A 114272-nucleotide genomic window follows, 5' to 3' on the forward strand; every position below is an offset into this window, starting at 1 on the left:
GGGTCCTTGTCGCATGGGACACGGAGCGTACTGGTCCGCATGCGCTGCGTACAAGGCGGGCCGGTTCCCGCCGCCCGGCGGGCGCGGCGCCCCGGAATTGCGGTACTGCGGCGGATCTCCGGCGCGATAGGGTCGGAGGACGACTTTTTCGCTTGGTGATCAATCTGTAGAGAGCGGTGTGAACGTGTCCGGTGGAGAGGTGGCCGGGATCCTGGTGGCCGTCTTCTGGGCCATCCTGGTCTCCTTCCTCGCCGTGGTGCTGGTGAGGCTGGCCCAGGTGCTCAAGGCGACCACCAAACTGGTGGCCGACGTGACCGAGCAGGCCGTCCCGCTGCTCGCGGACGCCTCCACCACCGTTCGCTCCGCCCGCACCCAGCTCGACCGGGTCGACGCCATCGCGAGCGACGTACAGGAAGTCACCTCCAACGCCTCCGCGCTGTCCTCCACCGTCGCGTCCACCTTCGGCGGCCCGCTCGTCAAGGTCGCGGCCTTCGGCTACGGCGTCCGCAAGGCGCTCGGCAAGGCCGGCGCGACCCCGCAGGACGCGCCGGCCAAGACCTCCCGACGGACCGTGATCGTCGGCCGTACGGTGCCGGCCGCCCGGCGCCGGAAGCAGAAGGGCTGAGATCTCCGATGTTCCGCCGAGCCTTCTGGTTCACCGCCGGCGCGGCCGCCGGCGTGTGGGCCACCACCAAGGTCAACCGGCAGCTCAAGAAGCTGACGCCGGAGAGCCTCGCCGCGCAGGCCGCCGACAAGGCGATCGAGGCGGGCCACCGCCTCAAGGACTTCGCCCTCGACGTCAAGTCGGGGATGTCGCAGCGCGAGGACGAGCTGAACGACGCACTGGGACTCCACCAGGATCCCGACCTGCCCGCCAACGTCACCGCCCTTCCCGGGCCGCGGCGGCTGCGGGCCATCGAGCACGACCAGAACACGAACCGTTCGACTGTTACGTACAACCGGAATGAGGACCACTGATGGAGTCGGCTGAAATCCGCCGCCGCTGGCTGAGCTTCTTCGAGGAGCGCGGTCACACCGTTGTCCCTTCGGCGTCGCTCATCGCGGACGACCCGACTCTGCTGCTGGTGCCCGCGGGCATGGTGCCGTTCAAGCCGTACTTCCTCGGCGAGGTCAAGCCGCCCGCGTCCACGCTCACCAGCGTGCAGAAGTGCGTCCGTACGCCGGACATCGAAGAGGTCGGCAAGACCACCCGCCACGGCACGTTCTTCCAGATGTGCGGCAACTTCTCCTTCGGCGACTACTTCAAGGAAGGCGCCATCAAGTACGCCTGGGAGCTGCTCACCAGCTCCGTGGCGGACGGTGGCTACGGCCTTGAGCCCGAGAAGCTCTGGATCACGGTCTACCTCGACGACGACGAGGCCGAGGCCATCTGGCGCGACAAGGTGGGCGTCCCGCAGGAGCGCATCCAGCGCCTGGGCAAGAAGGACAACTTCTGGTCCATGGGCGTCCCGGGCCCCTGCGGTCCCTGTTCGGAGATCAACTACGACCGCGGTCCCGAGTTCGGCGTCGAGGGCGGCCCCGCCGTCAACGACGAGCGCTACGTGGAGATCTGGAACCTGGTCTTCATGCAGTACGAGCGCGGCGCCGGCGACGGGAAGGAAGACTTCCCGATCCTGGGCGACCTGCCGTCGAAGAACATCGACACCGGTCTCGGCCTCGAACGCCTCGCCATGATCCTGCAGGGCGTGCAGAACATGTACGAGACCGACACCCTGCGCGTGGTCATGGACAAGGCCACCGAGCTGACCGGCGTGCAGTACGGCGCCGAAAAGGGCACGGACGTCTCGCTGCGCGTGGTCGCCGACCACATTCGCACCTCGACCATGCTCATCGGCGACGGCGTGTCCCCCGGCAACGAGGGCCGCGGCTACGTGCTGCGCCGCATCATGCGCCGAGCCATCCGCAACATGCGCCTCATGGGCGCCACCGGCCCGGTCGTCCAGGACCTGGTCAACGTGGTCATCGAGACGATGGGGCAGCAGTACCCGGAGCTCGTGACCGACCGCAAGCGCATCGAGACCGTCGCGCTCGCCGAAGAGGCCGCCTTCCTCAAGGCCATCAAGGGCGGCACCAACATCCTCGACACCGCCGTGTCCGAGACCAAGGCCGCCGGTGGCACGGTCCTGGCCGGCGACAAGGCGTTCCTGCTCCACGACACGTGGGGCTTCCCGATCGACCTCACCCTGGAGATGGCCGCCGAGCAGGGCCTCGCCGTGGACGAGCCCGGCTTCCGCCGCCTGATGCAGGAGCAGCGGGACCGCGCCAAGGCCGACGCCAAGGCCAAGAAGACCGGCCACGCGGACATGTCCGCCTACCGGGAGATCGCCGACGGCTCCGGCGCCACCGAGTTCACCGGCTACGCCACCAACCAGGGCGAGTCCACCATCGTCGGCCTCCTGGTCAACGGCGTCTCCGCGCCCGCCGCCTCCGAGGGCGACGAGGTCGAGGTCGTCCTGGACCGCACCCCCTTCTACGCCGAGGGCGGCGGCCAGCTCGCCGACCAGGGCCGCATCAAGCTCGACTCGGGCGCCGTCATCGTCGTCCGCGACGTGCAGCAGCCGGTCCCCGGCGTCTCCGTACACAAGGGCTCCGTCCAGGTCGGCGAGGTGACGGTGGGCGCCTCCGCGTACGCCGCCATCGACATCCAGCGCCGCCGGGCCATCGCCCGCGCCCACTCGGCCACGCACCTGACGCACCAGGCCCTGCGCGACGCGCTCGGCCCGACGGCCGCCCAGGCCGGTTCCGAGAACTCGCCCGGCCGCTTCCGCTTCGACTTCGGCTCGCCGAACGCGGTGCCCGGCTCGGTCCTCACCGACGTCGAGCACAAGATCAACGACGTGCTCTCGCGCGAGCTCGACGTCACCGCCGAGATCATGAGCATCGACGAGGCCAAGAAGCAGGGTGCCATCGCCGAGTTCGGCGAGAAGTACGGCGAGCGCGTGCGCGTCGTGACCATCGGCGACTTCTCCAAGGAGCTGTGCGGCGGCACGCACGTCGGCAACACCAGCCAGCTCGGCCTGGTGAAGCTGCTCGGCGAGTCCTCCATCGGCTCCGGCGTGCGCCGCGTCGAGGCCCTCGTGGGCGTGGACGCGTACAACTTCCTCGCCAAGGAGCACACGGTCGTCGCCCAGCTCCAGGAGCTGGTCAAGGGCCGTCCGGAGGAGCTGCCGGAGAAGATCGCCTCCATGCTCGGCAAGCTGAAGGACGCCGAGAAGGAGATCGAGAAGTTCCGCGCGGAGAAGGTCCTCCAGGCCGCCGCCGGTCTCGCCGCCGGCGCCCAGGACATCCGCGGCGTCGCGCTCGTCGTGGGCACCGTCCCGGACGGCACCGGCGCCGACGACCTGCGCAAGCTGGTCCTCGACGTCCGTGGCCGCATCCAAGGCGACCGCCCGACCGTCGTCGCCCTGTTCACCACGGCGAACGACCGCCCGCTGACCGTCATCGCCACCAACGAGGCCGCCCGCGAGCGCGGTCTCAAGGCCGGCGAGCTGGTCCGTACGGCCGCCAAGACCCTCGGTGGCGGCGGCGGCGGCAAGCCGGACGTGGCCCAGGGCGGTGGCCAGAACCCGGCCGCCATCCCCGAGGCCATCGCCGCGGTCGAGCGCCTCGTCGTAGAGACGGCCTGAAGATGACACTGCGCCGCGGCCGCCGTCTGGCCATCGATGTCGGTGACGCCCGGATCGGGGTCGCCTCGTGCGACCCCGATGGGGTGTTGGCCACACCGGTGGAAACCGTTCCGGGCCGGGACATTCCCTTCGCCCACCGGCGGCTGCGGCAGCTCGTCGCGGAGTACGAGCCCATCGAGGTGGTGGTCGGTCTGCCCCGCTCGCTCAGCGGGCGGGAAGGGCCGGCCGCGGCCAAGTGCCGCGCCTTCGCCACGGAACTCGCCAAGGGCATCAAGCCCGTGACGGTGCGTCTGGTGGACGAGCGGATGACGACGGTCACCGCCGCCCAGGGCCTGCGGGCCTCGGGGAAGAACGCGAAGAAGAGCCGTTCCGTCATCGATCAGGCGGCCGCCGTGGTGATCCTGCAGAACGCTCTTGAGACCGAACGGGTATCAGGTAATCCGCCCGGTGAGTGCGTCGAAGTGGTTGTCTGATCGCGATACGGTAACGTTCCGCGCGATGTGACGGCATTCGAACAGCCGTCGCCCATCAGAAGAGGCGGAACCGTGTGTCGCGGCAGACGGAGTCGCGGCCAACGCCCTGCGGCGCGCTAGGGGATCGATGACTGAGTATGGCCGGGGCCCTGGCCCCGAACCGTGGCACCCCGAGGACCCGCAGTACGGGGACCAGGGGTGGACCGGGCACGAGGCCCAGCAGGGTCAGATGCCCTATGTCGGAGGCCCGCAGCAGTACCAGCAGGAGCCTGCGCCTCAGCAGGCCTACTACGCGCAGCAGCAGGGCCAGGGCCAGTACCCCCAGGCCCAGCAGATGCCGTACCAGCAGCAACAGCAGCAGATGCCGTATCCGCAGCACCCCCAGCAGCACCCGCAGCACCCTCAGCACCAGCAGCAGCACCCGCAGCACCAGCAGTCGTACGGGGGCCAGGGCCAGGTCTGGGACACCGGGCAGGGCCAGTACGCCGCGGTCCCGCAGGCCGCCGACCCCTACGCCGGCGCGGATCCGTACGCGCAGCAGCAGGCGAGCAACTACCCCGGCGAGGCCCCCGACCTCTACGGCACCCCCGAGGCCTTTCCGCCTCCGCGGCCGCCGAGCATGAGGCACCTGCAGACCGAGGAGCCGTGGCAGGAAGAAGAGGACGCCGCGGCGGACTCCTTCCTCGCGGGCGGCGGCAGCGGTGACGACGACGGCGACGATGGTGACGGCGACGACGGCGGTCGCGGCGGCCGCCGTTCGGGCCGCTCCGGCGGCAAACCGAAGAAGCGCAGCGGCATGGCCTGCCTCATCGCGGCCGTGGTCATCGTCGGCGTGGTCGGAGGTGGCGGCTACTACGGCTACAGCTACCTGAAGGACAAGTTCTCCGCGGCCGAGGACTACGCGGGCGATGGCACGGGCTCGGTCTCCATCGACATCCCCAAGGGCGCGGGCACAGGGGAGATGGGCCGCATCCTCAAGGCGGCCGGCGTGGTCAAGAGTGCTGGTGCCTTCGTAGCCGCCGCCGCGGCCAACCCCAAGGGCAACTTCATCCAGGCCGGCTCGTACACGATGAAGGAGCACATGTCGGCCCAGGCCGCCGTGGCCCTCATGGTGAACGGGGCGGGAATGAACGCCCTCGACGTCATCCCGGGCTGGCGCAACGTCCAGGTCTACGAGGCGATCGACCAGCGGCTCAAGCTCGCCCCCGGCACGACCAAGACGGTCGCCGCCAAGGAAGCGAAGAACCTCGGGCTGCCGGACTGGGCCAACACCAACAAGGACATCAAGGACCCGCTGGAGGGCTTCCTCTACCCGGCGCGTTACGACCTGAGCAAGGACGCGACCCCCCAGGTGCTGCTGAAGCAGATGGTGGGCAAGGCCAACGAGGCCTACGGCAACGCGGACCTCAAGGGGCAGGCGGCCAAGCTGGGGCTGAGCAACCCGCTGCAGCTCGTCACTGTCGCGAGCCTCGTCCAAGCTGAGGGCAAGTACCAGCACGACTTCGACAAGATCTCGCGAGTGGTCTACAACCGCCTGAAGCCCGGCAACACCGAGACGTACGGTCTGCTCGACTTCGACTCCACCATCAACTACATGAAGGGCCAGAGCACGTTGGACGTCGGTTCGGTCGACGCCCTCCGAAAGCTGGATGACCCGTACAACACGTACAAGATCAAGGGTCTGCCCGCAGGTCCGATCGGTAACCCGGGCCCCGACGCGCTTAAGTCGGCGCTCAATCCGGAGCCGGGCCCCTGGTACTACTTCGTGTCGGTGAATGAGGACAAGACTCTATTCGCGGTGACAAACGACGAGCACAACCGAAACCGTGAAGAGTACGAGAAGCAGCGCGGGCGCTAGTGGGCCGGGCGCTTGAGAATGCCACTGACGGGCCCCCGCCCGGCCGCAAGGCCAGGTGGGGGCCCGCTCTAGTGCTGAATTCGGTCTATTTCGTAAATTTGACCTCAGTTGGGCCGGTTTGGGCTCGCTGGATATCCGTGCATCCGGTTCTTCGCTTGCGGGAATTGCGGGATCCGGTGCTGCGGTGGTTGGCAATACGTCCCAGCAGCAAGCCTCTAGGGTGCTCGGCTGGGTGCAACGCGTTGGATGCTAAAATTCCTTCCCGTGATGAGGGGAACCGGAAATCAATGCTTTAGGAGCGCGATGCACCGCAGGCGGGCCGCGGTGCTGGGTTCGCCCATCGAGCACTCCCTCTCGCCGGTGCTGCACCGCGCCGCGTACCAGGAGCTCGGCCTCGGCGAGTGGTCGTACGACCGCTTCGAGATCGACGAGGCCGCGCTCCCCGGTTTCATCGCGCAGCTCGGCCCCGAGTGGGCCGGGCTGTCGCTGACCATGCCGCTCAAGCGGGCGATCATCCCGCTGCTCGACGAGATCAGCGACACGGCCGCCTCCGTGGAGACGGTCAACACCGTCGTCTTCACCGAGGACGGCCGCAAGATCGGTGACAACACCGACATCCCCGGCCTGCTCGCCGCGCTGAGCGAGCAGGGTGTGGAGAAAGTGGAGTCCGCCGCGATCCTCGGCGCCGGCGCCACCGCCTCCTCGGCGCTCGCCGCGCTGGCCCGAGTCTGCACCGGCGAGGTGACCGTCTACGTACGCTCCGAGGCCCGGGCCGCGGAGATGCGCGCGTGGGGCGATCGCCTCGGCGTGGACGTCCGTACGGCCGACTGGTCGCGGGCGGCCGAGGGGCTGGCCGCGCCGCTGGTCATCGCCACCACCCCGGCCGGTGCCACGGACGAACTGGCCGCCTCCGTTCCCGCCGCCGCGGGCACCCTCTTCGACGTCCTGTACGACCCCTGGCCCACGCCCCTGGCCGCGGCCTGGACGCAGCGCGGGGGCAAGCTCCTCGGTGGCCTCGACCTCCTGGTCCACCAGGCGGTCCTCCAGGTCGAGCTGATGACCGGCTGTCCCACCGCTCCGCTCGGGGCCATGCGCGCCGCGGGCGAGGCGGCGCTGCGCGCCCGCCACTGAGCCGAAACGGAACCTTTCTAGATCCACATGTCGCCCCGGGCCCGGGTGTACCGCCGTCCGATAGCTGGACCGGAGGGCGGTGTACGGGCCCGGACATGGGAGGATCGGGTGAAGGCGGGTCAGGGCCGCGCACCCGATCGCGCCATCGATGAATCAGGCGCGAGCACGAGGAGCATCGTTGAGCAGGTTGCGTTGGCTGACGGCCGGGGAATCCCACGGCCCGGCTCTGGTAGCGACGCTGGAGGGGCTTCCCGCCGGCGTCCCGGTCACCACCGAGCTGGTGGCCGACCACCTCGCCCGGCGCCGGCTCGGCTACGGCCGCGGTGCCCGGATGAAGTTCGAGCAGGACGAGGTGACATTTCTCGGGGGTGTTCGCCACGGACTTTCCCTCGGCTCCCCGGTCGCCGTGATGGTGGGCAACAGCGAGTGGCCCAAGTGGGAAACGGTCATGTCGGCCGACCCGGTCGACCCCTCGCTCCTCAAGGACACCGGCCGCAACGCGCCGCTGACCCGGCCGCGCCCCGGCCACGCCGACCTCGCCGGCATGCAGAAGTACGGCTTCGACGAGGCCCGGCCGATCCTGGAGCGCGCCAGCGCCCGTGAGACCGCCGCCCGCGTGGCCCTCGGCGCCGTCGCCCGGTCCTTCCTCAAGGAGGTCGCGGGCATCGAGATCGTCTCCCACGTCGTGGAGCTGGCGGCCGCCAAGGCCCCGTACGGCGTCTACCCGACCCCCGCCGACGTCGAGAAGCTCGACGCCGACCCGGTGCGCTGCCTCGACGCCGACGCGTCGAAGGCGATGGTCGCGGAGATCGACCAGGCCCACAAGGACGGCGACACCCTCGGCGGCGTCGTCGAGGTCCTCGCCTACGGCGTGCCCGTCGGCCTCGGCTCGCACGTGCACTGGGACCGCCGCCTCGACGCGCGCCTCGCGGCCGCGCTCATGGGCATCCAGGCCATCAAGGGCGTGGAGGTCGGCGACGGCTTCGACCTGGCCCGCGTGCCCGGCTCGCAGGCCCACGACGAGATCGTCAACACCCCCGAGGGCATCAAGCGCACCTCCGGCCGCTCCGGCGGCACCGAGGGCGGTCTGACCACGGGTGAGCTGCTGCGCGTACGCGCCGCGATGAAGCCGATCGCGACCGTGCCGAAGGCCCTCGCCACCGTGGACGTCGCCACCGGCGAGGCCACCGTCGCGCACCACCAGCGCTCCGACGTCTGTGCGGTGCCCGCCGCGGGCATCGTCGCCGAGGCCATGGTCGCCCTGGTGCTGGCCGACGCCGTCGTGGAGAAGTTCGGTGGCGACTCCGTCCCGGAGACCCGCCGCAACGTCCGCTCCTACCTCGACAACCTGCAGATCCGGTGACGGGCACCAGCTCGACCGGACCCCTGGTGGTCCTCGTCGGCCCCATGGGGTCCGGCAAGTCCACCGTGGGCGAGCTGATCGCCCAGCGGCTCGGAGTCACCTACCGGGACACCGACGCCGACATCGTCGCGGCCCAGGGCCGGGAGATCTCCGACATCTTCGTGGACGCGGGCGAACCGTACTTCCGTGAGCTGGAGCGGGAAGCGGTCGCCGCGGCCATCGCCGGACACCAGGGCGTCCTCGCCCTCGGCGGCGGCGCCGTCCTCGACGACAAGACGCGCGAGCTGCTGACAGGGCTGCCCGTCGCCTACCTCTCGATGGACGTCGAGGAAGCCGTCAAGCGCGTGGGCCTCGGCGCCGCGCGCCCGCTGCTCGCCGTCAACCCGCGCCGCCAGTGGCGCGAAATGATGGACGCCCGGCGCCCCCTGTACACCGAAGTCGCGCGCGTCGTGGTGGCCACCGACGAGCGCACCCCCGAAGAGGTCGCCCAGGCGGTCCTCGACGCTCTGGAGTTGAAGAACGCATGACGGACAAGGTGACGCGGATCCAGGTCGGCGCGAGCGCCGGGCACGACGCGTACGAGGTGCGGGTCGGCCGGCAGCTGCTCGGCGAGCTGGGCTCCCTGATCGGTACGAAGGCCCAGCGGGTCGCCGTCATCCACCCCGAGGCCCTCGCCTCGACCGGTGAGGCGCTGCGGGACGACCTCGCCGCCCAGGGGTACGAGGCCGTCGCCATCCAGGTGCCGAACGCCGAGGAGGCCAAGACGGCCGAGGTGGCGGCGTACTGCTGGAAGGCGCTGGGCCAGTCCGGCTTCACCCGCAGCGACGTCATCGTCGGCGTCGGCGGGGGATCCACCACCGACCTCGCGGGCTTCGTCGCGGCCTCCTGGCTGCGCGGGGTGCGCTGGATCGCCGTCCCGACCACCATCCTGGCGATGGTGGACGCGGCCGTCGGCGGCAAGACCGGCATCAACACCGCCGAGGGCAAGAACCTCGTCGGCGCCTTCCACCCGCCGGCCGGCGTGCTCTGCGACCTGGCGGCGCTGGAATCGCTGCCGGTCAACGACTACGTCAGCGGTCTCGCCGAGATCATCAAGGCCGGATTCATCTCCGACCCGGTGATCCTCGACCTGATCGAGGCGGACCCCGAGGCGGCGCGCACGCCGGCGGGCCCCCACACGGCCGAGCTGATCTGCCGCTCCATCCAGGTCAAGGCCGACGTGGTCTCCAGCGACCTCAAGGAGGCGGGCCTGCGGGAGATCCTCAACTACGGGCACACCCTCGCGCACGCCATCGAGAAGAACGAGCGCTACAAGTGGCGCCACGGCGCCGCCGTCTCGGTCGGCATGGTCTTCGCCGCCGAACTCGGCCGGCTCGCGGGCCGGCTCGACGACGCGACGGCCGACCGGCACAAGGCCGTCCTGGCCTCGGTGGGTCTGCCGCTGACCTACCGCGGCGACCAGTGGCCCAAGCTGCTGGAGACCATGAAGCTCGACAAGAAGTCCCGGGGCGACCTGCTGCGCTTCATCGTCCTGGACGGGCTGGCGAAGCCGACCGTCCTGGAGGGCCCCGACCCGGCCGTCCTCGTGGCAGCATTCGGCGAGGTCACGGCCTGAGTCCACCAGGGCCGGTACGAACCTGCCCGAACCGGAGCGAAGTGTTCTGTGCCGGTGGGGGCAGTGCCGTCTCACGACCGCGTGACCCGGTGAGCCTCCGGGGTCATATAACGTTCTCGTATCAGTCGTGGTGGAACGAGACGGAGTGGCAGCGGATGCAGCAGGGAGTGGGAGGCGGGGGCTGGGAGCCGCCGGGGAGTCAGCACCCGGCGGCGCCCCCGCATCCGCCCGTACCGCCGGTGGCCGGCTGGCCCGCGCCTCCCGTGCCCTCCGGGCACGCCGCGCCCCTGGCCTCGCCGGGCCCGCCGGACGGCTTCACCGGGCACGTCCCGCTCCCGCCCGTGGCCCCCGGCACCGGCGGCGCCACCCTCGCGGTGCTGCTGATCGGCCCCGCGGGCGCCGGCAAGACCACGGTGGCCCGGCACTGGGCCGGCACCCGGCCCGTCCCGACCGCGCACATCAGCCTGGACGACGTACGGGAATGGGTCTGTTCGGGCTTCGCGGATCCGCAGGCCGGCTGGAACGACCACTCCGAGGCGCAGTACCGCCTCGCCCGCCGCACCTGCGGCTTCGCCGCCCGGAACTTCCTGGCCAACGGGATCTCCTGCATCCTCGACGACGCCGTGTTCCCCGACCGGCCGGTCGTGGGCCTCGGCGGGTGGAAGCGGCACGTCGGGCCCGCTCTGCTGCCGGTCGTCCTGCTGCCCGGCCTGGAGATCGTCCTGGAGCGCAACGCCGCCCGCTCCGGAAACCGGCGGCTCTCCGACGAGGAGGTCGCACGGATCCACGGCCGGATGGCCGGCTGGTACGGATCGGGGCTGCCGATCATCGACAACTCCCACCTGGACGTCGAGGGCACCGCCCGCGCCCTGGACGAGACCCTGGCCCGCGCCATCTCCCAGCCGGCCTACTGAACCGGCCTTCTGGACCTGCCTGCTGGACCGGCCTGCTGACCGGCCCGTCGTATCCCTGCCCGCGGCGCCCGCCGTGCCCGGCCCGGCCCCCGTACGGCCGCGCTCACCAGGCCGGATGCGCGCAGCACTCGTAGGCTCGGAAACATGTCAGACGTGTACGCGGCCCGCCGGGGCCTGCTTCGCGACCGCTGTGCGGCCGCCGGAAACGCCGCCGCACTCATCACGCGTCCGGCGAACGTCCGTTACCTCTCCGGGGCGTCGCCGCTGGGCGCCGTCCTGCTGCTCGGTCCGGGCGGCGAGGACATGTTGTTCTGCGCCGGGCAGCCCACCGGGGAGGCCGACGAGGGACGGCTCGACGAGAACCTGCGGCTCTCCGTGCTGGCCGGCCCCGGAGCGGATCCCGCCGTCGCGGCGGCCGACGCGGCCTTCGCGGCCCGCGCCGAATCCCTGGCCGTCGAGGAGCACCACCTCACCGTCGGCCGGCACCGGGCCCTCGGCTCGGTGGCGCCCGGGCTGCGCCTGGCCGATCTGGGGACCGCGGTGGAACAGCAGCGCCTCGTCAAGGACGAGGAGGAGATCGCCTGCCTGCGGATCGCCGCCGAGATCGCCGACCAGGCCCTCGGGGAGCTGCTGGAATCGATCCTGGTGGGCCGCACCGAACGGCACCTCGCGCTGGAGCTGGAACGCCGCCTGGTGGACCACGGGGCGGACGGCCCCGCCTTCCCGACCTCCGTCGGCACCGGCCCGCACTCCGGCCGCTCCAGGCACCGGCCCTCCGACCGCAGGGTCGAGGAGGGTGATTTCCTCTCCGTCTGCCTCGGCGCGAACTACCGGGGCTACCGCTGCGAGATCGGCCGCACCTTCGTGATCGGCACGACCCCCGCCGACTGGCAGATCGAGCTCTACGAGCTGGTGTTCGCCGCCCAGCGGGCGGGCCGGGAGGCCCTGCTGCCCGGGGCCGCGTACCGCGATGTGGATCACGCGGCCCGCTCCGTACTCGACTCCGCAGGTCACGGCGAGGCCCTCGCGGCGTGGACCGGACACGGTGTCGGTCTCGAAATCGACGAGGACCCGCAGCTTGCACCTACGGCCATGGGTAAACTGGACGCTTGCGTGCCGGTCACCGTCGAGCCGGGGGTTCACCTCCCTGGCCGGGGCGGCGTCCGGATCGATGACACGCTCGTCGTACGCCCCGAGGCGGACGGCGGTCCCGAGCTACTCACCATTACGACCAAGGAGCTGCTCGCGCTCTAGCCCGCGTCGCCGGGCTGTGCGCGCACCCGTGGTCCTCCAGTGCAGGAGATTCCCAAACCGTGGCTTCCACGAACGACCTCAAGAACGGCATGGTGCTCAAGCTCGACGGTGGCCAGCTCTGGTCCGTCGTCGAGTTCCAGCACGTCAAGCCCGGCAAGGGCCCGGCCTTCGTGCGCACCAAGCTGAAGAGCGTCATGTCCGGCAAGGTCGTCGACAAGACGTTCAACGCCGGCACCAAGGTCGAGACGGCCACCATCGACCGCCGCGACATGCAGTTCTCCTACATGGACGGCGAGTACTTTGTGTTCATGGACATGGAGGACTTCGACCAGCTGATGGTCGACAAGAAGGCCGTCGGCGACGCCGCCAACTTCCTGATCGAGGGCTTCACCGCCTCCGTGGCCCGCCACGAGGGCGAGGTGCTCTACGTCGAGCTCCCGGCCGCCGTCGAGCTGACCATCGAGCACACCGACCCGGGCGTCCAGGGCGACCGCTCCACCGGTGGCACCAAGCCGGCGACGCTGGAGACGGGCCACGAGATCCAGGTCCCGCTCTTCATCAACACCGGCGAGAAGATCAAGGTCGACACCCGCACCAGCGACTACCTCGGCCGGGTGAACAGCTAACCGTGGCTGCCCGGAGCAACGCGCGCAAGCGCGCTTTCCAGATCCTGTTCGAGGCCGACCAGCGCGGGGTCTCCGTGCGCGAGGTCCTCGCGGACTGGGTCCGCCACTCGCGGTCGGACACCGACCGCCAGCCCGCGGTGAACGAGTTCACCATGGAACTCGTCGAGGGGTACGCCGACAAGGTGGACCGCATCGACGATCTGATCGCCACCTACGCCGTGGACTGGGACCTCGACCGCATGCCGGTCGTGGACCGGAACATCGTGCGTCTCGGTGCCTACGAGCTGATCTGGGTCGACGGAACCCCGGACGCCGTGGCCATCGACGAGGCCGTCCAGCTGGCCAAGGAGTTCTCCACGGACGAGTCGCCCTCGTTCGTGAACGGACTGCTCGGCCGCTTCAAGGACCTCAAGCCGAAGCTGCGTCGCAGCGAGAGCTGACCGGCGCCGCCGGTACGGCGTGAACGGAGGGCCCGCAGCGCACGCGCGCTGCGGGCCCTCCGTCGTCTGCCCGGACTCGTGGCCGTGACGGCGCCGGAGCTGCCTCGGCGGCCCGGCCGCGGGCATGAAAAACCGGTGGGTGCCGGGAGCCTGTCGGCTCCCGGCACCCACCGGTAAACGTTTCTGCTGAGGCCTGGGGGACTAGATGTCCTCGTGCGCCACCGCGCGACGCGCGTCCGCGTCCAGCACGCCCCAGCTGATCAGCTGCTCGGTCAGGACCGAGGGCGACTGGTCGTAGATGACGGCGAGGGTGCGCAGGTCGTCCTGGCGGATCGAGAGCACCTTGCCGTTGTAGTCGCCGCGCTGGCTCTGGATGGTCGCCGCGTAACGCTGCAGCGGGCCGGCCTTCTCGGCGGGTACGTGGGCCAGGCGCTCCAGGTCCAGGCGCAGCTTCGGCGGCGGCTCGGCCGCTCCGCCGGGGGTCGTACCCGGCAGCAGTTCCTGCACCGGAACCCCGTAGAAGTCCGCCAGCTCGGCAAGACGCTGGACGGTCACGGCGCGGTCTCCGCGCTCGTAAGAACCGACCACCACGGCCTTCCACCGGCCCTGGGACTTCTCCTCGACACCATGGAGGGAAAGGCCCTGCTGGGTGCGGATGGCGCGGAGCTTGGCCCCGAGCTGTTTGGCGTATTCGCTGGACATAACGCTCCCGGACGCTGTGACGACATGACCACGTGCGGCTCCGCCGCGCGGCTGGTAACTCACTGTGAGGTTACGCAGCGTTACTTGGATGCGTCAAGCCGAATGGTCTCCAACGCCCACTTAAGAGGGGTCCTGGTCTGCCCCGATGTCCGGTCGCGGGGATCCCCCTGGTACCTTGGAACGCGTAGATCCGACGTCCTTTAAGGTCCGTCCCGTGAGGCGGAGAAGGAGGTCCTTTTCATGGACACTCAGCACGATCAGCAGGATCAGGAAACAGCCGCCGAAGTCATGCGCCCCGTTCTCGAAGCGCAGGACATCGCCCGTGTTCTGACCCGTATCGCCCACGAAATCGTCGAACGCGCCAAGGGCGCCGACGATGTGGTGCTCCTCGGCATTCCCACCCGCGGCGTGTTCCTCGCCCGCCGGCTGGCCGCCAAGCTCGAAGAGATCACCGGTGCCAAGATCCCGGTCGGCTCCCTCGACATCACCATGTACCGCGACGATCTGCGGATGAAGCCCGCCCGGGCGATCGGCCGCACCGAGATTCCCGGCGACGACATCGACGGCCGCCTGGTCGTCCTCGTCGACGACGTTCTCTTCTCCGGCCGCACCATCCGCGCCGCCCTCGACGCCCTCGGCGACCTCGGCCGCCCCCGCGCGGTGCAGCTCGCGGTCCTCGTCGACCGCGGCCACCGCGAACTGCCGATCCGCGCCGACTACGTCGGCAAGAACCTCCCCACGTCGCTGCGGGAGAACGTCCAGGTCCAGGTCCAGGAGGAGGACGGCCGTGACGCCGTGCTGCTCGGCCAGCGGACCGACCGGGCAGCCGGGCAGTAGCCCCTCGCCGACGGCCGGACCCCTCGGGTCCGCGCCGCAGGCTGCCCTGCCCGCACCCCCAGCCAGCCCGTCTGCCCTCCCCACGGCCTTGAATCCACCACGGCTTTGACCTCACCGACTTACGGAGCACCCGGATGAAGCGCCACCTCATCTCGGCCGCCGATCTCACGCGCGACGACGCCGTCCTGATCCTCGACACCGCCGAGGAGATGGCCCGTGTCGCGGACCGGCCGATCAAGAAGCTGCCCACCCTGCGCGGCCGCACGATCTGCAACCTCTTCTTCGAGGACTCGACCCGGACCCGGATCTCCTTCGAGGCCGCCGAGAAGCGCCTCTCCGCCGACGTCATTAACTTCGCGGCCAAGGGCTCCAGCGTCTCCAAGGGCGAGTCCCTCAAGGACACCGCCCAGACCCTGGAGGCCATGGGCGTCGACGCGGTCGTCATCCGCCACCACGCCTCCGGCGCCCCCTACCGCCTCGCCACCTCCGGCTGGATCGACGCCCCGGTGATCAACGCCGGCGACGGCACCCACGAGCACCCCACCCAGGCCCTGCTCGACGCCTTCACCATGCGCCGCCGCCTCGTCGGCAAGGACGCCGGGCTCGGCAAGGACCTGAACGGCCGCCGGATCACGATCGTCGGGGACGTCCTGCACAGCCGGGTCGCCCGCTCCAACGTCCAGCTGCTCCACACCCTCGGCGCCGAGGTCACCCTGGTGGCCCCGCCCACCCTGGTCCCGGTCGGCGTCGAGGCCTGGCCGTGCGAGATCTCGTACAGCCTGGACGAGGTGCTGCCGAAGTCCGACGCCGTGATGATGCTGCGCGTGCAGCGCGAGCGCATGAACGCCGCCTTCTTCCCGACCGAGCGCGAGTACTCCCGCCGCTACGGCCTGGACGGCGCCCGCATGGCGCGGATGCCCGAGCACGCCATCGTGATGCACCCCGGCCCGATGGTCCGCGGCATGGAGATCACCGCCGAGGTCGCCGACTCGGAGCGCTGCACGGTCATCGAGCAGGTCACCAACGGCGTCTCGATCCGCATGGCCGTCCTGTACCTGCTGCTCGGAGGCTCCGAGCCCGCCGTCACCACCACCAGCACGCCCCGCACCGAGGAGAGCAAGTAAAGATGAGCAAGATCCTTATCCGTGGCGCGAAGGTACTCGGTGGCGACGTCCAGGACGTCCTGATCGACGGCGAGACGATCGCCGCCGTGGGCACCGATCTCGACGCCGGCGACGCGACCGTCATCGAGGCCTCGGGCCAGGTCCTCCTCCCCGGCCTCGTCGACCTCCACACCCACCTGCGCGAGCCCGGCCGCGAGGACTCCGAGACCGTCCTCACCGGCACCCGCGCCGCCGCCTCCGGCGGCTACACCGCCGTCTTCGCCATGGCCAACACCTTCCCCGTCGCCGACACCGCCGGCGTCGTCGAGCAGGTGTGGCGCCTGGGCAAGGAGTCCGGCTACTGCGACGTACAGCCCATCGGCGCCGTCACCGTCGGCCTGGAGGGCAAGCAGCTCTCCGAGCTGGGCGCCATGCACGAGTCCGCCGCCCGCGTCACCGTCTTCTCCGACGACGGCAAGTGCGTGGACGACGCGGTCATCATGCGCCGCGCCCTGGAGTACGTGAAGGCCTTCGGCGGCGTCGTCGCCCAGCACGCCCAGGAGCCCCGCCTCACCGAGGGCGCCCAGATGAACGAGGGCATCGTCTCCGCCGAGCTCGGCCTCGGCGGCTGGCCGGCCGTCGCCGAGGAATCGGTCATCGCCCGCGACGTCCTGCTCGCCGAGCACGTCGGCTCCCGCGTCCACATCTGCCACCTCTCCACCGCCGGCTCCGTCGAGATCATCCGCTGGGCCAAGTCCCGCGGCATCGACGTCACCGCCGAGGTCACCCCGCACCACCTGCTCCTCACCGACGAGCTCGTGCGCTCGTACAACCCGGTCTACAAGGTCAACCCGCCGCTGCGCACCGAGGCCGACGTCCTGGCCCTGCGCGAGGCGCTCGCCGACGGCACGATCGACATCGTCGCCACCGACCACGCCCCGCACCCGCACGAGGACAAGGACTGCGAGTGGGCCGCCGCCGCCATGGGCATGGTGGGCCTGGAGACCGCGCTCTCCGTCGTCCAGCAGACGATGGTGGAGACCGGACTGCTCGACTGGGCGGGCGTCGCCGAGCGGATGTCCTTCGCCCCGGCGCGCATCGGCAGCCTTCCGAACCACGGACGCCCCGTCTCGGCAGGTGAACCCGCGAACCTGACCTTGGTCGATACCTCGTACCGTGGTGTCGTGGACCCCGCACACTTCGCCTCCCGCAGCCGCAACACGCCTTACGAGGGCCGTGAGCTGCCGGGGCGCGTCACTCACACCTTCCTGCGGGGCCGGGCAACGGTCGTGGACGGGACGCTGGCGTGACACCTGCAGTAATCCAACTGGCCGCCGAGGCCGCCGAGCGACAGTCGGCGGAGGTGACGGACTGGGGCGCCCGCATCGCGTGGGTGATCGGTCTGCTCGTCTTCATCGCCTTCGTGTACTGGCTGATGCGGCAGGGCTGGAAATGGCGCGGCACCCTGCAGAGCGATCTGCCGGAGCTGCCCGCCGCCCCCGGCGGCCTCCCCGAGCACCGGCTGGCCCTGACCGGCCGGTACCACGGGTCCACCACCGCCGGGCAGTGGCTCGACCGGATCGTCGCCCACGGACTGGGCGTCCGCAGCCGGGTCGAGCTCGCGCTCACCGACGCGGGCCTCGACGTGGTCCGTCCGGGTGCCACCGACTTCTTCGTACCGGCCGCGCAGCTGCGCGGCGCCCGCCTCGACAAGGGAATCGCGGGCAAGGTACTCACCGAGGGCGGTCTCCTCGTCGTCACATGGGCGCACGGCGACAGGCTGATCGACTCCGGATTCCGCTCCGACCGCGCGGCCGAACACGCCGCATGGGTCGAAGCGATCAACGACATGAACCACTCAATCACCACGACGGAAGGCGCCGAACGATGACGACCTCCACCAGGGGAGCAGCCAAAGCTCCCGCCGTACTCGTCCTGGAGGACGGTCGGATCTTCCGCGGCCGCGCCTACGGCGCTGTGGGGGAGACCTTCGGCGAGGCCGTGTTCTCCACCGGAATGACCGGCTACCAGGAGACCCTCACCGACCCGTCGTACCACCGGCAGGTCGTCGTGATGACCGCCCCGCACGTGGGCAACACCGGCGTCAACGACGAGGACCCCGAGTCCTCCCGCATCTGGGTCGCCGGGTACGTCGTACGCGACCCCGCCCGCGTCCCCTCCAACTGGCGCTCCGTGCGCTCGCTGGACGAGGAGCTCGTCAAGCAGGGCGTCGTCGGGATCTCCGGCATCGACACCCGCGCCCTGACCCGCCACCTGCGCGAGCGCGGCGCCATGCGCGTCGGCATCTTCTCGGGCGAGGCCTGGGACGGCGTCCGCGACGAGGCGCTGCTGGCCAAGGTCCAGGCCTCCCCGCAGATGAAGGGCGCCGACCTCTCCGCCGAGGTCGCCACCAAGGAGACGTACGTCGTCCCCGCGATCGGCGAGAAGAAGTACACGGTCGCCGCCGTGGACCTCGGCATCAAGGGCATGACCCCGCACCGGATGGCCGAGCGCGGCATCGAGGTGCACGTGCTCCCCGCCACCGCCACCGTCGAGGACCTGTACGCGGTCAACCCCGACGGCGTGTTCTTCTCCAACGGCCCGGGCGACCCGGCCACCGCCGACCACGCGGTCTCCGTCATGCAGGGCGTCCTCGCCCGCAAGACCCCGCTCTTCGGCATCTGCTTCGGCAACCAGATCCTGGGCCGCGCGCTCGGCTTCGGCACGTACAAGCTGAAGTACGGCCACCGCGGCATCAACCAGCCGGTGCAGGACCGCACCACCGGCAAGGTCGAGATCACCGCGCACAACCACGGCTTCGCCGTGGACGCGCCCCTCGACAAGGTCTCGGAGACCGCCTACGGCCGCGCCGAGGTCTCCCACGTCTGCCTGAACGACAACGTCGTGGAAGGCCTCCAGCTGCTCGACCAGCCGGCCTTCTCCGTCCAGTACCACCCCGAGGCGGCTGCCGGCCCGCACGACGCCGCGTACCTCTTCGACCGCTTCGTTAATCTGATGGAGGCCGAGCGTGCCTAAGCGCACCGATATCCAGTCCGTCCTGGTCATCGGCTCCGGCCCGATCGTCATCGGCCAGGCCGCCGAGTTCGACTACTCCGGGACCCAGGCCTGCCGCATCCTCAAGGCCGAGGGCCTGCGGGTGATCCTGGTGAACTCCAACCCCGCCACGATCATGACCGACCCGGAGATCGCCGACGCCACGTACGTCGAGCCGATCACCCCCGAGTTCGTCGAGAAGATCATCGCGAAGGAGCGCCCCGACGCGCTGCTCCCGACCCTCGGCGGCCAGACCGCGCTGAACACCGCCATCTCCATGCACGAGCAGGGTGTGCTGGCGAAGTACAACGTCGAGCTCATCGGCGCCAACGTCGAGGCGATCAACAAGGGCGAGGACCGCGACCTCTTCAAGGGCGTCGTCGAAGCCGTCCGCGCCAAGATCGGCTACGGCGAGTCCGCCCGCTCGGTCATCTGCCACACGATGGACGACATCATCCAGGGCGTCGACACCCTCGGCGGCTACCCCGTCGTCGTGCGCCCCTCCTTCACCATGGGCGGCGCCGGCTCCGGCTTCGCCCACGACGAGGACGAGCTGCGCCGCATCGCCGGCCAGGGCCTCATGCTCTCCCCGACCACCGAGGTGCTCCTGGAGGAGTCCATCCTCGGCTGGAAGGAGTACGAGCTGGAGCTGATGCGCGACACCAAGGACAACGTCGTCGTCGTCTGCTCCATCGAGAACTTCGACCCGATGGGCGTCCACACCGGCGACTCCATCACCGTCGCCCCGGCGATGACGCTCACCGACCGCGAGTACCAGCGGCTGCGCGACATCGGCATCGCGATCATCCGCGAGGTCGGCGTCGACACCGGCGGCTGCAACATCCAGTTCGCGATCGACCCGGTCGACGGCCGCGTCATCGTCATCGAGATGAACCCGCGCGTGTCGCGCTCCTCGGCGCTCGCGTCGAAGGCCACCGGCTTCCCGATCGCCAAGATCGCCGCCAAGCTGGCCATCGGCTACACGCTCGACGAGGTCCCCAACGACATCACCGAGAAGACGCCGGCCTCCTTCGAGCCGTCCCTCGACTACGTCGTCGTCAAGGCCCCGCGCTTCGCCTTCGAGAAGTTCCCGCTGGCCGACGCCACCCTCACCACCACCATGAAGTCGGTGGGCGAGGCCATGGCCATCGGCCGCAACTTCACCGAGGCCCTCCAGAAGGCCCTGCGCTCGCTGGAGAAGAAGGGCTCGCAGTTCACCTTCGTCGGCCCCACCGGCGACAAGGAAGAGCTCCTCGCCACCGCGGTCCGCCCCACCGACGGCCGCATCAACACCGTCATGCAGGCCATCCGCGCCGGCGCCACCCAGGAAGAGGTCTTCGAGTACACGAAGATCGACCCCTGGTTCGTCGACCAGCTCTTCCTCATCAAGGAGATCGCGGACGAGCTGGCCGCCGCCGACAAGCTCCACCCCGAGCTGCTCGCCGAGGCCAAGCGCCACGGCTTCTCGGACAGCCAGATCGCCGAGATCCGCGGCCTGCGCGAGGACGTCGTCCGCGAGGTCCGCCACGCGCTCGGCGTCCGCCCGGTCTACAAGACGGTCGACACCTGCGCCGCCGAGTTCGCCGCGAAGACCCCGTACTTCTACTCCTCGTACGACGAGGAGTCCGAGGTCGCCCCGCGCGAGAAGCCCGCGGTCATCATCCTGGGCTCCGGCCCGAACCGCATCGGCCAGGGCATCGAGTTCGACTACTCCTGCGTCCACGCCTCCTTCGCCCTCAGCGACGCCGGCTACGAGACCGTGATGGTCAACTGCAACCCGGAGACCGTCTCCACCGACTACGACACCTCCGACCGCCTGTACTTCGAGCCGCTCACGCTCGAAGACGTGCTGGAGATCGTCCACGCCGAATCGCTGGCCGGCCCCATCGCCGGTGTCATCGTCCAGCTCGGCGGCCAGACCCCCCTGGGCCTCGCCCAGGCGCTGAAGGACAACGGCGTCCCCGTCGTCGGCACCCCGCCGGAGGCCATCCACGCCGCCGAGGACCGCGGCGCCTTCGGCCAGGTCCTCGCCGAGGCCGGCCTGCCCGCCCCCAAGCACGGCACCGCCACCACCTTCGCCGGCGCCAAGGCCATCGCAGACGAGATCGGCTACCCCGTCCTCGTACGCCCGTCGTACGTGCTCGGCGGCCGCGGCATGGAGATCGTCTACGACGAGGACCGGCTGTCCTCGTACATCGCCGAGTCCACCGAGATCTCGCCGACCCGCCCCGTGCTGGTCGACCGCTTCCTCGACGACGCGATCGAGATCGACGTCGACGCCCTCTACGACGGCCACGAGCTCTACCTCGGCGGCGTCATGGAGCACATCGAGGAAGCCGGCATCCACTCCGGCGACTCGGCCTGCGCCCTGCCCCCGATCACCCTCGGCGGCTACGACATCAAGCGCCTGCGCGCCTCCACCGAGGCCATCGCCAAGGGCGTCGGCGTCCGCGGCCTGATCAACATCCAGTTCGCGATGGCGGGTGACATCCTCTACGTCCTGGAGGCCAACCCGCGCGCCTCCCGGACCGTCCCCTTCACCTCGAAGGCGACCGCCGTACCGCTCGCGAAGGCCGCCGCCCGCATCTCGCTCGGCACCACCATCGCCGAGCTCCGCGAAGAGGGCATGCTCCCGAAGACCGGCGACGGCGGCACCCTGCCGCTCGACGCGCCGATCTCCGTCAAGGAGGCCGTCATGCCGTGGTCGCGCTTCCGCGACATCCACGGCCGCGGCGTCGACACCGTCCTCGGCCCGGAGATGCGCTCCACCGGCGAGGTCATGGGCATCGACTCCGTCTTCGGCACGGCGTACGCCAAGTCGCAGGCCGGCGCCTACGGCCCGCTGCCCACCAAGGGCCGCGCCTTCATCTCCGTCGCCAACCGCGACAAGCGCACGATGATCTTCCCGGCGCGCGAGCTCGTCGCCCACGGCTTCGAGCTGATGGCCACCTCCGGCACCGCCGAGGTCCTGCGCCGCAACGGCATCAACGCCACCGTCGTGCGCAAGCTCAGCGAGGGCGAGGGCCCGGACGGCGAGAAGACCATCGTCCAGCTCATCCACGACGGCCAGGTCGACCTGATCGTCAACACCCCGTACGGCACCGGCGGCCGCCTCGACGGCTACGAGATCCGCACGGCAGCGGTGGCGCGCGGAGTCCCGTGCCTCACCACGGTCCAGGCGCTCGCCGCGGCCGTCCAGGGCATCGACGCGCTCAACCGCGGCGACGTGGGCGTGTGCTCGCTCCAGGAGCACGCGGAGCGGCTGACGGCGGCCCGCGACTAGGTCCTGCCAGGATCGATACGCCCGAACGGCCCGTAGAGGGGAGGGGGACACCGTCCAGCGCGATGCGCGACGGTCGTCCCCCTCTTCATGAGCTTCATGAGCGCACAAGGGAACCCCTGCACGATGTACAAACTCTTCTTCAGCCTGGTCTTCAAGCGGATGGACCCGGAGCAGGCCCACTACATGGCCTTCCGCTGGATCCGGCTCGCGGCCCGCACCCCGGTCCTGCGCACCTTCGTCGCCGCCTACCTGGCCCCCCGGTACGCGGCCCTGCGCACCGAGGCCCTCGGACTGCGGATGCACGGCCCCTTCGGGCTCGCCGCCGGCTTCGACAAGAACGCCGTCGCCATCGACGGAATGTCGATGCTCGGCTTCGACCACATCGAGATCGGCACCGTCACCGCCGAGCCCCAGCCCGGCAACCCGAAGAAGCGGCTGTTCCGGCTGGTCCCGGACCGCGCGCTGATCAACCGCATGGGCTTCAACAACGAGGGCTCCGCGGCCGTCGCCGAGCGCCTGGCCGCCCGTAACCCCGTCTTCAAGACGGTCGTCGGCGTCAACATCGGCAAGACGAAGGTCGTCCCCGAGGAGGAGGCCGTCGCGGACTACGTCGCCTCCACCGAGCGCCTCGCCCGGCACGCGGACTACCTCGTCGTCAACGTCTCCTCCCCGAACACCCCGGGCCTGCGCAACCTCCAGGCCACGGAGTCGCTGCGGCCCCTGCTGAGCGCCGTGCGCGAGGCGGCGGACCGCGTCGTGACCGACCGGCGGGTCCCGCTGCTCGTCAAGATCGCGCCGGACCTCGCGGACGAGGACGTGGACGCCGTCGCCGACCTGGCCCTGGAGCTGGGCCTGGACGGCATCATCGCGACGAACACGACCATCGCCCGCGAGGGCCTGGGCCTGAAGTCCGACCCCTCGCTGATCAAGGAGACCGGCGGCCTGTCCGGCGCCCCGGTCAAGGAGCGCTCCCTGGAGGTCCTGCGCCGGCTGTACGCCCGCGTCGGCGACCGCCTGGTCCTGGTCGGCGTCGGCGGCATCGAGAACGCCGAGGACGCCTGGCAGCGGATCCTGGCCGGCGCGAGCCTGGTCCAGGGCTACAGCGCCTTCATCTACGAGGGCCCCTGCTACGCCCGCGCCATCCACAAGGGCCTGGCCGCACGCCTGGCCGCCAGCCCGTACGCGACGCTCGCCGAAGCGGTGGGCGCGGAAACCCGAAAGGCCGCCCTGTGACCTCTGCGACTCCTGTGATCCCCTTCGGTACGCGGCTGCGCGCGGCGATGGACTCCCGCGGGCCGCTCTGCGTGGGCATCGACCCGCACGCGGCGCTGCTGGCCTCCTGGGGCCTGAACGACGACGTCGCGGGCCTGGAGAAGTTCTCCCGCACGGTGGTCGAGGCGCTGGCCGACTCGGTCGCGGTCTTCAAGCCGCAGGCGGCGTTCTTCGAGCGGTTCGGCTCGCGCGGGATCGCGGTACTGGAGCAGACGGTGGCCGACGCCCGTGCGGCGGGCACGCTGGTCCTCATGGACGCGAAGCGGGGTGACATCGGCTCGACGATGGCCGCGTACGCGGAGACCTTCCTCTCGCCCTCCTCGCCGCTGTTCTCCGACGCGCTGACGGTCTCCCCGTACCTCGGCTACGGCTCGCTGAAGCCGGCCGTCGACCTGGCGCGGGAGTCGGGGGCCGGTCTGTTCGTGCTGGCGCTGACCTCCAACCCGGAGGGTGCGGAGGTCCAGCGGGCGGTGCGTTCGGACGGCCGCACGATCGGGGCGACGATGCTGGCGCACCTGGCGGCGGAGAACGCGGGGGCCTCCCCGATGGGCTCCTTCGGAGCCGTGGTCGGGGCGACGCTGGGGGACCTGTCCTCCTTCGACCTGGACATCAACGGGCCGCTGCTGGCCCCCGGCATCGGGGCGCAGGGCGCTACCGCGGCGGACCTGCCGGCGGTGTTCGGCGCGGCCGTCCGCAATGTCGTCCCGAACGTGTCGCGGGGCGTGCTGAAGCACGGCCCCGACGCGGCCGCGCTCCGCGCCTCGGCGCACACCTTCGCGGAGGAGATCCGCGCGGCGGTCGCGGCGTAGCCGCCGGGGGCGGAGCCCTGCGGGGCCGTCCCCTACCCGCCCTTCCACCGTTCCCCGGGCTGCGCCCGGACCCCTCCTGGGGCTCCGCCCCGGACCCCGCGCCTCAAACGCCGGCGAGGCTGGGTTTATCCAGCCCCTCCGGCGTTTGAGCCCCGGGGAACGGGCGAAGGGCGGGTAGGGGACTGCGGCCCGCGCAGCGGGGAACCGGGGTGTGGGGCAGGGCGTAGGGCCCGGAGGGTCGGGGCTTCGGACCGGTGTGGTGCGGGTGGGCACCGGGCGATCATGGGGTGGGGGGTTACGCCCCCTACCCCCGGACGGAGCGCCCCGCGTGCCCCCAGTACAGACCGTCGCCACCATCCGGCGGATCACGCCCGTCGGGGCCTACCACCACCTCGTCCTCGACGCCCCCGGCGTCACCGGGGTGCGCCCCGGACATTTCGGCGCCCTCGCCATCGGCGGCCGGGACACGAGCACACTGCTCCGCCGCGCCTTCTCCATCCACCGCGCCGACCCCGGCACCGGCACCGTCGAGTTCGTCTTCGCCGAGGCGGGACGGGGCACCAGGGCGCTTGCGCGGCATCGCCCCGGCGACACCGTGGACCTCATCGCCCCCCTCGGCACCCCCTTCCCGCTCCCCGACGGCCCGGTCGGGGCGGTCCTCGTCGCCGGCGGCTACGGCAGCGCACCGATGTTCGCCCTCGCCGAGGAGATCCTCGGGCGCGGCGGCCGGGTCGCCTTCGTGCTCGGCGCGGCCACCGAGGACCGGCTGTTCGGCGTGGAGCGGGCCGAGGCCCTCGCCGAGCACGTGTACGTGGTCACCGACGACGGGTCGGCCGGACGGCGCGGCCGGGTGACCGACGCGCTTCCCGAGGCCATCACGGTGACCGGAGCCACCGAGGTCCACTCCTGCGGTCCGATGGGCATGCTCAAGGCCGTCACGGAGATCGCCACCGCCGCCGGAGCCGCCAGCCACACCGCCGTCGAGGAGGCCATGGCCTGCGGCATCGGGATCTGCATGAGCTGCGTCCTGCCCGTCACCGGCCCCGACGGCGTCACCCGTTTCCTTCGCTCCTGCACATCCGGCCCCGTTTTCGACGGCGCAACCGTCCGCTGGGACGACGCCGGATGCCTGCCCGAGGACCTCGAAGGCGCAGCCGCGATGACCCCGAAGGCGAGCGACCGGTGAATCCTCTGAACCCCGAAGACGTCGACATGTCGGCGCCCCTCGGTGCCCGCGTCACCCTCCCCAACCCCGTCTCCACCGCCTCCGGCTGCGCCGGCTACGGCCGCGAGCTGCACCGCTTCACCCCCCTGGGCGAGCTCGGCACCATCACCACCAAGACCGTGATGCCGTACGTCCGCTCCGGCCGCGCCACTCCGCGGATGGCCGAGACCCCCAGCGGGATGCTGAACTCCATCGGACTCCAGGGCTCCGGCATCGACCGCTTCGTCGAGCACGAGCTGCCCTGGCTGGCCGAGCGCGGGGCACGGGTCCTCGTATCGGTCGCGGGGGAGCGTACGGAGGAGTTCGCCGAGGCGGCCGCCCGGCTGACCGGGCAGCCCGCGGTGGTCGGCATCGAGGCCAACATCTCCTGTCCCAACGTCGCGAACCGCGGCCTCGTCTTCGCCTGTGACGCCGACGCCTCCTTCGAGGTGGTCAAGGCGGTCAAGGCGGCGGCAGACCCCGCACTGCCCGTCTACGCCAAGCTGACCCCCGACGTGACGCGGATCACCGACATCGCGGCCGCCTGTACGGAAGCGGGAGCCGACGGGCTCTCGATGATCAACACCGTCCTCGGGATGGCCATCGACACCGACACCATGCGCCCGGCCCTCGCCGGGGTCACCGGAGGCCTCTCCGGCCCCGCGATCCGGCCCGTCGCCGTCCGCTGCGTCTTCCAGGTCCACGGCGCGATGCTGGCGGGCGCCGTCCGGCGGGTCCCCATCCTCGGGATGGGCGGGATCGCCTCCGGCCGGGACGCGCTCGAATTCGTGCTCGCCGGCGCTTCGGGCGTGGCGGTGGGGACCGCACTGTTCAACGATCCGTCCGCGCCCCTGAGGATCCGTGACGACCTGCGCGCGGCACTCGCCGTACGCGGGATCGGGGCGTTCGAGGACGCCGTCGGACTGGCTCATCGAAGTTTCTGACGAGATTCGAACGTCCTTCACCGGACAAATCCGGGGTGTTTTGTCCGTGATGTACGGTTCAGTGGAGGCTGACCAGGACTTTTCGTCCGTTCTCGCTGACTGGAGCGGTCATGGCCGCTAGTCTCCGAGCAGAGTGAACGAGCAGCGATCGAGCACCACCGCTGTTCGGGCGCTCGCCTGGTGTGATGCCTTCCGGCATTCCACTGGTCCGTATCCGACAGTTCGACATCCGAGGTGACGTAGGCGTGGCTCTTCCGCCCCTTACCCCTGAACAGCGCGCAGCAGCGCTCGAAAAGGCCGCCGCGGCTCGCCGGGAGCGGGCCGAGGTGAAGAATCGACTCAAGCACTCCGGCGCCTCCTTGCACGACGTCATCAAGATGGGGCAGGAGAACGACGTCATCGGCAAGATGAAGGTTTCCGCTCTCCTGGAGTCCCTGCCCGGCGTCGGCAAGGTGCGCGCCAAGCAGCTGATGGAGCGCCTCGGCATCTCCGAGTCCCGGCGTGTCCGAGGTCTCGGTTCCAACCAGATCGCCTCTCTGGAGCGTGAGTTCGGCGGTAACGCCGCCTAAGGCGTCGTCCGAAGTTCTCCCGGCGTTCTCAGGCAGTCCCGAGAAGCTGGATAATCGCTCTATGGCAGCAGAGGTTCGTCCGCGGCTGACCGTGCTCTCCGGCCCTTCGGGGGTCGGCAAGAGCACGGTCGTCGCGCATATGCGCAAGGTTCACCCCGAGGTCTGGCTCTCGGTGTCGGCCACCACCCGCAAGCCGCGGCCCGGTGAGCGACACGGAGTCCACTACTTCTTCGTCAACGACGACGAGTTCGACAAGCTGATCGCCAATGGCGAGCTGCTGGAGTGGGCCGAATTCGCGGGCAACCGCTACGGCACACCGCGCGGCGCAGTGCTGGAACGCCTGGAGAACGGCGAGCCGGTCCTGCTGGAGATCGACCTCCAGGGCGCACGGCTCGTACGCGAGTCCATGTCCGAGGCACAGCTGGTCTTCCTGGCTCCTCCGAGCTGGGACGAGCTGGTCCGCCGGCTCACCGGCCGGGGCACCGAATCCGCGGAGGTCGTCGAGCGCAGGCTCGCCGCCGCCAAGATCGAACTGGCTGCCGAATCCGAGTTCGACACCACCTTGGTCAACACCTCGGTCGAGGACGTGGCGCGCGAGCTGCTAACGTTGATGAATGTCGTCTGATCGTTGACCGGTGTTCAGCCGGTCCGGACGGTCCGGATCCGACACTTCTAGGTCTTACCCCATCTTCGGAAGGTAGAGCGTGTCCTCTTCCATTACTGCGCCCGAGGGCATCATCAACCCGCCGATCGACGAGCTGCTCGAGGCCACGGACTCGAAGTACAGCCTCGTGATCTACGCGGCCAAGCGCGCGCGTCAGATCAACGCGTACTACTCGCAGCTCGGTGAGGGCCTGCTCGAGTACGTCGGCCCGCTGGTGGACACCCACGTCCACGAGAAGCCGCTTTCGATCGCGCTGCGCGAGATCAACGCGGGTCTGCTGACCTCCGAGGCCATCGAGGCCCCGCCTCAGTAAGGCACGAGATTCCTTTCACCACAGGCCCGGCAGAACATCTGCCGGGCCTGTGGTGTGTCATAGGTGTGTAGGCCGTAGGTGCCGTAGGTGTCATGCGGGTGTGATGGCGGTCGTCAGCCGAAAGGGCGTGTGTGGTGGGTAAGCCGAAGGTCGTGCTCGGAGTCAGCGGCGGGATCGCCGCTTACAAGGCGTGCGAGCTGCTGCGCCGGCTGACCGAGTCCGGGCACGACGTGCGCGTGGTGCCGACGGCGGCGTCGCTGAACTTCGTCGGGGAGGCCACCTGGGCCGCCCTCTCCGGGAACCCGGCCTCCACCGAGGTCTGGGAGAGCGTCCACGAGGTGCCGCACGTCCGCATCGGGCAGGGCGCCGACCTCGTCGTCGTGGCCCCGGCCACCGCCGACATGCTGGCCAAGGCCGCCCACGGGCTGGCCGACGACCTGCTGACCAACACCCTGCTCACCGCACGCTGCCCGGTGGTGTTCGCACCTGCGATGCACACCGAGATGTGGGAGCACCCGGCCACCCGGGAGAACGTGGCCACGCTGCGCCGGCGCGGCGCCGTGGTCATCGAGCCGGCCGTCGGCCGCCTCACCGGCAAGGACACCGGCAAGGGGCGGCTGCCCGACCCCGAGGAGATCTTCGAGGTGTGCGCCAGGGTCCTGGCCCGTGGGGTGGCCGAGCCGGACCTCGCCGGCCGGCACGTGGTGATCAGCGCGGGCGGCACCCGCGAACCGCTGGACCCGGTCCGCTTCCTCGGCAACCGCTCTTCCGGCAAGCAGGGCTACGCCCTCGCCCGCACCGCCGTCGCCCGCGGGGCCCGGGTCACCCTGGTCTCCGCCAACACCGCGCTCGCCGACCCGGCCGGGGTGGACCTCGTACGGGTCGGGACGGCCCTGCAGCTGCGCGAGGCCGTGCTCAAGGCCGCGGCGGACGCCGACGCGGTGGTGATGGCCGCGGCCGTGGCCGACTTCCGGCCCGCCGAGTACGCGGGCGGCAAGATCAAGAAGAAGGACGGGCAGGAGCCCGCGCCGGTGGCCCTCGTACGTAATCCGGACATTCTCGCGGAGATTTCCGCCGACAGGGCCCGGGAGGGTCAGGTCGTCGTGGGTTTCGCGGCCGAGACCGACGACGTACTCGCCAACGGGCGGAGCAAGCTCCTCCGCAAGGGGTGTGACCTTCTCGTCGTCAACGAGGTGGGCGAGGCGAAGACCTTTGGTTCCGAGGAGAACGAAGCGGTCATCCTGTCCTCCGACGGAAGCGAGCTCGCCGTCCCCTATGGACCGAAGGAAACGCTCGCGGACGTGATTTGGGATCAGGTGGCACCGCGCATCGGAGCGCGACGCGCCTGAGCGGAGGCCCTTTCCGCAGGGTCGTCCTTGGGTAAGAATGGAGTGTCGCAGGTCACATGGCTCCCATAGGGCGAGACAGGTGGTCCGGCGAACGGTGGCGACCGATAAACTGCAGCCGGAACGTGATCGGGCGCAGCCTCCGATGTGGTTCCACCAATATTTCAGCCAGCAGCCGCTGCAACCCCAGGGAGCGTTGTGTCCCGTCGCCTGTTCACCTCGGAGTCTGTGACCGAGGGTCACCCCGACAAGATCGCTGACCAGATCAGCGACACCATCCTCGACGCGCTCCTCACCGAGGACCCGACCTCGCGCGTCGCCGTGGAGACCCTCATCACCACCGGTCTCGTCCACATCGCGGGAGAGGTGACGACGAAGGCGTACGCGCCGATCGCGCAGCTCGTCCGCGACAAGATCCTCGAGATCGGCTACGACTCCTCGAAGAAGGGCTTCGACGGCGCCTCCTGTGGCGTGTCGGTGTCCATCGGCGCGCAGTCCCCGGACATCGCGCAGGGCGTCGACACCGCGTACGAGAAGCGGGTCGAGGGCGACGAGGACGAGCTCGACAAGCAGGGTGCCGGCGACCAGGGCCTGATGTTCGGGTACGCCTGCGACGAGACCCCCGAGCTCATGCCGCTCCCGATCCACATCGCGCACCGCCTCTCCAAGCGGCTGTCCGAGGTCCGCAAGAACGGGACCATCCCGTACCTGCGCCCCGACGGCAAGACCCAGGTCACCATCGAGTACGACGGCGACAAGGCCGTCCGCCTCGACACGGTCGTCGTGTCCTCGCAGCACGCGGCGGACATCGACCTGGACTCGCTGCTCGCTCCGGACATCCGCGAGTTCGTGGTCGAGCACGTGCTGAACCAGCTCGTCGAGGACGGCATCAAGCTCGACACCGAGGGCTACCGCCTGCTGGTCAACCCGACCGGCCGTTTCGAGATCGGCGGCCCGATGGGCGACGCCGGTCTGACCGGCCGCAAGATCATCATCGACACCTACGGCGGCATGGCCCGTCACGGTGGCGGCGCCTTCTCGGGCAAGGACCCGTCCAAGGTCGACCGCTCCGCCGCGTACGCCATGCGCTGGGTCGCCAAGAACGTGGTCGCCGCCGGTCTGGCCTCGCGCTGCGAGGTCCAGGTCGCGTACGCGATCGGCAAGGCCGAGCCCGTCGGCCTCTTCGTGGAGACCTTCGGCACGCACAAGGTCGACGTCGAGAAGATCGAGAACGCCATCGGCGTGGTCTTCGACCTCCGTCCGGCCGCGATCATCCGCGACCTCGACCTGCTGCGCCCGATCTACGCGCAGACCGCCGCCTACGGCCACTTCGGCCGCGAGCTGCCGGACTTCACCTGGGAGCGCACCGACCGCGTGGACGCCCTGCGCACCGCTGCCGGCCTGTAGGACCCCGCAGCACCCGCTGGACGGACGGCCCCGGACCCTTGTGGTCCGGGGCCGTCCGCGCGTGCGGGCCCGTCCGCCCGTTGTCGGTGGGGTTTGGTAAGAATGCGGGTGTGAGCAGCACCAATGACGCGGGGGAGCGGAGCGGACCGGGCGGTCCGCCGGAGCAGCTCGCGCTGATGCGGGAGATGGTCGCCGAGGCGAAGGCCAAGGCGCCCAAGGCCAAGCCGCGGACCTGGCGCGGGGCCTCCGTGGCCGAGGAACTGCCCGTGGCCCGGGTCCTGGTGAACAAGGGCGTGCTCCACCTGGACCGGCTCTTCGACTACGCCGTCCCCGCCGAACTCTCCGAGTCCGCCCAGCCCGGTGTCCGCGTCCGGGTCCGCTTCGGCGCGGGCTCCCACCGGGTCCACGGCGGCCGCCGCGAGGGCGGCGGGCTCATCGACGGCTTCGTCATCGAGCGCCGCGCCGAGTCCGACTACAACGGAGCCCTCGCGGCCCTCGCCCAGGTCGTCTCGCCCGAGGTCGTGCTCGGCCCCCGCATGCTCGCCCTCGCCCGCGCCGTCGCCGACCGGTACGCCGGCAGCCTCGCCGACGTGCTCCAGCTCGCGCTGCCCGCGCGCAGCGCCCGCGCCGAGGCCAAGCCGTCCCCCGAACCGCTGCCCCCGCCCGCCGCGCCCGAGCCCGCCGGCTGGGAGCGGTACGGAGCCGGGCCCGGCTTCCTGCGGGCCCTGGCGGGCGGCGGAACCCCGCGCGCCGTCTGGACGGCCCTGCCCGGGCCCGGCTGGGCCGACGAGCTGGCCCGCGCCATGGCCGCCACCCTCGCCTCCGGACGCGGCGCCCTCGCCGTGGTCCCCGACGGGCGCACCGCCGCCCGCGTGGACGCGGCGCTCACCGCCCTGCTCGGCGAGGGGCGGCACGCGCTGCTGACCGCCGAGTCCGGGCCGGAGAAGCGCTACCGCGAGTGGCTGGCCGTCAGCCGGGGCTCGGTGCGGGCCGTGGTCGGCACCCGGGCCGCGATGTTCGCCCCCGTCCGGGACCTCGGGCTCGTCGCCGTCTGGGACGACGGCGACTCCAGCCACAGCGACGACCGGGCCCCCTTCCCGCACGTGCGGGAGGTCCTGGAACTGCGCGCGGTCACCGACGGCTGCGGCTTCCTGGTGGGCAGCACCAGCTGCACGGTGGAGGCCGCGCAGCTCGTCGAGTCAGGCTGGGCCCGCCCGCTGGTCGCCGACCGCGAGACCGTGCGTACGTACGCGCCCCGGATCCGGACCGTCGGCGACGAGCTGCTGGCCCGGGACGGGGCCGCGCGGGCCGCCCGGCTGCCGAGCCTCGCGTGGGAGACCGTACGGGAGGGCCTGAAGACCGGGCCCGTGCTCGTACAGGTGCCCCGGCGCGGCTACGTGCCCCGGCTGGCCTGCGAGCGGTGCCGGACGCCGGCGCGGTGCACGGCCTGCGCGGGGCCGCTGGAGGCGCCCGACGCGCGGGACCTGCACTGCGGGTGGTGCGGGCGGGCCGAGCCGGCCTGGCACTGCGAGGAGTGCGGGTCGTTCCGGCTCCGGGCCCAGGTGGTGGGCGCGCGGCGGACCGCCGAGGAACTGGGGCGGGCCTTCCCGGCCGTGCCCGTACGGACCTCCGGGCGCGACCACATCCTGGACGAGGTGCCCGACCGGCCCGCGCTGGTGGTGTCCACCCCCGGCGCCGAGCCGGTCGCGGCGGGCGCCGGGTACGCGGCGGCGCTGCTGCTGGACGGCTGGGCCATGCTGAGCCGGCCCGACCTGCGGGCGAGCGAGGACGCGCTGCGGCGGTGGATCGCGGCGGCCTCCCTGGTACGGGGCGACGGGCAGGTGGTGGTCGTCGCCGAGCCGACGCTGCGGCCGGTCCAGGCGCTGGTGCGGTGGGATCCCGTGGGGCACGCGGTACGGGAGCTCGCGGAGCGGGCGCAGCTCGGGTTCCCGCCGGTCTCCCGGATGGCGGCGGTCGCCGCCGGCAGCGCCGAGGTCGTCGAAGCCTTCCTGGCGGGGGCCGGGCTGCCGCCGGACGCGGAGGTGCTCGGGCCGGTGCCGCTGCCCGGGCTCCGGGGGGAGCCGTCCGCGGGGGAGCGGGCGCTGGTGCGGGTCCCGCCGGGGAGCGGGGCCGCGCTGGCGGCTGCGCTGAAGGGGGCGCAGGCGGCCCGGATGGCGCGGGGGGTTCCGGCGGCGGAGGCGGTCCGGATCCGGATCGATCCGCTGGACATCGGCTGATCCGCCGGACATCGGCCGATGGGTGGGGCGGCCCTGCGGGGCGGATTCCCCTACCCGCCCTTCCACCGTTCCCCGGGCGCTGCCCGGACCCGGTCCTCAAACGCCGGACGGGCTGAACCGATCGCCTCACACGCCGGCGGGGCCGGATCCATCCGGCCCCGCCGGAAACGACGGAGCCCCCGGCGCAGTGGCCGGGGGCGGGTGTCGTCGGGGGTCGGCGTCCCGGCGCGGGTAGGTCAGCCGTTGCGGGGGCCGGGGAAGGCGCCGGGGCGGGACACGCCCGCCTCCTCGCGCACCGGCTGCGGCGGCACCGAGCGCGCCGCCGGGACGGTGGGCAGGGGCCCCAGGGTCCGGGTCGTCGTGCCCTCGGCCAGCGGCTCCCGCTCGGCGGATTCGGCGCTCTGCGCCCGCCGGGCACCGTAGCGCCGGTGGACGGCCTGCTTGGTGACTCCGAGCGCCGAGCCGACCGCGTCCCACGAGAAGCCGAGCGAGCGGTCGAAGTCCACCGCGGCGGTGACCAGCGTCTCGACGCTGTCCCGCAGTTCCTGCGCGAGGCGGACGGTGGGTGCGGGTGCCCGGCCGTAGACGACGAAGCCCGTGGAGGGGCCTGAGCGGCGCGGGCGGTAGACGTTGCCGAGCTGGGCGGTGAGCGTACGCAGAGCATCCACCTGCCGGCGAACCCGCTCGATGTCCCGCACCAGGAGGTGCAGGCTGGCCCGTGCTTGGGCGTCGTGGGTGGCGTGGTCGGCCATGAAGAAGCCTCTCGAACCGGTGCTGAAGAGCGGATAGGGCCGCAGACACCGTTCTGTTTCGCGGCCCGTTTCGGTCAATCTCTTTTGACCAACGCGCTACCCGGTGGGCAGGTCACGCTGTGGGGGCGTGTCGGCATATGCGAGGAGCGCGCGTGTGTGCGTACGCCCCCTCGGGCGGGCCGTACGACGCAGGTGGGACCGCGGGCGGACAGACCATAGACTGATGTGCTGCTGACAGCCGAGATAGCGAGGTAGACCCCAGTGAAGCTCGTCTTCGCAGGCACCCCCGAGGTCGCCGTGCCCGCCCTGGACGCTCTGATCGCCTCCGGGCGCCACGAGGTCGCCGCCGTCGTCACCCGGCCCGACGCGCCGGCCGGCCGAGGCCGTCGCCTCGTCGCCAGCCCCGTCGCCGAGCGCGCCGAGGAAGCCGGCATCGAGGTGCTCAAGCCGGCCCGGCCGCGCGACCCGGAGTTCCAGGCGCGGCTGCGCGAGATCGGCCCCGACTGCTGCCCGGTGGTCGCGTACGGCGCGCTGATTCCCAAGGGCGCCCTGGACATCCCGAAGCACGGCTGGGTCAACCTGCACTTCTCGCTGCTGCCCGCGTGGCGCGGTGCCGCCCCCGTGCAGCAGTCGATCATGGCGGGCGACCAGGTCACCGGTGCCTCCACCTTCCGGATCGAGGAGGGGCTGGACACCGGCCCGGTCTTCGGGATCCTCACCGAGGAGATCCGGCCCACCGACACCAGCGGCGACCTGCTGACCCGCCTCGCCTTCGCCGGCTCCGGCCTGCTGGTCGCCACCATGGACGGCATCGAGGACGGCACCCTGCGCGCGGTGGAGCAGCCCGCCGACGGGATCTCGCTCGCGCCGAAGATCACCGTCGAGGACGCCCGGGTCGACTGGAACGCGCCGGCGATGCGCGTGGACCGGCTGGTGCGCGGCTGCACTCCCGCGCCGGGTGCGTGGACGGTCTTCCGGGGGGAGCGGCTCAAGCTGGTCTCGGTCGGGCTGGTCACGGACCGGACCGACCTGAAGCCGGGCGACCTGGGCGTGGGCAAGAACAACGTCCACGTCGGCTCCGGCTCGCACGCCGTGGAGCTGCTCTGGGTACAGCCGCAGGGCAAGAAGCCGATGAAGGCCGCCGACTGGGCGCGCGGGGTGCGGATCGCTCCTGGTGAGCGGCTGGGCGGCGGAGCCGACGTAGGCTGATTTTCGTAGTTGTCTTTGCTTTGTCCTTCAGCGTTACGTAAATCCGGAGCACCTTTCACGTGAGCGAACAGCCCAAGAGCGGCGGCAAGCCCGGCAAGACGGCCAAGCCGTACCGCAGGCCCAAGAAGGACCCCGTCCGGATGCTGGCCTTCGAGGTGCTGCGGGCGGTGGACGAGCGCGACGCCTACGCGAACCTCGTGCTGCCGCCGCTGCTGAAGAAGGCACGCAAGGACGAGACCTTCCAGGCGCGGGACGCGGCGCTGGCCACCGAGCTCGTGTACGGGACCCTGCGCCGCCAGGGCACGTACGACGCGGTCATCAAGGCCTGCATCGACCGGCCGCTGCGCGAGGTCGACCCGCCGGTGCTCGACGTGCTCTCGCTCGGCGCGCACCAGCTGCTCGGGACCCGGATCCCCACCCATGCGGCGGTGTCCGCGAGCGTGGAGCTGGCCCGGGTCGTGCTCGGGGACGGGCGGGCGAAGTTCGTCAACGCGGTGCTGCGGAAGATCTCCGCCCACGACCTGGAGGGGTGGCTGGAGAAGGTCGCCCCGCCGTACGAGGACGACGCGGAGGAGCACCTCGCGGTCTTCCACTCGCACCCCAGGTGGGTCGTCAGCGCCCTGTGGGACTCGCTGGGCGGCGGCCGCGCCGGGATCGAGGACCTGCTGGAGGCCGACAACGAGCGGCCCGAGGTCACGCTGGTGGCGCGCCCCGGGCGGTCCACGCCCGAGGAGCTGCTGGAGGCGGTGGGCGAGGACTCGGCGCTGCCCGGACGCTGGTCCCCGTACGCGGTCAGGATGGCCGAGGGCGGCGAACCGGGCGCGCTGGAGGCGGTGCGCGACGGCCGCGCCGGTGTCCAGGACGAAGGCAGCCAGCTGGTGGCGATGGCCCTGGCGGCAGCCCCGGTCGAGGGCCGCGACGAGCGCTGGCTGGACGGCTGCGCGGGCCCGGGCGGCAAGGCGGCGCTGCTCGCGGCGCTCGCCGCCCAGCGCGGAGCGTTCCTGCTGGCCTCCGAGAAGCAGCCCCACCGGGCCCGGCTGGTCGAGCGGGCGCTCGCCGGCAACCCCGGCCCGTACCAGGTGATCACGGCCGACGGAACGCGCCCGCCGTGGCTGCCGGGTTCCTTCGACCGCGTCCTGATGGACGTGCCCTGCTCCGGCCTCGGCGCCCTGCGCCGCCGCCCGGAGGCGCGCTGGCGCCGCCGGCCGGAGGACCTGGAGAGCTTCGCGCCGCTCCAGCGCGGGCTGCTGCGCGAGGCGCTGTCGGCCGTCCGGGTGGGCGGCATCGTGGGCTACGCGACGTGCTCGCCGCACCTGGCGGAGACCCGGGTGGTCGTGGAGGACGTACTGAAGGGCCGGGGCGCGGGTGCGGCCCCGATCGCGGCGGAACTGATCGACGCACGCCCGTACATGCAGGGAGTCCCGGCGCTGGGCGACGGCCCGGATGTGCAGCTGTGGCCGCACTTGCACGGGACGGACGCCATGTATTTGGCGCTGATTCGGAGGACTGGGTAGGGGAGGGGGCTGGGCTGGGGGTTGGTGGCCTGGGCTGCGGGTGGGTCCTTGGCTGCGTGGGGTTCCGGGGGGCGTCCCGGCAGTCCAGTGTCCTTTCAGTGTGGGCCGGTCCCTCAAGGGCGCTCCCTGCGGTCGCGTCGCTACGCGATGGCCTTCGGCCACCCTTGACCGACCGACCCACACCGAAACGCCACAAGACTTCCGGGATCCCCCCGGGGAACGGCCGGGGGGAAGTGACCGAGGGGCGGCCTGGTCTGAGTTGCGCAGCCCGCTTTGGTTGGTGGGCACCTGTGCACGGATCCGGCAGGACCGTGAGCTCAGCCGGTACGGACGCGCGGGGCGATCGGAGCATCCAGGGCCGGGCGTCTGGACACCCTTCCCGTGACCGTCGACCGCCACCCCGAGCGCAAGGTGGACCACGGGCCCCTCAGAGTCGGTGGGCGCGACAGATCGCTACGTACTCTCGCTCGGCTTAGCGACTAACGACCGTCTGTGGCTGATCTGGAGAGGTGGTTCTGGGTGCTTCTGTCAGCTGCCGGGGAGGTCGTTGCGGAGATCTTCGGCGCGGAGGAGATCGTCGGCCAGGGAGGTGCGGTCGGGGGCCTGCAGAGGGATCTGGTCGGCCTCGGACAGTAGGCGGGCGGCCAGGGGGGTGTCGTCCAGGTGGACGGCCATGGCGGCGCGGAGGATCAGGGCCTTGACTCGCGACGGGGGAGGGACGTCGGAGGAGAGGAGGCGGTCGAGGATCTTGGCGGCGGCTGCGTAGTCCTCTTTGGAATCGCCGAGGAGTGAGGCCATGTGGAGGGCCTTGGCCACCGGTTCCTTCGGAACCGGTGAGTGGTGGAGGTCTTCGCTGATCGGTTGGCCGATGCGAATACTGTTGCCGCCCGGGTCGGCCATGATGAACTGCCGCACCCCGTAGGTGGTGTCCTTCAGCGGACCGATCCGGGGGAGGCCACGGGTCGGGATCCTGCCGAGTTCTTGCTTCAGTCCCTTACGGAACTTCGCGTACAGACCGTCGACGTCGTCGGTCGTGATGTAGCACGCGCCGTACGACTCGGCCGGCTCGAAGCCCTTCAGCGCCGCGAACTGCAACTCGACATCACCGTGCTGCACGACGGCATAGGCGTACGGACGCTCTTGTTGGAACGTGACCTCGAAACCTATGGCCTTGTAGAAGTCGACCGTCTCAGGGATGGACCTGCAGGGGAGAATCGCAGCCAGTTTCTCGCTCATTCTCCGACCGTAGAACCATCCACCTCTACTAGTCAAACTTGATTAGCTACCACCTCCTCGCCTCTCTGGTGCCCATGGACGGCCTGCGGTCGCTAAGCCGAGTGGGAGGGGAACCGGTCGCGTGCGGCTTATGTCCAGCCACGGCCGGTCGTTAGTCGCTTAGCCGAGCGAGAGTACGTAGCGATCTGTCGCGCCCACCGGCCCTGAGGCCCTCCTCATCCACCTCTCGCTCTGGGTGGCGGTCGACGGTCACGGGAAGGGTGTCCAGACGCCCGGCCCTGGATGCTCTGACCGCCCCGCGCGTCCGTACCGGCTGAGGTCACGGTCCTGCCGGAGCCCTATCCGGATGCCCTTTGGCCGAAGGGGGCTGCGCATCTCAGACGAGGCCGCTCCTCCCCACTCCTCCCCCCCGGCCGTTCCCCGGGGGGATCCCGGAAGTCTTGTGGCGTTTCGGTGTGGGTCGGTCGGTCAAGGGTGGCCGAAGGCCATCGCGTAGCGACGCGACCGCAGGGAGCGCCCTTGAGGGACCGGCCCACACCGAAAGGACACTGGACTGCCGGGACGCCCCCCGGAACCCCACGCAGCCACCGGCCCACCCGCAGCCCAGGCCACCAACCCGCACCCCCCCACCCCCCACTTCCGGGGTAGTGGCCGGAAGGCGTTGGCGGCATGGCACGCTTGGGGCATGGCCGTTCAGATCAATCCCAGCATCTTGTCCGCCGACTTCGCCCGGCTCGCCGAGGAGGCGAAGGCCGTTCAGGGGGCCGACTGGCTGCATGTCGACGTCATGGACAACCACTTCGTCCCGAACCTCACCCTCGGCGTGCCGATCGTGGAGTCGCTCAGCCGGGCCACGGACATCCCGCTCGATCTGCACCTCATGATCGAGGACCCCGACCGGTGGGCCCCCCAGTACATCGAGGCCGGCGCGGGCTCCGTGACCTTCCACGCCGAGGCCGCCGCTGCGCCCGTGCGGCTCGCGCGGGAGATCCGGGCCAAGGGGGCGCGGGCGTCCATGGCGCTGAAGCCCGCGACGCCCATCGAGCAGTACGAGGACATCCTTCCCGAGCTCGACATGCTGTTGATCATGACCGTGGAGCCCGGCTTCGGCGGCCAGCCCTTCCTCGACATCATGCTGCCCAAGATCCGCCGCACCCGGGAGCTGATCTCCAAGCACGGTCTGGAGCTGTGGCTCCAGGTCGACGGGGGCGTCTCCGCCACGACCATCGAGCGGTGCGCCGAGGCCGGCGCGGACGTGTTCGTCGCGGGCAGCGCGGTCTACGGTGCGGTCGATCCGGCGGCAGCCGTACGCACGCTGCGTGACCAGGCGGGTGCGGCGATCGCCGCCGCGCCCTGGGCTTGCGACCACTGAAACAAGGCTTGGTGAACAGCTCGGTGAACGGGAGCTGTCCAGGCTGATCAACGGCCGTCGTATCTGACAGGATGAACGGCGAGTCGAGAGTGTGAACACGAGAGTGTGAACAGCAGTGAGGAGAACGCGGTGTCTGCAATGTCGGCGGGACGGTCAGCCCTGCGGATGGGACCCGCGGAGCTGGTGCAGGCGGCGGCCATGGCGCGCCGCTTCTACCTGGAGGGGAAGTCCAAGATCCAGATCGCCGAGGAGTTCGGCGTGAGCCGCTTCAAGGTGGCCCGGGTCCTGGAGACCGCCCTGGAGCGCGACCTCGTGCGCATCGAGATCCGCGTACCGGCCGAACTGGACGCGGAGCGGTCCGACGCGCTGCGCGCCCGGTACGGGCTGCGGCACGCCGTGGTCGTCGAGTCCCCCGCCGATGCCACCGAGGACGCGCCGGACCCGGAGAACCTGGGTGCCGTAGCCGCCGATCTGCTGGGTGAGCTCGTCAACGAGGGGGATGTGCTCGGCCTCGCGTGGGGGCGGTCCACCATCCACATGGCCGCCTCCCTGCACAGGCTGCCCCCCTGCACCGTCGTCCAGCTGACGGGCGTGTACGACGCCGGTACGGCCGAGCGCGGGTCCGTGGAGGCCGTGCGCAGGGCCGCGCAGGTGTCGGGCGGAGACGCCCACCCGATCTACGCGCCGATGCTGCTGCCCGATCCGGCCACCGCGGCAGCCCTGCGCAACCAGACGGGGATCGCGCGGGCCTTCGAGTACTTCGACAAGGTGACGGTCGCCGCCGTCTCCATCGGGTCCTGGGAGCCGGGCATCTCGACCGTCCACGACATGCTGAGCGACGAGGAGCGGGCGCACTACGCCTCGCTGGGCGTGGCCGCGGAGATGTCGGCCCATCTCTTCGACGCCGAGGGGCGTCGGGTCGGGCGGGACCTCGGCGAGCGGTGCATCACCGTGGAGGCGGACCGGCTGCGCCGGATCCCCGAGGTCGTCGCCATCGCCGGCGGGCTGCGCAAGGCGTCCGCGATCGGTGCGGTTCTGCGCTCGGGGCTGGTCACCAGTCTCGTCACCGACACCGCTGTCGCGGACTACCTGCTGACCGAATCGGAGCCCGGTTTGCGGCCGGCGCTGGAGCGGGCCGACCCCGACGAGTGATTGTTCGGATTGGTCCGATTGTCCGGACGAATGCCGGTCAAACGCGGGCGCGTGAGGTTCGCCGATGCGGATGGTGCCGTAATTGAGATCCGAACGGCGGACCGTTGGACGGCCTGCTGGGCGCATACTGGGTGCAATGACAAAGTCCGCAGTACCTCGCCGCCACCTGCCGTCCAGCCCGTTCAAGGCCCCCGTGGAAGCGCCGCTCAGGCACTTCAGCGTCGGCGACCGGGTTACTCACGATGAGCACGGCCTCGGCCGTGTCGTCGCCGTTGAGGAGGGGATCGCTGTCCTCGTTGAATTCGGGCCTGAGGTCCGCAAGCGCATCCTGAGTCCGTACACCAAGATGGCCGCCCTCTGAATCCACGGCGCGATTCGCGGGCGAATCGGATATTTGGCACGATCGGTGCATGATCTTTCGGAACGTGCCCCGATCGTTGCTGCGTGTGCTGGGGGCCGTGTTCCTCTGCGCGGCGCTGGTCGGTGCGGTGGGTTGCAGCGGGAAGAAACCCGCGCCTACCGCCGCCACCAGTACGAGTGCGAGTGCCGGCTCCGGCGTTGACGTTGCCCCGAGCGGGGCGGCGAGTTCCGCTGTGCCGACGCCCGGATGGGCGAAGGGGATGGCGACGGTACGGGCTTCGGCATTGCCGCAGCAGGCCCGGGACGTGCTGGTGCTGATCGACAAGGGCGGGCCGTACCAGTACCGGCAGGACGGGACCGTTTTCGGTAATTTCGAGAAGGTCCTGCCGCAGAAGAAGCGCGGCTACTACCACGAGTTCACCGTGAAGACGCCCGGTGAGCGGGACCGTGGGGCCCGGCGGATCGTGACCGGTGGGGGCGGGGAGTTCTTCTACACGGACGACCACTACGACACCTTCAAGGCGGTTCTCCGATGACCTTGGACCCGCGGCCCGTGGCCCCCGCGCTCGAAGCGGCCGAGGCCGCCGGCTGGGCGACCGTACGGCTGGATCTGGACGGCGTACGGAGCAAGGCGGAGCTGATGCGGCGCTGTGGGGGCGCGCTGGGGGTTCCCGAGTACTTCGGGGCCAACTGGGACGCGCTGGCCGATGCGCTGCGGGATCTTTCGTGGTTGCCGGCTGCGCCGGGGCGGCTCGTGGTGGTGACCTCCTGGCGGGGGTACGCGGATGCGAGGCCCGGGGACTGGGAGACGTTGCGGGAGATCCTGGAGGAGGCCGTCGATTTCTGGCGGGCGGATGCCCAGGGGGACGGCGGGGGCGAGGGCGGCGGGCCGGTGTTGACGGTGCTGCTCGCCGACTCCGGCCCGGGGCCGGCTGCCGGGGCTCCGCCCCGGACCCCGCGCCTCAAGCGCCGGCGGGGCTGAATTTGCTCCGCGCCTCAAGCTGCGGCGGGGCTGGATCTGTCCCGGCGGGGCTGGGATGAGCGTGCAGGGCCGGGATGGATCCGCGGGACCGGATAGGCCCGGCGGAGCCCAGGGACTCCGCCGGGTCGGGATTCCTGGAGTCAGGACTTCGGGATCCAGGGCGGGGTTTGGCCCCAGGACCAGACCGGGATGTCGGCCGCGTCCACCGGGGGTGGGTTGGCGCCCGAGTAGATCAGGGCCATGCGGGTGCCCCATTCGATGTAGTACGCGAAGACCGCGCGGAACTCCGGGTCCGTGGGAAGGCCCACCTCGTCCGCGGTGTCCGTCAGGAGGTCCACCCAGCGGCGCCGCTGCTGTTCGGTGATGCCGCGGCCCAGGTGCTTGGTGGCCATGTGCTGGTGGCCGCCGTGGGAGGCGGTGTACTCCTTCGGGCCGCCGAAGACCTCCGCCAGCCAGACCGCTACGTGCTGGGGGTGCTCCGAGTCCATGCCCGCGAAGACCGGGGCCAGGATCTCGTCCTGCAGGGCTCGGGCGTAGAAGACGTCCGTGAGGCGGTTCATCGCCTCTGCGCCGCCCATCCATGCGTAGATGGTGGGAGTGGTGGCGGGTGGGGTGTCGGGTGTGGTGCTCATGACTGGGTGGAGGCCTTTCCGGGGCCGGCCACCTTTGTGACGAGGTAGTGCTGCATTTCCTCGATGGCCGTGACGTACGGGCGGATCGCGGTGAAGAACGCGGGGAAGTGCTCGCCCTTGCGGAAGCCGTTCAGGTGGGCGTCGATCGAGGTCCAGCGGATGCGCAGGATGTAGCGCTCGGGCTCTTCCTCGCAGCGGGCGAGTTCGTAGTCGATGCACTCCGGCGAGGCGGCGAGGGCCTCGGAGGCCCTGACGTACGCGTCTTCGAAAGCCGGCTGATCGTCCAATGCGATCCGGTAGCGGATGTATTCGACGGTGGTGGTCATGGTGCGGGCCTCTCCCTGGGGTCGGGCGTTGATCGCCGGTGGTCCGTGTCAGGCTTGCGCGATCTTGCGGGCGCCGGGGGATCTTTCGCCGTTATGACCCGGACTTCTGGGAGTCGGCGAGGTCCGGGCCCTCCGCGCGGACCTGCTGGACCCGGTCCAGGGACTCGCGCAGGTCCGTCAGCCAGGTGTCGGTGTTGCGTCCGACCAGGCGGACGCACCAGGCCAGGGCGTCGGCGCGGCTGCGGGCGACGCCGCCCGCGACCAGGGTGTCGAGGACCTGGCGCTCGGGCTGGCGCAGGCGGGTCATGACGGGGACCGAGAGGTGGGTGAAGAGGGTCAGCTCCTCGCCCGACCGGGCGGCCCAGGACACCTTGCGGCGGTAGAGCTCCTCCGCGTCCCGGGCGACCTCGACGCGCTGCTCCCGGGTGCGCTCGCGGAAGGCGGCGACCGATTCGGTCTCGGGGATCGCGCCGACGACGGTGATCTCCTCCCGGTCGACCGTGACCGAGAGGATCGAGGTGTAGACGTCCACCGGCAGCCGCTCGGCGAACCAGGTGCGGAGCTGTTCGTTCTGCTCGGTTGTAATCATGTAATCAACGGTGCGTCCGGTGCTCTCTTGATCGCAAGGGGACCGGGCCCGTGTTCGCTCTCAGCCCATCGAGCGGTAGCGGTGGATCAGTGAGACCGCCATGGCTCCCTCGCCCACGCCCGAGGCGACGCGTTTGACCGAGTGGGCCCGTACGTCCCCGGCCGCGAAGACCCCGGGGACGCTGGTCTCCAGCGGGTACGGGGCGCGCTCCAGGCTCCACTCCGCCGGGAGTTCGCCGCCGTTGGCGATCAGGTCCGAGCCGGTGAGGACGAAGCCGTACTCGTCCCGCTCGACCACTCCGGCCAGCCACCCCGTGTGCGGGCGGGCGCCGATGAAGGTGAACATGAAGCGGGCCGGGATCTCCTTGTCCTCGCCGGTCTCGGAGTCGTGGAGCGTCAGGCGTTCGAGGTGGTCCTCGCCGTGCAGGCTGACGACCGTCGTGCGGACCCGCACCTCGATGTTGGGGGTGCGCTCGATCTCGTCGATGAGGTAGCGGGACATGCTGTCGTCGAGCGAGGCCGCGCGGACCAGGATGGTGACCCGGGCGGCGTACTTGGCGAAGTGCACCGCCGCCTGGCCGGCCGAGTTGGCCCCGCCCACGATGAACACGTGCTGCGAGATGCACGCCGAGCTCTCGGTGGTCGCCGCGCCGTAGTAGAGCCCGGCGCCCTCGAAGCGGTCGGCGCCGGGGGCGTCCAGGCGGTTGTACGAGACCCCGGTCGCCAGGAGCACCGTCTCGGCGCTGATCTCCGTACCGTCCGCCAGGGTCAGGATCTTCGCCGGGTCGTCACGGGTCAGGGAGGTCACCTCCACGGGGTGCAGGATCTCGGCTCCGAAGCGGGAGGCCTGGATGGTGGCGCGGCGGGTCAGGTCGCCGCCGGAGAGGCCCGAGGGGAAGCCGAGGTAGTTCTCGATCAGGCTGGAGGTGCCGGCCTGGCCGCCCGGGGCGCGGGAGTCCACCATGAGCGTGGACAGGCCCTCGGAGGCCGAGTAGACGCCGGCCGCGAGGCCCGCCGGGCCCGCGCCGACGATGACGCACTCGTAGTGCGGACGCGAGGCGGTGGTGGCCAGCCCCAGCCGCTGGGCGAGTTGCGTGTCCGTCGGCGCGGAGAGCACCGACCCGTCGGGGAAGCGGACCAGGGGCAGCGCGGCATCGGGCTGGGCGGCGGCGATCACGGTCAGCGCCTCGGGGTCCCGCTCGACGTTGAGGAAGCGGAAGGGCTGGCCGTTGCGGGTGAAGAAGTCCCGGACGGCGTGGGTGCCGGGGGAGACCAGGTGACCCGCGACGATGATCCCGTCGTACGCCGGGCGGTAGGTGGCGAGCCAGTCGGACAGCAGGTCGTCCAGGACCGGGAAGAGCCGCTCGTGCGGCGGGTCCCAGGGCTTGAGCAGGTAGTAGTCCAGGCGGACCCGGTTGATGGCGGTGATCGCCGCGTCCGTCTCGGCGTACGCGGTGAGGAGCACGCGGCGGGCATCGGGGAACCGGCTGACGGCCTCCAGCAGGAACTCGACCCCGGTGACGTCGGGCATCCGCTGGTCGACGAGGAAGAGCGCCGGGTCGTGGCCGCGCTCGTCGAGGGAGTCCAGGATCTTGAGGGCGTCGGCCGCCGAGGAGGCGCCGAGCACCCGGTAGCGGTCGCCGTACGCGCTGCGCAGGTCGCGGCGGACGGCGCGCAGCACCTGCGGGTCGTCGTCCACGGCCAGGATGACGGGCTTGCGGTTCTCCGCGCGCGCCGCGGCTTCCGCGGTGGCGGCGGGGGTGCTCGTGGGCGCGGTGCTCGTGGACGTGCCGCCCGTGGACGTGCTGTCCGCGGGGGTGGGGCCCGCGGCCGCGGCGCTCTCCGGGGCCGCGCTCATGCCGGGTCCAGCATCAGCTTGTCGGCGTAGCACCAGGCCCAGTCCTCGCCGGGCTCGTGGGAGGCCGCGATGGGGTGCGCGGTGGTCCCGTAGTGCCTGGTGGCGTGACGGTTCTTCGAGGAGTCGCAGCAGCCGACGTGCCCGCAGCTCAGGCACATCCGCAGGTGCACCCAGGCGTCACCGGAGACGAGGCACTCCTCGCAGCCCTCGGTTCCGGGTTTCACCGGACGTATCGACTCGATGTGGGTGCACAACAGGTCCATCGTCATCGTCCCCGTCCCTCTCTCGCGCATCCGCGCTTCGCGCCCGTGATTGCAGCGCGCCCATGATTCCGGCGCGTCCAGACCATAAGGCGGGGGCCTGGTGATGGTTCAGGGATTCGGACGAAGTCAGGTAGTCCGGAAGCTACTTCATGACATCGCCGGACGACTTCCTGAGGTGCCCCCATGACCTGGCCGACTACCTCACGAAGTCGCACACCAGCGCTTTGACGGGAACCCCCGGCGCGCCCAGTGTGGGGGACGCCAACGACAACAGGCGGCGCCTGGAGGAATCCGTGAGCAGAAAGATTCTGGTCATTGTCTCCGAACACGGTTACTGGGCCGAGGAACTGATCGGCCCCGTATCGCAGTTCGACGAGCAGGGCTATGAAGTCGTATTCGCCACGCCGACCGGAAAGCGTGCCCACGCTCTCCCGCCGAGCCTCGACGCGAAGTACATCGATCCTCCGCTGGGGCGCTCGGTCACCACCGAGGAGAACGCCCGGCTGGGCCGGGAGTTCGAGCAGTCGAGCCGGCTCGACTCCCCCCTCGACATCGAAGCGTGGGCCCCCGAGCGCCCGTACACGAGCGACTCGGCCTATCTGCCCAAGCTGGAGCAGTACCACCGCGATCTGGACAAGCTCCAGGCCGACATCGCCGGTTTCGACGCGGTGCTCATCGTGGGCGGCAGCGGTCCGATCGCGGACCTCGCCAACAACGAGCGCGTGCACGCCCTGATCCTCGCCTTCAAGAACGCCGGCAAGGTCGTCGCGGCCGAGTGCTACGGCGTCGCTTGCCTGGCCTTCGCCCGGGACTGGGGCGACCGCCGCAGCATCATCTGGGGCAAGCACGTGACCGGCCACTGCAAGGAGTACGACTACAAGGACGGCACCGGATTCCTCGGTACCGATTTCAACATGGGGCCGCCGCCGTACCCGCTGGAATACATCCTGCGCGATGCGACCGGGCCGCGCGGCGCGTACCACGGGAATTTCGGCCACCCCCTTTCGGTGATCGTCGACTTCCCCTTCGTGACCGGTCGTTCGACCCCCGACTCGTATCTGACGGGGCAGAAGATCGTGGAAGTCCTGGAGAACGGCCTCACCCGGTACGGCTGGTAATTCCGGTACGGCGGTACGAAAAGGAGGGAGAGTTCGATGAGTTCTGGAGCCACTCCCGGACGGGAAAGGCTGATCGACCAGTTCAAGGCCGACGGCCTGAACGTCATGTTCGGAAATCCGGGGACGGTGGAACAGGGATTCCTCGACGCGGTCGACGCGGCGGAGGACTTCCACTACGTCCTCGCCCTCCAGGAGACCGTGGCCGCCGGCATCGCCGACGGCTACGCCCGGGCCACCGGCGGGGCGGCGCTGCTCCAGCTCCACTCCGGGGTGGGTCTGGGCAACGGCATCGGCATGCTCTACCAGTCGCTGCGCGGCCACACCCCGCTCGTCGTGGTCGCCGGCGACGCCGGGGTCCGCTACGACGCCATGGACGCGCAGATGGCGTCCGACCTGGTGGCGATGGCGAAGCCGGTGACCAAGTACGCGACCCGGGTCACCGACCGGCACTCCGTGCTGCGCACCATCCGCCGGGCGGTGAAGATCGCCCTGACCCCGCCGCGCGGCCCGGTGTTCGTGGCGCTGCCGATGGACGTGCTGGACGAGCTCAACTCCGAGCTCGTCCTGCCCGCCACGGTGCCCTTCACGGACGTGGCCCCTTCCGCCGCCTCGGTGGGGCGGGCGGCCGAGCTGCTTGCTTCCGCCGAGCGGCCGGTCGTCCTCGTCGGGGACGGGGTCTCGCTCTCCGGGGCGCAGCGCGAACTCGTCGCCGTCGCCGAGCTGCTCGGTGCCGACGTCTACGAGGTCGACTCCTCCGAGGTGAACATCGCGGCCTCGCACCCGCTGCGCCGCGGTCAGACGGGCCACATGTTCGGCCCGCACAGCAAGGAGCTGATCGGGAACGCGGACGGGGTGCTGATCGTCGGCACCTACGTCTTCCCCGAGGTGTTCCCGGAGCTGGAGAGCCCCTTCCGGGCCCGCGCGAGGGTCGTGCACATCGACCTGAACGCCTACGAGATCGCCAAGAACCACCCGGTGGACCTCGGGCTCGCCGCTGATCCCCGGCAGGCGCTGCGCGCACTGGCCGGCGTACTGGAACACCTGCTCACCCCCGCGCAGCGGTCGGCGGCGGCCGGGCGGCTGGACGCGCGGACCCGGGAGCGGGTGCGGGCGGACCGGGCCGAGCGGGAGGCCAAGGAGGCGGACGGTTCGCCGATGGCGGTCTTCCTGCGGACCCTGGCCGAGCGCACCGGCGGGGACCTGATCGTCTTCGACGAGGCGCTGACCACCTCCCCGCTGGTCACCCGGTACCTGCCGCCGGAGCGGCCGGGCGACTACCACCTCACCCGGGGCGGATCGCTGGGCGTGGGCTTCCCGGGCGCGGTCGGCGTCAAGCTGGCGCGGCCGGAGCGGCTCGTCGTCGGCTTCGCCGGCGACGGCGGCTCGATGTACACCTACCAGGCGCTGTGGACCGCGGCCCGGCACGGCATCGAGGCCAAGTTCGTCGTCTGCAACAACCGCAAGTACCGGCTGCTGGACGACAACATCGCCCAGTACTGGCGGGAGCGGGAGATCCCGGAGCACGGCTTCCCGGGCTCCTTCGACCTCTCGCACCCCGAGATCGACTTCGCCGCCCTGGCCCGGTCGCTCGGGGCGGGCGGGATGCGGGTGGAGAAGCCCGACGAGGCGATCGCCGCCGTGGGCCGGATGCTCGCCCACCCCGGGCCGTTCCTGGTCGACGTACAGATCTGACGCCCGACCGGGATCTGACGCCCGACCGGGATCGCACGCCCGACAAACGGATCGGACGCACCACGCCCGCCCGGACCGTACGCAGAGCACGGACAGACAGGAGGAGACCGCATGCCAGCCGAGCGGCTGACCGAGGACGCGATCCGCGCCTTCGCCGAGAAGTGGTACGTGGCCCTGGACCAGCACGTCCAGCCGGACCAGGTGCTGGCCCTGATCACCGAGGACCTGGAGTTCAAGGTCCCGGAGGACACCTTCGTGGGCCACCAGGGCTTCGGCCGCTGGTACGAGGCGGTCACGAACCGCTTCTTCGACGAGGTGCACACGGTGACGAAGGTGGAGCCCGTCATCGAGGGCGACCGGGCGATCGTCCGGGTCCTCGTCAACTGGCAGGCCAAGATCTGGGACCCGCCGGCCGCCCGCAGCGTGTGGCTGGGCTTCGACGCCGACCAGACCTGGACCGTGGTCGCCGGGCCCGACGGGCCGCTGATCCGCCAGTACACCGTCAACGAACTGGAGCCCATGCCCGGTTCCGCCTCCCTCTGAGCGCCGAAGGAGAAGCGACGATGACCGAAGTGACACGGGAGCGGGTCGAGGCGGCGTACCGCGCCCTCGGCTCCGGCGACCGGGCCAGGATCCTGGAGTACTACGCGGAGGACCTGCGCTGGCAGGTCCCCGGCAACCACCCGCTCGCCGGCTGGTACGAGAGCCTGGACGCCTTCCTGGAGCTGATGGGACAGACCCACAAGCTCACGGGCGGCACCTTCCGCATGGACATCGAAGCGGTCCTCGTCGGCGAGGACTGCAGCGCGGACGTCTGCCGCAACGTCGCCGTGCGCGGCGGCGCCGACGAGTCGAGCCGCTCCCCGTACGAGCGGATGGACTACCCGGTCTTCCACTTCATGCGCTGGCGCGACGGGCGGATCGTCGAGGGCCACGACGGTCTCTTCGGCGACACGGCCACGGCCTTCAGCCAGTTCTGGGCGCCCTTCGCGCCGGACGGAACCCGCAGGGACCAGTAGGGGGATGAGCGCCATGGACGCGCGGCAGATCTTGCAGAAGTACTACGAGTACGCCAACGCCGGTGACTGGGACAGCTGGTGCGACCTGTTCGCCGAGGACCAGGTCATGGACGAGCAGCTCGCCGGCCACATCGAGGGACTGGAGACGCTGCGGTCGATGATGAAGGGCATGGGGACCATGTACCGGGTCTTCCGCAACGAGCCCGTGCACTTCCTCGTCGACGGGGAGAAGGCCGCGGCCGTCTCCCACCTGACCGCGGTCACTCCCTCCGGGGAGGAGATCGAGGCCGAGGTCATGAACTTCTTCCGGATCGTGGACGGAAAGATCGCCTACATGGCGAACCACCACGACACGGTTCCCTTCCAGGTGCTCGGCCAGGGCTGAGGGGGCGCGCGATGGCCGTGGATGAGTACGACTACATCGTCGTGGGATCCGGCACCGCCGGCAGCGTCCTGGCGAACCGCCTCTCCGAGGACCCGGACGTCAGCGTCCTGGTCCTGGAGGCGGGAGCGGGCCGCATCCCTCCCGAGGTGGACGATCCGTCCTCCTGGTACAAGCTGCTCGGCGGGCCCGTCGACTGGGGGTACACCAGCGTCCCGCAGCCCGGGCTGGACGGCCGCCGCACGTACGAGCCGCGCGGCAAGGCCCCCGGCGGCAGCAGCAACCTCTACATCATGATGCACATCCGGGGCCACGCCTCGGACTTCGACAACTGGGCCTACCAGGGCGCGGCCGGCTGGGCGCACGAGGACGTACTGCCCTACTTCTCGCTGCTGGAGGGCCAGGAGGACGCCACCGCGCCGACCACCGGCACCCGCGGGCCCCAGCGGATCACCCACGCCGGGCGGCACGGCCCCAACCCGGTCTCCCGCGCCTTCATCGACGCCGCCGTCGAGCTCGGCCACGAGGAGATCGCCGACTTCAACACCGACGGGCCCCGGCGCGGTCTCTTCGGCACCGGCTGGCACCACATCGACGTGGCCGACGGCCGCCGCCAGGGCGTCCTCGCCGCCTACCTGGAGCCGGCCCTCGACCGCTCCAACCTGACCCTGCGCACCAGTGCGCAGAGCACCCGGCTGCTCTTCGACGGGGACACCTGCACGGGCGTGGAGTACGTCCAGCTCCAGGCCCCCGCCACGCTTTCGGACAGCGACGCCGCCGGCCGGACCGTGCGCGACGGGCACAGCACCGCTCCCGAGCCCGGGCCGCACACCGTACGGGCCCGCCGGGAGGTGATCGTGGCCGCCGGGGCGATCGAATCGCCGAAGCTGCTGCTGCTCTCCGGGATCGGGCACCCCGAGCAGCTGCGCGAGCACGGCATCGCGACCGTCGCCGAACTGCCCGGGGTCGGCGAGAACTTCCACAACCACGTACTGACCGGGCTGATGGCCGAGGTCACCCAGGAACTGCCGCCGCCCGCGCAGAACTTGTCGGAGAGCGCGCTGTTCCTCTCGTCCCGGCCGGGGCTGCCGGCGCCGGACCTGCAGATCGCCTTCGTGCACGTGCCGTTCGACGTGATCGTCGGTCAGGACCATCCGAACACGGTGTCCATCCTGCCGGGTGTCGTCCGTCCCGTCTCGCGGGGCTGGATCAAGCTGGCGAGCGCCGATCCGCTGGCCCACCCGTTGATCCACCCGAACTACCTGGGCGACCGCTGGGACTTGGAGCGGATGGTCCAGGGCGTCAAGACCGCCCGGGAGCTCTTCGCGACCTCCGCCTTCTCGCCCTGGTACAAGCAGGAGCTCCAGCCCGGACCGGGCTACGTGTCCGACGAGGACCTGCGCACCTTCGTGAAGCAGAAGTCGGAGAGCTACCACCACCAGGCCGGCTCCTGCCGCATGGGCATCGACGACCTCTCCGTCGTCGACCCCGAACTGCGGGTGCACGGCGTACGGAACCTGCGCGTCGTCGACGCCAGCGTGATGCCCGCCGTCCCGTCGGGCAACTGCCACACCGCCATCGCGATGATCGCCGAGCGCGCGGCGGACTTCCTGAAGGGGGTGTCCCGTGTCTGAAGTGGTCCTGCGCGAGGGTGCGCTGACCGGGACCCGGATCGCGGTCCTGATCGAGAGCGACTTCTACGAGCCGGAGATCTTCTACTACGGCCGCCGGTTCGCGGAGGAGGGAGCCGAGGTCGACTTCCTGACCCGGCTGTGGGGCAACGACTCCATCACCTTCTCCGGGCACGAGTACCGGGCGCCCTTCACCGCGACCCGGTCCCTGGAGGGGCTGAGCGACGAGGAGCTGCGCCGGTACGCGGCGATCATCGTGCCCTCGGGCATGGTGGCCGACCGGCTGCGGTACACCGAGGACGTGGACGTACTGGCGCCGGCGACGGAGCTGCTGCGCCGGGCCTTCGAGGAGCCGACCGTCCTCAAGGCGGTGATCTGCCACGGCATGTGGCTGGCCGCCTCGATCCCGGACAAGATCCGCGGCCGCAAGGTCGTCTGCCACAACAACCTCATCGGCGACGTCCGGAACATGGGCGGCGAGTACGTGGACGAGGACGTGGTGGTCGACGGCGACCTGGTCACCGGACGCACCGGCGCCCACCACCACCTGTTCGCCCGCCGGATCATCGAGCTGATCGCCGCCGACCGGGGCGGGCGGCGCGCCCAGGGCGCGCAGGACGCCCGGGACGCGCGGGGCACCGGCTGATGGCCCCGATGGTCTGGTCGCACGTGGGCCTGAACTGCGCCGACCAGAAGACCACCGAGGACTTCTACACCCGGTACTTGGGCTTCGCCCGGGCCCGGGTGGTCGACCTCGGAGACGCATCGATCATCTTCCTCCGCCAGGGCGACGTGTACCTGGAGCTCTTCGCGGCGGGCACCGAACCGGCCGACACGGCTCAGCACGACGGGCCGGCGGCGCCGGGCCGGATGCGGCACCTGGCCTTCCAGACCGACAGCGTGGACGGCTTCCTGGCCACGCTCGGCGATGCGGCCGAAGTGACCCTGGGGCCACTGGACTTCGACGATTTCATCTGCGGGTGGCGGACCGTGTGGGTCCGCGATCCCGACGGGGTGATCGTCGAGGTCAGCCAGGGATTCGAGGACGAGCACGGCCGGGAGTACGGCCGCGAGCAAGGCCACGACCACGAAGACAAGGACGGTGCATGACATGGCGGACGCCGTGAGCTTCTCCTTCTCCGACACGATCGCCGGCTACGTCGGCCGCTTCGACTCCGGGACCCGGCTGCTGAGGCTGAAGACCTCGGACGGCCGCGAGTTCGACGTCTCCCTGGCCGGGGACCCCAGCGCCGAGCTGGTCCGCAACCTGGACGAGCCGTACATCGACGCCTCCGGGCACATCGACGAGATGCTCTCGCCGGGACGGTTCCTCTACGTCTACGGGGTGCACTACCCCGAGCAGGGCGGCCGCTTCGAGGCCAAGCGCCTGGTGTTCCTGGGCCGCGGGGCCGAGGACTACCGCTTCGAGGAACCCAGCTGGTGGATCAAGCAGATCGAGTCGCTGGCCGACTTCTACAAGCGGGCGCAGTTCGGCGACGGGCCGGTGGACTTCGCCGAGTACCGCACCGAGATCCGGCTCGGCGGCGACAAGACCGCCAGTCATGTCCAGGAGACCGACACGATCTCCCGCCTGGTCTACGGCATGGCCTCGGCCTACCTGCTGACCGGCAAGGACGAGTACCTGGAGGTCGCCGAGCGGGGCACCGAGTACCTGCGCAAGCACATGCGGGTCGTGGACAGTGAGGAGGACGTGGTCTTCTGGTACCACGGCATCAGCGTCGACGGGGACAGCGAACGCAAGCTGTTCACCTCGGAGTTCTCCGACGACTACGACGCGATCCCGATGTACGAGCAGATCTACGCCCTGGCCGGCCCGATCCAGACCTACCGGGTCACCGGCGACATCCGGATCAAGAACGACGCGGACGCCACCATCCGGCTCTTCGACAAGTTCTTCAAGGACCCGGAGCAGGGCGGCTACTACTCGCACATCGACCCGATCCTCTTCAGCGCCGACCACGAGTCCCTCGGGGAGAACGCGGAGCGCAAGAACTGGAACTCGGTCGGCGACCACGCCCCCGCGTACCTGATCAACCTGTACCTGGCGACCGGTGAGCAGCGCTACGCGGACTTCCTGGAGTACACCTTCGACACGATCGCGGACAAGTTCCCGGACTACAAGAACAGCCCCTTCGTCCAAGAGCGCTTCTTCCGCGACTGGTCCCACGACACCGCGCACAGCTGGCAGCAGAACCGCGCCGTCGTCGGCCACAACCTCAAGATCGCCTGGAACCTGATGCGGATGAACTCGCTGAAGGCCAAGCCGGCCTACGAGGAGCTGGCCCGCAAGATCGGCGAGATCATGCCGGCCGTCGGCAGCGACGTGCAGCGCGGCGGCTGGTACGACGTGGTCGAGCGCGTCAAGTCGGGGGGCGAGGAGACGTATCGTTTCGCCTGGCACGACCGCAAGGCCTGGTGGCAGCAGGAGCAGGCGATCCTCGCCTACCTCATCCTGAACGGCACCGTCGGCGGCGACGCGAACCTGCGCGAGGCGCGGCAGGCCCAGGCCTTCTACAACACCTTCTTCCTCGACCACGACGAGGGCGCCGTCTACTTCAACGTGCTCGCGAGCGGGACCCCGTACCTGCTCGGGACCGAGCGGCTCAAGGGCAGCCACTCGATGTCCATGTACCACTCGGCGGAGCTCTGCTACCTGTCCGCCGTCTACAACAACCTGCTCATCAACGGCCGGGAGATGGACTTCCACTTCCAGCCCGACCCGACGAACCTGCCCGACCGCGTGCTGCGCGTCTCGCCCGACCTGCTCCCCGCCGGCTCGGTGCGGATCGCGTCCGTCGAGATCGACGAGAAGCCGTACACGGACTTCGACGCCGACGCGCTCACCGTCCGGCTGCCCGACGTACAGGGCCGGGTCAAGGTCAAGGTCCGGCTTCGCCCGACCGCCCAGTAGCGCTCAACGGGGGCGCCCCACTCAGAGGGGAAAGCAATGACCCTGAACGTGAAGGAACGCCGCAACAAGGCGGGCACCGTGCTCGTCGCCACCGGCGAGATCAACAGTGAGACCTCCGGATCGCTGCTGCAGAGCCTGCTGCCGCTGGTCCGCGAGGGCCGGCCGCTGCGCATCGACCTGACGGCCGTCACCTACGTCTCCAGCGCCGGGCTGCGCACCCTGCTCGTCGTCTACCGCGAGGCCCAGCACGCAGGGGTCGCCGTCACCCTCTACGGGGTGAGCGAGGAAGTCCGGTTCGTCATGTCGGCCACCGGCTTCCTCGACTTCTTCTCCACCGGCGAGGCCGAGTCGGCGGCGGCCAAGGCCGCCGCCAAGACGGCCGCCAAGGCCGCGCGATGAGCGAGCCGGCGTCCGAACAGGTGTTGCGCGTCGACGCGTACCCGACCCACGAGGTGGGCGGGTACCGCGTGCGCGCCGGCAAACCGTTCCCCTTCGGGGCCAACGTGGTTCCGGGCGGGGTCAGTTTCTCCGTCTTCTCCGACCAGGCCACCTCCATGACCCTGGTCATCTACAAGCGCGGAGAGCCCGAGCCGATGGCCGAGCTGGAGTTCCCCCAGGAATTCCGCACCGGCAGCGTCTTCGCCATGACGGTCTTCGGCCTCGACCACGAGAACATCGAGTACGGATACCGGGCCGACGGACCCTACGACCCCGTCACCGGCCACCGCTTCGACGCCCGCCAGGTGCTCTCCGACCCGTACGCCCGGCTGATCGCAGGCCGCGACGTGTGGGGCGTGGAGCCGGACCGCAGCCGCGGCTACCAGTACCGCTCCCGCGTCTGCCTCCAGGACTTCGACTGGGGCGACGACACCCCGCTGGGCATCCCCGCCGAGGACCTCGTCGTGTACGAGACCCACGTGCGCGGCTTCACCCGGCACCCCTCCTCGCAGGTCACCGCCCCCGGCACCTTCGCGGGGCTGCGGGAGAAGATCCCGTACCTGAAGGAGCTCGGGATCAACTGCATCGAGCTGCTGCCGGTGTTCGAGTTCGACGAGAGCGACAACCCGCGCACCAACCCGGAGACGGGCGAGCAGCTCTTCGACTACTGGGGCTACAACACCGTCTCCTTCTTCGCCCCCAAGGCCGGCTATGCGGCCACCGGGCGCTACGGCATGCAGGGCGACGAGTTCCGCACCCTGATCAAGGACCTGCACGCGGCCGGCATCGAGGTCATCCTCGACGTCGTCTTCAACCACACGGCCGAGGGCAACGAGCAGGGCCCCACGATCTCCTTCAAGGGGCTCGACAACGCCACGTACTACATGCTCACGCCCGAGGGGTACTACTTCAACTTCAGCGGCACCGGCAACACCGTCAACTGCAACCACCCCGTCGTGCGCAACTTCGTCCTCGACTGCCTGCGCCACTGGGTCGCGGACTACCACATCGACGGTTTCCGCTTCGACCTCGCGGCCATCCTCGGCCGCTCCGCGGACGGCACGCCGCTGCCCAACCCGCCGCTGCTGGAACTGCTCGCCTACGACCCGGTGCTGCGGCACACCAAGCTCATCGCCGAGGCCTGGGACGCCGGCGGCCTCTACGAGGTCGGCAACTTCCCGGCGTACGGCCGCTGGGCGGAGTGGAACGGCAAGTACCGCGACACCGTGCGCAGCTTCCTCAAGGGCGACCCCGGGATCACCGGGGAACTCGCCACCCGCATCGCCGGCTCGCCGGACCTCTACTCCACCCGCGGGACCTCGGCATCGGTCAACTTCCTGACCGCGCACGACGGTTTCAGCCTGGCCGACCTGGTCTCGTACAACGACAAGCACAACGAGGCCAACGGCGAGGGCAACAACGACGGCGGCAACGACAACGCGAGCTGGAACTGCGGGGCCGAGGGACCGACCGACGATCCCGGGGTCAACGCGCTGCGGCTGCGCCAGATGAAGAACGCCCTGGCCGTCCTCTTCACCAGTCAGGGCATCCCGATGCTGCTGTCCGGCGACGAGGTGGCGCGCACCCAGCAGGGAAACAACAACACGTACTGCCAGGACAACGAACTGTCCTGGTTCGACTGGAGCCAGGTCGACGAGAACTCCGAACTGCTCCGGTTCACACGGGAGATGATCGCCTTCCGCAGGCGCCACCGCGAACTGCGCTCCACCTCCCACCCCACCGGCCAGCTCCGGGACACCCTCGGTCTGCCCGACATCAGCTGGCACGGGGAGCGGGCCTGGCAGCCCGACTGGTCGGCGGAGAGCCGGCTGCTGGCGGTGGCCCGCTGCGGCACCGGTGACGACGACGTGGTGTACGCGGCCATGAACTCCCACTGGGAAGCGCACGACCTGGAACTGCCCGCCCTCCCCGGCGGCCGCAGCTGGCACCTGTTCGCGGACACCGGGGCCGAGGCCCCGTACGACATCCGCACCCCCGGCGCCGAACTCGAACTGGAGAACGCCGGCAAGTACCTGATCGGTCCGCGCTCGGTCGTGATCCTGGTCGGCCGCACGCCCGACGCCGAGCTCTAGACCGCGCTCCAGTCCACGCACCGAAGGAGACCTGACATGCCGCTTTCCGTGTCCCTGAGCATCGAGGGCGACACCACCGTGATCGAGCTGGAGGGCGAACTGGACGCCAAGACCGCGCCGGACTTCCACCAGACCATCGAGAAGGCCGCCGGCCACGGCACCAGCACCGTCGAGATCCGCATGGCCGGAGTCGGCTACATGGCCAGCGCCGGACTGCGCTCCCTGGTCTTCGCCCAGCAGAAGGTGGGGGAGCACGTCACCATCAAGGTGGTCGGCGCGATCGAGCCCGTCGCCCGGACCATCCGGACGGCCGGTCTCGACCGCAGCGTCGTCCTCTCCGACGACTGAGTCCGATGGACGAGGCGGTCAAGACGGCGAGGATGTCCGCCGAGCTGCACGTGCCCGCCACCCTGGGGGCACTGGGCGACATCGCCGCGCTCGTCCTGCGGCTGGCCGGGAGCGCGGGCCTGGGCAAGGGCGCCTCGTACCGGATCCGGCTGGCCGTGGACGAGCTGGCCACCAACATCGTGATGCACGGGTACCGGGGCGGCGACGGACGGATCACCGTCCGGGGCCGCTCCGGGCCGGGCCGGGTGCAGATCTCCATCGAGGACCGAGCCCCGGCCTTCGACCCGGTCCAGGGGCGACTGCCGCCCGAACCGCACACCGCCCCCGAGCGGCGCCGGATCGGCGGACTCGGCATCCACCTCGCACTGACCAGCGTGGACGAGTTCGACTACGTACGCAGGGACGGCCGCAACATCAGCACGCTGACTGTGATGGCTGAGGGGACTGACCCATGCCCTCCACGACCGTGATCATCCTCGACGAGTACCCGCCACCACCCCTCGAACTCCTCGGAGCACTGGAGGAGATGGGAGCGGCACTCGTCCCGCGCACGCTGGCCGAACTACTGGCCGGCCCACTGGAGGAGCTGCCCGAAGCGGACGTACTGCTCGCCCCGGCCCGGGCCGACGGAGAGGCCGTACGGACCGCCGTGCGCCGGCTGCGCCGCTGGGCCGGGGCCCCCATCGTGGTCGTCTGGACCGTGACGGAGTTCGCCGCCCTGGAGGAACACGTCCGGATCGGCCACGACTACCTCGTACCGCCCTTCCTGCCCGCCCTCGTCGGGGCCCGGCTGCACAGCTGCTCGGAGCGCGCCGGACTCGGCCGCACCCTGCGCGAAGCCGACGCCCGCGCCGAACTGATGGGCTACGAGAAGGAGTTGGAGATCGGCCGCGAGATCCAGGCCGGTTTCCTGCCGGAATCGCTGCCGGTCCCCGAAGGCTGGGAGATCGACGTGTGCTTCCGGCCCGCCCGGCAGGTCGCCGGGGACTTCTACGACGTCTTCGAGCTCTCCCGCGGCCGGCGCCTGGCCTTCGTCGTCGCCGACGTCTGCGACAAGGGGGTCGGAGCCGCGCTCTTCATGGCGCTCATCCGCTCCCTGCTGCGGCACACCGCCGAGAACAGCGGCCTCCAGCACCTGGTGGCCGCCGGCCGCACCGGCAACAGCCGGCGCATCCCCGTGGTGGGTGCCACGCCGCTGCTCAACGCGGTCACCGCCACCAACGGCTACCTGACCCGCAACCACCTGCGGCAGGGCTACTTCGCCACCCTCTTCTTCGGGGTGCTCGACCCGCTCACCGGATCCCTCGTCTACATCAACGGCGGCCACAACCCGCCGCTGCTGCTGGACGCGGAGGGCGGCGAGCCGCGCACGCTGGAGGTCACGGGCCCCGCCGTCGGGGTGCTCCCGGACTGTGTGTACACGCTCGGCTACGCCCAGTTGAACCCGGGTGACACGCTCTTCGTGTTCACCGACGGAGTACCCGAGGCGCGCTGCCCCAGCGGCAGCTTCCTCGGCGACGAGCGGATGCTGCAGCTGCTCTCCGGTCCTCCGGTGAGCGGCAGGGAGGTGGTCCAGCGCATGGACACGGCCGTACGCGAACACACCGGAACAGCCGAACAGCACGACGACGTCACCATGCTGGCCCTGCACCGGCCACGCGCGGCGCGGGGGCCGCACGCGGGCGGGGCCGATCGCCAGGTCGTGGCCTGATGACCCGGACCATCGTGGTGCACTCGTACCGCGGCGGTACCGGAAAGTCCTCGGTACTGGCGAACCTGGCCCTGCTCCTCGCGGGCGAGGGGCGCCGGGTGGGGGTGATCGACACGGACATCCAGTCGCCCACCCTGGACCTGCTCTTCCGGCTCGGCCCCGGCCCCTCGCTCGCCGACTACCTGCTCGGCCGGTGCGAGATCGAGGCCGCCGCCCAGGAGGTCGTCACGGGCTGCGGCCGCGGGGTCCTGTACGTCGTCCCGGCGCGCACGGGGACGGCGGCCCTGCGGGAACTCATGACCACCGGATACGACGTGGGGCTGCTGCCCGAGGGCTTCGACCGGCTGGCCCTGCACCACGCCCTGGACGTCCTGCTCCTCGACACCCACGCCGGGCTCAACAACGAGTCGGTCACCGCGATGGCGAGCGCGGACGTGCTCCTGATCATGGCCCGGGCCGACCGCATCGACCTCCTCGGAGTCGAGGAGACCATCGCCCTGACCGGCCGGCTCGCCTGCCGGCGGACCCTGGTGATGAGCATGGCGCCCGAGGGCATCGACCGGGCGGCCGCCCGGCGTCGGGCCGAGGAGGTCTACCGCACCCCCCTGGCCGGAATCCTGCCCTACGTTCCTGAAATGGCCGCGCTCTACGGGGAACGCATTTTCTCCGAGGCCCATCCCGACCACCCCCTGGTCGGTGAATTCCGCACCATCATCTCGGCGTTGGACGCACGTGACGAAGTATCACGTGCCTGACGTCTCCCCCTTACGCCCCTAGCGGGGGGCGTGTTGAATCGGCAGCGAATCCAGCGCAGCCAGATAGAGGAGAAGAGTCATGAAGATTCTCGTCGTCATGACGGCCAAGGCCACGCTTCATCTGCTGGACGGGGAACAACACCCCTCGGGTTTCTGGGCCGAGGAATTCGCCGTTCCCTACACCCTCTTCAAGAACGCGGGCCACACCGTGGACGTGGCGACGATCGCGGGCGAGGCCCCGACGGTCGACCAGACCAGCGTCGACCCCCAGTTCCTCCAGTGGGTCCGCCCCCAGGGCTCCGCGGACACGGACACGGCCAGTGCCCGGGAGTACAGCCGCGTCATAGAGACCACCCCGCAGCTGAGAAACCCGATCGCCCTGGAGACCCTGGGCGAGAAGGACATCGCCGACTACGACGGCATCTACATCAGCGGCGGCCACGGGGCCATCGGCGACCTGCCCAAGTCCGACGAGCTCGCGCAGATCCTGCGCTGGGCCATCGCCCAGGACAAGCCGCTGGCCACCGTCTGCCACGGGCACACCGCCCTGCTGGCCCTGCGCGACGGCGAGGGCCAGTGGCCCTTCGCGGGCTACCGGATGACCGCCTTCTCCCACAGCGAGGAGCTCGTCACCAACATGGCGGGCCGCCTCCCGCTGATCCTGGAGGCCGAACTCACCCGGCTCGGCGCCCGCTACGAGAAGGCCGAAGCGATCTGGGACTCGCACGTGGTGGTGGACCGCAAGCTCACCACCGGCCAGAACCCCTACTCCTCCAAAGCCCTCGCGGAGACGTTCTTACGTCAGCTCGCGCAGGGCTAGCCGTAGGGGGCGTCTTGCCGATCAGACCCCGCTCCCTGATCCGGCCCGATCGACAAGACGCCCCCAAGCGCTCAGCCCCTCGCACCCGAAACCGGAAGGCAGCCACAGCCATGACCAAGCGCGCGCTCAGCGACCAGCCCTTGGCCAACCCCGGGAAACTGTTCATCGGAGGCAGGTGGGTTCCGGCCCAGGACCACCGCACCGAACCGGACATCAGCCCCGTGGACGGCCAGGAGATCGTGCCGGTGGCCCAGGCGGCCGCCGCCGACGCGGACGCGGCCGTGGCCGCCGCCCGCACGGCGTACGAGGAAGGTCCCTGGAGCAGACTGTCCGCCCAGGAACGCGCGCTGCGGCTGAACCGGGTCGGGGAGCTCATCGAGCGCGACCTGGAGGAGATCGCCCTGCTGGAGACGGTGGACATGGGCAAGCCGTTCGCCTTCTCCTCCACGGTCGACGCCCCCATGGCCGCCCAGCTCATGCACTACTACGCCGGCGCCGTGACCCGGGTCGACGGCTCCTCCCGGGCCCCGGCCGGCGGGCAGCTCGCGTACACCCTGCGCGAACCGCTGGGCGTGGTCTGCGCCATCACCCCCTTCAACTTCCCGCTGCTCCTGTCGATGACGAAGATCGCCCCGGCCCTCGCGGCCGGGAACACGGTGGTCCACAAGCCCTCGCCCGCCACCCCGCTCACCGCCCTGAAGATCGCCGAGCTGTTCCAGGAGGCGGAGATTCCGGACGGAGTGCTGAACGTCATCACCGGTCCGGGCGTGGAACTGGGCGAGACCCTCACCGGCCACCCCGGCATCGACAAGATCGCCTTCACCGGCTCCACGGTCGTGGGCCAGTCGATCATCCGCAAGGCGGCCGGCACCCTGAAGAAGGTGACGATGGAGCTCGGCGGCAAGTCCGCCAACATCGTCTTCGCCGACGCCGACCTCGACGCCGCCGAGGAACTCGCCTTCTTCGGCATCTACTACAACAAGGGTGAGATCTGCACCGCCGGCTCCCGGCTGCTGCTCCACCGCCCCATCCACGACGAGATGGTCGAACGGCTCGTGGCCCGCGCGGCCGCCCTGCTGCCCGGAGACCCGCGCGACCCGGCCACCCTCTTCGGACCGCTCGCCCACCGCGGCCAGTTCGACAAGGTCAGCTCGTACATCGAGGTCGGCGAGAAGGAAGGCGCCGTGCTGCGCGTCGGCGGCACCGGCTGGACCCCCGACGGGGCATCGTCCGAAGGCCTGTACTTCCTGCCGACCATCTTCACCGGCGTCGACAACTCCATGCGGATCGCCCAGGAGGAGATCTTCGGGCCCGTCCTGTCGATCATCCCCTTCGACACCGAGGAGGACGCCGTGCGCATCGCCAACGACAGCGCGTACGGCCTCGCCGCCGGCGTCCACACCAAGGACCTGCGGCGCGCCCACCGGGTCGCCTCGCAGATCAAGGCCGGGACCGTCTGGGTCAATTGCTACAACCAGTACGACCCCGCCGTGCCCTACGGCGGCTACAAGGCCTCCGGCTACGGGCGCGAGTGCGGCCCCGAGTCCCTGGAGAGCTACACCCAGACCAAGTCGGTCTGGATCGGAATGGACTGACACCCCTCGCCCGTACTGAGACCACCTGGAGGAGCCCCATGCGGATCGGCATCATCGGCGCGGGCCGGATCGGATCGACCCTGGCCAGGATCCTCGTGGCGGCGGACCACCAGGTCGTGCTGGCCAACGCCCGGGGCCCGCAGAGCCTCGGGGCCCTGCTGGCCGAGCTGGGCCCCGCGGCCTCGGCGGCGCACCCCACCGAGGCCGCGGCCCGGGCCGAAGTCCTCGTACTGATGGTGCCGTTCGACAGCGTCCGGGGGCTGCTGGCGCAGGAAGCCGTACGGGACACCGTGCTGGTGGACGCCACCAACGCGTTCGACGGCCCCGGCGCTCCCCGGGATCTCGGCGGCCGGGGGTCCAGCGAACTCGTCGCCGAATGGTATCCGGGGACCCGGATCGTGAAATCCCTGAACACCATGCATTTCGAAACGCTCGCCGTCGCCGGCACCGCTTCGGGGCCGCGCCTGGCCCATTTCACGGCGGGCGACGACGGGAAAGCCAAGGAAATAGTCGCGGGAATCATCACGGATCTCGGATTCGCTCCCGTGGACACCGGTCCGCTGCACTCCGGAGGAATTCTCCAGCAGCCCGGCGGGCCCCTCTTCAACCGGCCGCTCACGGAAGCGCAGGCGCTGGCATGGACCTCTCACTGAACGTCAACGGAAGACCCGAGCAGTTCTCGGCGCAGCCGAACGAACTGCTCGTGGAACGGCTCCGCGACGGACTCGGGCTGACCGGGACCAAGGTCGGCTGCGACACCGGCCAGTGCGGAACCTGCGTCGTCCGGCTCGACGGCCGCTCCGTCAAGAGCTGCCTGATCCTCACCGCGGCGGCCGCCGGCTCCGCGGTGACCACCATCGAGGGGGTCACCACCCCCGGCGGTGAACTCAGCGGCCTCCAGGAGGCCCTGCGCCAGGAGCACGGCACCCAGTGCGGCTTCTGCACCCCGGGGATGGTCATGGCCCTGGGCGAACTGGTCGACAACACGGCGGACCGCGAGGCACCCACCGAGCCCGAGATCCGCGAGTGGCTCACCGGCAACCTGTGCCGCTGCACGGGCTACCACAGCGTCGTACGAGGAGTGCAGCGCGCCTGCTCCGCGGCCCGCGAGGACGCGCCGGCGCAGCCGGCCACCGCCACCGCCGCCGCCGCGTCCGGACAGGAGGGGTGACGGGGATGACCACAGTGACGGGGGAGACCTCGCCCCAGGGCGGCGGCGTGCTCGGACGGCCGCTGGACATCCGCGAGGATCCGCAGCTGCTGCGCGGCGAGGCCACGTACGTGGGTGACATCGACCTGCCGGGCACCGCCCACATGGCGATCCTCGGCAGCCCGGTGGCCCACGCGAAGATCCTCTCCATCGACACCAAGGCCGCCGAGCAGCTGCCCGGCGTACTGAAGGTGGCCACCGCGGCCGACTTCACCGACGTCATGCCGCTGCCCTGCATCTGGATACCCGGCGGGGTCGAGAGCCACTTCCCGCCCCACCCCTACGGACTCCCCGGCTCCCGCCCGGTGCTGTCCGGCGACACCGTGCGCCACGTCGGAGACCCCCTTGCCGTGGTCGTCGCCGAGACCCCGCGCCAGGCCGCCGCCGCGCTCGCCGCCATCTCCGTCGAGTACGAGCCGCTGACCGCGGTGACCCGCGCCGACGAGGCCCTCGCCGAAGGCGCTCCCCAGCTCCACGAAGCCGTCCCCGGCAACCTGAACGCGTACTGGACCTGCGGGGACAAGGACCGCACCGACGCGGCCATCGCCGCGGCCGAGGTCACCGTCGAGCTCGATCTCGTCAACCAGCGCACCATCAACAGCCCCATCGAGCCGCGCGGCGCGGTCGGCGACTACAACGCCGCCACCGGCGAGTACACGCTCTACGCCTCCACCCAGGGCCCGCACAACCACCGCTTCCTGCTCTCCGCCCTGGTCCTCGGCATCCCCTTCAACAAGCTCCGGGTCGTCGCCCCGACCGTCGGCGGCAGCTTCGGCACCAAGGGATACCTGTACCCGGACATGCCGCTGGTCCTGCTGCTCTCCAAGGCGCTCGGCCGGCCCGTGAAATGGGTCGACACCCGCACCGGCCTGATGAACTCCACCGTCCAGGGCCGCGACCACCGCCAGCACGTGACCCTGGCCGGCACCCGCGACGGCCGGATCACCGCCGTGCGCTGCACGAGCTACGCGAACCTCGGCGCCTACCCCTCCACCATCGGCCCCGGCGTCGCCACCGCCCTGATGGGCCGCTCCATCAGTGGCATGTACGACATCGACGCGGCCTTCTGCGAGGTCTACGCGGCCTTCACCAACACCGTCTCGCTCGGCGCCCAGCGCGGCAGCGGGCGCGCCGAGGCCGCGTTCCTGATGGAACGGCTCGTGGACCGCTACGCCTCCGAGATCGGCATGGACCCGGCGGCGGTGCGCCGCAAGAACCTGGTGCCGAAGGAGAAGTTCCCGTACGACAACGGCCTGGGCTGGACCTACGACTCGGGCGACTACCAGCTCAACTTCGACCGGGCCATCGAGCTCTCGGGCTACGCCGACATGCCCGCCCGCAAGACCGAGGCACGCGCCCGCGGCAAACGGCTCGGTGTCGGCATCGCCTCCTACGTGGCGATCTGCGGTGTCGGCCCCTCCACCCGGATGTCCAAGGAGGGCATGCTCGGCGGCACTTGGGAGAGCGCGAACATCCGCGTCCACCCGACCGGCGAGGTCACCGTCACCGTCGGCTCCGCCTCCACCGGCCAGAGCCACGGCACCGTCTTCGCGCAGGTCGCCGCCGACGAGCTCGGCATCGACCCGGCTCAGGTCCAGGTGTACGAGGGGGACACGCTCAAAGCCCCGTACGGCCAGGGCACTTACGGCTCGCGCTCCTACAGCATGGCCGCGCCGGCCATCGCCCTCACCGCCCGGAAGATCAAGAGCAAGCTGGTCAAGGCCGGGGCCGTCTTCCTGGGCGTCCCCGAGGACAAGGTCGTCTACGCGGACGGCAAGGTCTTCGTGGAGGGTCACGAAGACGACACCGAGAACACCAAGACCTTCGCCGAGCTGGCGATGGCCCTGTGGTACGGCTGGGGGCTGCCGCCCGAGATCGAGCCCGCCCTCGACGAGACCACCCACTTCGACCCGCCGGACTTCAACTACCCCTTCGGAACGCACGTCGCCGTCGTCGAGATCGACGAACTGACCGGCGAGACCGAGGTGGTGGCCTACACCGCCGTCGACGACGCGGGCAACATCGGCAACCCGAAGATCGTCCTCGGGCAGATCGAGGGCAGCATCGTGCACGGCCTCGGCCAGGCCCTCATGGAGCACGCCGAGTACGCCCCGGACGGGCAGCTCGTCAGCCGCGACCTGGGCCACTACGCGCTGCCCCGCGCCATCGACGCGCCCTTCTTCACCCTCGACAAGACGGTCACCCCCTCCCCGCACAACCCGCTGGGAGCCAAGGGCGCGGGCGAGATCGCCACCGTGCCGCCCGCCGCCGCAGTCGTTAACGCCGTCGTCGACGCCCTGTCCGACCTGGGCGTCCGGCACATCGACATGCCCGTCACCCCCGAGAAGGTCTGGCGCCGTCTGAGAGGGGAAGCCCAGTGATCCTCACCGAGTTCGACTACGTACGCCCCGTCGGCCTCGACGAGGCCCTGACCCTGCTGGCCGGCCGACCCGGCGCCCGGGTGCTGGCCGGCGGGCAGAGCCTGCTGCCCGGCCTGCGCACCGGGGAGGAGCGGGCCTCCCTGCTCGTCGACGTCCGCCGGCTGGAAGAGCTCCGGGGCATCGAGCGGACCCCCGCGGGGATCCGGATCGGGTCGATGACCACCCTGGCCGAACTGGCCGCGCACCCCCTGGTGCTGGCCGGGGCGCCGGAGATCGCCGCCGCCGCCCGCGCCAACGGCGACCCCCAGGTCCGCAACCTCGGCACGGCCGGCGGCAACCTCGCCGCCACCGGCCGGGCCACCGACCTTCCCGTCGCGGCCATCGCCGCCGGAGCCACGGCCGAACTGGCCGGTCCCGGCGGGTCGTCCACGATCACCGCCGAGGAACTGGCCGCCTCCGGCGTCCCGGCGGGCACGGTCATCACCGCCCTGCTCGTCCCGGCCGCCGCGGGCGGCGCCGCCTTCGAGAAGACCGCCGACCGGGCCACCCGCTACCCGGTCTGCGCGGCCGCCGTGCGGATCACCCCCGACGGGCCGCGCATCGCGGTCACCGGGGCCACCGCCCGCGCCCTGCGACTGCGCGGGGTCGAAGAACGGATCGGCGGGGGCCCGTACACGACGGAGAACGTGCTCGCGGCCTTCCGCGCCGAACCCAGGGAGCTGTTCGTCCCGGGGCGCGGCACCTCGGCCGAGTACCTCGGCCACCTCGCGGGCGTACTCACCGCCCGCGCGCTCACGAGGGCCGTGCAGGCACCCGCCTGACCGCCCACGACGGGGGAGTTGAAGCAGTGGAACCGTTGCCCACGACAGCACGGACCGCGCCGTCCGCGACCACCACGGGGGACCCCTTGCGTCCAGCCCCCGGCTCCGCAGGCGCACCGGGAGGCTCCGGCTTCTGGGTGGTGGGCGCGGTCCTCGTCCTGCTGATGCTCTCCTCCTCCGTCCCCTCCGCCCTCTACGTGCTCTACCAGCAGGAATGGGGCCTGTCCTCCGGCGTGATCACGGTGGTCTTCGCCCTGTACGCCGTCACCGTGCTCGCCGGACTCCTGCTGTTCGGCTCGCTGTCCGACACCCTCGGCCGCAGGCCCGTACTCGCCGCGGGGCTGGTCCTCGCGATCGTCTCCATGGGGCTGTTCGCCTCGGCGCAGGGGCTCGGTCTGCTGCTCGCCGCCCGCGCCGTCCAGGGGCTGGCGGTCGGCCTGGCCACCGGGGCCATGGGCGCCGCCCTGCTGGAACTCAGCCCCGGCTCCCGGCCGGCGCTCGGCGCCCAGGTCAACAGCGCCGGCCCGACCGTCGGCATCGGCCTCGGCGGCATCGGGGCCGGGCTGCTCGTGCAGTACGCACCCGCTCCGACCGTCCTGACCTACCTGCTTCTCGTGGGGGCCTTCGCGGTCTCGCTGATCGGCGTGGCCCGGATGGCGGAGAGCGCGCCGGGTCGGGCGGCGGGTCCGGCGGCGGGTCGGGCGGCGGAGGGCGCGCCGGGTCCGGCGGCCGGGGGCCGCTTCAAGCTGGCCCCGCACCGGATCCACATCCCCGCCGCCGCGCGAGGCCGCTTCGCCGTGCTGATCCTGACCATCGTGGCCGTCTGGTCGGTCGGCGGCTTCTACCTCTCGCTCGGCCCGCACCTGGCCCTCTCCCTGCTCCGGAGCACCAACTACCTCGTCGGCGGAGCCACCGTGGCCCTCCTCGCGGGCGCCGCCACCGCCGCCCAGCTCCTGCTGGGCCGCACCGAGGCCCTGCGCACGGCCGTCCTCGGCCTGGCCGGCCTGCTCGGCGGGCTGGCCCTGGTGCTCCTCGCGCTCGGGCTCGGCTCGGCCCCCGTGTTCCTCGCGGCCACCGCCGTGCTCGGAGCCGGCTGGGGCGCCGCCTTCCTCGGCTCCTTCCGCGCGCTCAGCGCGCTGGCCGAGCCGGCGCACCGGGGCGAACTGACCGCCGCCGTCTACGTGTTCGCGTACCTCGCGATGAGCGTGCCGGCGGTGCTCGCCGGACTGCTCACCAATGTCCACGGGCTGCACCGCACCTCGGTGGGCTTCATGGCCACCGTCGCCGCGGTGTGCACGCTCGCCCTGGTGGCCACCCTGCGGCTGGCCGCCCGGAACAGGACGGAAGGGAGCACCGCATGACGGGGGACCCGGGTACGGCCGCGCTGCGCACCGCCCTGCGCGCGCTGGAGATCTTCGAGGGCCTCACCGAGGAGCAGCTGGACTGGCTGGTCTCGGTCTCCGAACCGAGGGTGCTCACCGACGGGGAGGTCCTCTTCCGCGACGGGGAGGAGGCCACGGGCTTCCACGTGCTGCTCTCCGGGGGGCTCGTGGTCACCAAGGTCGTCGACGGCCGCGAGGAGGTCCTGACCCGGCACTCCACCGAGGAGGAGAGCGCGGCCGCCGAGGACCACGACGGCAAGCCCTCGGCCGCGCACCGGTTCACCGGCGAGCTGCCGCTGCTGACGGACGGGTCGTACGTGGCCACGGCCGCGGCGAGCGGTCCGGCCACCACCGTGGTGGCGTACGCGAAGCCGGTCTTCTTCGAAATGCTGACCCGCTGCCACGGGGTGGCCGCCGTACTGATCCCCGTGCTGGCCTGGCGCATCAAGTCCTCCGAGGTCCAGGCCCGCAAACGGGCCACCGTCGAAGCCCTGGGCACCCTGGCGGCCGGTCTCGCCCACGAGCTGAACAACCCCGCCGCCGCGGTGGCCCGAGCCGCGCAGGAACTGGCGCCCGCCCTGGACCAGCTCACGCGGACCGCCCAGGTCTGGGGCGCGGCCGCCACGGACGCGGAGCGCTCCGTGTTCGACCGGCTCGCCGAGGAACTGGACAAGGCGGCCCCGCCGTTGGTCACCGACCCGCTGGACCAGGCGGACGCGGAGGAGCAGATCGCCGACTGGGCCGAGGAGGCCGGCGCGGAGCGGGCGGGGCTGCTCGGCTCGGGGGTCTCCGACCTCGGACTGGACCTGGGCGGGCTGCTGGAGCGGCTGGAGGGGGTCGGCGAGCCGGCCCTGCCGGCGGCCCTGGACCACCTGGCGGCCCTCCTGGAGATCCGCTCGCTCGCAGCCGAGCTGCGGGCGGCCGGTCCGCGGATCTCCCAACTGGTGTCGGCCACCCGGGATTACGCCAATCTCGACCGGGCCCCCGAGCAGCGCTTCGCCGTCACCGACGGACTGGAGAACACGCTGGTCGTGCTGCGTGCCAAGCTCTCCGGGATCGGGATCGTGCGCGCGTACGAACCGGACCTGCCCGAACTGACGGGCTATCCGAGCGAGCTGAACCAGGTGTGGACCAACCTGGTCGACAACGCGGCGGCCGCCATGGAAGGCGCCGGCACCCTCACCCTGCGTGCCCGGGTCGAAGGGGTCTGCATGGTGGTGGAGATCGCCGACACCGGCTCGGGGATCCCCGAGCAATCGCTGCCGAGGATCTTCGAACCCTTCTACACGACCAAGGACGTGGGGAAGGGGACCGGTCTCGGTCTGCACCTCAGCTACCGCATCGTCACCCAGCGCCACCACGGTTCGATCACGGCCCGCTCGCGCCCGGGGGAGACCCGGATGACCGTCCGGCTGCCGCTGTCCGGGACCGATCCGTCCTGCGCCGTACCGGCCGGGCCCATGGTTCCCACCGTTCCCACCCCATCGAAGAGTTGAAAGGGAGTCGACATGTCCAAGTACGACATCTCCACGCTGCACCCCGTGTTCGTCCGGCAGATGGACGCGCTCGCCGCGCTGGACATCGAGGCGGTCATGAAGAACTACACCGACGACGCCGTGCTGTTGCGCTTCGAGGGCGTCTCCGTCGGCATCGAGGCGGTGCGCGAGACCTTCACCGGATACCTCACGGTGAAGCCCACCCTCGTGGAGCTGCAGGAATACGTGGAGACCGACGACACCATCTTCTACCGGGCGATCATGAACCTGAACGGCGAGCCGGAGCACGCGTTCGGAACGCTCGTCGTCCGTGATGGCCGGATCTGGCGGCAGACCGCCGGATTCGGCGGCTGATTGCCGAAATCTGGGTAGCGTGTGCGGGGAGGGCGGGATGTGCGCCCTCCCCGTATGTGCGAGAGCCGTAGATATATGCAAGAAGCGTGAAGGGGAGGTCATGGAAACGGAAACCGGCCGGGTCGAGGCATTCAGTGACGGTGTATTCGCGGTCATCATCACGATCCTCGTCCTGGAACTGAAAGTTCCGGAAGAAACCGGATCCGACTTCTGGCACGGAGTGCGGGAACAGTGGCCGCACTACGCCGCCTATGTGGTGAGTTTCCTCATCATCGGAGTGATGTGGGTGAACCACCACACCATCTTCAGTCACATCAAGCGGGTCGACCGTCCTTTGCTGTTCCTGAACCTCCTGGTGCTGATGGTGGTGTCGGTGGTCCCGTACACCACCAATGTGCTCGCCGAACACCTCATGGAAGAAGGGGGATCGGCCAACGCCGCGGCCGTCCTCTACAGCCTCGTCACCGTGGCCTACGCCTTGGCGTTCATGGCCTTCTGGTGGTACGTCACCCGCGTCGGGCACCTTTTCCACGAACAGGTGGACAAGGACGGCGCCCGGGCCACCAGGGTCCGTTTCGGACTGGGTGCCATCGCCTACCCCTGCACCGTAGTCCTGGCCTTCTTCTCCGCCCCGCTCACTCTCGTCGCCCACTTCCTGATCGCGCTCTACTATGCGGCGAACCAGATCCCCATCCCCCTCGTGGTAGAAGAAGAGCGGCTCGAATCTGCCAGCGACCTCAGGAAGTAGCCGTCGGGACCTACGGCCGTTCTCCGCGGTCAAGTAGGGTAATGGATCTAGCTGGTCGCGGGGGAGGCCCAGATGGCTCGCGTAGTTCTGCCGGAGGAATCCACCAAGGAAATCTCCGAATTGATCGACGTACTGATCTCGCTCTTCTTCGAGTCGTTACCCCGGCGGGACCAGCGAAACTGGGCCCGCGTATATCTGAACGGCCTGGTGCGGACCAACGGCAAGAAAACAATTCGTAACATCGCCGGAACCGGGGCCAGTTCCGTCGAGCAGAGCCTGCAGCAGTTCATCAGCAAATCCCCCTGGGACTGGACCCCCGTCCGGCGCTCCCTCGCCCAGCACCTGGAACGCACCGCGCAGCGCCCGCTGGCCTGGGTGGTGCAGCCCATGGTCATCGAGAAGGCCGGCGACCGGTCGGTCGGCGTGGGACGGCAGTTCGTCCCGCAGCTCGGCCGCACCGCCAACTGTCAGCAGGCCAGCGGGATCTGGCTCACCTCCAGCGATGCCGGTTTCCCCGTCGAATGGACCCTCACCCTCCCCGGGCCCTGGACGGCGGAACTCCTGCGGCGCCGGCGGGCCGGGATCCCCGACACGGCACGCTCGCTCACCCCCGCCCAGGACGCGGTACACGCGGTCCAGCGGATGGCCGCCACCTGGCAACTCCAGCGCAGGCCCGTGGTGATGGAAGTCTCCAACAGCGAACTGCCGCAGTGCATCGAGTCGTTCGCGATGCAGGACATCCCCTTCGTATTCAAAGTGGACGGCACCCTGCCCGTCTCCTTCGGCGGGGCCGGCCGGCACAAGCCCGGCCCGCACACCGCGCCGGCCCGCGAGCTCATCGACTCCCTGCGCTCCCAGCGGCGCGTCGTCGAATGGACCCGGCACGGCCGCGCCGAGGGAGCGGTCACCCTGCTCACCTCGGCCGCCATCTTCGCCGGCCCCGGTGAGGACCGCCTCGTGCCGGCCCCGCCCACCCCGCTGCTGCTCGTCGGGGCCTGGACCGAGACGGCCCTGCTGCCCTCGGAGTTCTGGATCACCAACATCGGCGACCGGCCGCTCGCGCAGCTGTTCCTCCTCGCCAAGCTCACCGACCGGGTCGCGCTCGACTTCACCGAGGTCTGCGAGCCCGCCGGAATCCGGGACTTCGAGGGCCGCTCCTTCCGCGGCTGGCACCACCACGCCACCCTCGCCAGCGTCGCCCACGCCGCGATGCTGCTCGGCGCGCGCGGACGGGGCCCCCACCCGGCACAGCCCGAGCCGTACCCCGGCCCGGCCCGCAGCGCCCCCACCCGTCCGGTCGCCGCCGCGCACACCGCCGGACCCCCCGTCCTGCCGCCGAGACCGGTCATCCCCGGGCAGAGCCCGCGCCGCGAGTACATCCGCTGATGCTCGACATCGCCGAAGAGCTACGCGCGTGGTGCGCCGCCGGACGGGACTTCGCCGTGGCCACGGTGGTCTCCGTCAGCGGCAGCGCGCCGCGCGGCCCCGGCGCCTCCCTGGCCGTCGACTCCGGCGGCACCGCGCTCGGCTCCCTCTCCGGGGGCTGCGTGGAATCCGCCGTGCACGAGCTGTGCCTGGAGGCGATCGCCTCGGGGCGCAGCGGCGTGCACCGCTTCGGCTACAGCGACGACGACGCCTTCGCGGTCGGGCTGACCTGCGGGGGAGTCCTCGACGTGCTGATCACCCCGGTGCGCCGGCACGACCCGGTGCGACCCGTCATCAGTGCCGTGCTCGACGCGGCCTGCGCCGGTGCCCGCTCCGCGCTGGGCCGGGTGGTCTGCGGGCCGCCGGAGCAGCTGGGCCGGGCCATCGCCGTGCACGCCGACGGCTCCTACGAGGGCCGCCTGGGCGGGGGCGCCGCGCTGGACCGGGCCGCCGCCGAGCGGCTCCGGGGCTGGCTCGCGGCCGGCCGCACCGGCACCGCCGAGCTGGGCACCGCGGGCGGGCTCTGCGGGCAGCCCCTGACCCTGCTGGTCGAATCGGCCGCCGAGCGGCCCCGGCTGCTGGTCTACGGGGCCATCGACTTCGCCGCCGCCCTCACCCGGATCGGCGCCTTCCTGGGCTACCGGGTCACGGTCTGCGACGCCCGGCCCGTCTTCGTCACGGCCGCCCGCTTCCCCGACGCCGACGAGGTGGTCGTGGACTGGCCGCACCGGCACCTGGCCGGGGAATGGGAGGCGGGTCGCCTGGATTCCCGTACGACCGTGTGCGTCCTGACCCACGACGCCAAGTTCGACGTACCGCTGCTGACGCTCGCGCTGCGGCTGCCCCTCGGGTACGTGGGTGCCATGGGCTCGCGCCGCACCCACGAGGACCGCGCGCGGCGGCTGCGGGCGCAGGGGGTGGAGGCGGCCGCGCTGGCCCGGCTGCGCTCACCGATCGGCCTGGACCTCGGCGGGGGAACCCCCGAGGAGACCGCGCTCGCCATCGCCGCCGAGTTCACGGCCGTCCGGTACGGGGGAACGATTCTCCCGCTGGCCCGGAGCCACGGCCCCGTCCACCGGCCGGGCCGCCCCGCCGGCGCCCGGCCGCAGGACCAAGGTCCCGTAGGAAGCGACCATCCGGCCCCAAATGTCCTGGACGATCGGCCGGGGCGGTGTGAACTCCCGGTCGTGTGAGAATGAAGTACGTGCGTTCCTCGACTGCCCTGTCGGGGTCACCTCCGAACGACTGGGATGTTCAGCACGTGCGTTTTCTCAATGACCTGAAGCCGCCGTACGACCTGACGTACGACGATGTGTTCATGGTGCCGAGCCGCTCCGCGGTCGGTTCCCGGCAGGGCGTCGACCTTTCCGCGCCTGACGGCACCGGCACCACCATTCCGCTGGTCGTGGCCAACATGACCGCCATCGCCGGCCGCCGGATGGCCGAGACGGTCGCCCGCCGCGGCGGCATCGTCGTCATCCCGCAGGACATCCCGATCGACGTCGTCACCGACGTGATCTCCTGGGTGAAGACCCGCCACCTCGTGCTCGACACCCCGATCACGCTGGCGCCCACCCAGACCGTCGCCGACGCGCTGTCGCTGCTGCCCAAGCGCGCACACGGCGCCGGCGTGGTCGTCGACGCGGACGGCCGCCCGGTGGGCGTCGTCACCGACCACGACCTGACCGGCGTGGACCGCTTCACCCAGCTCTCCGAGGTCATGTCGAAGGAGCTCCTGCTCATCGACGCCGACATCGACCCCCGCGAGGCCTTCACCAAGCTCGACGCCGGCCACCGCAAGCTGGCCCCCGCCGTCGACAAGGACGGCAAGCTCGTCGGCATCCTCACCCGCAAGGCCGCGCTGCGCGCGACCCTGTACACCCCGGCCACCGACGCCAACGGCAAGCTGCGCATCGCCGCCGCCGTCGGCATCAACGGCGACTTCGTGGCCAAGGCCAAGCAGCTGCTCGACGCGGGCGTGGACACGCTCGTCATCGACACCGCGCACGGCCACCAGGAATCGATGATCAGCGCGATCAAGGCCGTCCGCGCCCTCGACCCGCAGGTCCCGATCGTGGCCGGCAACATCGTCGCCGCCGAGGGCGTCAAGGACCTGATCGACGCCGGCGCCGACATCATCAAGGTCGGTGTGGGCCCGGGCGCCATGTGCACCACCCGCATGATGACCGGCGTGGGCCGCCCGCAGTTCTCCGCGGTGCTGGAGTGCGCGGCCGAGGCGAAGAAGCACGGCAAGCACGTCTGGGCCGACGGCGGCGTCCGTCACCCGCGCGACGTGGCGATGGCGCTGGCCGCCGGTGCGTCCAACGTCATGATCGGCTCCTGGTTCGCCGGTACGTACGAGTCCCCGGGCGACCTTCAGCAGTCGGCCGACGGCCGCCTGTACAAGGAGTCCTTCGGCATGGCCTCCGCGCGCGCGGTCCAGAACCGCACCTCGGAGGAGTCCTCCTACGACCGCGCCCGCAAGGGTCTGTTCGAAGAGGGCATCTCCACCTCGCGGATGTTCCTGGACCCGGCCCGTCCGGGCGTCGAGGACCTGATCGACTCGATCATCGCGGGCGTCCGCTCCTCCTGCACCTACGCCGGTGCGGCCTCCCTCGCGGAGTTCGAGGAGAAGGCCGTCGTCGGCATCCAGTCCGCCGCGGGCTACGCCGAGGGCAAGCCGCTGCACGCCAGCTGGAGCTAGTCGCACCTCACCACTGCGCCGGGGCCCCCGTCGGGGGCCCCGGCGCAGTGCTGTCCGGACCGGGACCGCGGCCGCGGGACCGACGGGCGGGGGCAGGTGTCCGGTGCCACGCTGGTCGTACTCGATCCGCGAAAGGCAGTCGTCATGATCACCACTGACTTCGTCCCCGGCTCCCCCTGCTGGCTCGACCTCGGCACACCCGACGTCCCCGCCGCCTCGGCCTTCTACGGAGGCGTCCTCGGGTGGGACTACGAGTCCATGGGCGCGGGAGAGGACATGGAAGGCGGCATGTTCCGGAAGGACGGCAAGATCGTCGCGGGGCTCGGCAAGCTCACCGAGGAGGGCGCCCGCCCCGCCTGGATGATCTACTACAGCGTCCCCGACGCCGAGGCCACGACCCGGGCCGTCCGCAGCGCCGGCGGCGCCGTACGGGTGGAGCCGCGCAAGCTCGACGAGTGGGGCACGATGGCGCAGTACAGCGACCCGCTCGGGGGCCAGTTCGCCGTCTGGCAGCCCGGGGACAACAAGGGCGTCGACCTCGTGGACCAGCCGGGTTCGCTGTCCTGGACCGAGCTGTACACGAGCGACGCCGCGGCCGCCCGGGAGTTCTACGGGGGCGTCTTCGGCTGGCAGTTCAACGACATGCCGATGCCGGGCGGCGAGGGCACGTACACCCTGATCACCCCGGCCGGGCAGCCCGAGGGGCGCATGCAGGGCGGCCTCATGGAGCTCTCGGCCGAGGACCTCGCCGTGGCGGGCGGACGGCCGTACTGGCACCCGGTCTTCCGCGTCACCGACTGTGACGCGACGGTCGCCGAGGTCACCGCGCGCGGCGGCAGCGTGCAGATGGGTCCCGCGGACGCCCAGGACGTCGGCCGGCTGGCCGTCTGCCTCGACCCGTCGAACGCCGACTTCGTGGTGCTGGACCCGTCCCAGGACTGAGCCCCCGGCTCGGATCCCCTTCTCGCGGCCCCGCCGCCGTCCGACCCGGACGGCGGCGGGGCCGTTCGCGTACCGCCGCGCCCGCCGCCGCGCGGCGGTCGCGACCGTTCACCGACGGGGGACGACCGGTCGGCGCAGGGTGCGGCGGGATACGTCAGGCGGCGGATAACTCCGCGCGCGCGGTCCGGCACGCTCGGTGCATCCCGAGCCGCGTACCGAGCCGCGTACCGAGCCGCATCCCGACCCATCCCGACCCGGAAGGGGCAGCCCATGTCGCCCATGTCCTCGACCGCCGGCGCCGTCACGGTCAGCCGCCGCCGCACCGACGCGTACGCCCTCGCCCGGCTGGAGAGGGAACACGGCAAGGCGCTCCACGGATTCCTCCTCGGCCTCACCTTCGGTGACCGCCACCGGGCCGAGGACCTCGTCCAGGAGACCCTGTTCCGGGCCTGGAAACATCCCGAGGCCCTGGAGAGCAGCGCCCACGCCTCCATGCGGCCCTGGCTGTACACCGTCGCCCGGCGCGTTGCCATCGACGCCCGCCGGGCCCGGCTGTCGCGCCCGGCCGAGGTCGGGCCCGACGGGCTGGAACAGTCCCCGGCCGACGAGGACCGCACCGAGCGGTCCGTCGCCGTCCTCGACGTCCGCGAAGCCCTGCGATTACTCAGCCCCGATCACCGGGCCGTGCTCCTGCTCATCTACTTCCGCGGGGCCAGCGTCTGCGAGGCCGCCGAAGCGCTCGGCGTACCCGCCGGCACGGTCAAGTCCCGTACGTACTACGCCCTGCGGGCCCTGCGCGCCCTCCTGCCCGGCTACGATGACGGCCACCTCCGCCCGTGAACGCACCTCCAGCTTCGCCAGGATGTGCGACACGTGGGTCTGCACGGTCCGGCGGGACAGGAACAGCGCCGAGGCGATCTCGGGATTCGTCCGGCCCCGCGCGACCAGCAGCGCCACCTTCAGCTCCGCCGGAGTCAGCGCCTCCCACCCCCGCGCGGGCCTGCGCCGCGCCACCCGGCTGCCCCGCCGCACACCCAGGCTCCGCAGCCGGGCGTCCGCCCGGGCGATGTCCCACCGGGCGCCGAGGAGCTCGTACGCGGCCACCGCGCCGGTCAGCGCCGACCGCGCGCCCGGCAGGTCCCCGTGCCAGGCCCGGGCCACCGCCAGGTCCTCCAGCGTCTGGCCCGCCACCAGCCCGCCCCGCGCCAGCGCCGCCGTCTCCGCCAGCAGCTGCGGGTCCTGCGCGAACAGCCCGCGGCAGCGCAGCAGAGCCAGCGCCGGACCCGGCTGCTCCGGCAGGGCCGCCGCCGTGCGGGCGCAGGCGGCCACCGCCGACCGGGCCGCCTCGGTGTCCCGGTCCTCCAGTGCGAGCCGGACGGCCTCCGACAGCGCCCAGGGACGGTCGTAGGCCACCGCCTCGTCCACACCGTCCTCCAGCGCGGGCAGCAGCGCCTCCAGCGCCTCGCGGGGACGCCCGTCGCGCTCCGCCAGCAGGGCGCGGGCCAGCAGGACGTGCGCGGTGTGCCGACGGGCCGCCGGCGGCTCGTACGCGTCCGGGCCCAGCGTGGCCAACTCCGCCCGGGCCGCGTCCTGTTCGCCCCGGTGGCCCAGGATCAGGGCGCGCAGCCCGCGGGTCAGCACCGGCAGCCAGCCGTCCGAGACGGGCATGCCCCGCGCCCGGGCCAGACCGGCCAGCGCGGCGTCCCAGTCGCCGAGCCGGTAGCGCAGATCGGCCAGCAGGGCCTCCGTCACCACGAGCCGGCCCGTCGAGCCGGTACGGGCCGCCAGCTGCCGGGCCTCGCGCAGCGCCGCGGCGGCGGCGTGCGGCTCGTCGAACCGCAGGTGGCCCTCGGCCTGGTTGGCGAGCAGCAGCAGCCGCATGTCGTTGGCGGCCGGGCTGCGGCGGGCGTGCGCGATCCCGGCCGCCACGTGACGCAGCGATTCCCGGCCCCGGTTGAGGTGGAACAGCGCGAAGGACATGGCGTGTTCGGCCTCCGCGCCGCAGAGCGGATCGCCGAGCAGCCGCGCCCGGGCGACCAGCGGCCCGGCGAGCGCGTACGCCTCCTCCGGCCGGTGCAGATCGGCCAGCGCCAGGACCCGGCACGCCTCCAGGCGCAGCCGCAGTCCCGCGCGGGGCGCCTCCTCGGTCGGCGCTTCCCCGGCTGGTGGCTCCTCGGCGGGCGCCTCCTCGGCGGGCGCCTCCCCTGCTGGTGCCCCGTCGGTGGGCGCCTCCCCGGTCGGTGCCTCCTCGGCCAGTGCCTCCTCGGTGACCTCCAGGGACCGGGCCATGTCCCCCTGGATCATCAGCGCCGACACCAGCTTGAAGGCGAGTGCCGTCCTGCGCCCCGGATCCTGCGCCCGCTCCCGCAGCGTCCGGAGCAGCTCCACCGACTCGGGCCGCCGCAGCATCAGCGCGGCATCGGCGAGGCCGTCCTCCAGGGCCTCCCGGTACGGACTCCCGGTCTCGTCGGGGGGCTCGTTCGCGCCCTGCTCGACGGCCCGGCGCAGCAGGGCGGCCGCCGTTTCGGGTGCCACCGCGATCAGGGCCTGCGCCGACTCGGCCGTCCACCGCACCGCCCACGGGTCCAGCGCCCCGCCGGCCAGCAGCTGTCCCGCGGTCCGGGCGGGATCGAGCCCGGCCTCGGCGAAGGCCCGCGCGGCGTCCTGGTGGAGGACGCCGCGGGCGGCCCGCGGCAGCTCCGCGTACAGGGCCAGCCGCACGGCCGGCTGCCGGAACCGCAAGCCGTCACCGTCGCCCGGGTGGTGCCGGGGCGGACCCGCCGGGAGCCCGGCGGGCAGGGGGCCCGGTTCCAGTATTCCGGTCAGGAGGGGCGTCTCCAGTTCGGCGAGCAGGTCCCGGACCGGGAGCGTCCGTACGAGGGCCAGCTCGCGCGCCGTGAAGGCCGGTCCGAGCAGGGCTGCGTGCCGGAGCGTGGCCAGGGCCGCCGGGGGGAGCGGGCTCAGCTCGCGGGTGGCCGCCTCCGGGGGCGGCGGCAAGTCCCCTACAGGGAGGGTCAGTTCGGCGGCGGACCCGCGGACTTCGATGAGGCCGGACCAGTGCGCGAGCAGCTCCCGCAGCAGCCGGGGGTTGCCGCCCGCGTGCCCGGCGGCCTCCCGCAGCCGGGGTCCGGGCGCCGCGCCCAGCACCTCCCGGACCAGCGCGGCCGATTCCGCGCCCGTCAGCGGCTCCAGCCGGAGCGTGCGCCCGTCCGGCCCGCCGCCCAGGGAGGCGCACAGCTCCTCCACCTCGGCCCGCCGGGGCAGCCGCCGCCGGGCCGCCAGCATCAGCAGCGGCAGTCGCCGGGTGGCCCGAGCGAGGTGGCGCCACAGCAGCAGGGAGGCCGGATCCGCCCACTGGAGGTCGTCCAGGGCCAGGAGCAGCGGCCGCCGCGCGCACCACTCCTCCACATCGGCGGCCAGCAGGTCCACGGCCGCCAGCAGCGCCCCGCCGGGCTCGGCCGACCGGGAGGCCTCCCGGAGCAGGGCCAGCGCCCGCGCCCGCCCGGGGCCGGCCGGATGCAGGCAGTCCAGCGCCGCGCGCAGCGGAAGCCCGGTGCCCAGCGCCTCGGCGGCCCCGTACCGCACCCGGCAGCCGAGCGCGGCCGCCTCGGTCAGTGCCTCGCGCAGGAAGACCGTACGGCCCGCGCCCGGCTCACCTTCCACGATCAGGCAGGCTCCGCCGCCCTCCGCACCAGCCCGTACCCATGTCCGCAACGCGTCACGGCACTCGTCGCGGTGCTGTTCTCGCCCGACCCGCACGTCGGCGATCCCTCCGGTCGTTCGCGCCCCCTCAAGGATGGCAGCTCACGGGCCGCTCAGCGCCGGGGAATTCGGCCAGGTGGTGTCGAACTGTGCACCCCCGCACGGTATTTGGGAATCCGCACCGTTATCTTCATGCCCGCGCCCACGCCCGTTTCGATGACGAGCCCGTGGCCGTCCCCGTAGACCTGGCGCAGCCGCTCGTCCACATTGGTCAGCCCGATGCCCGAGGAGGAGCCCGCGTGCTCCCCGGCCAGGATCCGGCGCAGCAGGGCCGGATCCATCCCGACGCCGTTGTCCTCGATGGTGATCAGCGCCTCCGCGCCGGCGTCCCGGGCCGCGATGGTGATCTTGCACTCCTCGGTGGAGTCCTCCAGCCCGTGCTTGACCGCGTTCTCCACCAGCGGCTGCAGGCACAGGAACGGCAGCGCCACCGGCAGCACCTCGGGTGCCACCTGCAAGGTCAGCTTGAGCCGTTCCCCGAACCGGGCCCCGGCCAGCGCCAGGTACTGCTCGATGGACCGCAACTCCTCGGCCAGCGTGGTGAACTCCCCGTGCCGCCGGAAGGAGTAACGGGTGAAGTCGGCGAACTCCAGCAGCAGATCCCGTGCCCGTTCCGGATCGGTGCGCACGAACGAGGCGATCGCGGCCAGGGAGTTGAAGATGAAGTGCGGGGAGATCTGTGCGCGCAGCGCCTTGATCTCGGCTTCCATCAGCCGGGTCCGCGAACGGTCCAGCTCGGACAGCTCCAGCTGTACGGACACCCAGCGCGCGACCTCGGTGGCGGCCCGCACCAGCACCGCCGACTCCCGCGAGCCGTAGGCCACCAGCGCGCCCAGCATCCCGTCCTCGCCGGTCAGCGGGGCCACCACGGCCCACTTGAGGGGGCAGTCGGGCCGCTCGCACTCGGTGCGCACGCTCTGGCTGCGTCCCGAGTCCAGCATCACCGCGACCCGGGCCATCACCCGGCGCTCGTGGTGGTCGGCGCCCGGGCCGTCCCAGGCGAGGACGTGTTCGCGGTCCGTCAGGCACAGGGCCTCGGTGCCGAGGAGGGAGCGCAGGCGCCGGGCGGCCTTGCGGGCGGCGTCCTCGGTGAGGCCGGCGCGCAGCGGGGGAGCGGCGAGGGAGGCGGTGTGCAGGGTGTGGAAGGTGGCCCGTTCGACGGGGGTGCCGAGGTCGAGGCCGAGGGCGCGCTCGCCCCGCCGGGCCTGCCGCCGTCCGCCGAACCAGCCGAGCCCCAGCAAGAGCGCCCCGCCGGCCGCGCCGAGCATCGAGAGCAGTGCTCCGGTCATGGTGTGCCGCCCTCCTCCGAGAGCAGTGCTCCGGTCATGGTGTGCTGCTTCGGGCCGTGAGCAGTGCTCCGGTCCGTGTGCGTCGCCTCCGCCACGTCCTCCGGCAGGTGCAGCCGCGCCAGCGTCGCCGCCGTGCCCGGCGGGATCCGCCCGCGCGTACCCAGCGACACCAGCACCATCGTCAGGAACCCCAGCGGAACCGACCACACCGCCGGCCATGCCAGCAGCGTGTTCGCCCACCCCGCCGGCGCCAGCCCGGCCCGCGTCGCCAGCACCGCGCTCAAGGCCGCCCCGCCCCCCGTCACCAGCCCGGCCACCGCCCCCGGCGGCGTCAGTCCGCGCCACCAGATCCCCAGCACCAGCAGCGGGCAGAACGAGGACGCCGACACCGCGAAGGCCAGCCCCACCGCGTCCGCCACCGGCACCTCCGTCACCAGTGCGCTCCCGGCCAGCGGCACCAGGATCGCCACCAGCACCGCGACCCGGAAACTGCGCACCCCGCGCGCGGGCAGCACGTCCTGGTGCAGCACCCCCGCCACCGCCATCGTCAGTCCCGAAGCCGTGGACAGGAACGCCGCGAACGCGCCGCCCGCCAGCAACGCCCCCAGCAGGTCCCCGGCGAGCCCGCCGACCACCCGGGCCGGCAGCACCAGCACCACCGCGTCCGCCTCCCCGGTCAGGGCCAGCTCCGGGGTGTAGATCCGGCCCAGCGTCCCGTACACCGGCGGCAGCAGGTAGAAGGCGCCGACCAGGCCGAGCACCACCAGCGTGGTGCGGCGCGCCGCCCGGCCGTTCGGGCTCGTGTAGAAGCGCACCGCCACGTGCGGCAGCCCCATGGTCCCGAGGAAGGTGGCCAGGATCAGCCCGTACGTGGCGTACAGCCGCAGCTCCGGCCGGTCCCCGGACAGCGGCTCCGACCAGCTCGACACCCCCGGTCCGGCCTCCGCCCGGCCCTGCGGCACCGGGGAGTGCGGGGCGAACTCCAGCCGCGCGTGCGCCCGTACGGAATGCTGCCCGGCGCCGAGGGTCACGGACTGCCCCGCGTACGCGCGCCCGTCCACCTGCCCGGTCACCGTCACCGTCAGCGGTGCGTCCAGGGACAGCCGTACGTCCTCGGCCAGCGTGACCGCGGTGTGCTCGCGGAACACCGCCGGGGCGTCGAAGGAGGCGCGCGGGGCGCCGTCCCCCGCCCAGGCCGCCAGCAGGAAGAACGCGGGCACCAGCAGCGCGGTGAGCTTCAGCCAGTACTGGAAGGCCTGCACGAAGGTGATGGACCGCATCCCGCCGGCCGCCACCGCCGCCGTCACCACACAGGCGACGACCACCCCGCCCACCCAGTGCGGTGCCCCCGTCAGGATCTCCAGCGTCAGGCCCGCGCCCTGGAGCTGCGGCAGCAGGTACAGCCAGCCGACGCCGAGCACGAACAGCACCGCGATCCGGCGCACCGCCTGCGATTCGAGCCGGGCCTCGGCGAAGTCGGGCAGCGTGTACGCGCCCGAGCGCCGCAGCGGGGCCGCGATCAGCACCAGCAGCACCAGGTACCCGGCGGTGTAGCCCACCGGGTACCAGAGCATCTGCGGCCCCTGGAGCAGCACCAGCCCGGCCACGCCGAGGAAGGAGGCCGCCGAGAGGTACTCGCCGCCGATGGCCGCCGCGTTGAGGCGCGGGCCGACCGTGCGCGAAGCCACGTAGAAGTCCGAGGTGGTACGGGATATGCGCAGGCCCAGCGCGCCGACCAGCACCGTGACCAGGACGACGACGGCGACCGCGGTCAGCGCGTACGTCTGGTTCACCGGCGGGTCCTTCGGCTGGGGCGCGGGGCGCGCGGCGCGGCCCGGCGGGGTGTCGGGTCCCGGCCGTCTGCCGGGGCTCCGGGAGTCTACGCACGCCCCCGGAGCGGGCGACAGGCCCTCTGGGGCTGTCGGGCCGGATATGGCTCAGCGGGCCGGATCGCGATGTTCCGCGCAGTCCCGCAGGGCAATCTCCAGCTCCACGTACGATTCCTCGGCGCGACGGAAGGCCAGCGTCAGGGCCGCCTCGGCCCGCGGCGGCAGGTGTCCGTACGCGCCCTCGTGGGCCTCGTACAGTACGTCGGCCCAGCGTGCGGCCGCGCTCCGCAGGCGGGCCAGCAGCACCTCGGCCTCGGCGGGACCGGCCGGGCGGGTACGGGGCAATCCGGTCAATGCGTCGAGCAGCGCCTGGATTTCGGACATCTGACACCTCCCAGGGCCGAAGATCCACGATACCCGCGGGGGTCCGCGCGGGTGGCCGATCCGGCCGCCGCTGCGGCCGACGGCCCGGGCGGATCGCCGTACGTTCCTGCCCGCACGGTGAACGGTCCGCCGCCGCGCCGGACGGTCGGCGCGCGCGCCCTGCGGGGCTGTCCCCTACCCACCCTCGCCCGTTCCCCGGGGCTGTGCCCCGGACCCCTTTCGCGGCCGTGCCCCGAGCCCACTTCGGGGCTGTGCCCCGGACGGGGGCGGCTCAGCCCATCGCCTGGCGCATCAGCAGGTCCCGCAGCTCCCTCGTGTGCCTGCGGCTCACCTGGAGTTCGGCCGCGCCGACGCGGACCGTGGTGGTGCCCGCGTCCAGGCGCAGTTCGTCGATGCGGGCCAGCGCGACCAGGTGGCGGCGGTGGATGCGGACGAAACCGCGTGCCGCCCACCGCTCCTCCAGCGTGGACAGCGGGATCCGTACCAGGTGGCTGCCCTCGTCGGTGTGCAGCCGGGCGTAGTCGCCCTGGGCCTCCACGTACGCGATGTCCGAGATCGCCACGAAGCGGGTGACGCCGCCCAGTTCGACGGCGATCTGGTCGGGCGCGCGGTCCGCGCCGCGCGCGGCGGCGGACGCGGCCGAGGCGGCGACCGCGGCGAGGGGGGCCCCGGGGGTCTCGGGCGCGGCCGCGCGGGCCGCCGGTACGGCGGGCACGGCCTCGGCGGCGGCCGCCGGCGGCTGCTCGCCGGACCGGCCGGACTGCGCGCAGGCCCGCCGCACGGCCTCGGCCAGCCGCTCCGGCCGTACGGGCTTGAGCACGTAGTCCACGGCCTTGAGGTCGAAGGCCTGTACGGCGAACCCCTCGTGCGCGGTGACGAACACGATCAGCGGCGGCCGCGCGAACCCGGCCAGCAGCCGGGCGATGTCCAGCCCGGTCAGCCCGGCCATGTGGATGTCGAGGAAGACCACGTCGATGACGTCGGCCCCGTCCGGACCGCTCTCCAGCGCCCTGGTGATCCGGCGCAGCGCCTCGGTGGCGTCCGAGGCGCCTTCGGCGCTGAGCACCCGGGGGTCCGAGCGCAGCAGGTAGAGGAGCTCTTCGAGCAGGGGCTTCTCGTCGTCGACGGCCAGTACGCGCAGCATGATGCGGAGTCTAGGTTCCGCCCGGCCGGGGCGAAACGGTGCGCGGCCCCCGCCCCGGGGGGAGGGGAGGCGGGGGCCGCGCGGTCCTTTGGCCCGGAGGGCCGGTCTTTGGGAGGGCGGGTCTCGGGGAGGGCCGGTCTCGGAGAGGGCCGGTCTACTGGACGGTGATGAGCTTGCCGTCGGGGGCGACCGCGTACCAGGTGCCGCCGACGCCCTGACCGTTGATGTCGCCGGCCTTCTTGTCACCGGTGAAGGTGTAGACGGGCCAGCAGTTCACCGTCTGCTGCTTCTTGCCGTCGGGGCGGTCGAGCACCAGGTAGTTCTTCTGGATGATCCCCTTGGCGTTCGCCTGGTCCACCGGCGGTACGACCGGCCACTTGGCCACGCAGGCGCCCTCGCACTTGGAGACCATGGGCCACGCGGTGTCCGGCTTGAACCGGTAGACCGTCATCCCGTTGCCGTCGACGATGTGGTCGCCGAGCTTCGGGTCCTTGGCCACGGTCAGCGCACCGGAGGCCTGGCCCGCGCCGCCGGGTGCGGGGGCGGCGGCCGCCTTCGCGGCCTTCTTGCCGTCGGGGGCCGCCGCGAACCAGGTGCCGCCCACGCCCTGCCCGTTGGTGTCGCCCGCCTTGGCGTCCTTGCTGTACCGGTACACGGGCCAGCCCGCCACCGTCAGCTGCTTGCTGCCGTCGGTACGGACCACCTCGCCCAGCAGCGCCGGGTCCATGCCCGCCGCGGCGGTGGCGTCGCCGGCCGCGACCACCGGCCAGACCTTCGCGCAGTCCCCGTCGCAGGAGGACTTGGACGGCTTCGCGGTGTCCTTGTCGAAGCGGTAGAGGGTGAAGCCCGCGCTGTCGGCGAGGACGGAGCCGAGCTTCTCGTCCTGGGCGATGGCCAGTTGACCGGCGGGCTCGGCTGCGCCGTCCGCGCCGGCGTCGGAGCCCGCACCGGATCCGTAACCGTCGCCCGAGGAGGGGGCCTGGGAGGGAGCTGCGACCGCTCCGGCCGGCTTGACGGTGTCGCCCGCCGAATCGCTCCCGCCGCACGCGGTCGCGGTGAGTGCGACGACGACCGCCACGGCCGCCAGGGTGGTTCCGCGCTTGATGCCCATGTTGATGTCTCCCACTGTGTGTCCTTGCCTGCGCCGCCGCGTCCATCCGTCCGTGCGGAGTGGAGCGGCGGCAACTGTGTGCAGGACACGCCCAGTCGGAGCCGATCTGTTCAATCCCGTCGATGTGGGCTGTTTCACTCACCCCGGGTCGAACCCGGCCCGCTTCATGGCCGTGGCCACAGCGAGGCCGAGCGTGCGGTGTCCGGCGTCGTTGGGGTGCAGTCCGTCCGCCAAGTGCTCGGGGCCCAGCACCTCCCGCCCCGGCAGCAGCACCAGCCGCTCGTCCCCGGCGGCGATCCGCTCCCGGGTGGCGCGCTCCATCGCGTCGCGCAGCGCGCCCAGGGTGGCGCCCAGCTTGTTCGGGGTGCGTTCCGCGTCCGGGCGCAGCAGCGGGGAGAGGAGGAGCAGCGGGGTGCGGGGGTGGCCCTGGCGGACCAGTTCGAGGAACGCGCGGGTGGTCTCGTACAGGAGCGGGGCCGAAAAGGGCACGCGGGACCAGCAGTTGGTGCCGAAGGCGAGGGTGAGGACGTCGGCGGGGAGTCCGGCGAGCTGCTCGGCGCAGGCCAGTTCCCCGCGCGCCGCGCCCGCGTAGCCGAGGTTGACGGTGTCCCAGCCGAGCGCCCGCCCGGCCACCGCGGGCCAGCCGTGCGCGGGCCGGGTCGACCACCAGCCCTCGGTGATGGAGTCTCCGTGCACCACCCAGCGGGTGGCGGGCGGCGCGGGGGCGAGCGGGCCGCCGATCCCGCGCAGGCCGAGGATCAGCGGGGACTGGGTCTCGGGCGGGTGGATGGTGAACGGTCCGGAGCCGCCGGGCAGTTCGAGCCGTACGACGGCCTCGGCAGCCGGCTCGGTGTACAGCTCGCCGACCACCCCGTGCCGGTCCCACAGGGCGAACCCGTGCGCGAGGTCGCGGAGCGCGTCGGTGGGGCCGGGCACGGTCGCCCGGTAGTGGATCTCCACCGCCCGGGCGGCGGCCGCGGTGAACTCCAGGCGCACCCCGATGGGCAGGGTGGCCCGCTCGCCGGTGTCCCAGGGCAGCCGCATGGTGTCGGCCGGGTCGGCCCGCACGGGGCGGCCCCCGTCCAGCCAGGCCACACCGCGCAGGAAGGGGCCGGGGTCCAGCCACGGCCCGGCGGCGGCGGTGCCGTCGTCTTCGTTCGTGCGCGGGGCCGTGACCGCGTCGGGTCCTGCTTCCCGTGTGCTCATCGTGCGCCTCCGACCGTCGGGTACGGGAACTTCACGGCGACGCCGCCGTCCACGACCAGCGTCTGCCCCGTCATGTACGAGGACTGCGGCGAAGCCAGGAAGTACAGCGCCGCCGCGATGTCCCGGGGCTCCGCGACCCGGCCCAGCGGGGCGTTCTCCGCGTTGACCCGGCGCCCCTCGGGCCCCAGCAGGGCGGCGACCCGCGGGGTCCACACCACCCCCGGTGCCACCGCGTTGACCCGTACCCCGCGCGGGCCCAGCTCTACCGCCGCCGAGCGCACCAAGGAGATCAGGCCGGCCTTCGCGGCGCCGTAGGCGGCGTGCAGCGGGGCCGCGGTGAGCCCGGAGACGGAGGCGACGAAGACCAGCGGTCCGCCGCCGGCCGCGGCGACGGCCTCGCCGCCGTACTGGACCGTCAGCCAGGCGTGCCGCAGCACCAGGTCGAAGTGCCAGTCCCAGCCCTCGTCGTCCAGCTCGGGCAGAGCGGCGTACCGGGCCATGCCGACGATGTCGACGACCCCGCCGACCGGGCGGCCGCCGAGCAGCTCCGGCGCCGCGGCGAAGAGCTCCCGTACGGCCTCTCGCCGCGTGACGTCGGCGGCGTACGGGACGCCCCCGGTCTCCGCGGCGACCGCGCGGGCCCGCTCCTCGTCCACGTCCACGCACAGCACGCGGGCGCCGCCCGCGGCCAGCGCGTGCGCGGTCTGGCGGCCGATGCCGTTGCCCGCGCCGAGCAGGACGAGGGCGCGGCCGTCGAGACGGTGCAGGGCGGCGTAGTCGGGGACGGGGGAGGTGTCGGGGCCGGTGTCGGGGGCGGAGGGGATGCCGGGGCCGCCGGGGCCCTCGCTCACGCGGAGGCCTTCCGGGGCGTGTACCGGGCCAGCTCCGGTATGACTTCCTTGCCCAGGATCTCCAGGGTCCGCAGGATCTCCCGGTGCTCCAGGTACCCCCACTGGACGTAGCAGATGAGCTGGTCGACGCCGAGGTCCGCGTACCGCTTGGCCTTGGTGACGATGGTCTCCGCGTCCCCGATGAGGATCATGTCCCCGTCGCTGAACTCCCTTACGGGTACGTTCCCTTCGAGGATCGGCGTGAGCAGCGGGAAGGTCCGCTCCCGCTCCTCGGGGCTCAGGTGCGGCAGCTCCCACTCCAGGGTGAACCGCGCCAGGTTGGAGTACCACCAGGCGACCGACTCCCAGACCCGGGGTCCCGGGCCGGTGCGCGGCGGGGTGGCGTGGACCAGGGTGTAGGCGGCGACCCGGTCCGTGGTGACGTCGGTGAGGGGGCTCGGGGCGGCGGCCGCGGCCCGGTAGGCGGCCACCTGGGCGGCCATCGCCTCCAGCGGCTGCATGATCGAGAAGGAGAGCAGCCCGAGGCCGTGCGCGCCCGCGACCTCCGCGGAGCCGGGGGAGGTGGCCGCCATCCAGGCGGGCGGGTGCGGGTCCTGCACCGGCTTGGGGGTGACCATGCGGCGCGGGAAGGTGAAACGCTCCGATGCGTAGGCGAAGTACTCCTCGCGCCACATTCCGGTCACGATTTCGATGGCCTCGCGCCAGTCGTCGCGGGACTTCGCCCGGTCCACCCCGAAGGCCGCCTGCTCCATGGGAGTGGACCGGCCGGTGCCCCATTCCACCCGGCCGCCGGAGAGCACGTCGACGGTGGCGACCTTCTCCGCGATGCGCTGCGGCGGGGTGAAGGCGAAGGGGGTCAGGGTCACGCCGAAGCCCAGCCGGATCCGCTCGGTGAGTCCGGCCAGGTGCCCGAGGAGGACCTCGGGGGCCGGGCAGTGCGAGCGGCCCTCGCGGAAGTGGTGTTCGACCGCCCAGACGGTACGGAAGCCCATCCGGTCGGCGAGCCGGATCTGCTCCACCGCCTCCCGGTAAGCGCGCTGCTCAGCGGCCCGCTGGCCGTGCGGGTGGGCTCCCCGCCAGGGCCGCGGCACGTCGATCTCGTAGAGCACGTCCAGGTCCATGGCGGCACGCTGCGGCAGATCTGACGAAGTGTCAAGAATGCGGGTCGGGATCGGCTGCGCAGCGATCGATCATCCCCGCGCAACAAAGGACCATCCAGGACAGATCCGCGCAACGAACAATCGCCTATGTGCAAGGATGGTGCATTACGGGCGGTATCACTCAGCTCGTAGGCTCACTCGCTGTACGTGGAGTGGCGTGGACCGCCTGCTCGCGGTCCCCCCATGCCCAGGCCCTTCGCGGCCTGCTCCTGCTCCGGACCGCTGCGGTCGACGCCTGAAACCCCACCCGCAGTGACAAAGGAGTCCCCTCGTGCTCGACCACGGCCAGGCGCCACCGCTCGCCCCCGCCCCCCAGGCGCCGCGCAAGCCCGCCCACCCGCTCCTGCGCCGCAAGCCGGTGGAGCAGCTGGTCGCCGAGGGCGGTCAGGGCGAGGGCGGCTCGCTGCGCCGCTCGCTCACCATGTGGCAGCTGACCATGATCAGCATCGGTGCGACGCTCGGCACGGGCATCTTCGTCGTCCTCGGCACCGCGGCCCCCAAGGCCGGCCCCGCCGTGACGATCTCCTTCATCATCGCGGGCCTGACCGCTCTCTTCTCGGCCCTCTCCTACGCGGAGCTGGCCGGATCGGTGCCGGTCTCCGGGTCCTCGTACTCGTACGCGTACGCCACCATGGGCGAGCTCGTCGCCTGGGTCTGCGGCTGGTGCCTGATCCTGGAGTACGGGGTTTCCGTCGCGGCGGTCGCCGTCGGCTGGGGCGAGTACCTCAACGAATTCCTCGACGGCACGATAGGGATCACCATCCCCGAGAGCGTCTCCGCCCCGCTGGGCGAGGGCGGCTTCATCAACCTGCCGGCGCTCGTCGTCGTCCTGCTCGCCATGGTCTTCCTCATGCGTGGAGCCAAGGAGAGCGCCCGGATCAACTCGATCATGGTCGGCGTGAAGATCGTCACCCTGCTGCTCTTCATCGGCATCGGCGCCATGGGCATCAAGTCCGGCAACTACTCGAACTTCAACCCGCTCGGCCGGGAGGGCATCACCGCCGCGGCCGGCACCCTCTTCTTCTCCTACATCGGCTTCGACGCCGCCTCCACCGCCGGTGAAGAAGCCAAGAACCCCAAGCGCGACCTGCCCCGCGCGATCATGCTCTCGCTGCTGATCGTCACCGTCCTCTACGTCCTCGTCGCCTTCGTCGCCGTCGGTGCCATGCCGTGGCAGGACTTCGAGGGCACCGAGGCCGCGCTCGCCCAGATCATGACCGACGTCACCGGCCACAGCTTCTGGGGCGTCGTCCTCGCCGCGGGCGCCGTCGTCGCCATCGCCTCGGTCGTCTTCGCCGTGCTCTACGGCCAGACCCGCATCCTCTTCGCGATGTCCCGCGACGGCCTCGTGCCCAAGGCCTTCGGCAAGGTCAACGCGCGCACCGGCGTCCCCCGCGCGAACGTCGTGATCGTCGGCCTCTTCTGCGGACTCCTCGCCGCGACCATCCCGCTCGGCAAGCTGGCCGACGCCACCAGCATCGGCACGCTCTTCGCCTTCGGCCTGGTCAACGTCGCCGTCATCATCCTGCGCTTCACCCGCCCGGACATGCCGCGCACCTTCAAGGTGGCCCTGTTCCCCCTCACGCCGATCCTCGGCTTCCTCGCCTGCGGCTGGGTGATGTGGAGCCTCGACGCCGTCACCTGGCAGGTCTTCGGTGGCTGGATGGCCGTCGGGCTCGTGATCTACTTCCTGTACGGCATCCGCCGCTCCCGCCTGGCCGCAGCAGAACCGGCCGCAGTAGAGAAGTGATCCACCCGTAGTGCGACTGAACGATCTCGACGAACGCATCGTGCACGCCCTGGCCAAGGACGCCCGCCGCTCCTTCGCGGACATCGGCTCCGAGGTCGGACTCTCGGCCCCCGCCGTCAAGCGGCGGGTGGACCGGCTGCGCGCCGAAGGAGCCATCACGGGCTTCACCGTCCGCGTGGACCCCGCCTCGATGGGCTGGGAGACCGAGGGCTTCATCGAGATGTACTGCCGCCACAACACCTCGCCGGACGACATCCGGCGGGGCCTGGAGCGCTACCCCGAGGTGGTGTCCGCGTCGACCGTCACCGGCGACGCGGACGCCCTCGTGCAGATCTTCGCCTCCGACATGCGGCACTTCGAGCGGGTCCTGGAGCGGATCGCGGGCGAGCCCTTCGTGGAGCGCACCAAGTCCGTCCTCGTCCTCTCCCCGCTGCTGCGCCGCTTCACCTCGGGCGCACCGGCGTAGCACCCCTGGTGCCACGCCGGGCGCCGTACGGGCCGGGCCTCAGGCGTGCTGCGGGACCTCGTCCTTCATCAGGCCGCGCAGCTGCTCGCGGAACTCCGGGGTGTCCGTGTGACTGTGCACGTCGACGGCGTGCTGCACGGAGGCCCGCAGCAGTTCCTCCTCGTCACCGGCGATGGTGAGGGTGCAGTTCATTTCGCTGGGGTACTCCCTGCAGTCCAGAACCTTGCGCATGATCTACCTCCCGGGGTGGACGGACGCCGGCGGACTCACCTCCCACGATCCTCCTCCCGGGCCCCCGGCGAAAGCCGGGGCCTCACCCCCGCCGGGCCCACTCCCCGGCCAGCAGCCGGTACGAGCGCACGCGGTCGGCGTGCGCGTGCGTGATCGTGGTGATCAGCAGTTCGTCGGCGCCCGTGGCGTCCCGCAGCCGCTCCAGCTGGTCGGCGACGGTGGCCGGAGAACCGGCGAACTGCGTCTCCACCCGGTCCGCGACCAGCTCGTGGTCCGCCGCCGACCAGTCCCGGGTCAGCGCACGGGCCTCCTCGGGCGCGGGGAAGGGGATCGCCCCCTCGCCGGACCGGATGCTGTGCACCCACGGCGCGTACCCGGCGGCCAGCTCCCGGGCCTCGGCGTCGTCCGGGGCCACCACGACATCGGCGGACACGGTCAGGTGCGGCCGGTCCAGCCCGCCCGGTCCGGCCGAGGGCTTGAAGGCCGCCCGGTAGGCCTCGGCGGCTTCCAGCACGCTCGCCGGGCTGACGTGGTAGTTCGCCGCGAACCGCAGCCCGTTCGCGCCGGCCGTCTCCGCGCTCACCCCGGCGCTGCTCCCCAGCACCCACACCTGGACCTCGGCGCCCTCCCCGGGCACGGCGTGCGCCTCCACGCCCTCCGGCGAGCGGTACTCCCCGCGCAACAGGGCCAGTACGTCGCCCACTTGCTCGGAGTACTCCTGCGCCGTGGCCCCCGGCAGCTGCAACAGCCGCTGCTGGAGCGCGATCCGCGGGTGATCGCGCAGGTGGGCGAAGGAGAAGGGCTTCGGTATGCGCAGCCCGTTCGCGGTGGTGTACGCCACCGGCGGCTCGGCCCCGGCACGGCCGGCCGGCGGGCCGCCCCCCGAACGCCCCAGCCCCAGGTCGATCCGCCCCGGGTGCACCGCGTCCAGCAGGCCGAACTCCTCGACCGTCGACAAGGCCGTGCGGTGCCCGAGCTGGACCGCCCCCGAGCCGATCCGGATCGTGGAGGTGGCCGAGGCGGTCAGCGCCAGTACGACGGCGGGCGAGGTCCCCGCCACACCCGGATTCAGGTGGTGCTCGGCGAACCAGTAGCGGGCGTAGCCGAACCGCTCGCTCTGCCGGGCGAGGTCGACGCTGTTGCGGAGTGCCTCGGCGGCCGTGGAGCCGGAGGCTACCGGGACGAGGTCGAGGACTCCGAGCGGGATACCGGGCATGGTGTTCCCCCTTCTTCGGTGACGGGCTTGGATGCGGTCCTGCGGAGGTCAGCCGTGCGCCGGGGCGAGCGCGCGCGGCGCCGCCAGCCCGAGGTGGTCGCGCAGCGTCGGGCCTTCGTACTCCCGGCGGAACACCCCGCGCTCCTGGAGCAGCGGGACGACGGTGTCCGCGAAGGCGTCGAGCCCGCCGGGGGTCAGGTGGGGGACCAGGATGAAGCCGTCGGCCGCGTCCGCCTGGACCAGGGCGTCGATGCCCTGGGCGACGGTGAGGGGCGAGCCGACGAAGGACTGCCGCTCGGTCGTCTCCATCACCAGCTCGCGGATCGACAGCCCCCCGGCGGCGGCCCGCTCCCGCCACTCACGGGCCACGGCCAGCGGATCCCGGTGCATGCGCACGCTCGCCCGGCCCAGCGCGATGGTGTTCTCCCCGGGCACCGGATCCACGTCCGGCAGCGGCCCGTCCGGGTCGTAGCCCGACAGGTCCCGGTTCCACACGTGCTCCAGGCGCTTGATCGCGGTCGCCCCGCTGACCTGCTGGAGCCGCACCTCGCGGGCCAGCTCCTGCGCCTCGGCGTCGGTGTCGCCGAGCACGAAGGTCGCCGCCGGAAGGATCTTCAGCTCGTCGGGGGTGCGCCCGTAGCGGGCCAGGCGCCCCTTGACGTCCGCGTAGAAGGCGCGGCCCGCCTCCAGCGTGCCGTACCGCCCGAAGATGGCGTCCGCGGCGGCCGCCGCGAACTCCCGCCCCTCGTCCGAATCGCCCGCCTGGAAGACGACCGGCCGCCCCTGGGGGCTGCGCGGCACGTTGAAGTGCCCGGAGATGTCGAACTGCTTGCCCAGGTGGGCGAAGGCGCCGGGGTTCGCGTCCCGCAGGAACTCCCCGGAGACCGGGTCGGCGAGGATCTCGCCGCCGTCCCACGCGTCGAAGAGCTCGTGGGCGGTGTCCAGGAACTCCCGTGCCCGCTCGTAGCGTTCCTCGCGCGGCAGGAACCCGCCGCGCCGGAAGTTCTCCCCGGTGAAGGCGTCCCAGGAGGTCACCACGTTCCAGGCGGCCCGGCCCCCCGACAGATGGTCGAGGGAGGCGAACTGGCGGGCCACCTCGTACGGTTCGTTGAAGGTGGAGTTGATGGTGCCGGCCAGCCCGAGGTGCTCGGTGACGGCGGCGAGCGCCGCCAGCACCGTGAAGGTGTCGGGGCGGCCCACCACGTCCAGGTCGTAGATCTCACCGCCCTGTTCGCGCAGGCGCAGGCCCTCGGCGAGGAAGAGGAAGTCGAACTTCGCGCGCTCGGCGGTCCGCGCGAAATGGAGGAAGGAATCGAAGTCGATCTGGCTCCCGGCGGCCGGGTCGCTCCACACGGTGGTGCTGTTGACCCCCGGGAAGTGCGCCGCGAGATGGATCTGCTTGAGCGGCTTGCTCATGGCTGCTGTAGGTCCTTCCTGGGGATCAGGCGGCGGGGGAAGCGGCGGCGGCGGGAGCCGCCGGGGCGGCGGCGTACCGGCTCGCCGGGCGCGGCAGCCCCAGCAGGCCGCGGAGCGAGGAGGCCTCGTAGGCCCGCCGGAACGCCCCGCGCCGCTGGAGCTCCGGGACCAGGCCGCGGGTGATCGCCGGCAGGTCGTGGGCGAGCACCCCCGGACGCAGCCGGAAGCCGGTCAGCCCCGCCTCCCGCCCCTCCAGCAGCAGGTCGGCGAGGTGCGCCGGAGTCCCCGCGAAGACGGGGGCGTCACTCGTGTACGCGGTCCCGTGCGCGGCGTCCAGCCGCTGGAGCCTTCGCTCCGCCGCGGCCGGCTGCTCGTCGAGGAAGACCGTCAGCTCACCGAACAGGTGCGGGGTGCCGGGGAGCGCGGCGACGGCGGTGCGGATCTCGCCGGCATCGTGCGCGGGCACGTAGCCGATGTCGGCCGACCGGGCGAGGAAGGGGTACACGGCGGCGTCCGATGCCAGCGCGCTCACCGGGGGCAGGCCCTGGGGAGGCCGCGGGGTGATCGAGGGGCCCTTCACGCTGAACCGGGGGCCCTCGAAGTCGATGTAGTGCAGCTTGGCCCGGTCGATGAACCGTCCGGTGGCCGCGTCGCGGATCTCCGCGTCGTCCTCCCAGCTGTCCCACAGCCGCCGGACCACCTCGACGTGATCGGCGGCCTCCCCGTACAGCTCGGCCGGGTCCAGGGGCGCCGTACGGCGCCCGAAGTGGCGCACCTCGTCCGGCCGTTCGGAGATCTGGATGCGCAGCCCGGCGCGGCCGCGGCTCACGTAGTCCAGGGTGGCGAGCGCCTTGGAGACGTGGAAGGGCTCGGTGTGGGTGGCCACCACGCTCGGCACCAGCCCGATGTGCCGGCTCAGCGGCGCCACCCGGGCGGCGACCAGCACCGCGTCGAGCCGGCCCCGCACCAGGTCGGTGCGGCCGTCGGGCCCGGCCGGATCGGTGGACTGCAGGCTCAGCGAGTCCTCGAAGGTGACGAAGTCCAGCAGTCCGGCCTCGGCCTCGGCGACGAGCGCGGCCCAGTAGCCGGCCGTGAACAACAGGCCGGGATCGGCGCCCGGTTCGCGCCAGGCGGCGGGATGCCAGCCCGCCCCGTCGAGGGCCACGGCGAGGTGGAGCGCGGGGGAGGTGGCGGGGGAGGGGGAAGGGTGCACGGGCATGACGGAACTGCCTCCTGATCGGACGGCGCGGCGAAGGGCGAAACTGCTCGCGGAAACGCGGAACGCTGATCAGGAACGACAGAGGGAACCGGCGACGCGCAGGAGGTCGATGTGCGCGCGGGAATGCAGGTGGACGGCGCGGCGCGGGGTGAGGGCGTCACCGGCGGTTCGTACGGTCATGCCCTGCCACCCCCCTTCACCTCGTGTTCCGGTCGTCCCTCCGACGCTAGATCAGGGGGGACCGGGCCACAACGGATGGAATGTCAATCCGTGTTAATGCTTCGTGTCGGGCGTGCGAAGCCCGATGAACACCGGCTCGCGGCGCAGGGTGAAGCCCATCGAGAGGTACAGCCCCACGGCCGAGGTGTTCTGCGCCGCGGCATGCAGGAACGCGGTGTCCCCGCGCTCCTCCACGGCGGCCACGACCGCGCGGATCAGCCGCCCGGCGAGCCCTTCGCCCCGGTGCTCGGGGTGCGTGCACACGGCGCTGATCTCCGACCAGCCCGGCGGCCGCATCCGCTCGCCCGCCATCGCGACGAGCCGGCCGCCGCGGCGGATCCCGAGGTACGTGCCCAGCTCGACGGTGCGCTCCCCGAACGGGCCCGGCCGGGTCAGCTCGACCAGCTCCAGCATCTCGGGCACGTCGGCGGGCCCCAGCAGGACCGCCTCCGGTTCCTCCTTGCCCCGTACCGCCCGGCCGTCCAGCTGTACGCCCGGTATCGACATCAGCGTCTCCCAGCCCGCGGGCGGGGTCGGCAGCCCGGTCACCCAGACCTCCCGACCGGGACCGGCGAGCTCGGCCAGATCCGCCCAGGCCCGCGGATCCTCCGGGTCGGCCAGCGCGGCGAAGGGCGAGACGCCGGCCGCGTACCGGGCGGCGAGTCCGGCGGGACCGGTCTCGGCGAAGCCCCGGTGCGGGCCGTCGAGCGCGGCCCAGACGGGATTGTCGAGGACCGCGTCGGGCCGGGACGCACGGGACATGAGCGGGAGGTTCCTTCCCTCGGGCGCAGGCGCTTGCGCAGGTGCTTGTGCGGCCACTTGCGCAGGCACTTGTACGGGCACTTGTACGGACTCGTGCGGGCGGTCTTGACGGCCCCTGGCGGTGCCATGAGACTGCGAACGCCAGCCTAATGGGGGTGGCGGACAGGAAGGGGCCCCGGTGGACCAGCTCATCACACCCTCCTCCTCCACCACCCCGCTGCGCCGCTCCTGGCTCACCCGCCGGCTGCACATAGATCTCCTCCGCGTCTGCAGTGCCACGGCCCCGGCCTCCTGAGGCCCCGCCGAGCACGCGCGTACGCACACAGACCGAGGAGACCCATGTCCCAGACCCATGTCCAGACCCATGTCCAGACGCCTGCCCCGAGCCCTGCCCAGACCCATGTCCCGAGCCTTGTCCAGAGCCCTGCCCAGACCCCCGTCCCGGCGCCCGCCCGGAGCCGCGTCCGGGCCGCCGTCCTCCGGGGCCGGATCGGGACCGGCTTCTCGCCGGTACCGCACCGCTACCGGCTCTACGTGGCCGCCGACGACTGTCCGCGCTGCCTCGGCGTCACCGCCGCCTTCGCCGAGCTGGGCCTCCGGGACACCGTGGCCCTGACCGTCCTGCGGCCCGGCTCCGACCCCGCGGGGCACGACGCGCTCCGCCGCGCCTACGAGGCCGCCGGGCACGACCACGACGGCACGCTCACCGTCCCCGCCCTCTGCGACGGCTGGAGCGGCCGGGTGGTCTCCAACCACGCCCCCGACATCCTGGAAGACCTGCGCCGGCTGAGCGTCCACCCGGCCTTCCGCCCGGCCTCGTAAAACCCCCGGAAGGGCCTTTCGGACCGTTCGTACGGGCTCCGCGCAACGAATCGCCGCCCACGCCCGCCAATGCGCAACGAATCGATGCGCGGCGCGCAACGGTCACGGCTTGTCCCGGTCGAACGCGCGAACGTACCGTCTAAGGACCCCCACCCCTCCTGCCACAGAGGTACGCCCATGCCCCCGCTGCGCACCGCCCTCCTCCAGAGTTCCGGACGGCTCGGCGACACCGCCGACAACCTGAAGGCGCTCGAAGAGGCCGCGGCACGCGCCGCACAGGCGGGGGCCGGGCTCCTCGTGACCTCGGAGATGTTCCTGACCGGCTACGCGCTGGAGATCGAGGACATCGCGCGGCTCGCCGAACCGGCCGACGGCATGTCCGCCCGCGCCATCGGCGAGATCGCCCGCCGCCACGGGCTGGCCGTGCTCTACGGCTACCCCGAGCGGGACGGCGACGCCGTCTACAACGCGGCGCAGCTCGTCGGCGCCGACGGGGAGCGGCTGGCGAACTACCGCAAGACCCACCTCTTCGGCTGCTTCGAGCAGGCGGCCTTCACCCCCGGCGACACCCCGGTGGTCCAGGCGGACCTCGGCGGCCTGCGCGTCGGCGTGATGATCTGCTACGACGTGGAGTTCCCCGAGAACGTCCGGGCGCACGCGCTGGCCGGCACCGACCTCCTCCTGGTGCCGACCGCGCAGATGCACCCGTTCCAGTTCGTCGCCGAACAGCTGGTCCCCGTACGGGCCTTCGAGAACCAGATGTACATCGCGTACGTCAACCGCACCGGCCCGGAAGGCGAGTTCGAGTTCGTCGGCCTCAGCTGCCTGGCCAGTCCCGACGGGGTCACCCGGACCCGGGCCGGCCGCGGCGAGGAGCTGGTGTTCGGCGAGGCCGACCCCGAGCTGCTGCGCGTCTCGCGCGAGACCAACCCGTACCTGCGCGACCGGCGGCCCGGTCTGTACGCCTCGCTCGTCTGACCGCGGCCCGCGAACCGCCGCCGCTCCCCCTGCTTGCCCTTCCCCCTGCCCCACCCCGCTAGGAGTCGTACCCCATGACGTCCACGGTGCCCACCACCGCCGTCCCGCACAGCGACGGATCGATGCCGATCACGATGTTCGGACCGGACTTCCCCTACGCGTACGACGACTTCCTCGCCCACCCGGCGGGCCTCGGGCAGATACCGGCGACCGAGCACGGCACCGAAGTCGCCGTCATCGGCGGCGGGCTGTCCGGCATCATCTCCGCGTACGAGCTGATGAAGATGGGCCTCAAGCCCGTCGTCTACGAAGCCGACCAGATCGGCGGCCGGCTGCGCACCGTGGGCTTCGAGGGCGCGGGCACCGAGGAGCTGACCGCGGAGATGGGCGCCATGCGCTTCCCGCCGTCCTCCACGGCCCTCCAGCACTACATCGACCTCGTCGGCCTGGTCACCGAGCCCTTCCCGAACCCCCTCGCCGAGTCCACCCCCTCGACGGTCGTCGACCTCAAGGGCGAGACCCACTACGCCGAGACCATCGCCGACCTCCCGCAGGTCTACCGCGACGTGTCCGCCGCGTGGAATGCCTGCCTGGACGAGGGCGCCGACTTCTCCGACATGAACACCGCCATGCGCGAGCGGGACGTCCCGCGCATCCGGGAGATCTGGGCGAAGCTCGTCGAGAAGCTCGACGACGAGACCTTCTACGGGTTCCTCTGCAAGTCCGAGGCCTTCAAGTCCTTCCGCAAGCGCGAGATCTTCGGCCAGGTCGGCTTCGGCACGGGCGGCTGGGACACCGACTTCCCGAACTCCATCCTGGAGATCCTGCGCGTCGTCTACACCGAGGCCGACGACCACCACCGCGGCATCGTGGGCGGCTCGCAGCAGCTCCCGCTGCGCATGTGGGACCGCGAGCCCGAGAAGATCGTGCACTGGGCCCAGGGCACCTCCCTCTCCTCCCTGCACGGCGGCGCCCCGCGCCCGGCGGTCACCCGCCTGCACCGCACGGCGGGCAACCGCATCACGGTCACGGACGCCACCGGTGACATCCGCACGTACCGCGCCGCGATCTTCACGGCCCAGTCCTGGATGCTGCTCTCGAAGATCGCGTGCGACGACACGCTCTTCCCGATCGACCACTGGACGGCGATCGAACGCACCCACTACATGGAGAGCTCCAAGCTCTTCATCCCGGTGGACCGTCCGTTCTGGCTGGACAAGGACGAGGAGACGGGCCGCGACGTCATGTCGATGACCCTGACCGACCGCATGACCCGCGGCACGTACCTCCTGGACAACGGTCCCGACAAGCCGGCCGTCATCTGCCTGTCCTACACCTGGTGCGACGACAGCCTGAAGTGGCTGCCGCTGTCCGCGAACGAGCGGATGGAGGTCATGCTCAAGTCCCTCGGCGAGATCTACCCGAAGGTCGACATCCGCCGCCACATCATCGGCAACCCGGTGACCGTGTCCTGGGAGAACGAGCCCTACTTCATGGGCGCGTTCAAGGCCAACCTGCCGGGCCACTACCGCTACCAGCGCCGCCTGTTCACCCACTTCATGCAGGACAGCCTCCCCGAGGACAAGCGCGGCATCTTCCTCGCGGGCGACGACATCTCCTGGACGGCGGGCTGGGCGGAGGGCGCGGTCCAGACGGCCCTCAACGCCGTCTGGGGCGTCATGCACCACCTCGGCGGCTCCACGGACTCCACGAACCCCGGCCCGGGCGACGTCTACGACGAGATCGCCCCGGTCGAACTCCCGGAGGACTGACCCCGGCGTGCGCCGCCGCTCCTGAAGCCGGAACCGCCTTCAGGAGCAGGGCGGGGGTGATCAGCATGAGGAGACCGGCCACGGCGATCGCGGTGCGGGGGCCGGCGAAACCCGCCAGCACGCCCCACAGCCCCGTCATGGCCGCGATCGTCGCCTTGCCGGTCACCGACCACGCCGTCAGGGTGCGGGCGATCCGGTCCGCGGGCGTCCGGTCGAGCCGGTAGGCGGCGAACACCGGATTGAACACGCCCATGCACGTGATCAGCCCGAACTCGACCACGATGACCAGTACGAGCCCGATCGCGCCCGGCCGGACGAAGGCCAGACCGGCCGACCAGCACGCCCGCAGCGTCCCGGCGGCGAGCAGGACCCTGCGCCGCCCGTACCGGGCGACGAGCCGCCGGGCCAGCCGGGCGCCGATGACGCCCCCGACACAGGGCAGGCCGAACGCGAGGCCGTACTGCCAGGGGGCGAACCCGAGCGGGCCGAGCATGAGCACGGCGAGCAGGGGCAGGGTCGCCATGATCAGGCCGCTGACCAGGACCGTGTTGAAGAACAGGGGACGCAGCGTCGGGTGGGCCAGGATGAACCGCCACCCGTCGAGCAGATCGCCGGGACGGAACCGGGCCCGCTCGGCTCCGGTGCGCACGGGGCGCTGCTCGCCGCCGCCGATCGCACGGATCCCCGCGGCCGAGAGCAGATAGCTGACCGCATCGGCCGTCACGGTCGTCACCGGTCCGAACAGCCCGATCGCGGCCGTGCCGACCGGCGGTCCGATCAGGGTGGCGGTCCAGTTCGTCGACTCGAACCGTCCGTTCGCGACGAGCAGGTCCTGCGCCGGCACCAGCGCCTTCAGGTACGCGCCACCGGCCGCGCCGAAGGCGATGTCGGCCGCGCCCACGACGACGGACACCACCAGCAGCTGGACGAAACCGAGCAGACCGAGTGCGTACGCGGCGGGGACGCTCATCAGCGCCACGAACCGGATCAGGTCCATCGCGACCATCACCGGCCTCTTGCGGCGAAACTCCACCCACGGCCCGAGCGGCACCGCCACCGCGGCCCCCACCGCGAGCCCCGTGGCGGCCAGCACCGACACCTGGACCGGCCCGGCGTGCAGCACCAGGATCGCGATCAGCGCGAACGCGTCGAACGCGAGCCGCGTACCGAACGTGCTGACCCCGTACGCCGCCCACAGCCACCCGAACCGTCGGCCAAGAGACCTCCTGCCCGCCATGGTCAGCGCCCCCTTGATATCCAGGTGAACAAACCCGCGTTGTCTCGAAAGAGCTAAGCGAGCAGGGCGGCGCCAGGTCAAACAACCAATGCGTCGACGGTCCACAACCATCAGTTGTGCACTAACGTGGTCGGCGTGGATCTCGAAGCCGTACGCACCTTCGTCGCCGTCGCCGACACGGGCCAGTTCCAGGAAGCCGCCGCCGACCTGGCGATCACCCAGCAGGCCGTCTCCAAGCGCATCGCCGTCCTGGAGAAGAGCCTCGGTGTACGGCTCTTCGTCCGCGCGGCGCGCGGCACCGAGCTCACCATCGACGGGCAGGCCTTCCTGCCCCACGCGCGCGAGCTGCTGCGTGTTGCCGAGCGCGCGGTCTCCTCCGTGCTCACCGGCCGCCGTCCGCTGCGCGTCGACGTGCTCAACTCGCGCGGCGCGGGGTCGGGCCTGATGCGGGGCTTCCACCGCGCACACCCCGAGATCGACCTCGACGTGCTGATGATGTTCGACATCGACACGGCCGTCGCCGCCATCCGGTCCGGGGCGATCGACGCGTCCTTCCGCGCCGTCGCCGCGCCCGGCCGGCCCCTACCCGAGGACATCGAGTCCGTCCGGGTGCTCGACGAGCCGCTCCAATTGCTCACGGGCCCCGCCCACGCCCTGGCGCGAGCCCGGTCGGTGACCCTCACGCAGCTCGCCGGGCACCGGATCTGGATGCCCGGCATCACGCCCGGCACCGAGTGGGCCGCCTACTACGACGACCTCGTCGCCGAGTTCGGCCTCACCATCGAGGCGACGGGCCCCAACTTCGGCTCCGACGCACTCCTGGACACCATCGCCGACACACCGGCCCTGGCCACCTTCATGGGAGCGCACACCCGGCTCGTCTGGCCCGCCGGCCACGGCCTGCGCCTCATCCCGGTGACCGGCCCGGCTCCCGTCTACCCGCACTCACTGATCTGGCGCCGCGACAACCCGCACCCGGCCCTCGCCACCCTGCGCGACCACCTCGAATCCACCCGGGCCGAGGGCCCCGAGGGCACCAACGGCCCCGACCGTCCCGGCAGCGAGACGTGGACACCCGCATGGACACCCGCGTGGCCACCCCGTCGCCGGGTCCGACCGCGTACGGAAGCCGAAGCGGACGCAGGGCCGCCCCGGTGATCGCGACGCCGGCCGGCGTTCACGTCCGGGGCGGTCGCTCCCACTCCGCGTCTCCGCGCCAGACGGCCCCCCAGCGCGAGGCGCACGCGATCCGGCGGTGAAGGTCGTCGACGGCCTCGACGGTCGACGCGCCCCGCTCCACCCCGCAGTGCGCGCACAGCGCGTACACGCGGTGGCCGTCGCTCCAGCGCAGGGTGGAGTGGTCGGCCTCGCACACCGCGCAGCCCTCGCCCGGGTACTCCCGCGCCCGCAGGATCCGCGGCATCACCTCGGCCAGCGGGCCCAGCGGATGGAACTCCAGGTTCGGGCACCACACCCACGACCGCGGTTCGGGCGGCTCCGCCGGACGCAGTCCGGCCCGCTTCTGGACCCGCCGGGCCTCCTGCCAGGCCAGGATGCCCGGTACCCACACCTCCCGGGCGGCCTGGAGCTCCTCCACCGCCCGCACCAGCGAGTCGGGGTCCCGGGCCGGGTCGCGGGGGATGCCCGCACTGCCCCGCAGATGGTGGAAGGTCGCGCGGAGCCCGTACGGGGCGAACTCGGTCAGGCAGGTGCGCAGGGCCGACATCCGCCGGTGGACCGGCAGCGTGGCGTCGTGCACGCGGAGCCGGTGCGTGGCGAAGCTGGTCATGGGCCGAGCCTAGGCCGGGCCGCTCACCGTACGCACCGGGGTTTCAGCCCGTCGGGGTCAGCAGGCAGCGGCCGACCAGGCCGACCCCCGCGTCGAGGGACTCGGTGAACTCCTCCGCCAGATCGGGGGAGCGGCGCAGCGACCAGAGCAGGCGGGCCGAGGCCCAGGCGCCCGCGCGGGCCCGCTCCAGGCTCCAGGCACCGAGGAGGTGCGTGAGCGGGTCCGCGATCTCCAGCAGGTCCGGGCCCGGCATCAGGTCCTCCCGGATGTGCTCCTCCAGGGAGATCAGGGTGTCACCGACCCGGTCGAAGTCCGCTTCGAGCGCGGCCGGTTCGCAGTCGAGCGAGCGGCAGGTGGCGACCACGGCCAGCGCCAGGTCGTGGCCGATGTGCGCGTTGATCCCGGCCAGTGCGTGCTGGAGCGGCCGGATCCCGGGATGGCGGCGGTACTGGAGCAGCGGCCGCCAGCACGCCGGGGCCCGGTCGGCCTCCACCGCCGTCAGGTAGCGCTCGGCGAAGCGGACGCTGAGTGCTTCGGCCCGGCGGGGCGAGGGGAACGCGCCGTGCGCGATCCCCTCGTGCAGGGTCTGCGTCACCGTGAGGTACACCCGGTTGAAGACGGCGACGCCGTCCCGCTCGGGGAGCCGCTCGTCCAGGGCGCGCATCCGCGCCAGCACCGCTTCCATGGGGACCATGGGAGGCAGCGTCGCAGCCGCGGGCCGGGATCAGGGGAACTTGGCCGTACGCTTCCCCGGTTCGGGCGAAACTCCGTCAACCCCGCTTGTCGCCGGGCTCCCCGGCAGGGCTCCCGTCCGCCTCGTCGTACGCGGACGTGCCCGAGTCCAGCAGCGGTTCCTGCTGCTTGAGGTGCGCCGGCGCGAAGTACCGCAGTGCGTGGTAGCCCGTGATCACGACGATCGTGCCGAGCGCGATCCCGCCCAGCTCGAAGCTGTCGCTGATGTTCAGCTTGACCCCGCCGACGCCGATGATGATGCCCGCCGCGGCCGGCACCAGGTTCAGCGGATTGCGCAGGTCCACCCGGCCGTTGATCCAGATCTGGGCGCCGAGCAGGCCGATCATCCCGTACAGGATCACGGTGATCCCGCCCAGCACCCCGCCGGGGATCGCGGCGACGACCGCGCCGAACTTCGGGCACAGGCCGAAGAGGAGGGCGAAGCCGGCCGCCGCCCAGTAGGCCGCCGTGGAGTAGACGCGGGTGGCGGCCATCACGCCGATGTTCTCGGAGTACGTGGTGTTCGGCGGGCCGCCCACCGCCGTCGACAGCATCGACGCGGCGCCGTCGGCGGCGATGGCCGTGCCGAGCTTGTCGTCGAGCGGGTCGCCCGTCATCTCGCCGACGGCCTTGATGTGTCCGGCGTTCTCCGCGATCAGCGCGATGACCACCGGCAGCGCGATCAGGATCGCCGACCACTCGAAGGCCGGCGCGTGGAAGGTCGGCAGCCCGACCCAGTCGGCCTTGGCGACCCCGGACAGGTCGAGCCGCCAGTGGTCGACGGCGTCCGGCCCGCCCATCGTCGAGTGGATCTTGCCGAAGACGAGGTCGAAGACCCAGGAGATGCCGTACCCGAAGATCAGGCCGAGGAAGATCGCGATCCGCGACCAGAAGCCCCGCAGGCAGACCACGGCCAGCCCGGTGAACAGCATCGTCAGCAGGGCCGTCCACTGGTCCTGCGGCCAGTACGTGGAGGCCGTGACGGGCGCCAGGTTGAAGCCGATCAGCATCACGACGGCGCCCGTCACCACCGGCGGCATCGCCGCGTGGATGATCCGCGCACCGAACCGCTGGACCGCGAGCCCCGCCAGGAACAGGGCCGCGCCGACCACGAAGACCGCGCCCGTGACGACCGCGCTGTCCCCGCCGCTCGCCCGGATCGCCGCCGCCACGCCCACGAAGGAGAGCGAGCAGCCCAGGTACGAGGGGACCCGGCCGCGGGTCGCCAGCAGGAAGATGACGGTGGCGACACCGGACATCATGATGGCGAGGTTCGGGTCCAGCCCCATCAGGACCGGCGCCACGAAGCTGGCTCCGAACATCGCCACGACGTGCTGGGCGCCGAGCCCGGCGGTCCGCGGCCACGACAGCCGCTCGTCCGGCCGCACCACCGCGCCGGGGGCGGGGGTCCGCCCGTCTCCGTGCAGGGTCCAGCGCACGCCGAGGCCCATGTTCCACCGCTTTTCGTTCGTTCTTCGTCGTGCATCAGGAGCGTGGCCACGCTACGAGGCCGTAGGTGACCAGGCGACATATTACGGCCGGATAGCTGCAGGTTCGTCCCGGTTGGCCGCCTCCGCCGCCCCGGCGGCCCCCGCTGCCACCGGCCGCTGCCGCAGTACGGTCGCCCCCACGATCAGCGCGAACGACAGCAGCGTGACCAGCCCGAACGACACCACCAGCGAGGTCGCGTCGGCCACCGCGCCGATCGCCGACGGGGCGATCAGACCCGAGGTGTATGTGATCGTCGCGACACCGGCGATGGCCTGCGCCGGCGCCGGACCGCTGCGCGCGGCCGCCGCGAAGGCCAGCGGGACCACCACCGCGATGCCGAGCCCGATCAGCCCGAACCCGGCCAGCGCCGCGGCCGGCTGGTGGACCGTGACCACGAGCAGCCCGCCCGCGGTGGCGAGCGCGCCGCCCGCACGGACCGTGCGCACGGCCCCGAACCGGTCCACGACCTTGTCCCCGACGAGCCGGGCGAGCGCCATCGTCAGCGCGAAGGCGGTGGTCGAGGCGGCCGCGAGACCGGCGTCCGTGTGCAGCACGTCCCGCAGGTACACCGCGGACCAGTCCAGGCTCGCGCCCTCCGCGAAGACCGCGCAGAAGCCGATCGCGCCGATGAACAGCGCCGACTTCGGGGGCAGCGCGAAGTGCGGCGGCGCCTCCTCCCCGGCGGTGTCGGTGCGCAGGTCCAGGACGCCCCGTACGGCGATCAGCCCGGCCAGCGTCAGGGCGAGCGCGGCGATCAGGTGGTGCAGACGGGCATCGGCGCCCGCGTGCGCGGCGACCGTGCCGGCGGCCGAGCCGATCAGGGCGCCCACGCTCCACATGCCGTGCAGCGAGGACATGATCGAGCGCTTCAGCCGGTTCTCGGTCTCCACGCCCAGCGCGTTCATCGCCACGTCCGACATGCCCGCGGTCGCCCCGTAGACGAAGAGCACGAAGCAGAGCGTCCACAGGTTCGGGGCGAGGCTCGGGAGGATGAGGGCGAGCGTCCACAGGCTCAGCAGCATCCGCAGGGCGGTGCGCGCGCCGAACCGGTGGTTGATGCGGCCGGCCAGCGGCATCGTGAGCGCCGCGCCGAGCGCGGGGAAGGCGAGGGCCAGGCCCAGGGTGCCCGCGCTGAGCTGCGCGTGCTCCTGGATCCAGGGGATGCGGGTCGCGAAGGAGCCGGTGACCGCGCCGTGTGCGCAGAAGACGCCGGCGATGGCGAAGCGGGCATGGCGCAGTCGCGCCGGGCTGAGGTCGGTTTCCCCGGTCATGACACGTAAACTATCAGGGACCCTGCCTGATAGTTAAGCCCCGGAACTCCTAGGATGGGCGCCGTGACTCCTGCCAAGGCGCTGACCGCCACCACCCGCGCCGCGTCCCCCGCTCCGTCCCCCGCCTCGCCGAGCACGGCCCGGGCCATCAACGACCGGCTCGCCCTCCAGCTCCTGCAGGAGGAGGGCCCGCTGACGGCCCCCCAGCTCAAGGAGCTGACCGGCCTGTCCCGTCCCTCCGTCGCCGACCTGGTGGAACGCCTCACCGGAGCCGGACTGATCGAGGTCGTCGGGGAATCCGGCGAACAGCGGCGCGGACCCAACGCCAAGCTCTACGGGATCGTGGCGCGGCGGGCCTACCTCGCGGCGCTCGACGTACGGACGGACAGCGCCACGGCGGTCGTCGCCGACCTCCTCGGCCGGCCGCTGGCGCAGGCGGCCCTGCCCGTGGACGCCGTGGAGGAAGCGGTGGACCGGCTGGAGGAACTCGCCCGGCAGGCGGGCGCCGACCGGCTCCACACGGTGGTGATCGGAGCGCCCGGGCTGGTGGCCCCCGGCACCGGAGAGCTCCGCGACAGCGCCGGACTGCCCGCCTGGCACCGGGACCTGGTGGCGGCGCTGCAGCGGCGGCTGCCCGCGGTGGTCGTCGTGGAGAACGAGACCAACCTGGCGGCCCTGGCCGAACAGCGCGTCGGGGCGGCCCGGGACCTGGAGTCCTTCGTGCTGCTCTGGCTCGGCGAAGGGGCCGGTGCCGCCGTGGTCCTGGACGGGCGGCTGCGCCGGGGCGCCTCCGGCGGGGCGGGGGAGATCGGCTTCCTGCCGGTGCCCGGGACGGGCGGCCTCCCCTCCGCCACGAATTGCGAGGGCGGCTTCCACGAGCTGGCGGGGCGGGCCGGGGTGGCCGCGCTCGCAGCGGCCCACGGCTTCGACGGGCCGGTCGAGGAGGCCGTCGCGGGCGCCGCCGGACCGGCCTTCCTCGACGCCCTGGCCGACCGGCTGGCCCTCGGGGCGGCGGCCGTCGCCGCGATCCTGGACCCCGGCTGCGTCGTGCTCGGCGGGGCGCTCGGCCGCGCGGGCGGACCCGCCCTGGCGGCCAGGGTCGCCCGCCGCCTCACCGCCCTGAGCCCGGTCCCGACCGAGGTCCGCGCCAGCACCCTCGGCGACCCGGCGGTGCTCACGGGGGCGCGGCTGGCGGCCCGGGAGTCGGCGCAGTCCGTCCTGTTCGCGGCCTGAGGGCCGCGGCCCGGTGTCGGCCGGCCCCGCGAGCGGCCGGGAACCGCGCGCCGGGGAACGCGAGGACCCGGTGGCCGCCGGGCCACCGGGTCCTCACGTCACTTCACGTCACGTCACTTCACCTACGCGGTCACCCCGAGGGGTGTCAGCAGGCGCCCTGGTCCTTCCAGACGCCCCACTCACCGGTGGTGCCGGGCTCCTCGTTCTGCGTCCACCACTGGGCCTTCCAGTTGCGGCCCTTGTGGGAGACGAGGTTGCCGCTGTTGTAGACCGTGCCCGCCACGTACGCGGGGTTGGTGCACGTACCGCCCGGAGGGGTGGTGGGCGGCGTGGTCGGGGGAGTGGTCGGCGGGGTGGTGGGCGGCGTGGTCGGGGGAGTCGTCGGCGGGGTCGTGGGCGGCGTGGTGCTGCCCGGCTGGACCACGGTGGTGCCGCGGGCCAGGTCACCGGCGAGCGCGTACGTCGTGCCGGAGATGTTCACCGTCCAGTTGGAAGGCGTCGAGACCGGCAGGTAGTAGTTGAAGGCCAGGTCGACCGAGGCGCCCGGAGCGAGCGTCTGCCAGGCCGGGAGCTTCAGCGAGACCCGGTGGAAGTCGCCCTTCAGACCGCCGACGTTGCTGCCGGTGTGGTCGCTCTTGATCACCTTGGTGCCGAAGCCCGACTGGTCGGAGGCGTTGGCCGGAGACGCGGTCGAGTAGTCGAACTGGAACTCCGTGCCGCCCGGCAGGGTGGCCGTGGTGTTGTTGGTGATCTTGAGCTTCGGGGTGATCGGGTAGTTCGAGTCGCCGAGCTTGAACTCGGTGAACTCCGTCTTGATGTCCACGGCCTGCGTCGGCAGCGCGGTGTTGGACTTCTTGGCGCCGTACGGGGAGGCGGCCTTGAACTTGTCGTACATCAGGGAGGTCAGCGTGTCGCCGATCTCGTACTGGCCCTTGGTGGCGTTCCAGGCGTAGTCGCCCGCCATCTCCCAGACCATCGTGCCGCCGATGCCGCGGTCGATCACGTAGTCGGCCTTGGCCGCCACCGACTGCTCGTCCTCCGTGGAGAGGAAGACCTTCTTCTGCGCGTTCCACAGCCACGGCGCGACCAGGGTCGAGTCGTACTTGCGGGCGTAGGTGCCGGTCAGCGTGGTGTTCGCGGGGAAGCCGTACTTGGTGACGTAGTCGCCGACGATCCCCTTCTCCAGGTTCTTGGCGTGCCACATCGGGTTGGAACCGGCCGGCGACTCGACGCCGTTGGTGTCCTTGTCGTGCCACAGGTTGTCGATGCCGACCGCGCCGTCACCGCACTTGGTCAGGCCCGCGCCGGCCGGGCAGGTGGTCGCGGAGGCCTTGCCCCACAGACCGTCGGTGCCGCCCTGGACGTTCTTGTGGCCGCGGGTGTAGTACGGCAGGCCGATGTTGATGCGGCCGGCCGGCATGGAGCCGCGGAAGTAGTGGTAGGCCCAGTCGGTGTTGAGGTAGCCGATGTTCCCGTACTGGGAGCTGCCGTAGACGTTCGCGGCGGCGAGCTCGGCGTCCTTGCCGTCGTCGAAGAGCGAGGCGTTGGGGCCCACGTACTCGTTCCACGCACCGTGCAGGTCGTAGGACATGATGTTGACGTAGTCCAGGTACTTCTGCATCTGGAACGTCTCCATGCCGCGCAGCAGGTAGCCGGAGGAGGGGGCGGCGACGGTCACCAGGTAGTGCTTGCCGTCGGCGGCGCCGGCCCGGTCCAGCTTCTCGCGCAGGGTCTTCATCAGGGCGTCGTAGCCCTTGACCAGACCGGCGCGGCGGGCGTTGGCCAGCTGCCAGTCCAGCGGGTTGCCCGCGTCCTTCATGGTGGTCGGGTACTCGTAGTCGATGTCGACGCCGTTGAACCCGTACTTGCGGATGAACTCGACCGAGGAGTCCGCGAAGGTGTTGATGCCGGCCTGGTTGACCGAGCCGTCGGCGTTGGTGGCCATCGAGTAGAAGCCGCCCGACGCGACGCGGTTGCCGTCGTCGCCGAAGTAGCCGCCGGTCTCCGCCCAGCCGCCGACCGAGATCAGCGTCTTGACGTTCGGGTACTGCTTCTTGAATTTGTTCAGCAGGTTGAAATTGCCCTTGTAAGGGAGGGCGGGGTCCATCTCGGCGCCCGCGACTCCCGGCCAGGTCATCCCGGTGGCGGAGTTGTTCGCGTTGTCGGCACCGACGGAGATCTTGTTGTCGCTGCCCACGTGGGCGAAGGCGTAGTTGAGGTGCGTGACCTTGGACCACGGGATGTTGTGGGGCAGGTAGGCGGGCGTGCCGTCCTTGCCCGTGCGCCAGCCCGTGAAGTAGCCGATGACGCGGCGCTGGTGGTCGGCGCCCATCTTCTCGCGGCCCTCGGTGTCGTACACCGAGCAGTACGGGACGTCCACGCCCGCGGTCTTGTACAGACCGTCGGGGCGACAGGACTCGTTGTCGGCGGCGTGCGAGACGCCCGCCGAGAGCCCGGCCACCAGCAGACCGGCGATTGCGGCGCCGGACGTCAGGAGCATGGCTCTCGTCTTGGTGGGGGACAGCATTGTGCCTCCTGGGGAGGGGAGGATGGCAGGACACAACAGGCTGGAACGTGGTGCGTGTTGGCCCGTGACGTGCGCACATCTGACGGGCTGTCTCCCGGGGAAGATGAAGGGAACGTTAAGAGGACTAGACCAACCCGTCAATAGGTCTGGACCAAAGTGCGCGATCCGGCAAGTCCTGGCGCGGGTGTGCGCGTCGGTGCGAACTGGGGTGTGTGCGTCGATATGGGCGGGGTGTGCGCGTCGCCATGGGTGTGGGTGCGCGCGTCACCGCGGGTGGGGGTGTGCGCGTCACCACGGGTGGAGGTGCGTGCGTCGCTGCGGATGGGGAGCGAATCGGCCGAACGGCGCAATCGACGCGCTCAAGAACGACCGAACGTGTGACCCAGGCCACATTGACTCACCCGCATGGCCGCCGATCACCCGTGGCACACTGGCTTCAGTACCAGTAGCAGCGCACTCCGGGGTCGGTGTAATTCCGAACCGGCGGTTATAGTCCGCGACCCGTCCGCAGCCAGCGGCCGGTTGACCAGGTGAAATTCCTGGACCGACGGTTAAAGTCCGGATGGGAGGCAGTGCGCGGCGGGCCAGTCACCGGTACGCCGCCGTCGGCGGTCCACCGGCACATCCCTCGGGACGTGTCGTCGAACGGACCGTGTTTTCCGGCCTCGGCGTCCCCGCGTGTGCTACCCGCTTCATCTGTCGTATCCCGACAGGCCCCGGAGTCCGTGCCCGATGAGGCAGGAGGACCCGGTGGCGACACACGCCGCGCACGCAGCACCCGACGCGGGCACCCGCGCCATGCGCCGAGCCATCGAGCTCGCCGCCCGCGGACTCGGCTCCACCAGCCCCAACCCGGTCGTCGGCTGCGTCATCACCGACGCCTCGGGCGCCGTCGTGGGCGAAGGCTGGCACGAGCGGGCCGGCGGCCCGCACGCCGAGATCCACGCCCTGAACGCGGCGGGCCCGGCGGCCAGGGGCGGCACCGCCTACGTCACCCTCGAACCCTGTAACCACACCGGCCGTACGGGACCCTGCGCGCAAGCCCTCATCGCCGCCGGGATCGCCCGCGTGGTCTACGCCGTCTCCGACCCGAACCCGCAGGCCAGCGGTGGCGGAGCCACCCTGCGCGCCGCCGGGATCGACACCGCGGCCGGGCTGCTCGCCGAGGAGGCCGAGGCGGGCAACGCCGCCTGGCTGACCTCCGTACGCCTGGGGCGCCCGTACATCCTGTGGAAGTACGCCGCGACCCTCGACGGCCGCATCGCGGCCGCCGACGGCACCAGCCGCTGGATCAGCTCCCCCGAGTCCCGCGCCGACGTCCACCGGCTGCGCGCCGAGTCCGACGCCGTGGTCGTGGGATCCGGCACCCTGCGCGCCGACGACCCGCACCTCGCGGTCCGGGGGATCGACGGTTTCACCGCCGCCCACCAGCCCCTGCGCGTGGTCCTGGACACCCACGCCACCATCCGGCCCACCGCCCGTGTCCTGGACGAAGCCGCGCCCACCCTGATCGCCGTCGCCGAGGATGCGGACACCCGCCACCTCGCCGGAGTGGAGCTGGCCCGGCTCCCGTACGACAAGTACGGGATCTCCGTGGACGCCCTGCTGCGCGAGCTGTACGGGCGCGGCATCCGCTCCGTCCTCCTCGAAGGCGGCCCCACCCTGGCCGGCGCCTTCGTCGCCGCCGGGGCCGTCGACAAGGTCATCGGCTACCTGGCCCCCGTCCTCCTCGGCGCGGGCCCCCTCGCCCTCGCCGACGCCGGCATCGGCACCCTCGCCGACGCGCTCCGGCTCCGGATCACCGAAACCGTCCGCATCGGCACGGACATCCGCGTCACCGCCGTCCCCGCGTCGGCCCCCTCCGCCCCCACAGCCCTCAAGGAGCACTGAGTGTTCACCGGAATCGTCGAAGAACTGGGCGAGGTCGTCGCCGTCGAGGAGCTCGCGGAAGCCTCCCGCTTCCGCCTGCGCGGCCCGGTCGTCACCGTGGACGCCAAGCACGGGGACTCCATCGCCGTGAACGGCGTCTGCCTGACGGTCGTGGAGACCGGCGACGGCGAGTTCACCGCCGACGTCATGCAGGAGACCCTGAACCGCTCCAGCCTCGGAGCCCTCACCCAGGGCTCCCGGGTCAACCTGGAGCGCCCGATGGAGCTCGGCGGACGGCTCGGCGGCCACCTGGTCCAGGGGCACGTGGACGGAACCGGCGAGATTGTCTCGCGGACCCCCTCCGAGCACTGGGAGATCGTCAAGGTCGCCCTCCCGGAGAACCTCTCGCGCTACGTCGTCGAGAAGGGCTCCATCACGGTCGACGGCGTCAGCCTCACCGTGGTCGAGGCCGCCGCCGACTGGTTCACCATCAGCCTGATCCCCACCACCCTCGCGCTGACCACCCTGGGCATCAAGAAGCCCGGCGACCCGGTCAACCTGGAGGTCGACGTCCTGGCGAAGTACGTCGAGCGCCTGCTGGCCGCCGGGGTCACGCCCCTGGCCTCGAACGTGCTCCACACCACGGGGGAGTCGAAGTGAGCGCCCTGACCTGGCTCAACACCGAGGCCTTCGAGGTCTTCGACCAGAAGGTCATCTGGTCCGACATGATCGGCAACCTGATCGGCCTGGGCGCCCTCGCGCTCGGCTGGCGGCGCTCCATATGGACCTGGCCTGCCCAGCTCCTCTCCGGCCTGATCCTCGTCGGCGCCTACGCCTCCGCGCACCTCTCCGGCGGGGTCGGCAAGCAGCTCCTCGTCATCGGCGTGGCCGCGTGGGGCTGGCGCGCCTGGCAGCGCGGCAAGCAGGACGCTCAGGACGGCTCCATCGCCGTCCGCACCGCATCCTGGAAGGAGCGCGGCCTCCTGCTGGGCGGCGCGGTGGCCGGCACCCTGGCCGTCGGCGGCCTGTTCAGCCTCTACCCGAGCCTGTCGTGGAGCCCGTGGGCCGACGCCTACATCTTCGTCGGCACCATCGTCGCGATGGTCGCCCAGGCCCGCGGCCTGGTCGAGTTCTGGTTCGCCTGGCTCCTCGTCGACCTGGTCGGCGTACCCCTCGCCTTCAACAGCGGACTGGCCTTCTCCGGCCTCGTCTACGTCGTGTACTTCGCCCTCGTCGTCTGGGGCGCCTACGACTGGTACCAGCGCTCGCGCACCACCACCGCCCCGGCTCTGGAAGGAGCAACGGCATGACCTCCCCGAACCCCGTCCTGAAGCCCGTGCCCGGCGTCGAGCAGGAGACGTTCCGGCTCGACCCCGTCGAGCAGGCCATCCGCGACATCGCGGCCGGCCGCCCGGTGGTCGTCGTCGACGACGAGGACCGCGAGAACGAGGGCGACCTCGTCATCGCGGCCGAGAAGGCCACCCCCGAGATCATCGCCTTCATGATGAGCGAGTGCCGCGGCCTGATCTGCGCGCCCCTGGAGGGCGACGAGCTGGAGCGGCTCGAACTCCCGCAGATGGTCCAGCACAACACCGAATCGATGCAGACCGCCTTCACCGTCTCCGTCGACGCGAGCGGCGCCCACGGAGTCACCACCGGCATCTCGGCCGCCGACCGCGCCACCACCCTGCGGCTGCTGGCCGACGGGGTCTCGGGCCCGGGCGACTTCGTCCGCCCCGGGCACGTCTTCCCGCTGCGCGCCAAGCCCGGCGGCGTCCTGGCCCGCAACGGCCACACCGAGGCCGCCGTCGACCTCGCCCGCCTCGCGGGCCTGCGCCCGGCCGGCGCCATCGTGGAGATCGCCGGCGAGGACGGGGTGATGCTGCGGCTGCCCGAGCTGATCCCCTTCGCCCGCAAGCACGGCCTGACGATCATCTCCATCGAGGACCTGATCGCCTACCGCCGCTCCGCCGAGCCGACCGTGCGCCGTGAGGCCCAGGTCAGCCTGCCGACCTCCTTCGGCCAGTTCACCGCGTACGGGTTCCGCTCCACCGTCGACGGGGTCGAGCACGTCGCCCTCGTCCACGGCGAGATCGGCGACGGCGAGGACGTCCTGGTCCGGATGCACTCCGAGTGCCTGACCGGGGACATCTTCCAGTCGCAGCGCTGCGACTGCGGCCCCCAGCTGCACACCGCCATGCAGCGGGTCCAGGCGGCCGGCCGCGGTGTGATCGTCTACCTGCGCGGCCACGAGGGCCGCGGCATCGGCCTGCTGTCGAAGCTGCGCGCGTACGAGCTCCAGGAGCGCGGCCGCGACACCCTCGACGCCAACCTGGAGCTGGGCCTGCCCGCCGACGCCCGCGACTACGGGGCCGGCGCGCAGATGCTCGCCGACCTCGGCGTCCACAGCGTCCGGCTGCTGACCAACAACCCCGAGAAGTCGGCGGCCCTCATCAGCCACGGCATCAAGGTTTCCGACCGGGAGCCGATGCCCATGGAGGCGGGCGAGCACAACCTGCGCTACCTGCGCACCAAGCGGGACCGGATGGGCCACGACCTGCCCTGGCTGGACGGGGCAGTGACCACGTCCGCCTGCGGCAACCAGTAACCGGCAACACCATCCCCGAGCACCACCCCACACCACACCACCCCACACCACACGAATCGCAACGAGGAGCAGAGCTGTGAGCGGCAAGGGCGCACCCGAACTGAGCGTGAAGAACTGCGGAGACCTGCGCGTCGCCGTGATCGCGGCCCAGTGGCACGAGAAGGTCATGGACGGCCTGGTGGACGGCGCCCTGCGGGCCCTGCACGAGCTGGGGATCGACGAGCCCACCCTGCTGCGGGTCCCGGGCAGCTTCGAGCTCCCGGTCGTGGCCAAGGTACTGGCCGGTCGCGGTTACGATGCCATCGTCGCCCTCGGCGTGGTCATCCGCGGCGGCACCCCGCACTTCGACTACGTCTGCCAGGGCGTCACCCAGGGCCTGGTACAGGTGTCGATCGACACCGGAGTCCCCGTCGGCTTCGGCGTACTGACCTGCGACAACGACGAGCAGGCGCTGGACCGCGCCGGGCTCGAGGGGTCGAACGAGGACAAGGGGCACGAAGCGGTCACCGCCGCCGTCTCCACCGCCATGATCCTGCGGGCCGTCACGAACCCTGGCGCCAGCAGGTAGTCGCCGACCCCGTATTCTGAGGACCATCATGGCGAACAAAACCCCCAAGAGCTT

At 71.7% G+C, this 114272-nt stretch carries 108 protein-coding genes, 1 pseudogene and 1 riboswitch (2 of these 110 running past the window's edge); of the genes and pseudogenes, 79 read left to right on the forward strand and 30 right to left on the reverse strand.

Annotated elements, in window-relative coordinates:
• Positions 1-15: the beginning of an AAA family ATPase gene (locus OG276_RS31245; RefSeq protein ID WP_266910389.1), read on the reverse strand. The gene continues 2262 nt to the left of window position 1, outside the view; 15 of the gene's 2277 nt are visible here — the first part of the coding sequence; its start codon is at positions 13-15; its stop codon lies off the left edge, out of view.
• 169 nt (positions 16-184) lie between these two features.
• Between OG276_RS31245 and OG276_RS31250 the strand changes: the two genes are divergently transcribed.
• The 13 genes from OG276_RS31250 to nusB all read left to right on the forward strand — a co-directional run bounded on the left by OG276_RS31250 (position 185) and on the right by nusB (position 13321).
• Positions 185-625: a DUF948 domain-containing protein gene (locus tag OG276_RS31250; protein ID WP_266910391.1), complete on the forward strand. Its 441-nt coding sequence runs from the start codon at positions 185-187 to the stop codon at positions 623-625.
• A gap of 8 nt (positions 626-633) precedes the next feature.
• Positions 634-978, forward strand: a complete 345-nt coding sequence (locus OG276_RS31255) for a DUF6167 family protein (RefSeq protein ID WP_266910393.1) — start codon at positions 634-636, stop codon at positions 976-978.
• On the forward strand, positions 978-3647 hold the full coding sequence (gene alaS / locus OG276_RS31260) for an alanine--tRNA ligase (RefSeq protein WP_266910395.1): 2670 nt from the start codon (positions 978-980) through the stop codon (positions 3645-3647). Before OG276_RS31255 ends, alaS begins: the two co-directional genes overlap by 1 nt.
• Positions 3648-3649: 2 nt before the next feature.
• Positions 3650-4120, forward strand: coding sequence for a Holliday junction resolvase RuvX (ruvX, locus tag OG276_RS31265; protein WP_243334308.1), 471 nt, complete (start codon positions 3650-3652; stop codon positions 4118-4120).
• Positions 4121-4247: 127 nt separating this feature from the next.
• Complete coding sequence (gene mltG / locus OG276_RS31270) at positions 4248-5978, forward strand: endolytic transglycosylase MltG (RefSeq protein ID WP_266910398.1); 1731 nt, start codon at positions 4248-4250, stop codon at positions 5976-5978.
• 303 nt (positions 5979-6281) lie between these two features.
• Positions 6282-7109 carry a shikimate dehydrogenase gene (locus OG276_RS31275; RefSeq protein WP_266910400.1) on the forward strand — a complete coding sequence of 276 codons (828 nt, stop codon included), beginning with the start codon at positions 6282-6284 and terminating at the stop codon, positions 7107-7109.
• Between the two features lie 178 nt (positions 7110-7287).
• Entirely contained in the window at positions 7288-8472 is a 1185-nt protein-coding gene (gene aroC, locus OG276_RS31280; RefSeq protein WP_266910402.1) for a chorismate synthase, read from the forward strand.
• A 44-nt stretch (positions 8473-8516) separates the two neighbouring features.
• Positions 8517-8999, forward strand: coding sequence for a shikimate kinase (locus OG276_RS31285; RefSeq protein WP_266913271.1), 483 nt, complete (start codon positions 8517-8519; stop codon positions 8997-8999).
• On the forward strand, positions 8996-10087 hold the full coding sequence (aroB, locus tag OG276_RS31290; RefSeq protein WP_266910404.1) for a 3-dehydroquinate synthase: 1092 nt from the start codon (positions 8996-8998) through the stop codon (positions 10085-10087). The genes OG276_RS31285 and aroB overlap by 4 nt, the downstream gene beginning before the upstream one ends.
• Positions 10088-10242: 155 nt before the next feature.
• Complete coding sequence (locus tag OG276_RS31295) at positions 10243-11001, forward strand: AAA family ATPase (protein ID WP_266910406.1); 759 nt, start codon at positions 10243-10245, stop codon at positions 10999-11001.
• 144 nt (positions 11002-11145) lie between these two features.
• Positions 11146-12255 carry an aminopeptidase P family protein gene (locus OG276_RS31300; RefSeq protein ID WP_266910408.1) on the forward strand — a complete coding sequence of 370 codons (1110 nt, stop codon included), beginning with the start codon at positions 11146-11148 and terminating at the stop codon, positions 12253-12255.
• Positions 12256-12314: 59 nt separating this feature from the next.
• Positions 12315-12881, forward strand: coding sequence for an elongation factor P (gene efp, locus OG276_RS31305; RefSeq protein ID WP_243334327.1), 567 nt, complete (start codon positions 12315-12317; stop codon positions 12879-12881).
• Positions 12882-12883: 2 nt separating this feature from the next.
• Positions 12884-13321 (forward strand): transcription antitermination factor NusB, encoded by a 438-nt coding sequence (gene nusB / locus OG276_RS31310; RefSeq protein WP_214948214.1) that lies wholly within the window; start codon positions 12884-12886, stop codon positions 13319-13321.
• 201 nt (positions 13322-13522) lie between these two features.
• On the opposite strand, the gene bldD is transcribed toward nusB, so the two are convergent.
• Positions 13523-14023, reverse strand: coding sequence for a transcriptional regulator BldD (gene bldD, locus OG276_RS31315; RefSeq protein WP_069929708.1), 501 nt, complete (start codon positions 14021-14023; stop codon positions 13523-13525).
• Positions 14024-14263: 240 nt separating this feature from the next.
• On the opposite strand from bldD, the gene pyrR reads away from it, so the two are divergent.
• The 16 genes from pyrR (at position 14264) to OG276_RS31395 (ending at position 33065) form a co-directional block, all read left to right on the forward strand.
• Positions 14264-14860: a bifunctional pyr operon transcriptional regulator/uracil phosphoribosyltransferase PyrR gene (pyrR, locus tag OG276_RS31320; RefSeq protein ID WP_266910411.1), complete on the forward strand. Its 597-nt coding sequence runs from the start codon at positions 14264-14266 to the stop codon at positions 14858-14860.
• A gap of 134 nt (positions 14861-14994) precedes the next feature.
• On the forward strand, positions 14995-15984 hold the full coding sequence (locus OG276_RS31325) for an aspartate carbamoyltransferase catalytic subunit (protein ID WP_266910413.1): 990 nt from the start codon (positions 14995-14997) through the stop codon (positions 15982-15984).
• Between the two features lie 2 nt (positions 15985-15986).
• Entirely contained in the window at positions 15987-17273 is a 1287-nt protein-coding gene (locus tag OG276_RS31330; RefSeq protein WP_266910415.1) for a dihydroorotase, read from the forward strand.
• Positions 17270-17854 carry a hypothetical protein gene (locus tag OG276_RS31335; protein WP_266910417.1) on the forward strand — a complete coding sequence of 195 codons (585 nt, stop codon included), beginning with the start codon at positions 17270-17272 and terminating at the stop codon, positions 17852-17854. Before OG276_RS31330 ends, OG276_RS31335 begins: the two co-directional genes overlap by 4 nt.
• Positions 17851-18999 carry a glutamine-hydrolyzing carbamoyl-phosphate synthase small subunit gene (gene carA / locus OG276_RS31340; protein WP_266910419.1) on the forward strand — a complete coding sequence of 383 codons (1149 nt, stop codon included), beginning with the start codon at positions 17851-17853 and terminating at the stop codon, positions 18997-18999. Before OG276_RS31335 ends, carA begins: the two co-directional genes overlap by 4 nt.
• Positions 18992-22300 carry a carbamoyl-phosphate synthase large subunit gene (gene carB / locus OG276_RS31345; protein ID WP_266910421.1) on the forward strand — a complete coding sequence of 1103 codons (3309 nt, stop codon included), beginning with the start codon at positions 18992-18994 and terminating at the stop codon, positions 22298-22300. Before carA ends, carB begins: the two co-directional genes overlap by 8 nt.
• 123 nt (positions 22301-22423) lie before the next feature.
• Positions 22424-23533, forward strand: coding sequence for a quinone-dependent dihydroorotate dehydrogenase (locus OG276_RS31350; protein ID WP_266913273.1), 1110 nt, complete (start codon positions 22424-22426; stop codon positions 23531-23533).
• Entirely contained in the window at positions 23530-24381 is an 852-nt protein-coding gene (pyrF, locus tag OG276_RS31355; RefSeq protein WP_266910423.1) for an orotidine-5'-phosphate decarboxylase, read from the forward strand. Before OG276_RS31350 ends, pyrF begins: the two co-directional genes overlap by 4 nt.
• Before the next feature lie 328 nt (positions 24382-24709).
• Positions 24710-25567: a dihydroorotate dehydrogenase electron transfer subunit gene (locus OG276_RS31360; RefSeq protein WP_266910425.1), complete on the forward strand. Its 858-nt coding sequence runs from the start codon at positions 24710-24712 to the stop codon at positions 25565-25567.
• The gene (locus tag OG276_RS31365) at positions 25564-26529 is read left to right on the forward strand and encodes a dihydroorotate dehydrogenase (RefSeq protein ID WP_266910427.1); all 966 of its coding nucleotides are present in this window, start codon (positions 25564-25566) and stop codon (positions 26527-26529) included. The genes OG276_RS31360 and OG276_RS31365 overlap by 4 nt, the downstream gene beginning before the upstream one ends.
• 245 nt (positions 26530-26774) lie before the next feature.
• The gene (gene mihF / locus OG276_RS31370; RefSeq protein ID WP_250741333.1) at positions 26775-27098 is read left to right on the forward strand and encodes an integration host factor, actinobacterial type; all 324 of its coding nucleotides are present in this window, start codon (positions 26775-26777) and stop codon (positions 27096-27098) included.
• A gap of 61 nt (positions 27099-27159) precedes the next feature.
• The gene (gene gmk / locus OG276_RS31375; RefSeq protein WP_266910429.1) at positions 27160-27723 is read left to right on the forward strand and encodes a guanylate kinase; all 564 of its coding nucleotides are present in this window, start codon (positions 27160-27162) and stop codon (positions 27721-27723) included.
• Positions 27724-27802: 79 nt separating this feature from the next.
• Positions 27803-28075: a DNA-directed RNA polymerase subunit omega gene (gene rpoZ, locus OG276_RS31380; RefSeq protein ID WP_266910431.1), complete on the forward strand. Its 273-nt coding sequence runs from the start codon at positions 27803-27805 to the stop codon at positions 28073-28075.
• Positions 28076-28209: 134 nt separating this feature from the next.
• On the forward strand, positions 28210-29424 hold the full coding sequence (coaBC, locus tag OG276_RS31385) for a bifunctional phosphopantothenoylcysteine decarboxylase/phosphopantothenate--cysteine ligase CoaBC (RefSeq protein ID WP_266910433.1): 1215 nt from the start codon (positions 28210-28212) through the stop codon (positions 29422-29424).
• A 195-nt stretch (positions 29425-29619) separates the two neighbouring features.
• Complete coding sequence (gene metK / locus OG276_RS31390) at positions 29620-30828, forward strand: methionine adenosyltransferase (protein WP_266910435.1); 1209 nt, start codon at positions 29620-29622, stop codon at positions 30826-30828.
• Positions 30829-30938: 110 nt separating this feature from the next.
• Positions 30939-33065 carry a primosomal protein N' gene (locus OG276_RS31395; protein ID WP_266910437.1) on the forward strand — a complete coding sequence of 709 codons (2127 nt, stop codon included), beginning with the start codon at positions 30939-30941 and terminating at the stop codon, positions 33063-33065.
• Between the two features lie 236 nt (positions 33066-33301).
• Here OG276_RS31395 and OG276_RS31400 read toward each other — a convergent pair whose 3' ends face one another.
• Complete coding sequence (locus OG276_RS31400; protein WP_266910439.1) at positions 33302-33817, reverse strand: hypothetical protein; 516 nt, start codon at positions 33815-33817, stop codon at positions 33302-33304.
• Positions 33818-34078: 261 nt separating this feature from the next.
• Here OG276_RS31400 and fmt point away from each other — a divergent pair, with 261 nt between their 5' ends.
• Together fmt and OG276_RS31410 are read left to right on the forward strand one after the other, a co-directional pair.
• Positions 34079-35026, forward strand: a complete 948-nt coding sequence (gene fmt / locus OG276_RS31405) for a methionyl-tRNA formyltransferase (RefSeq protein WP_266910441.1) — start codon at positions 34079-34081, stop codon at positions 35024-35026.
• Positions 35027-35085: 59 nt separating this feature from the next.
• A complete protein-coding gene (locus OG276_RS31410; protein WP_266910443.1) occupies positions 35086-36540 on the forward strand; it encodes an RsmB/NOP family class I SAM-dependent RNA methyltransferase in 1455 nt (484 codons plus the stop codon).
• Positions 36541-37068: 528 nt separating this feature from the next.
• Here the strand turns inward: OG276_RS31410 and OG276_RS31415 are convergent.
• Positions 37069-37776, reverse strand: coding sequence for a VOC family protein (locus OG276_RS31415; protein ID WP_266910445.1), 708 nt, complete (start codon positions 37774-37776; stop codon positions 37069-37071).
• 685 nt (positions 37777-38461) lie between these two features.
• On the opposite strand from OG276_RS31415, the gene rpe reads away from it, so the two are divergent.
• The 5 genes from rpe (at position 38462) to OG276_RS31440 (ending at position 41642) form a co-directional block, all read left to right on the forward strand.
• A complete protein-coding gene (rpe, locus tag OG276_RS31420) occupies positions 38462-39148 on the forward strand; it encodes a ribulose-phosphate 3-epimerase (protein WP_266910447.1) in 687 nt (228 codons plus the stop codon).
• A 138-nt stretch (positions 39149-39286) separates the two neighbouring features.
• The gene (locus OG276_RS31425) at positions 39287-40300 is read left to right on the forward strand and encodes a sugar-binding transcriptional regulator (RefSeq protein WP_243334549.1); all 1014 of its coding nucleotides are present in this window, start codon (positions 39287-39289) and stop codon (positions 40298-40300) included.
• 136 nt (positions 40301-40436) lie between these two features.
• Positions 40437-40661 (forward strand): hypothetical protein, encoded by a 225-nt coding sequence (locus OG276_RS31430; protein WP_112452447.1) that lies wholly within the window; start codon positions 40437-40439, stop codon positions 40659-40661.
• 49 nt (positions 40662-40710) lie between these two features.
• On the forward strand, positions 40711-41196 hold the full coding sequence (locus tag OG276_RS31435; RefSeq protein ID WP_266910451.1) for a ribonuclease domain-containing protein: 486 nt from the start codon (positions 40711-40713) through the stop codon (positions 41194-41196).
• Positions 41193-41642, forward strand: coding sequence for a barstar family protein (locus OG276_RS31440; protein WP_266910453.1), 450 nt, complete (start codon positions 41193-41195; stop codon positions 41640-41642). Before OG276_RS31435 ends, OG276_RS31440 begins: the two co-directional genes overlap by 4 nt.
• Before the next feature lie 140 nt (positions 41643-41782).
• On the opposite strand, the gene OG276_RS40870 is transcribed toward OG276_RS31440, so the two are convergent.
• The 5 genes from OG276_RS40870 to OG276_RS31460 form a co-directional block, all read right to left on the reverse strand.
• Complete coding sequence (locus tag OG276_RS40870; RefSeq protein WP_323182378.1) at positions 41783-42274, reverse strand: group II truncated hemoglobin; 492 nt, start codon at positions 42272-42274, stop codon at positions 41783-41785.
• On the reverse strand, positions 42271-42600 hold the full coding sequence (locus OG276_RS40875; RefSeq protein ID WP_323182379.1) for an antibiotic biosynthesis monooxygenase family protein: 330 nt from the start codon (positions 42598-42600) through the stop codon (positions 42271-42273). Before OG276_RS40875 ends, OG276_RS40870 begins: the two co-directional genes overlap by 4 nt.
• Positions 42601-42691: 91 nt before the next feature.
• Positions 42692-43189, reverse strand: a complete 498-nt coding sequence (locus OG276_RS31450; RefSeq protein ID WP_266910455.1) for a hypothetical protein — start codon at positions 43187-43189, stop codon at positions 42692-42694.
• 60 nt (positions 43190-43249) lie between these two features.
• Entirely contained in the window at positions 43250-45046 is a 1797-nt protein-coding gene (locus tag OG276_RS31455; protein WP_266910457.1) for an FAD-dependent oxidoreductase, read from the reverse strand.
• Entirely contained in the window at positions 45043-45315 is a 273-nt protein-coding gene (locus tag OG276_RS31460) for a UBP-type zinc finger domain-containing protein (protein WP_266910459.1), read from the reverse strand. Before OG276_RS31460 ends, OG276_RS31455 begins: the two co-directional genes overlap by 4 nt.
• 287 nt (positions 45316-45602) lie before the next feature.
• On the opposite strand from OG276_RS31460, the gene OG276_RS31465 reads away from it, so the two are divergent.
• The 30 genes from OG276_RS31465 to OG276_RS31610 all read left to right on the forward strand — a co-directional run bounded on the left by OG276_RS31465 (position 45603) and on the right by OG276_RS31610 (position 76146).
• Complete coding sequence (locus OG276_RS31465; RefSeq protein ID WP_266910461.1) at positions 45603-46427, forward strand: type 1 glutamine amidotransferase domain-containing protein; 825 nt, start codon at positions 45603-45605, stop codon at positions 46425-46427.
• A gap of 36 nt (positions 46428-46463) precedes the next feature.
• On the forward strand, positions 46464-48119 hold the full coding sequence (locus OG276_RS31470) for a thiamine pyrophosphate-binding protein (protein WP_266910463.1): 1656 nt from the start codon (positions 46464-46466) through the stop codon (positions 48117-48119).
• 111 nt (positions 48120-48230) lie between these two features.
• On the forward strand, positions 48231-48662 hold the full coding sequence (locus tag OG276_RS31475) for a nuclear transport factor 2 family protein (protein WP_266910465.1): 432 nt from the start codon (positions 48231-48233) through the stop codon (positions 48660-48662).
• Positions 48663-48682: 20 nt separating this feature from the next.
• Entirely contained in the window at positions 48683-49138 is a 456-nt protein-coding gene (locus tag OG276_RS31480) for a nuclear transport factor 2 family protein (protein WP_266910467.1), read from the forward strand.
• 4 nt (positions 49139-49142) lie between these two features.
• Entirely contained in the window at positions 49143-49523 is a 381-nt protein-coding gene (locus OG276_RS31485) for a nuclear transport factor 2 family protein (RefSeq protein WP_323182380.1), read from the forward strand.
• Between the two features lie 11 nt (positions 49524-49534).
• Positions 49535-51154, forward strand: coding sequence for a GMC family oxidoreductase (locus OG276_RS31490; protein WP_266910469.1), 1620 nt, complete (start codon positions 49535-49537; stop codon positions 51152-51154).
• Positions 51147-51797 (forward strand): DJ-1/PfpI family protein, encoded by a 651-nt coding sequence (locus tag OG276_RS31495; protein ID WP_266910471.1) that lies wholly within the window; start codon positions 51147-51149, stop codon positions 51795-51797. The genes OG276_RS31490 and OG276_RS31495 overlap by 8 nt, the downstream gene beginning before the upstream one ends.
• Positions 51797-52261 (forward strand): VOC family protein, encoded by a 465-nt coding sequence (locus OG276_RS31500; protein ID WP_266910473.1) that lies wholly within the window; start codon positions 51797-51799, stop codon positions 52259-52261. Before OG276_RS31495 ends, OG276_RS31500 begins: the two co-directional genes overlap by 1 nt.
• A 1-nt stretch (position 52262) precedes the next feature.
• Complete coding sequence (locus OG276_RS31505) at positions 52263-54083, forward strand: AGE family epimerase/isomerase (RefSeq protein WP_266910475.1); 1821 nt, start codon at positions 52263-52265, stop codon at positions 54081-54083.
• Between the two features lie 36 nt (positions 54084-54119).
• Positions 54120-54482 carry an STAS domain-containing protein gene (locus OG276_RS31510; RefSeq protein ID WP_266910477.1) on the forward strand — a complete coding sequence of 121 codons (363 nt, stop codon included), beginning with the start codon at positions 54120-54122 and terminating at the stop codon, positions 54480-54482.
• A complete protein-coding gene (glgX, locus tag OG276_RS31515; RefSeq protein ID WP_266910480.1) occupies positions 54479-56614 on the forward strand; it encodes a glycogen debranching protein GlgX in 2136 nt (711 codons plus the stop codon). The genes OG276_RS31510 and glgX overlap by 4 nt, the downstream gene beginning before the upstream one ends.
• A 36-nt stretch (positions 56615-56650) precedes the next feature.
• Positions 56651-56962 (forward strand): STAS domain-containing protein, encoded by a 312-nt coding sequence (locus OG276_RS31520; protein WP_266910482.1) that lies wholly within the window; start codon positions 56651-56653, stop codon positions 56960-56962.
• A 5-nt stretch (positions 56963-56967) separates the two neighbouring features.
• Complete coding sequence (locus tag OG276_RS31525) at positions 56968-57432, forward strand: anti-sigma regulatory factor (protein WP_266910484.1); 465 nt, start codon at positions 56968-56970, stop codon at positions 57430-57432.
• The gene (locus tag OG276_RS31530) at positions 57414-58673 is read left to right on the forward strand and encodes a PP2C family protein-serine/threonine phosphatase (RefSeq protein WP_266910486.1); all 1260 of its coding nucleotides are present in this window, start codon (positions 57414-57416) and stop codon (positions 58671-58673) included. The genes OG276_RS31525 and OG276_RS31530 overlap by 19 nt, the downstream gene beginning before the upstream one ends.
• Positions 58673-59428: a MinD/ParA family protein gene (locus OG276_RS31535; protein ID WP_266910488.1), complete on the forward strand. Its 756-nt coding sequence runs from the start codon at positions 58673-58675 to the stop codon at positions 59426-59428. Before OG276_RS31530 ends, OG276_RS31535 begins: the two co-directional genes overlap by 1 nt.
• Before the next feature lie 79 nt (positions 59429-59507).
• Complete coding sequence (locus tag OG276_RS31540; protein WP_266910490.1) at positions 59508-60248, forward strand: type 1 glutamine amidotransferase domain-containing protein; 741 nt, start codon at positions 59508-59510, stop codon at positions 60246-60248.
• A gap of 110 nt (positions 60249-60358) precedes the next feature.
• Complete coding sequence (locus OG276_RS31545; RefSeq protein ID WP_266910492.1) at positions 60359-61843, forward strand: aldehyde dehydrogenase; 1485 nt, start codon at positions 60359-60361, stop codon at positions 61841-61843.
• 38 nt (positions 61844-61881) lie between these two features.
• Positions 61882-62496 (forward strand): NADPH-dependent F420 reductase, encoded by a 615-nt coding sequence (locus tag OG276_RS31550; RefSeq protein WP_266910494.1) that lies wholly within the window; start codon positions 61882-61884, stop codon positions 62494-62496.
• Positions 62481-63014 carry a (2Fe-2S)-binding protein gene (locus OG276_RS31555; RefSeq protein WP_266910496.1) on the forward strand — a complete coding sequence of 178 codons (534 nt, stop codon included), beginning with the start codon at positions 62481-62483 and terminating at the stop codon, positions 63012-63014. The genes OG276_RS31550 and OG276_RS31555 overlap by 16 nt, the downstream gene beginning before the upstream one ends.
• Before the next feature lie 5 nt (positions 63015-63019).
• Positions 63020-65434 (forward strand): xanthine dehydrogenase family protein molybdopterin-binding subunit, encoded by a 2415-nt coding sequence (locus OG276_RS31560; RefSeq protein WP_266910498.1) that lies wholly within the window; start codon positions 63020-63022, stop codon positions 65432-65434.
• A complete protein-coding gene (locus OG276_RS31565) occupies positions 65431-66255 on the forward strand; it encodes a xanthine dehydrogenase family protein subunit M (protein ID WP_266910500.1) in 825 nt (274 codons plus the stop codon). Before OG276_RS31560 ends, OG276_RS31565 begins: the two co-directional genes overlap by 4 nt.
• Before the next feature lie 35 nt (positions 66256-66290).
• Positions 66291-67616, forward strand: coding sequence for an MFS transporter (locus OG276_RS31570; RefSeq protein WP_266910502.1), 1326 nt, complete (start codon positions 66291-66293; stop codon positions 67614-67616).
• Complete coding sequence (locus OG276_RS31575) at positions 67613-69133, forward strand: ATP-binding protein (RefSeq protein ID WP_266910504.1); 1521 nt, start codon at positions 67613-67615, stop codon at positions 69131-69133. The genes OG276_RS31570 and OG276_RS31575 overlap by 4 nt, the downstream gene beginning before the upstream one ends.
• A gap of 12 nt (positions 69134-69145) precedes the next feature.
• The gene (locus OG276_RS31580; RefSeq protein WP_266910506.1) at positions 69146-69487 is read left to right on the forward strand and encodes a nuclear transport factor 2 family protein; all 342 of its coding nucleotides are present in this window, start codon (positions 69146-69148) and stop codon (positions 69485-69487) included.
• Positions 69488-69587: 100 nt separating this feature from the next.
• Complete coding sequence (locus OG276_RS31585; protein ID WP_266910508.1) at positions 69588-70235, forward strand: TMEM175 family protein; 648 nt, start codon at positions 69588-69590, stop codon at positions 70233-70235.
• A 72-nt stretch (positions 70236-70307) separates the two neighbouring features.
• Positions 70308-71621: a transposase gene (locus tag OG276_RS31590; protein WP_266910510.1), complete on the forward strand. Its 1314-nt coding sequence runs from the start codon at positions 70308-70310 to the stop codon at positions 71619-71621.
• Positions 71621-72853, forward strand: a complete 1233-nt coding sequence (locus OG276_RS31595) for an XdhC/CoxI family protein (protein ID WP_266910512.1) — start codon at positions 71621-71623, stop codon at positions 72851-72853. Before OG276_RS31590 ends, OG276_RS31595 begins: the two co-directional genes overlap by 1 nt.
• Before the next feature lie 2 nt (positions 72854-72855).
• Entirely contained in the window at positions 72856-74364 is a 1509-nt protein-coding gene (locus tag OG276_RS31600) for a GuaB1 family IMP dehydrogenase-related protein (RefSeq protein ID WP_266910514.1), read from the forward strand.
• Between the two features lie 144 nt (positions 74365-74508).
• On the forward strand, positions 74509-75306 hold the full coding sequence (locus OG276_RS31605; RefSeq protein ID WP_266910516.1) for a VOC family protein: 798 nt from the start codon (positions 74509-74511) through the stop codon (positions 75304-75306).
• Between the two features lie 279 nt (positions 75307-75585).
• Positions 75586-76146 carry a sigma-70 family RNA polymerase sigma factor gene (locus OG276_RS31610; RefSeq protein ID WP_266913277.1) on the forward strand — a complete coding sequence of 187 codons (561 nt, stop codon included), beginning with the start codon at positions 75586-75588 and terminating at the stop codon, positions 76144-76146.
• Between the two features lie 36 nt (positions 76147-76182).
• On the opposite strand, the pseudogene OG276_RS31615 reads toward OG276_RS31610, so the two are convergent.
• The 9 genes and pseudogenes from OG276_RS31615 to OG276_RS31655 form a co-directional block, all read right to left on the reverse strand.
• Positions 76183-79065, reverse strand: a pseudogene (locus tag OG276_RS31615) (AAA family ATPase); the annotation flags it as partial.
• Positions 79066-79121: 56 nt separating this feature from the next.
• A complete protein-coding gene (locus OG276_RS31620) occupies positions 79122-80357 on the reverse strand; it encodes a sensor histidine kinase (protein ID WP_266910518.1) in 1236 nt (411 codons plus the stop codon).
• Complete coding sequence (locus OG276_RS31625) at positions 80354-82150, reverse strand: cation acetate symporter (protein ID WP_266910520.1); 1797 nt, start codon at positions 82148-82150, stop codon at positions 80354-80356. The genes OG276_RS31620 and OG276_RS31625 overlap by 4 nt, the downstream gene beginning before the upstream one ends.
• Positions 82151-82294: 144 nt before the next feature.
• Entirely contained in the window at positions 82295-82570 is a 276-nt protein-coding gene (locus OG276_RS31630; RefSeq protein WP_250741408.1) for a hypothetical protein, read from the reverse strand.
• Between the two features lie 271 nt (positions 82571-82841).
• The gene (locus OG276_RS31635) at positions 82842-83714 is read right to left on the reverse strand and encodes a LytTR family DNA-binding domain-containing protein (protein WP_266910523.1); all 873 of its coding nucleotides are present in this window, start codon (positions 83712-83714) and stop codon (positions 82842-82844) included.
• Positions 83715-83868: 154 nt separating this feature from the next.
• Positions 83869-84825, reverse strand: a complete 957-nt coding sequence (locus OG276_RS31640; RefSeq protein WP_266913279.1) for an SCO0930 family lipoprotein — start codon at positions 84823-84825, stop codon at positions 83869-83871.
• 138 nt (positions 84826-84963) lie between these two features.
• Entirely contained in the window at positions 84964-86031 is a 1068-nt protein-coding gene (locus OG276_RS31645) for a GDSL-type esterase/lipase family protein (RefSeq protein ID WP_266910525.1), read from the reverse strand.
• Complete coding sequence (locus OG276_RS31650) at positions 86028-86882, reverse strand: SDR family NAD(P)-dependent oxidoreductase (protein ID WP_266910527.1); 855 nt, start codon at positions 86880-86882, stop codon at positions 86028-86030. The genes OG276_RS31645 and OG276_RS31650 overlap by 4 nt, the downstream gene beginning before the upstream one ends.
• Positions 86879-88003: an LLM class flavin-dependent oxidoreductase gene (locus OG276_RS31655; protein ID WP_266910529.1), complete on the reverse strand. Its 1125-nt coding sequence runs from the start codon at positions 88001-88003 to the stop codon at positions 86879-86881. The genes OG276_RS31650 and OG276_RS31655 overlap by 4 nt, the downstream gene beginning before the upstream one ends.
• A gap of 310 nt (positions 88004-88313) precedes the next feature.
• Here OG276_RS31655 and OG276_RS31660 point away from each other — a divergent pair, with 310 nt between their 5' ends.
• Both OG276_RS31660 and OG276_RS31665 read left to right on the forward strand, forming a co-directional pair.
• A complete protein-coding gene (locus OG276_RS31660) occupies positions 88314-89792 on the forward strand; it encodes an amino acid permease (protein ID WP_266910531.1) in 1479 nt (492 codons plus the stop codon).
• Between the two features lie 10 nt (positions 89793-89802).
• Positions 89803-90258 (forward strand): Lrp/AsnC family transcriptional regulator, encoded by a 456-nt coding sequence (locus OG276_RS31665; RefSeq protein WP_243334460.1) that lies wholly within the window; start codon positions 89803-89805, stop codon positions 90256-90258.
• Positions 90259-90297: 39 nt separating this feature from the next.
• On the opposite strand, the gene OG276_RS31670 is transcribed toward OG276_RS31665, so the two are convergent.
• From OG276_RS31670 to OG276_RS31690, 6 genes are all read right to left on the reverse strand, one after another.
• Positions 90298-90489, reverse strand: coding sequence for a DUF1059 domain-containing protein (locus OG276_RS31670; protein WP_266910533.1), 192 nt, complete (start codon positions 90487-90489; stop codon positions 90298-90300).
• An 82-nt stretch (positions 90490-90571) separates the two neighbouring features.
• Positions 90572-91705: an LLM class flavin-dependent oxidoreductase gene (locus tag OG276_RS31675; protein ID WP_266910535.1), complete on the reverse strand. Its 1134-nt coding sequence runs from the start codon at positions 91703-91705 to the stop codon at positions 90572-90574.
• Between the two features lie 48 nt (positions 91706-91753).
• Positions 91754-93121: an NtaA/DmoA family FMN-dependent monooxygenase gene (locus OG276_RS31680; RefSeq protein WP_266910537.1), complete on the reverse strand. Its 1368-nt coding sequence runs from the start codon at positions 93119-93121 to the stop codon at positions 91754-91756.
• Between the two features lie 25 nt (positions 93122-93146).
• Positions 93147-94340, reverse strand: a complete 1194-nt coding sequence (locus OG276_RS31685) for an LLM class flavin-dependent oxidoreductase (protein WP_266910539.1) — start codon at positions 94338-94340, stop codon at positions 93147-93149.
• Between the two features lie 69 nt (positions 94341-94409).
• Complete coding sequence (locus OG276_RS40880) at positions 94410-94520, reverse strand: putative leader peptide (protein WP_323182381.1); 111 nt, start codon at positions 94518-94520, stop codon at positions 94410-94412.
• A gap of 93 nt (positions 94521-94613) precedes the next feature.
• Positions 94614-95321 (reverse strand): GNAT family N-acetyltransferase, encoded by a 708-nt coding sequence (locus OG276_RS31690; protein WP_266910541.1) that lies wholly within the window; start codon positions 95319-95321, stop codon positions 94614-94616.
• A 339-nt stretch (positions 95322-95660) separates the two neighbouring features.
• Between OG276_RS31690 and OG276_RS31695 the strand changes: the two genes are divergently transcribed.
• From OG276_RS31695 to OG276_RS31705, 3 genes are all read left to right on the forward strand, one after another.
• Positions 95661-96143 (forward strand): hypothetical protein, encoded by a 483-nt coding sequence (locus OG276_RS31695; RefSeq protein ID WP_266910543.1) that lies wholly within the window; start codon positions 95661-95663, stop codon positions 96141-96143.
• A 177-nt stretch (positions 96144-96320) separates the two neighbouring features.
• Positions 96321-97121 carry a carbon-nitrogen hydrolase family protein gene (locus tag OG276_RS31700; RefSeq protein ID WP_266910545.1) on the forward strand — a complete coding sequence of 267 codons (801 nt, stop codon included), beginning with the start codon at positions 96321-96323 and terminating at the stop codon, positions 97119-97121.
• Positions 97122-97195: 74 nt separating this feature from the next.
• Positions 97196-98893: an NAD(P)/FAD-dependent oxidoreductase gene (locus tag OG276_RS31705; RefSeq protein WP_266910547.1), complete on the forward strand. Its 1698-nt coding sequence runs from the start codon at positions 97196-97198 to the stop codon at positions 98891-98893.
• Here the strand turns inward: OG276_RS31705 and OG276_RS31710 are convergent.
• Positions 98799-100130 (reverse strand): MFS transporter, encoded by a 1332-nt coding sequence (locus tag OG276_RS31710; protein ID WP_266910549.1) that lies wholly within the window; start codon positions 100128-100130, stop codon positions 98799-98801. The two genes, OG276_RS31705 and OG276_RS31710, sit on opposite strands and share 95 nt — an antisense overlap.
• Before the next feature lie 135 nt (positions 100131-100265).
• On the opposite strand from OG276_RS31710, the gene OG276_RS31715 reads away from it, so the two are divergent.
• Complete coding sequence (locus tag OG276_RS31715) at positions 100266-101288, forward strand: LysR family transcriptional regulator (protein WP_266910551.1); 1023 nt, start codon at positions 100266-100268, stop codon at positions 101286-101288.
• A gap of 19 nt (positions 101289-101307) precedes the next feature.
• Here OG276_RS31715 and OG276_RS31720 read toward each other — a convergent pair whose 3' ends face one another.
• From OG276_RS31720 to OG276_RS31735, 4 genes are all read right to left on the reverse strand, one after another.
• A complete protein-coding gene (locus OG276_RS31720; RefSeq protein ID WP_266910553.1) occupies positions 101308-101919 on the reverse strand; it encodes a hypothetical protein in 612 nt (203 codons plus the stop codon).
• Positions 101920-101962: 43 nt separating this feature from the next.
• A complete protein-coding gene (locus OG276_RS31725; protein ID WP_250741452.1) occupies positions 101963-102613 on the reverse strand; it encodes a DUF5995 family protein in 651 nt (216 codons plus the stop codon).
• A 76-nt stretch (positions 102614-102689) separates the two neighbouring features.
• On the reverse strand, positions 102690-104102 hold the full coding sequence (locus tag OG276_RS31730) for a uracil-xanthine permease family protein (RefSeq protein WP_266910556.1): 1413 nt from the start codon (positions 104100-104102) through the stop codon (positions 102690-102692).
• An 81-nt stretch (positions 104103-104183) separates the two neighbouring features.
• Entirely contained in the window at positions 104184-105413 is a 1230-nt protein-coding gene (locus OG276_RS31735; RefSeq protein ID WP_266910558.1) for an MFS transporter, read from the reverse strand.
• A gap of 54 nt (positions 105414-105467) precedes the next feature.
• Between OG276_RS31735 and OG276_RS31740 the strand changes: the two genes are divergently transcribed.
• Complete coding sequence (locus tag OG276_RS31740) at positions 105468-106646, forward strand: ROK family transcriptional regulator (RefSeq protein WP_266910560.1); 1179 nt, start codon at positions 105468-105470, stop codon at positions 106644-106646.
• Positions 106647-106791: 145 nt separating this feature from the next.
• Here the strand turns inward: OG276_RS31740 and OG276_RS31745 are convergent, their stop codons facing one another.
• Positions 106792-109173: a chitinase C-terminal domain-containing protein gene (locus tag OG276_RS31745; protein ID WP_266910562.1), complete on the reverse strand. Its 2382-nt coding sequence runs from the start codon at positions 109171-109173 to the stop codon at positions 106792-106794.
• A gap of 449 nt (positions 109174-109622) precedes the next feature.
• A riboswitch (FMN riboswitch) is annotated at positions 109623-109753 on the forward strand.
• 218 nt (positions 109754-109971) lie between these two features.
• On the opposite strand from OG276_RS31745, the gene ribD reads away from it, so the two are divergent.
• The 6 genes from ribD to OG276_RS31775 form a co-directional block, all read left to right on the forward strand.
• Positions 109972-111063 carry a bifunctional diaminohydroxyphosphoribosylaminopyrimidine deaminase/5-amino-6-(5-phosphoribosylamino)uracil reductase RibD gene (gene ribD / locus OG276_RS31750; protein WP_266913281.1) on the forward strand — a complete coding sequence of 364 codons (1092 nt, stop codon included), beginning with the start codon at positions 109972-109974 and terminating at the stop codon, positions 111061-111063.
• Positions 111064-111702 (forward strand): riboflavin synthase, encoded by a 639-nt coding sequence (locus OG276_RS31755; protein ID WP_266910564.1) that lies wholly within the window; start codon positions 111064-111066, stop codon positions 111700-111702.
• Positions 111699-112352 carry a nicotinamide mononucleotide transporter family protein gene (locus OG276_RS31760; RefSeq protein WP_266910566.1) on the forward strand — a complete coding sequence of 218 codons (654 nt, stop codon included), beginning with the start codon at positions 111699-111701 and terminating at the stop codon, positions 112350-112352. The genes OG276_RS31755 and OG276_RS31760 overlap by 4 nt, the downstream gene beginning before the upstream one ends.
• On the forward strand, positions 112349-113650 hold the full coding sequence (locus tag OG276_RS31765) for a bifunctional 3,4-dihydroxy-2-butanone-4-phosphate synthase/GTP cyclohydrolase II (RefSeq protein WP_266910568.1): 1302 nt from the start codon (positions 112349-112351) through the stop codon (positions 113648-113650). Before OG276_RS31760 ends, OG276_RS31765 begins: the two co-directional genes overlap by 4 nt.
• A 76-nt stretch (positions 113651-113726) precedes the next feature.
• Entirely contained in the window at positions 113727-114218 is a 492-nt protein-coding gene (gene ribH / locus OG276_RS31770; RefSeq protein WP_266910570.1) for a 6,7-dimethyl-8-ribityllumazine synthase, read from the forward strand.
• Between the two features lie 28 nt (positions 114219-114246).
• On the forward strand, positions 114247-114272 hold the beginning of the coding sequence (locus OG276_RS31775; RefSeq protein WP_266910572.1) for a phosphoribosyl-ATP diphosphatase. The gene runs 253 nt beyond the window's last position; only the first 26 of its 279 coding nucleotides appear in the window; it begins with the start codon at positions 114247-114249; the stop codon falls past the right edge of the window.

The sequence above is a fragment of the Streptomyces sp. NBC_00086 genome, from assembly GCF_026343255.1.
Classification (GTDB): domain Bacteria; phylum Actinomycetota; class Actinomycetes; order Streptomycetales; family Streptomycetaceae; genus Streptomyces.

Coding starts and splice junctions, on each gene's coding strand:
- OG276_RS31255 (WP_266910393.1), top strand. CDS start 634: ATGTTCCGCCGAGCCTTCTGGTTCACCGCCGGCGCGGCCGCCGGCGTG.
- alaS (WP_266910395.1), top strand. CDS start 978: ATGGAGTCGGCTGAAATCCGCCGCCGCTGGCTGAGCTTCTTCGAGGAG.
- ruvX (WP_243334308.1), top strand. CDS start 3,650: ATGACACTGCGCCGCGGCCGCCGTCTGGCCATCGATGTCGGTGACGCC.
- mltG (WP_266910398.1), top strand. CDS start 4,248: ATGACTGAGTATGGCCGGGGCCCTGGCCCCGAACCGTGGCACCCCGAG.
- OG276_RS31275 (WP_266910400.1), top strand. CDS start 6,282: ATGCACCGCAGGCGGGCCGCGGTGCTGGGTTCGCCCATCGAGCACTCC.
- OG276_RS31285 (WP_266913271.1), top strand. CDS start 8,517: ATGGGGTCCGGCAAGTCCACCGTGGGCGAGCTGATCGCCCAGCGGCTC.
- aroB (WP_266910404.1), top strand. CDS start 8,996: ATGACGGACAAGGTGACGCGGATCCAGGTCGGCGCGAGCGCCGGGCAC.
- OG276_RS31295 (WP_266910406.1), top strand. CDS start 10,243: ATGCAGCAGGGAGTGGGAGGCGGGGGCTGGGAGCCGCCGGGGAGTCAG.
- OG276_RS31300 (WP_266910408.1), top strand. CDS start 11,146: ATGTCAGACGTGTACGCGGCCCGCCGGGGCCTGCTTCGCGACCGCTGT.
- bldD (WP_069929708.1), bottom strand. CDS start 14,023: ATGTCCAGCGAATACGCCAAACAGCTCGGGGCCAAGCTCCGCGCCATC.
- pyrR (WP_266910411.1), top strand. CDS start 14,264: ATGGACACTCAGCACGATCAGCAGGATCAGGAAACAGCCGCCGAAGTC.
- OG276_RS31325 (WP_266910413.1), top strand. CDS start 14,995: ATGAAGCGCCACCTCATCTCGGCCGCCGATCTCACGCGCGACGACGCC.
- OG276_RS31330 (WP_266910415.1), top strand. CDS start 15,987: ATGAGCAAGATCCTTATCCGTGGCGCGAAGGTACTCGGTGGCGACGTC.
- carA (WP_266910419.1), top strand. CDS start 17,851: ATGACGACCTCCACCAGGGGAGCAGCCAAAGCTCCCGCCGTACTCGTC.
- OG276_RS31350 (WP_266913273.1), top strand. CDS start 22,424: ATGTACAAACTCTTCTTCAGCCTGGTCTTCAAGCGGATGGACCCGGAG.
- gmk (WP_266910429.1), top strand. CDS start 27,160: ATGGCAGCAGAGGTTCGTCCGCGGCTGACCGTGCTCTCCGGCCCTTCG.
- OG276_RS31400 (WP_266910439.1), bottom strand. CDS start 33,817: ATGGCCGACCACGCCACCCACGACGCCCAAGCACGGGCCAGCCTGCAC.
- OG276_RS31415 (WP_266910445.1), bottom strand. CDS start 37,776: ATGAGCGAGAAACTGGCTGCGATTCTCCCCTGCAGGTCCATCCCTGAG.
- rpe (WP_266910447.1), top strand. CDS start 38,462: ATGGCCGTTCAGATCAATCCCAGCATCTTGTCCGCCGACTTCGCCCGG.
- OG276_RS31425 (WP_243334549.1), top strand. CDS start 39,287: ATGTCGGCGGGACGGTCAGCCCTGCGGATGGGACCCGCGGAGCTGGTG.
- OG276_RS31430 (WP_112452447.1), top strand. CDS start 40,437: ATGACAAAGTCCGCAGTACCTCGCCGCCACCTGCCGTCCAGCCCGTTC.
- OG276_RS31435 (WP_266910451.1), top strand. CDS start 40,711: ATGATCTTTCGGAACGTGCCCCGATCGTTGCTGCGTGTGCTGGGGGCC.
- OG276_RS31440 (WP_266910453.1), top strand. CDS start 41,193: ATGACCTTGGACCCGCGGCCCGTGGCCCCCGCGCTCGAAGCGGCCGAG.
- OG276_RS40870 (WP_323182378.1), bottom strand. CDS start 42,274: ATGAGCACCACACCCGACACCCCACCCGCCACCACTCCCACCATCTAC.
- OG276_RS40875 (WP_323182379.1), bottom strand. CDS start 42,600: ATGACCACCACCGTCGAATACATCCGCTACCGGATCGCATTGGACGAT.
- OG276_RS31450 (WP_266910455.1), bottom strand. CDS start 43,189: ATGATTACAACCGAGCAGAACGAACAGCTCCGCACCTGGTTCGCCGAG.
- OG276_RS31455 (WP_266910457.1), bottom strand. CDS start 45,046: ATGAGCGCGGCCCCGGAGAGCGCCGCGGCCGCGGGCCCCACCCCCGCG.
- OG276_RS31460 (WP_266910459.1), bottom strand. CDS start 45,315: ATGACGATGGACCTGTTGTGCACCCACATCGAGTCGATACGTCCGGTG.
- OG276_RS31470 (WP_266910463.1), top strand. CDS start 46,464: ATGAGTTCTGGAGCCACTCCCGGACGGGAAAGGCTGATCGACCAGTTC.
- OG276_RS31475 (WP_266910465.1), top strand. CDS start 48,231: ATGCCAGCCGAGCGGCTGACCGAGGACGCGATCCGCGCCTTCGCCGAG.
- OG276_RS31480 (WP_266910467.1), top strand. CDS start 48,683: ATGACCGAAGTGACACGGGAGCGGGTCGAGGCGGCGTACCGCGCCCTC.
- OG276_RS31485 (WP_323182380.1), top strand. CDS start 49,143: ATGAGCGCCATGGACGCGCGGCAGATCTTGCAGAAGTACTACGAGTAC.
- OG276_RS31490 (WP_266910469.1), top strand. CDS start 49,535: ATGGCCGTGGATGAGTACGACTACATCGTCGTGGGATCCGGCACCGCC.
- OG276_RS31500 (WP_266910473.1), top strand. CDS start 51,797: ATGGCCCCGATGGTCTGGTCGCACGTGGGCCTGAACTGCGCCGACCAG.
- OG276_RS31505 (WP_266910475.1), top strand. CDS start 52,263: ATGGCGGACGCCGTGAGCTTCTCCTTCTCCGACACGATCGCCGGCTAC.
- OG276_RS31510 (WP_266910477.1), top strand. CDS start 54,120: ATGACCCTGAACGTGAAGGAACGCCGCAACAAGGCGGGCACCGTGCTC.
- glgX (WP_266910480.1), top strand. CDS start 54,479: ATGAGCGAGCCGGCGTCCGAACAGGTGTTGCGCGTCGACGCGTACCCG.
- OG276_RS31520 (WP_266910482.1), top strand. CDS start 56,651: ATGCCGCTTTCCGTGTCCCTGAGCATCGAGGGCGACACCACCGTGATC.
- OG276_RS31525 (WP_266910484.1), top strand. CDS start 56,968: ATGGACGAGGCGGTCAAGACGGCGAGGATGTCCGCCGAGCTGCACGTG.
- OG276_RS31530 (WP_266910486.1), top strand. CDS start 57,414: ATGCCCTCCACGACCGTGATCATCCTCGACGAGTACCCGCCACCACCC.
- OG276_RS31535 (WP_266910488.1), top strand. CDS start 58,673: ATGACCCGGACCATCGTGGTGCACTCGTACCGCGGCGGTACCGGAAAG.
- OG276_RS31540 (WP_266910490.1), top strand. CDS start 59,508: ATGAAGATTCTCGTCGTCATGACGGCCAAGGCCACGCTTCATCTGCTG.
- OG276_RS31545 (WP_266910492.1), top strand. CDS start 60,359: ATGACCAAGCGCGCGCTCAGCGACCAGCCCTTGGCCAACCCCGGGAAA.
- OG276_RS31550 (WP_266910494.1), top strand. CDS start 61,882: ATGCGGATCGGCATCATCGGCGCGGGCCGGATCGGATCGACCCTGGCC.
- OG276_RS31555 (WP_266910496.1), top strand. CDS start 62,481: ATGGACCTCTCACTGAACGTCAACGGAAGACCCGAGCAGTTCTCGGCG.
- OG276_RS31560 (WP_266910498.1), top strand. CDS start 63,020: ATGACCACAGTGACGGGGGAGACCTCGCCCCAGGGCGGCGGCGTGCTC.
- OG276_RS31575 (WP_266910504.1), top strand. CDS start 67,613: ATGACGGGGGACCCGGGTACGGCCGCGCTGCGCACCGCCCTGCGCGCG.
- OG276_RS31580 (WP_266910506.1), top strand. CDS start 69,146: ATGTCCAAGTACGACATCTCCACGCTGCACCCCGTGTTCGTCCGGCAG.
- OG276_RS31585 (WP_266910508.1), top strand. CDS start 69,588: ATGGAAACGGAAACCGGCCGGGTCGAGGCATTCAGTGACGGTGTATTC.
- OG276_RS31590 (WP_266910510.1), top strand. CDS start 70,308: ATGGCTCGCGTAGTTCTGCCGGAGGAATCCACCAAGGAAATCTCCGAA.
- OG276_RS31595 (WP_266910512.1), top strand. CDS start 71,621: ATGCTCGACATCGCCGAAGAGCTACGCGCGTGGTGCGCCGCCGGACGG.
- OG276_RS31600 (WP_266910514.1), top strand. CDS start 72,856: ATGAAGTACGTGCGTTCCTCGACTGCCCTGTCGGGGTCACCTCCGAAC.
- OG276_RS31605 (WP_266910516.1), top strand. CDS start 74,509: ATGATCACCACTGACTTCGTCCCCGGCTCCCCCTGCTGGCTCGACCTC.
- OG276_RS31610 (WP_266913277.1), top strand. CDS start 75,586: ATGTCCTCGACCGCCGGCGCCGTCACGGTCAGCCGCCGCCGCACCGAC.
- OG276_RS31620 (WP_266910518.1), bottom strand. CDS start 80,357: ATGACCGGAGCACTGCTCTCGATGCTCGGCGCGGCCGGCGGGGCGCTC.
- OG276_RS31630 (WP_250741408.1), bottom strand. CDS start 82,570: ATGTCCGAAATCCAGGCGCTGCTCGACGCATTGACCGGATTGCCCCGT.
- OG276_RS31635 (WP_266910523.1), bottom strand. CDS start 83,714: ATGCTGCGCGTACTGGCCGTCGACGACGAGAAGCCCCTGCTCGAAGAG.
- OG276_RS31640 (WP_266913279.1), bottom strand. CDS start 84,825: ATGGGCATCAAGCGCGGAACCACCCTGGCGGCCGTGGCGGTCGTCGTC.
- OG276_RS31645 (WP_266910525.1), bottom strand. CDS start 86,031: ATGAGCACACGGGAAGCAGGACCCGACGCGGTCACGGCCCCGCGCACG.
- OG276_RS31655 (WP_266910529.1), bottom strand. CDS start 88,003: ATGGACCTGGACGTGCTCTACGAGATCGACGTGCCGCGGCCCTGGCGG.
- OG276_RS31670 (WP_266910533.1), bottom strand. CDS start 90,489: ATGCGCAAGGTTCTGGACTGCAGGGAGTACCCCAGCGAAATGAACTGC.
- OG276_RS31675 (WP_266910535.1), bottom strand. CDS start 91,705: ATGCCCGGTATCCCGCTCGGAGTCCTCGACCTCGTCCCGGTAGCCTCC.
- OG276_RS31680 (WP_266910537.1), bottom strand. CDS start 93,121: ATGAGCAAGCCGCTCAAGCAGATCCATCTCGCGGCGCACTTCCCGGGG.
- OG276_RS31685 (WP_266910539.1), bottom strand. CDS start 94,340: ATGCCCGTGCACCCTTCCCCCTCCCCCGCCACCTCCCCCGCGCTCCAC.
- OG276_RS40880 (WP_323182381.1), bottom strand. CDS start 94,520: ATGACCGTACGAACCGCCGGTGACGCCCTCACCCCGCGCCGCGCCGTC.
- OG276_RS31690 (WP_266910541.1), bottom strand. CDS start 95,321: ATGTCCCGTGCGTCCCGGCCCGACGCGGTCCTCGACAATCCCGTCTGG.
- OG276_RS31695 (WP_266910543.1), top strand. CDS start 95,661: ATGTCCCAGACCCATGTCCAGACCCATGTCCAGACGCCTGCCCCGAGC.
- OG276_RS31700 (WP_266910545.1), top strand. CDS start 96,321: ATGCCCCCGCTGCGCACCGCCCTCCTCCAGAGTTCCGGACGGCTCGGC.
- OG276_RS31705 (WP_266910547.1), top strand. CDS start 97,196: ATGACGTCCACGGTGCCCACCACCGCCGTCCCGCACAGCGACGGATCG.
- OG276_RS31710 (WP_266910549.1), bottom strand. CDS start 100,130: ATGGCGGGCAGGAGGTCTCTTGGCCGACGGTTCGGGTGGCTGTGGGCG.
- OG276_RS31720 (WP_266910553.1), bottom strand. CDS start 101,919: ATGACCAGCTTCGCCACGCACCGGCTCCGCGTGCACGACGCCACGCTG.
- OG276_RS31725 (WP_250741452.1), bottom strand. CDS start 102,613: ATGGTCCCCATGGAAGCGGTGCTGGCGCGGATGCGCGCCCTGGACGAG.
- OG276_RS31730 (WP_266910556.1), bottom strand. CDS start 104,102: ATGGGCCTCGGCGTGCGCTGGACCCTGCACGGAGACGGGCGGACCCCC.
- OG276_RS31735 (WP_266910558.1), bottom strand. CDS start 105,413: ATGACCGGGGAAACCGACCTCAGCCCGGCGCGACTGCGCCATGCCCGC.
- OG276_RS31740 (WP_266910560.1), top strand. CDS start 105,468: ATGGGCGCCGTGACTCCTGCCAAGGCGCTGACCGCCACCACCCGCGCC.
- OG276_RS31745 (WP_266910562.1), bottom strand. CDS start 109,173: ATGCTGTCCCCCACCAAGACGAGAGCCATGCTCCTGACGTCCGGCGCC.
- ribD (WP_266913281.1), top strand. CDS start 109,972: ATGCGCCGAGCCATCGAGCTCGCCGCCCGCGGACTCGGCTCCACCAGC.
- OG276_RS31765 (WP_266910568.1), top strand. CDS start 112,349: ATGACCTCCCCGAACCCCGTCCTGAAGCCCGTGCCCGGCGTCGAGCAG.